This is a genomic window from Lentzea aerocolonigenes, assembly GCF_000974445.1.
GTDB lineage: Bacteria > Actinomycetota > Actinomycetes > Mycobacteriales > Pseudonocardiaceae > Lentzea > Lentzea aerocolonigenes.
In genome coordinates this window covers 1-111,223 of sequence record NZ_BBOJ01000022.1, presented here as the reverse complement: position 1 = coordinate 111,223, position 111,223 = coordinate 1, and the positions used below count along the sequence as shown (strand labels likewise).

The window sequence follows — 111,223 nt, the reverse complement described above, 5'->3', positions numbered from 1 at the left end:
AAGTGCTCACGGCCGACAACAGGCCGAAGGCGCGCAACGACCTGCCCGGTGACATCGCCGACTTCGCCGGCCGCGCCGACGACCTGGACGAGATCCTCGCCGCCGTGCCGTCCGGGTGCGTCGCGATCACGGCGATCGACGGCATGGCGGGCATCGGCAAGACCACGCTGGCCGTCCGCGCGGCGCACCGCCTGGCGTCCCGCTTCCCGGACGCACAACTGTTCGTGGACCTGCACTCCCACACCGCCGGCGTCGAACCCCGGACGCCGGCGGACGCGTTGCTGGAGTTGCTGACCGCGCTCGGCGTGCCCGCACAGGACATCCCGGACGGCCTGGACGCCCGCGCCGCGCGGTGGCGGGCGGAAATGGCGCACCGCAAGGCACTCGTCGTGCTGGACAACGCGGGCAGCGCCGCCCAGGTCCGGCCTCTGCTGCCCGGCACCGGCCTGGTGCTGGTCACGAGCAGGCGCCGGCTCGTCGACCTGGACGCCGCCCACACGATCTCGTTGGACGTCCTGTCCGAAGAGGACTCGCTGCGGCTGCTCGCGAGCATTGCGGGACAACGGAAACTCGACCAGGACCTCGAAGCCGCGCGCGAGATCGTCCGGTTGTGCGGCTACCTGCCGCTGGCGGTGCGGATCGTCGGTGCCCGGTGGCGCACCAGGCCGGCGTGGTCCGCGCGGGACGTCACGCGCCGCCTCACCGAGCAACGGCTGACCGAGCTGACGGCGGGTGAACGCAGCGTCGCGGGCGCGTTCGCCTTGTCGTACCGGCAACTCACCGGCGAGCAGCAGCGGCTGTTCCGGTTGCTGGGGCTGCACACCGGCGAGGACTGGGGCGCCCACCTCGCCGCCGCGGTGATCGGCACGACCCGCGTGGAAGCCGAGCGGCTGCTGGACGAACTGCTCGACGCGCACCTGGTGCAGCAGCAGGAGAACGGCCGCTACCGGTTCCACGACCTCCTGGCGGAGCACGCGAAAGCGAGCGTCGAGCCGGGGGAGGCAGAGGAGGCGGTGCTGGGCATCCTCGACTTCTACCTGCACACGGTGAGCCTGGCGGAACTCAGAACAGCGCCGGGCCGTCCTGAGCTCCGCTCGGCCGTGCGCCACCCACCGCCGGATCCGCCGTCGTTCGCGAACATCAGGCAGGCGGTGGCGTGGCTCGACGCCGAACACCGCAACCTCAGGGCCGCCGTCTACCTCGCGGCCTACAGCGGCAACTACGCGCACGCGTGGCAGCTGCCGCACCAACTGGCGACTTTCCTGCTGCTGCGTGGTTTCGGGCGGGAACGGATCGAGCTGCAGAGCGTCGCGCTCGCCGCCACGCACCAGCTCGGTGACCTGAAGGCCCGCGCGGAAGCGTTGCGGGGCCTCGGATCGGCGTACCAGTCCCGGCGCGACGCCGAGCCGGTGAAGCACCTGCGGGAGGCGCTCGACCTGACACGCCAGATCGGTGACGTGTCAGGGGAAGCGTCAGTGCTCATCCTGTTCGGCGTCATCGCGCGCGAAGGCAGCCGCCTCGACGAGGCGCAGCGGTACTTCGACCACGCCCTGGAGCTGATCAGGAGTGTGGAAGCGCCGACTCAGGAGGCGCACGCGCTGCACCACCTCGCTCTCACGTACCTGTTGCGCGGCCGGAACGACGAGGCGTTGGCCCATCTCACCTCGGCCCTCAGGCTGGGCGAGGAGCACGGCGACGTCTCGCGGATCGCGCTCGCGTTGGAGGACATCGGGTACATCCACTACTACCTGTTCAACGACGACGAGTGCGTCGAGCACCTGGAACGCTCGCAGCCGGTCTTCCAGGAACGCGGCGACTGGCGGGGCGAGATGTTCTCGTGCGCCGATCTCGCTTACGTCGCACTGGAGTTCGGCATGCCCGGCAAGGCGTTGGAGATGGCGCGCCGGGCGGCCCGGCTGTGCAGGACGAACACGGGACTCGCGGACGACGACCAGGTGCTCGGGGTCATGGAGCAGGTCGAGGACCACATCGGGGAGCTGGAACTGTCGTCCGCACTGGCCATCCGCGAGGAGCTGGAAGGACGGCCCGCCGAGGCCGTGCGCTACGCCGAGTGGTGCCTGTCGGCGATCAAGCGGGCCAGGCGCAGCTGGATGGGGGACCGCCTGCACGGCCAGCTGTGCCGGCTGCACCTGGCGCTCGGCGACCACGAGACCGCGGTGCGGCACGGCGAGAAGGCGGTCAGGGCCGCCGAGCGGCTGCGTCAGCCGCGGGCGGTGGCCGTGGCGAAGCGGTTGCTCGCTAGAGCGACAGCGCCAGCAGCACCAGCGTCGTAGCGACGACCGCGACCAGTGCGACGGCCGTGTACTGGGCGAGTCTGTCCTTGGTCCTGCGCATTCCCCGGCTCCCTCGGTGGTGGTGCCACCGAGCGTGGTGAAGCCCGCCCCCACGTCGTCCCCACGGCGATCACACGGGGTCCCGGCCGTCACCCGTGCGGTTTACTCGGAATGGCTGGAGAAACCCGTTGGAGACGTTTTGATCTTCTCGTTGTGAGGTACTCGTGAAGCATTGCTCCAACCGAGTGCTTGGCTGGCTCGCCATATTCCGTTAGGGTCGCATTCGCGAGCAATTGGCACGGGTGCCGGCGTTACCGAAAATCGCCCGAAAATTGATCAAAAATTAGCCAGTTGTTCGATTGCAACCAAAACGCTGCTCCATCGGAGTGCGGCCGTCCACGACAGGACCAGTCGGTGCTCACCCTGCGGGGCGGTGGTGACAGAGGTGTGTGCGTGCAGTGGTGCGAGGTCGGCCAAAAGGGGCTTGCGAGTCGTGAGAATCGGACCAGTCTTGTCTAATGGCATCGCCGGGACCCGTCCGGCGGACAGTGGCCTCGACCAGGGGGTGGAACGCACCATGGGTGGTGTCCCGACGTTTCCCCACGGCAGACCGCTGACGTGGGCGGACCTGGAGGCGATGCCTGATGACGGGCACCGTTTCGAACTCGTCGACGGGGTGTTGGTCATGAGCCCCTCACCCCGCCCCGTGCACCAGCGGGTCGTCGCACGACTGCTGGTGGCGCTGACGGCTGTCTGCCCGCCAGAGCTCGAGGTCCTCCCGGCTCCGGTCGACGTGGTGCTCGCCGACGACACGGTCTTCATTCCGGACCTGGTGGTCGGCCGGCGCGAGCAGTTCACGAAACAGGCCCTCCTGGGACCGCCCGTGCTGGCGGTCGAGGTTTTGTCACCGCGCACGCGGCACGTGGACCTCGAACTCAAACGCGCGAAGTTCCAGGAAGTCGGTTGCGAGAACTACTGGATGATCGACTACGACGCGCCGTGGCTGCGGTGCCTCCACCTCGAAAACGGGGCGTACGTCGAACAGGCGCGTTCGGAAGGCGACGAGATCATCGAACTGCAGTTCCCGTTCGCGGTGAAGCTCAGCGCTCAGGGCCTGGTGCGCTGATCACATCCCGAGCTTCGCGCTGAGCCACGCACGGGTCGCGTCGCGGTAGCCCCCGGCGTTGCGGTGCAGGGCCAGTGAATGTCCCGCACCGGGCAGCACGTAGGTCTCCAGCTGCGCCTCTGGCCGGTAGTACGGCGCCTCCTGCGCGCGCAGGCTCGCCGCGGACGAGCAGTCGCGCAACGCGAGCAGGCCGCAGAACAGGACGTCGTCCGTGCCGACCGCCTGGAACACCGGCACGTCGATGCCGTACGTCGTGGGCAGCACGATGCCGAAGACGGCCACGGTTCCCATGCCCGGCACGGAAACCTGGTCCTTGGTCAGCTCGTCCGCGTTCACGACGAGCTCCTCGGCGTCGTCCATGGCGTAGAACAACCCGGCCCGCGCACCCGGCCGCGTCGTGAAGTACAGCGGGTCGCTGCCGAGCTTCGCGAGCAGGTCGTCCAGGAACACCGGCTGAAGCCCGAGTGCGGCGCCCAGCGTCAGCACCGGGACGGCGGGCATGTGCGTCATGCCGGACAGCACCACGCCGTCGACGTCGTGGTAGGTCGCGGCCTCCATCGCCACGATGCCCGACCCGACGGAGTGCCCGACGATGACGACCTTCTCGTAGGCGGTGCCGCCGACGCGTCCGGTGCGCAGGTGCTGCACGACCTCGTGCATCGACCGCGCCTCAACGGAAATCAGCATCGGCAGGCTCATCGGGTGCGTGGAGGCACCTGTGCCGAGCCGGTCCACGGCGAACGTGGCACGGCCTTCGCGCGCCATGTTCCGCTGGTACGAGTAGGACTCCGGCACACCCGGCAGGTCCCAGTACACGCGGTTGTACGTGCCGCCGTGCACCAGCAGCTGGATCGAGCGCGGGTTCACGCCGGTGGGCTTGCAGAGCTGACCGGAGACCGTCGCGGCCTCGCCCGTAGGACCGGACACGGGAAGTGTGGTGAGCGAACACTCGACGGCGGAGGCGTGGGCGGCAGGCGTCAGTGACGTCATCGCCAGCACCGCGGCGAGAACGGGGAGCAGTTTCACGCTTGAGGCCTTCTACTCGTGGCGGTCACGGGCAGCCTGTTGGGCTGCATGGTCGCCTTCACCTGGGCGTAGACACGTTGTCCCGCAACGGGGACGAGGTCCCACCGGGTCGCGATCGTCGCGGCCGCGATCGCGATCTCCGTGTGGGCGAGGAAATGTCCTGGGCAGAAACGGGAACCGGCGCCGAACGGGATGAACGCGCCCTTCGGCACCGCTGCTGCTCTGGCGGGTTCCCACCGGTCGGGGTCGAACTGGCCGGGGTTCGGGAACCACCGGGGATCGCGGTGCAGAGTGTGTTGCGAGACCGCGACTTCGGAGCCTTTCCGCACGAGCACGCCGCCGATCTCGACGTCCTCGCGGGCCCGGCGCATCAGGATGATCGGCGGGGTGCGCCGCAGCACCTCGTTGATGATCCGGCCGGTGTACTCGAGCTTCGCCACGTCCTCGAACGTCGCGGGCCGGTCGCCGAGCACGGCGTCGACCTCGGCGTGGAACCGTTGGCGCACCTCGGGCCGTGTGCCGACCTCGTGGAAGAACCACGCCAGCGCCACGGCCGTCGTCTCGGCGCCGGTGGTGAGGATCGTGACGACCTCGTCGTGGATCTGTTCGTCGGTCATCGCCTCGCCGGTGTCCGCGTCCCGTGCGGCGAGCAGCGCCGAGAGCAGGTCACCGTGGTCGCCGCCTTCTTTCCGCGCACCGACGACGACCTCGGGGATGATCTTGCGCAGCCTGGCCGCGGCCTCGTCGAACTCGCGGTTCGCCTTCAGCGGCAGCTTCTCCACGAACCCCGGCGAGAAAGCGCGCACCAGCACGTGCTTGAGCATGATCGGGATGGAGTGCTTGATCTCGTCCAGGACCTCCTGGCCGAGCTCTGCGGAGAACAGCGTGCGGCCGGCGACGGTCATCACGAAGTCCTGCATCACCCGGTCGAACTCGAGCCGCTGACCGTCGTGCCACGAGTCGCGCAGTTCGGTCGCGAGCGACGTGATCACGGTCTCCGCGTAGGTCGCGACCCTGGCGCGGGTGAACGCCGGCAACACCATCCGGCGCTGGCGCTGGTTGAACGCGCCGTTCGACGTGGCGAGCCCGTTGCCGAACAACGGGCGCATCTTGTCGAAGACGATGCCCTTGTCGAACTTGTCCGACGTGAGCAGCTGCAGCGCGAGTTCGGGTGTCGTGACCAGGTGCACCGGTAGGGGACCGAGGAAGACTCTGACCACGTCACCCCTGGCGGGTAACGAGGACAGGAACTCGACCGGAGACCTGAGCAGCGTGACGGTGTGCCCGATGAGGGGCCATCGGCCCGGCACCGTCGTGACGCTCGGCATCACACCACCCTCTCGCGACCCCGAACAACCTAGGGCCGTAGCGCCAGTGGAGGCGAGCAGATACACACGATCGGATGCTCATCCAATCGGCCGGTCTGGTGCACATGAGTACGCTCGGTGCGTGAGCAACGACCTCGGTTGGGTTCCACCAGGTGTAGACACGACGGTGCCCTCACCGGCACGGGTGTACGACTACTGGCTCGGCGGCGGTCACAACTTCGCCCAGGACCGCGCGCTGGCGGAGAAGATCCTGCAGATCATGCCCGGCGTCCGGGACGCGGCACGGCTCAACAGGTCGTTCCTGCGCAGGGCCGCGCTCACCATGGTCGAGCAGGGGGTGCGGCAGTTCCTCGACGTCGGCTCCGGCATCCCGACGGTCGGCAACCTGCACGAGATCGTGCAGGCGGAGGCCCCCGACTGCAGGGTGGTCTACGTCGACAAGGACCCGGTCGCGGTCGCGCACAGCGAGCTGATCCTGGCGGGCAACGGCAACACCGGCGTGGTGCAGGCCGATCTGCGCGACCTGGACGCGATCTTCAACGCCGACCCGACCCGCAAGCTCCTCGACTTCGACCAGCCGGTCGGCCTGTTCATGTTGCTGGTGCTGCACTTCGTCCCGGACGAGTGGGACCCGGCGACGATCGTCGGCCACTACCGCGACCGGCTCGCCCCCGGCAGCTACCTGGCGCTGACGCACGCCTCGGCGGAAGCGAAACCCGCCGGCATGGACGAGGCCGTGCAGACCTACAACGTGAAGAGCTCGCAGAACCAGGCGTTCCCGCGCACCCACGACGAGGTGCTGGCGTTCTTCGGCGGTTTCGAGCTGCTGGAGCCGGGACTCGTCGGCTGCCCGGCGTGGCGGCCGGACGGCGCGGGTGACTTCGCGGCCAACCCGGAGATCAACGAAGTGCCGTTCGCGGGCGTCGCTGTCAAACCCTGATCGTCACTGACGGCGGACGGTCAGCCGCCGGTCAGCGCTGGTCGGCACCTTGTGAGCAACACCGACTCACAGGGGGCAACACCGTGAAGAAAGTCCTGATCTCCGGCGCCAGCATCGGCGGACCCGCACTCGCCTACTGGCTGCGCCACCACGGTTTCTCCGTCACCGTCGTGGAGCGGGCCCGCGGTCTGCGGCCCGGCGGCCAGGCCATCGACGTCCGCGGCCCCGCGCTGGAGGTCGTCGAGCGCATGGGCCTCGGCGACCAGCTGAGGTCGTGCAGCACCAACATGCGCGGCATGAGCATGGTCGACGCCGAGGGCAACGAGCTGTTCAGCTCCACCACCCGCACCATCAGCGGCGGCGACCTCTCCAGCCCCGACGTCGAGCTGCTGCGCGACGACCTCGCCCGGATGCTCTTCGACGCGGCCGACGGCGTCGAGTACCTGTTCGACGACACGATCACGTCCATCGACGGCACCCGCGTCACGTTCGAGAAGGCCGCACCACGCGACTTCGACGTGATCGTCGGCGCCGACGGCCTGCACTCCAACGTCCGCAGGCTCGTCTTCGGCCCGGAAGAGCAGTTCATCAGCCACCTCGGCATGAACCTCGCCGTCTTCACCGCGCCGAACTTCCTCGGCCTCGACCACTGGCAGACCTTCCAGCGGGGCGACGTCGTGGGCGGCGGCATCATGAGCGCCCGCTCGAACGCGGAATGCCGCGTCTACATGGGTTTCAACGGCGCCGTGGAGTTCGACCACCGCGACGTGGACGCCCAGCGCCGCCTGCTCGCCGAGATGTTCGCCGACGCGGGCTGGGCCTGGCCGACCGCGCTCAAGCACATGTGGGAGGCGCCGGACTTCCACTTCGACTCGATGAGCCAGATCCACATGGACACCTGGTCGCGCGGCAACGTGGTGCTCCTCGGCGACGCCGGCTACTGCGGCTCACCGTTGTCGGGCCAGGGCACCAGCATGGCGCTGGTCGGCGCGTACGTGCTGGCCGGTGAGCTGGCGGCGGGTTTCGACGGTGCTTTCCAGCGCTACGAGGAGATCCTGCGGCCGTACGTGACGGCGAACCAGGAGATGGCGCTGAAGAACCGGGAGAACGGCGGCGAGCCCTCGGAGGAGTTCGCGGAGGTCGTGAACTCCCTGAAGCTGCCGGTCTACTGACGCTGACGGTCTACTGACGCAGCTCGTCGATCGCCCGGCGGACGTCGGCCTCGGGGATCACGGCACCGGTGTAGCGCACCACCGCCGTGATCCCCTTGGCGTCGAGGTGGTGGAAGTCGGTGAAGTCCAGGCCCGCCACCGCGTTCACCGCCTCCGGGCTGCTCCAGCGGGGCGATCGGGCTGACGGCCCGGTGGTGCTCGGTTCCTCGACCAGCACGAACTCTGCACGTGCGGTGCCTCCCGAGTTCTGCCGCGAGATCCGCAGGGACCAGCGTCTCGATCGACGGCACCACGTCGGTCGCGGCCGAATTGGCTCAGACCATTGACGGCAAATGGGACAGGTCGTCACGCTGGACCGCGGGTCGCCGCCCCCGGCTCGTAAGAGGAGGAGTCGTGAGAACTCGCGTTCTCGCCGCGGTCATCGCTGTCACCGCGGCCCTGTCCGTGAGCGCGCAGTCGCAGGCCGCGGAACCGTTGTCCAGCCTCGTGCCGGTCCCGGTGTCGGTGCAGGCCCGAAGCGGTGTCACGCACACGCTGACGGCAGCCACGAAGATCTACACAGCCCCTGCCGCGCGCGACGTCGGCGCTTTCCTGGCCGGTGTCCTGCGGCCCTCGACCGGCTACGCGCTGCCGGTGTCCGACGCGGTGGGAACGCCGGCCGACGGCATCTCGTTGCTGCTGGCGGGTGCACCGGGCTCCGTGGGGGACCAGGGCTATCAGCTCGACGTCGCAACCAGCGCCATCGTCATCAGGGCCAACACTTCCGAGGGGCTGTTCGCCGGCGTGCAGACGTTGCGGCAGCTGTTGCCCGCGGCGGTGGAGAGCGCGACCACGCAGCCCGGGCCGTGGACCGTGCCGGGCGCGTTGATCGTCGACCACCCGCGGTTCTCCTACCGCGGCGCGATGCTCGACGTGGCCCGCCACTTCCACCCCATCGCGTCGGTCAAGCGGTACATCGACCAGCTGGCGTTGTACAAGATCAACTACTTCCACCTGCACCTCAGTGACGACCAGGGCTGGCGGATCGTGATCGACAGCTGGCCGCGGCTCGCCACGTACGGCGGCAGCACGCAGGTCGGTGGCGGGCCCGGCGGGTACTACACCAAGTCGCAGTACAGCGAGATCGTGCAGTACGCGGCGGCGCGCAAGATCACGGTGATCCCCGAGATCGACATGCCCGGCCACACCAACGCCGCGCAGGCCTCGTACGCCGAGCTCAACTGCAACGGACAGGCTCCGCCGTTGCGCACGGACATCGAGGTCGGCTACTCCTCGTTGTGCGTCGGCAAGGACATCACCTACCAGTTCGTCGACGACGTGGTGCGCGAGATCGCGGCCCTCACGCCTGGCCCGTACTTCCACATCGGCGGTGACGAGGCGCACGCCACCTCCGACGCGGACTACCAGGCGTTCATGAACCGCGCGCTGCCGATCGTGAAGAAGTACGGCAAGACCGTGCTCGGGTGGCACGAGTTCGTGAAGACCACGACCGACACGACCGCCGTCCCGCAGTACTGGGGCACCACCACGTCCAACGCGACCGTGCAGGCAGCGGCGGTGCGCGGCAACAAGGTGGTCATGTCGCCCGCGAACAAGGCCTACCTGGACATGAAGTACAACTCCAGCACGCCTCTCGGGCTGTCGTGGGCGGGGTACATCGAGGTGCAGACCGCCTACGACTGGAACCCCGGCACTCACCTGAGCGGTGTGCCGGAATCCGCGGTCCGCGGCGTCGAAGCTCCACTGTGGACAGAGACGGTCGTGACGTCGCGCGACATCGAGTTCATGGCGTTCCCGCGGCTCTCGGCCATCGCGGAACTGGGCTGGTCACCGTGGTCGACGCACAACTGGGACCAGTTCAAGGTCCGCCTGGGAGCCCAGGCCCCGCGCTGGGCGCCCATGGGCATCAACTTCTACCGCTCGGCCCAGGTTCCGTGGGACACCGGCGGCCCGCCGCCCGGCCCGTGCTCGCAGCCCGCGTGGGAGCGCGCGAAGATCTACACCGGCGGCAACGTGGTCTCGCACAACGGCCACAAGTGGACCGCGCAGTGGTGGACGCAGGGCGAGGAGCCCGGCACCACCGGCCAGTGGGGCGTCTGGCGCGACGGCGGCGTCTGCTGAGTTCTTCTGGGTACTCCGTCGGGCATGACGGATCCGGAAGAAGCAGAAGAGTTCGCGGAAGAGGCCGGTGTCGACCCCACCCCTCAGGAGGTCGACGAGTACCGCGACATGACGGAACCAGGTGAGTGGCGCGCCGACGAGAAGATGGGACCCGGCGGCGCGCCCGCACCTCAGGACGGCGACGACCCGACAGGTGGTTCCGGCGCGTGACGGCTGGGTAGCCGGATGCCGTGGATGCCCGAGTTGCCGTTTTTGCCCCTTCCCCTCAGCTGACCGTGACCGTCGAGGACCTCGACGGCGAGCCCGACGTGCACCTGCACGCCGGTGGCCAGGGTTTCTGGCAGTCCAGGATGATCGCCGCGCTGGGCGTCGAAGCCGTCGTGTGCGCGGCGTTCGGCGGCGAGACAGGCCGTGTGTTGCGCACGTTGCTTGAAGGTGAACACGTCGACCTGCGCGCGCGGGACGTCGCCGCGCGCAACGGCGCCTACGTGCACGATCGACGTGACGGCAGCCGGTCAGAGATGGTCGAGATGCCGCCGGACGCGTTGTCCCGCCACGAGCTCGACGACCTGTACGAACTGGCGTTGGTGGAGGGCATCCGCGCGGGCACGGCCGTGCTGAGCGGGCCGTCCGACGACCGCGTGCTGCCGCACGACACGTACTACCGCCTCACGGCCGACCTGATGCGCAACGACTGCCGCGTGATCGTGGACCTGGCCGGGGACCGGCTGGCCGAGGCGGTGCGGGGCGGTCCGCACGTCGTCAAGGTGAGTCACGAGGAACTGGGTGAGGAGGAGCTGCCCGAACTCGTGCGGAAGTGCCGTGAGATCGCCAAGTCGGGTGTGCACGGCGTGGTCGTGTCCCGTGCCGACGAACCGGCGCTGGCACTGCTGGACGAGGCGTTGTACCTGGTGAGGATGCCTCGGCTGGAGCCAGTCGACACCCGTGGCGCGGGCGACTCCATGACCGCGGGGATTTCAGCCGGACTCGCGCTGGGTATGTCGTTGGAGGACGCGGTGAAGCTCGGCGCGGCGGCCGGCGCGGTGAACGTGACCCGGCACGGCCTCGGCAGCGGCGGGGGAGATGCGGTGCGCGAGCTGAGCCGACGCGTGGAACTGGAGCCGATCGGGGAATGAGCGGATGCGCGCGCTGATCACGAACGACGACGGAATCGACTCTCCCGGCCTGCTGACGTTGGCTCGTGCCGCGGTCGAGTGCGGACTGGAGGTCGTCGTCGCCGCACCGGCCGAGCAGGCCAGCGGCACGAGCGCCTCGGTCGCGGCCGCCGGTGACAGCGGCAGGGTGGCGAGCGTTCGCCGCACGCTGCCCGGCCTCGACGCGGAGGCCTACGCGGTCGCCGCGCACCCGGGACTGATCTCGCTGATCGCGTGCCGCGGCGGCTTCGGCGGCAAGCCCGACGTGGTGCTGTCCGGAGTGAACCTCGGTGCGAACGTCGGCCGCGCGATCCTGCACTCCGGCACGGTCGGCGCGGCACTGACCGCGCACCTGAACGACGTCACGTCGCTGGCGGTGTCGCTCGACGTCGGGTTGGACGGGCCCGAACCGTTGTGGGACAAGGCAGGCGAGGCGGTGCGCGCGGTGCTCCCCGAGTTGCTGGAGATGCCCGCCGCCACGGTGCTGTCGCTGAACGTGCCGAACATCGTTGACGTGCAAGGACTCCGCTGGGCGGAGCTGGCGCGGTTCGGCACGGTGCAGAGCCGGGTGGACGAGGTGGGGGAGAACGAGGTGGAGCTCGTCACCGTGTACTCGGAGGACAAGCCCGCTCCCGGCACCGACGCGGCGTTGCTGGTGGACGGTTACGCGACGCTGACGCCGTTGCGTTCCGTTGGGGCCGAACCTATTTCGGGGCTGCCTTCGCCGGCCTGGCCAGCGTGATCACGAGCCCGATCAGCGCCGTGCGCACTTCGAGGAAGCCCTCGGTGGTGACGTCGTCGAGCGAGAACGCCAGCATCCCGAACGAGAGCAGCAGGAGCACGCCGTACATCCGCGCGAGGTCGTGCCGCCACGCCATCGCGACGCCCAGCGCGCCGACGCCGACCTGGATGACGTGGTAGTCGGGGTCCAGTCCGAACACGTCGAACCATCCGAACGCGAGCTGCAACACGCCTGCGGTGAGGGTCAGGATCTGCGGCCTCGTGAACTCGAACTGGTCGCTCAACAAGGCCATTGGGGGTCCTACCCTTCGGATCGCCGCCACACCGCGTCGTACTTCGCCTGTCGTTCGCGGTCCTGCGCGGCATTGCGCTCTCGGCGCCCCTGAGTCGCCGACCCTCGCGGGTACCCGTACTTGGTGAGCCGGTAATCCACACTTTCCGGTGCGTAGGACAACGCGAAGTACAGTCCTACAACGAAACCGAGCCCACCGCACGCGATTGCCAGCGGCCACGGCGAGCCGAGCCCCAACACGAGCGCGAGAACGATGACCACGACCAGCGGCGTGACCTGCACGAGGCTGCGGATCGTGAAGCGCACCAGCCACTTCGGACCGGTCACGTCGTCGTGCACGAACTCGCGGTACTTCTGCGGCAGCCGCCCGCCCGCGTAGTACCAGACCTTGAGGGCGGGGTTCATCGCGTCGCCTTGGCGATCACCTTGCGCAGCACCTCGTTCAGCTGCGCGAGCTCTTCGAACGTCATGTCCAGCTGCTCCACGACCTTGAAGGGGATCTTGAGCGCCTCGTTCCTCAGCTCCTGACCGGCCTCGGTCAGCGTGAGGGCGAGCGCGCGCTCGTCGTTGCGGTTCCGCTGGCGCTCGACGTAGCCGACCGCCTCCAGCCGCTTGAGCAGCGGGCTGAGGGTGCCGGGGTCGAGCTGCAGGACGTTGCTCAGGTCCTTGACCGTGCGCGGCGACCGTTCCCAGAGGGCGAGCATCACCAGGTACTGCGGGTGGGTGAGGTTCAGCGGCTCCAGGATCGGCCGGTAGACGGCGATCACCGTCCTGCTCGCCACGGCCAGGGCGAAGCAGACCTGTCGCTCGAGCTCGAGCGGGTTCTCCGGAATGCTTGGTGTACTAATCATTGGTGTACACACTAACTCGTGGGTGCGCTCGCCTCCAAGAGGTGTGGCGCAGCGCTCAGGCTGCCTGGTTCGGCGGAGGAGCCTGGGGTAGACGACTGGCATGACCCGGACAACCGTCGTCATCGCCTCGCGCAACCGTGCGACCAGCCTGGTGCGCACGCTCGCGCACCTCAGCGAGCTCGCGGCTCCGGTGATCCTGGTGGACAACGGTTCCACCGACGACACCGTGCTGCGCGTGCGGCGGGAGTTTCCCGAGGTCGAGGTGCTGGAGGCGGGCGCGAACCTCGGCGCGGTGGCCCGCAACCACGGCGTGCGGGTTGCGCGGACGCCGTACGTGGCCTTCTCCGACGACGACTCGTGGTGGGCGCCCGACGCGTTCGAACGGTCCGAGCCGATCCTCGACGAGCACCCGGACCTCGCGGTGATCGCGGCGCGCACGCTGGTCGGCCCTGCCGAGGTACCGGATCCGATCACCTCGCTGCTGCGCGACAGCCCGCTGGGTGACGGTGTCGCGGGCCCCGCCGTGCTCGGGTTCATGGCCTGCTCGGCGATCGTGCGGCGGCAGGCGTTCCTGGAGGTCGGCGGGTTCAGCCCGGTGCTGTTCTTCCGCGGCGAGGAGTCGTTGCTGTCGTGGGATCTCGCGGCCGCGGGGTGGGCGCTCTGCTACGTCGAGGACGTGGTGGCGCACCACCACCCGGCCGCGGAACGAGCGCCGGACGGAGACATCGTCGAGCGGCGCAACGCCGTGCTGGCCACGTGGATGCGACGCCCGGTGCACCGCGCGGTGGCGGCGTCGCTGAAGGACCCGGCCGCGTTCCGGGCGGCCGTGCCCCGGCTGCGCCAGGCGCTCCGGCAGCGACGCGCGCTGCCGAAGCACCTGGAAGCGCAGATCAGGAAAGCGAGCGAACGGCCGCCGCGAGACGGGTGATGCCCTCGTCGATCTGCTCCGGCGTGACGCCCGAGAACGCGAGGCGCATCTCGTTGTCGCCGCCCTCCAGCAGGAAGTCCGAGCCCTTCACGAACTCGACGCCGTGCTCCTTGGCGACTCCGAAGAGCTTCTCGATCGACACACCCGGCAGCTCGACCCACATGAAGTAGCCACCCTGCGGCGCGGTGAAGACGGCCTCCGGCAGCTCACGCTTCAGCGCGGCGACCAGCGCGTCCCTGCGGGCCTTCAGCGCGGTGCGGACGTTGACGACCGACTCGTCGAGACGCCCGGAGCGGCAGTACGAGTTCACGATCGACTGCGCCACCATGTTCGGCGAGATGTACGTGGTGGTCGCGATGTCCTGGACCTTCTTGATGACGGCCTTCGGACCGACCAGGTAGCCGCAGCGGATGCCCGGCGCCATGGTCTTCGAGAACGACGACGCGTAGACGACCTTGTCGCTCTTGTCCTGCGACAGCATGGTCGGCAGCGGCTCGCCCTCGAAGCGGACCTTGATGTACGGGTCGTCCTCGAACAGCACGAAGTCGAACTTGGCCGCGAGCTCCAGCAGCCGCGCGCGCTTGGCCTCGGACAGCGTGTAGCCGGCCGGGTTGTGGAAGTTCGGGATGATGTGCGCGAGCGAGGGCCGCACACCGCTCTCGAGCAGCTTCTCGAGCGCGTCGACGTTGATGCCGTCGGTCTCCAGCTCGATGGCGTGGATCTTGGCACCGCGCTGACGCAGGTTCAGCAGCGTGCGGTCGTAGGTCGGCGCCTCGACCACCACGTCGTCGCCCGGCTGGACGAGGAGCTCGAACAGGAACGCGTCAGCCTGCATCGAGCCGTTGGTGACGAGCACCTGCTCCGGCTCGACCCCGTGCTGCTCCGCGATCCACGCGCGCAACGGCACGTAACCGACGCTCGTGCCGTACGCGAACGTGCCGCCGGGGTCGTTCGTGAAGGCCTGTTGCGCCGCGTCGCGCAGGCCCTCCTGGTCAATGATGTCGAGAGAGGGCGCACCGCGCGTGAACAGGATCGAGGCCATGCGCGGAGCGTACAACTCCCACTATTTGGGCTACGGCCCGATATGCGTATGAGTTGAGCTGCTGCACGGCCGCACGCGCGTTTCCGAGGTGGTGGAGATCCACTGCGAGGAAGTTCGGCTTCTTCCTGGCGGCGGGCCGGCAGAACTGCTGCGCCCGGTTGCCGAGCTTGCTGTTTGTCGTTCGTCGCCGTGCCGCTGAACGGAACGTCCCCCGAAGTGGTTCATGACGAACAACGGCTGGAAGCTCCCGGTCGCCGTGAGTGGTTTTTCATCCCATCGGCTGTAACTGGACCAGTCCGAGCTCGGTCGCGCCCTGGAGCCGGCTACGCGGCGGCCACCGGTTCTGCTGCACGCCTCCGGGCCGGTACAGGACCTCGTTCAGGCCTTGGAGGTGTTGGTCTTGAGCATCCGCTGGAGGCCGACGTTGAGCGCAACGGGCTTGCTCACCAGCGTGCAGCTGTTGTGGCAGGGGATCCCGCCGTCCGGGGTCTGGTGGATGTCCAGCATGAAGCCCCGCACACCGTCGTGCAGCTGCTGCACGATGCCGCGCGTCTGGTTCTTCGCGAGGTCGACGAACGGCGGCGTAAACGTGCCATCGACCCCGTTCGCGTAGGCGTCGTGGACGGTCAGGAATGTCATCTGGTCGAGCCGCGGCTCCTGCGGCATCGGCTCGGTCCGGTTGGCGACCGGCGTCAGGTGCCGGCGGGTCTCACCGCCGAGGCCGAAGATTTTTTATTGATCACCGAACTTTTCTGGCTCGCGAACCGTATCCCCTTGTGAGCACGAACCCGTGGTGAGCTGACGGGCGATGCACTGGCCAGGCGAGTCGGTGTTCTCGAACCTCCCGTCGCTCAGTCGCCATTGCTGGTGGTCTTCGTTGCCCTTGGGGCAGCCCTGGCCCGGTACCGCTCTGGGCGACGTTGAGCCCGGACTGGACGCCGGTGACGTAGTGCGGGCCCGACGGAGCCGCGCGCGCCGTGATCGGCACCAGGGGAAGTAGCAGCAGAGGGCTGCGACGGCAGAGCGGTATCGCACGGCGGGAGGTGTCGCACGACGGGAGGTCTCGCACGGCAGGGAGACCTCGCACGGCAAGGGAGACCTCGCACGGCAAGGGAGACCTCGCACGGCAGGGAGACCTCGCACGGCAGGGAGACCTCGCCACGGCGGGAGGCGTCGCACGGTGACCAGAGTCACCCACACGAGTGAGACGTGAAACGGGCTCAGGCGTTTGGGCGTTTAACACTGTGGGTATTCCACGCACAGTTCGCTCCTCTTCACCAGTAGTACAACTCCAAGGCAGCCGTCGCCCAGCCGAAGGGTTCGGGCCGGTTCTGAGCGCCGCCTTCACAAGCCGCGCAGGGTTCGACTCCCTCGGTTGCCACTCAGCTCACTCGTCGAATCCCGCGGCGAGAAGCGGAGGCGTCGCGGTTGACGGATCGCGGCGCCCGCTTCGTTCGGGGGCGGGGGATCACGTTCCGAGCGCGGTTGTGAGAAGCGCGGATCTCTGCCGACGTCTCATTGCGGAAGTGCGGAAATTCCACCTCGCCAGCGCCGCTCAGAACGGCGGATCGCCGCCTGACGTGAAGCCGACATCCTCCTGGTCGCTCCGGCGCCTCCTCAGTTCGCGCAACCGGCCGCCGGCATGTTCCAGTGCCTCGCGCAGCTGATCTCTCGTTGCTTCACGCCGACGCTCGACACCCATCACGTCGTTCAGCTCCCGGTTGACGGCGCCCGGGAAGCGCCCGGTCTCCATCGCCAGCACGTACGCCGCTTTGTTGAGCGACTTCCGCATGTCGTGGAAGGGCAGTTCGGGCCTGGGGCGTCTCCACGGCCGCGGCGGCTCGGTCGCGGGCCCGCGCCGGGCTCGGTTGGCCAGGGCGATCTCGCGTTCGTGCGGCGTCAGGTGGGACCAACACGCCACGGGGTTCGGCATCGGGTCGTCGGGATCGGGTTCGCCCCAGTCGGCGGAGTGGGCTTCACAGCGGCTGCCGTTCGTGCGCAGCCGCACGCACTGCGGGTCTGTGCGCGCCATCACCCAGGCTTCCGTCCACTCCGGACACGACCTCGTCCTGCCGTTCCCGCACGTACCGGGACGCCGCACGGAGCTGCTCTTCGGTCGCCCAACGGCGGGTCCGCACCCCGATCTGGCGGTTCACCTCCCGCGGAGTGCGCGGGGTCCAGCGGGCGAGCTGCCAGGCCTTCGCGTTCACGGCGGAGCTGAGCGGGGAAGCAGGTGTGCACGGCGGTACCAGCCCTTCGATCATCATCGGTCTCCAATGGAACTTTCTGTGATGACACGATGACAGAGGGGTCTGACAATTTTGGGAAGCCCAGGTCAGGGGGTGTGGAGGGCGACCAGAGAGGAGTTCGGCGTCGCGGGCGTGCTGCCGTCGCTGGTCACGGACGGCGGCACGCTGCGCCCGCATGTCGGCCGCGCTGACCGCAAAAAGCCCGCCCGGCGACGAACGCCGGACGGGCTTGGCGGAAACACTCAGACGGCGCGGACGGCCTGCGCCTGTGGTCCCTTCTGACCCTGGCCGATCTCGAACTCCACGCGCTGCTTCTCCTCCAGCGACTTGAAGCCCTGACCCTCGATCTGCGAGTAGTGCACGAACACGTCCGGACCGCCGCCGTCCTGCGCGATGAATCCGAAGCCCTTCTCGCCGTTGAACCACTTAACGGTGCCCTGCGCCATACCAATTGCTCCCTAGCGTTCAAGTCCCCGTCGTGCGGGGTGCGCGGGCAGTCTGCCAGCGGACGGTCTCTCTCACATCGTGGTTAGCCCGGTGGTGTGAAGAAGTAAGTTGGACCGGGTACCACCGAGAGGAGCAGGGATGACGAACTGGCTGGACGTCGCGCACGACGTGGCGGCGACGCTCAGGTCCGACGCGGCGGACAGGGACCGGGCCAACCAGCCACCCGCCAAAGAGGTGGAACTGCTCCGGCAGAGCGGCCTGCTGAACGTCAGCGACTGGGCCACCCAGCAGAAGATCAACCGGATCGTCGGGGCCGCCGACGCCAACGTCGGACACCTCCTCGGGTACCACTACCTGCAGATCTGGCGCAGCGGACTGTTCGACGTCCCGTTCAGCAAGGCCGCTGACCAGTTCTGGGCAGGCGTCAGCAACCCCCTCGACGCGGCCCTCGAACTGACGCCGAAGGGCACCGGCTTCCTCCTCAACGGCCGCAAGACGTTCGCCACCGGCGCCTCCGTGGCCGACCGGATCGTCGTCAGCGCCACCCGCACGGACAACGGCGAGAAGCTCACGTTCCTGCTCGACGGCAAGGCCGCGGGAATCACCTACCTGGACGACTGGGACAACATCGGCCAGCGCCTCACCGCCTCCGGTGGCGTCGCCTTCGAGAACGTCGAGGTCACCGAGATCCTCGGCGTGCAGCCCGCGAACGAGGACCCGCGCATCAGCCTCGCCGCCATCGGCTTCCAGGTCGTGCTCGCCCAGCTCTACGTCGCCATCGCGGAGGGCGCGCTCGCCGAGGCCGCCGACTACACCCGCACGAAGACCCGCCCGTGGTTCGTCAGCGGGGTCGAGACCGCCACCGAGGACCCGTACATCGTCGCGGCCTACGGCGAGATGGTCTCCCAGACGAGGGCCGCCGGGCTGCTCGCGGACGAAGCCGGAAGGCAGCTCCACGAAGCCACCGAGCTCGGCCGCCACCTCACCGCGGCGAAGCGGGCGGAGGTCGCGGTCACCATCTCCGCGGCCAAGGTCGTCAGCACCAAGCTCGTCAACGAGGTCACCAGCCGCATCTTCGAACAGGTCGGCGCGCGCGGAACGGCCGCCAAGTACGGCGTCGACCGCTTCTGGCGCAACGCCCGCACGCTCACGCTGCACGACCCGGTCGTCTACAAGGCCCGCGAGGTCGGCGAGCACTTCCTGACCGGCGCGCGCCCCGCCCACACCGGGTACAGCTGATGCAGCCGGTGCTCGCCGACTCGGTGCGGCTCACCGACGACGGTGTGCTGATCCTGGACCGCCGGCAGTTCCCGTTCGAGCGGAACTGGGTGCTGTGCCGGACGGCCGAGGACGTCGCGCGGGCCATCGAGGACATGGTCACCCAGTCCTCGGGCCCGTACTTCGCGGCGCTCTACGGCATGGTGCTCAAGGCCCGCACCCTCGAAAGCCTGCCGTTCGCCGAAGCGCGCACACAGCTCGCGCAGACCGCCCACCTGCTCGAAAACACCAGGCGCACCAACAACGCCCTGCGCAAGGCGACCGCGGCGGTCCTCAAAGCGGTCGACGAGGCCCAGGACGTCACCAACGCCCTGCAGGGCGCCAAAACCGGCGACCACGCGTACCGGGCCAAGAGCCAGGCGCTGGGTGAGCACACCGCGAACCTGTTGCCGGACAACGCCACGGTCATGACGCACTGCTGGGCCGACCTGTACCTGACGGAAACGGTCAGGGCGGCCCAGAACCAGGGCAAGACGTTGAAGTTCTTCTGCACCGAGACCAGGCCCTACCTGCAGGGAGCCAGGCTCACCGCGGAGACGTTGATCGAGATGGGCGTCGACACCACGCTCATCACCGACGGCATGGGCGCGGCCGTCCTGCAAAGCGGCGCGGTCGACGCGTTGGTCACGGCGGCCGATCGGGTCACCATGGACGGGCACGTCGTGAACAAGGTCGGCACACTGGGGTTGGCCGTGGCAGCGCACGCGTTCGGCGTACCGTTCCACGCCCAGGTGCAGGCACCCGACCACGCGGCGCCCACGACGGAGCACGTGGAGATCGAGTACCGCGACGGCGCCGAGGTGCTGCAGGTGCTCGGCAGGCCGAGTGCCACGCCGCGGGTGAAAGGGCTGTACCCGGCGTTCGACGTGACGCCGCCCCGGTTCGTCACGGACGTCGTGACCGATCGAGGGGTGTTCGGCGCCGGGGAGCTGGACAAGTACTACGAGGGAGAACAGCGGTGAGCAAGTGGGTCGTGCTCGACATCGAGGGCACGCTGAGCGCGACGGACCAGGTGCTGGTCGTCCTCTACGACTACGCGCGCCCGCGGCTCGGGCCGTGGATCGAGCAGCACGGTGACGACCCGGTGGTCGCCGACGCCGTGCGGCAGATCAAGGAGCTCGCCGGCCACGACGACGTGGTGAAGGCGTTGCACGACTGGATGGACGCCGACCAGAAGGTCACGCCCCTCAAGACGTTGCAGGGTCTCATCTGGCAGCAGGGCTACGCGCAGGGCGACCTCGTCGCGGAGTTCTTCCCGGACGTCGTCCCCGCGCTGCGCAAGTGGCACGACGACGGCGTGAAGCTCGCGATCTTCTCGAGCGGCTCGGTCGCGGGCCAGATCGCGTTCTTCAAGCACACCACCGACGGCGACCTGACCCCGTTGCTGGAGCACCACTTCGACACGGTCAACGCCGGTCCGAAGCGCGAGGCCGCGTCGTACCACAAGATCGCTGAGGTGCTCGGGTCCGACGACATCACCTTCTACAGCGACGTTCCGGCTGAGCTGCACGCCGCGCAGGAAGCCGGCTGGAAGACCGTCGGCGTCGCGCGCGCCGGTGAGCCGTACGGCAACGCCGACTTCACGCCCCACCCGACGGTCTGGGAGCTCTCGTGACGGCGGAGCTCGCCCGCGAGTGCGTCCGCTTCGCGCAGATGGGCTGGATGCGTGGCACGAGCGGCAACCTCTCCGTTGTGCTGCAACGGGATCCGCTGCGGCTCGCGGTCACCGTCAGCGGCGTCGACAAGGGCGAGATCACCGCTGAGGACAGCGTCGTCATCGACGCCGACGGCAACGCGGTCGACAGCGACAAGATCCCGTCCGCCGAGGCCGGACTGCACGCCAGGATCGCCAGGGTGGCGGGAGCGGGCGCGGTCGTGCACGTCCACGCGCTGGCACCGGTCGTCGCCGCCGAGCACTGGCCGGACGGCGTGGTCCTCCAGGACCTCGAGATGCTCAAGGGATTCGGCCGGTACGACCACGAGGAGGTCGTCATCCCGGTCGTGAAGAACTCGCAGGACATGCTCGAACTGGGAGATGCCTTCGAGAAGGGCTTCGACCCCCGAACCCCTGCGTTGATCGTGGCGCGGCACGGCGTGTACGTGTGGGGCGACGACCTGGTGCAGGCCCGGCACCGCCTGGAATGCCTGGAGTGGTTGCTGCGCTTCAAGGTGGAGACGCGAGACATCTTTACGGGGAGGCACTCATGACGCTGCTGACGGTGTGGCCGGACTCCGGCCCCGAGGAGACCGTCCTGCGCACGGCCGACGCCGAGGAGATCGCCACCGCGCTCAAGGAGCACGGCGTGCGCTTCCACCGGTGGTCCGTTGTGGACGGTGTGACCGCCGAGAACGCGTTGCAGGTCTACGAAAAGGACATCGCCCGCGTCAGCGAGACGGAGGGCTACACCTACGTCGACGCGATGGAGATGGCGCCGGCGGACACCGACGAGTACCGCGCGAAGGCCGTCGAGTTCCGCAACAAGTTCCTCGCCGAGCACACCCACGACGACGACGAGGACCGCTACTTCGCCCGTGGCTCAGGGGTTTTCTACCTGCACATCGGCGACAAGGTGTACGCGGTGTTCTGCACGGCGGGCGACCTGCTGAGCGTGCCGGCGAACACCACGCACTGGTTCGACATGGGCACCACGCCCGACTACGTGTCGATCCGGTTCTTCCACGACGACGACGGCTGGATCGGGAACTTCACCGGCAGCGACATCGCGACCAAGTTCCCGTCCTTCGATGAGCTGCGTTCAGGCCTGTGAACAGTTCGCCCATCTGAATCTCGTTCCGGAACTGGAACCAGGTATTGATCCCTCCGCCTCCGTGCCCTCAAAGTGGTACAGACCACTTATCGAAGGTCGGAGGGATTCACCGTGGAAACCCCTGCACTCCACACGCGCCGCTCCGTTCTCGCGCTCGCCCTGACCGCACCCCTGATCGTGGCACCGGCGGCTGAGGCCCTCGCTCAGCCGCCTGCCGCCCAGGAGGTGTCCGCGCAGTGGGTCTCGGCGCCGTACACCTACACGATGCAGAAGCCGTACAACCTGGCTCTGAGCGCCCGCTACAAGTTCGAGGGCGGCGTGCACACGATGTGGGTCTACGACTACGACCAGCCCCACACCCAAGGCAGCCCAACGGATCCGCGCACCGAGATGCGGTTCAACCAGGAGTACTCCAGCGGCTCCCGCGCCTGGGAGGGCGAGATCTACATCCCGAGCGGCGTGAGCGGCCCGACGGTCGTGCAGATCCTGCGCGGCAGCAGGCCCGACGGCACGCGCGCCACCGACGTGATGCTCAACGTCGCCAACATCAACGGCGGCACCCTGCGCAAGGACAGCAACCAGGTCATCGCGACCGGCATCTACAACAAGTGGTTCCGGATCCGCGTCGAGCACACCGCCGTGGCGGGCGGGCGCGGCACGGTCAGGACCTACTACAACGGCGCGTTGAAGCTGACTCACCCGGACGAAGGTCCGGCGACGCGCTACTTCAAGAACGGTGTGTACCACCACGGCAGCGGCCGCGCGGAGGCCCGCTTCCGCAACATCACGTACTGGCGCCAGTGACCCTAGAGTGAGGTCATGGACTCACGGGTGGCGGTGGCATCGCTCGGCGGCACGATCACGATGACCGGCTCCGGCGCGGTGTCACCGACACTCGGCGCGAAGGACCTCGTCGCAGGCCTCGACGTCGGCGAGATCGCCACCCTGGCGACGACTCCCGGCGCCTCGCTCACGTTCCTGACGCTGCTGGAGGCCTTCGACTGGGCCGACGAGCAGGTCTCCCGGGGCGCTGCCGGTGTCGTGATCATTCAGGGCACCGACACCCTTGAAGAGACCGCGTACTTCTTCGACTGCCTGTGGCCGCACGAGGAACCGGTCGTCGTGACCGGCGCGATGCGGCACCCCGGCCTGCCCAGCGCGGACGGCCCGGCCAACCTCGCCGCGGCGGTGGCGGTCGCGGCGGCCCGCAACTCCCGCGGGCGCGGGTCGTTGCTCGTGCTCAACGACGAGATCCACGCCGCTCGCTGGGTTCGCAAGGGGCACAGCAGTCTGCTGAACGCCTTCGAGTCGTTCCCCGGCCCGCTCGGACTCGTCGTCGAGGGCGCACCGCGGTACTTCCACCCCGCGCACCAGCTGCCGGCGTTGTCACGACCTCTGGACGTGCCGGCGGTTCCGCTCATCGAGGCCACTTTGGACGATGACGGCTCGCTCCTCGACTGGCTCAACGTCGGCGGAGTCGTCGTCGCCGCAACGGGTGTCGGACACGTCTCGGCGGGCATGGCCGAAGCGATCTCACGGGCCCGCTTCCCGGTGGTCGTGGCGTCGCGGACCGGTGCGGGCACCACGTTCCGTGCCACCTACGGGTTCACCGGGTCCGAGTCGGACCTGATCGCGCGCGGCGCGGTGATGGCGGGATGGTTGTGCCCGCGCAAGGCTCGTGTGCTGCTGCGGCTCGCTCTGGGCGCGAAGCAGCCGATCGAGGGCGTGTTCGCTGCCCGCGGCGAGATCTTCTGAGCGCTCAGACCGCCGACGGGGTGGTCCGCTCCTGTGCCTCCAGCAGTTCGTCGCCGTGCTCGACGATCCACCGGCCCAGCTCACGCAGTGGACCTTCGACGAGGCTCACGCCCAGCGCGCTCAACCGGTAGTCGACGCGGGCCGGCGCGGCCGGGTCGCTGCGACGTTCGACCAGACCGTTGGCCCGCAGCCGGCGCAGGGTCTCGGTCAGCACCTTGTCGCTGAGACCGCCCAGCGTGAGGAGCAGCTCGGAACGGCGCCGCGGCCCGCCGCGCAGTCCCGCGAGCACGACCGGGTCCCAGGTGTGGGACAACAGGTCCGTGGCCGCGCGCAGCCGGCAGTCCACGAGCAACTCGTCGTTCATGGCGCCATGCTCGCGGGTCCGTTTCCTACCGATCGGTGTGCATCGGCCTTCTACCTTAGCTCTCATGCGAACAGGAATTCTGGGCACGGGCACCCTGGCCGTCGCGCTGGGCACGAGGTGGGTCCGCGCAGGGCACGAGGTGCTGGTGGGCGGTCGCTCACCGGACAAGGCCGCGGCGGCGGCCGCGCGAATGGGGGCGGCGCGGGCCGTCACCCCGGCAGAAGCGGTCGCAGGGCGGGACGCCGTGCTGCTCGCCGTGTCGTGGCACGGGGTCCCGGACGCCCTGCGCAGCGCCGGTGCGGCCGAGGGTTCGCTGGCCGGCACGCCGTTGATCGACCCCACCAACGCGGTCGCCCACGGCGTCGGCGAGCTGCTCACCCCGGACGGCCGGTCGGCGGCCGAACACGTCGCCGGCTGGGCACCGGGTGCCCGAGTGGTCAAGGCGTTCCACGTGTTTCCCGCCGACCAGTGGGACGAGGGCCGCGCGCCGGTGACGGTGGTGCTCGCCGGTGACCACGAGGACGCGCTGCGGATCACCGCTGACCTGGTGCGCGACGTGGGCGCACGGCCGGCGGTGCTCGGAGGGCTGAGGCGTGCCCGGCAGCTCGAAGAAGTCGCCGGGTTCGTCATCGGACTGGCGTTCTCCGGCATCGACCCCGGCTCGGCGGTGCCGAGGACGAACGCGAGCTCGACGCCGTTTTCACCCGAATGAGCCGCTGCCATGGAATGAATCCAAGCCCTAACGTCGAGGGGCATGACCGCGATCATTTCCACCCCGTGCAGCCGGGAACTCGGCGATGAGCTCCGCCGATTGAGGGAGACGAGCACAACGCTCCACGGCCGTGCGATGGCCATCCAGCTGGGCTGGGACCCGAGCAAGGTGTCCGACATCGAGCTCGGCAAGGTGCGGGCGAGTGATGTCGATGTCGTGCAGTACTTGGCGACGTGCGGCAAGGACATCGACTTCATCGACGAGTTCCGACGTCGCTACTACAACGCTTTCGATCTGTACTTCGCGCAGGTTCCGGACAACGTGCGGACACTCGCCATGACCGAGGCGATGGCCACGAAGATCTTCGCCTACAACGTCCTGACCGTGCACGGCCTCATGCAGACGGAGGAATACGCGCGCCAGCTGTTCGTCGACTCCTACATCGAAGCACCGGTGGACATCGAGACGCTTGTCCAAGCGCGCATCGACCGGCAAACGATCATGAGGCGGCCCAATCGGCCGGAATGCGTGTTCTACGTGCACGAATTGGCCTTGCGGCTGCCGATGGGTGATGCGCGTCTTCGTGAAGACCAGTACCTGCGTCTTCTTTTCAACACCCACGTTCTGCGGGTCGTACCCGCGAACGTCTGCGCCTTCCGCTCTCCTGCCACGCTGTATGAGTTCGGCAAGGCTGCTCCGGTCGTGTACAGCGACTCCGACACCGCTCAGATCTGGGCGCAGGACAACGTCGCCGTCGCGCGGGCCAGGCGACTCTTCGAGCGGCTGGATGCCGTCGCCCTAGATGCGGAACAATCGAAGCGCAAGCTGGCGGAGTACGTCAGCGGACTTCGAGAGGACCCTCATGGCGGCGGAACGGACCTGGCGTAAGAGCAGCTACAGCGACGGCGGTGGTCCCGAAAGCTGTGTGGAGGTCTCGCTCGCTCAGGACGCGCTCGTGCGGGACACGAAGAACGCGAGCGGTGACGTTCTCGCGTTCTCCACGACCGCCTGGCGCGCCCTGATCAACTCGCTCTGACGACCGAGGTGTTCGCGGTCTCCACGGTCACCCGCACCGTCTGAGGCGCCAGCGACTGAAGGTACTGCGCGTGGTCGGACCCGATGGTGTCGCTGAACGCGATGAACGCCAGATGCGGCAGCTCGAACGCGGTCGTGGCGCAGAACTCCTCCAGCCGGTCGAACCCGCGCCGGATGCCCGTGGCGTCCAGGCCGAACACCGCGTGCCGGTCGAGCTTGGCGGCACCGATCTCCAGCAGGTGCAGCGCGTGCATGGCGTGGGTGAACGACATCGCGCACACCTCGATGCGCGAGCACGAGACCAGCAGCGTGCGCACCATCGACGGGTGCAGCGACTTGCCGGACGTGCGCAGGACGACGTCGATGCCGGCGGCGCGGAACTGCTCGACGATCTCGAACAGGCCGGGCACGGTGAGCGGTTCGCCCCCGCCCAGCGTCACGGTCTCGGGTCGCATCGAGATGAGCGCTTGCGTGATGTGCAGCATTCGTTCGTGGCTGAGCCGCGCGTGTGCGACGTCCCAGGTGATGTCCATCGGGCCCCCTTTGGCGGATACGCCAATCTCACTGGGGGTGCTGTCCCGCCGTCAGGTGACCGGTGTCCCGACTTAAGAGGGACTTCCCAACCCGGCCTCACGGGCGCGCACGATGGCCTGCGCGCGGTCCGCGACCTGCAGCTTGGTGAAGATCGCGGACACCCGGTTGCGCACGGTCTTGCCCGACAGCGAGAGCCGGTGCGCGATCGAGGTGTTGTCCAGCCCGGACGCCATCAGCTCCAGCACGTCCCGTTCGCGGTCCGTGAGCTGGGGGAACAGCACGGCCTTGGACGACGAGATCGCGGTGAAGTAGCCCATCATCCGTTGCGCGATGGTGGCGCTGAAGATCGCCTCGCCGGCCCCGATCGCCTGCACCGCACGCACGATCTCGTCGTCGTCGGTCGTCTTGACGAGATATCCGCGCGCACCGGCCTTCATCGCCGCGAACACCAGCTCGTCGTCCTCGTGCATCGTCAGCACGAGGACTCCCAACGAAGGCAACGTCTCCAGGATCTGCTTCGCGGCGTCCACGCCACCCAGCACGGGCATGTGCAGGTCCATCACGACGACGTCCGGCTCCAGGTCGAGCACGACCCGCACGGCCGAAAGCCCGTCCGCGGCCTCACCGACCACGGAGAGCCCGTCCTCGCCGTCCAGCAACGCCTTGAGCCCGCGCCGGAACACCGGGTGGTCGTCCGCGATCACGACCCGCGTCACAGCGTCCATTTACTGGGCCTCCAGCGGGATCCTTGCCACCACCCGTGTCCCGTGTGGTTGCGCGGGTCCCACTGTGCACGATCCACCCAGCTCCGCGCAGCGTTCTCGCATCGAGTCGAGGCCCACGCCCGGCTTGGAATCAGCCGAGACCCCGCGTCCGTCGTCCACGATCTCCACCACGAGATCGCCGTCCGCCCGGACGGTGATCACGCACTTCGAGGCGCCCGAATGCCGTGCGGTGTTGGTCAACGCCTCCGCGACGATCCGGTAGGCGGCGACTTCCACTGCCGCGGACAGGCCGTCGATCTGCTCGGCCTCCACCTGAACGGTCAGGTCGCCGTTGAACCGCGCGGCCTCGTCGCGCACGGCCAGCGCCAGTCCCTGGTCGAGGATCGGCGGCCGCAGCCCGTCCACGAGCCTGCGCACCTCGACGGCGGTCGTGTCGACGTCGGCCAGCACCGGGTCCAGCACCTCGCCCAGCGACCGGCGCAACGCCTTGAGCTGCAACCGGATCCCGACCAGCGCGGGCCCAACGCCGTCGTGCAGATCGCGTCGCAACCGCAGCCGTTCTTCTTCGCGCGCACGCACGAGCCGTTCGCGTGCGAGTTGCAGGTCGGCGGTCAGCTTGATCGACTGCGCGGCAGGTGCGGTGGACCGGGCGAGGTCGACGAGGAGACTCAGCTCGCGGTCGCTCAGCCGTTCGTCGGGCGCCCGCGGCTCGACGACGAGATCACCGACCGACGATCCCCGGTACGTCATGGGAAAACGCAGCTGCGGCCACCCGCGGCTGCGTCCGTGCTCGGCCAGCACCGAGCCACCGCGAATCGCCACGTACGGCAGCTTCAACGACTCGGCCACGGTCTGCGCGACCGTCGGCAGCACGTCCTGCGACCGTTCGAGCTTCTCGCTCAAAGTCGACAAAGCGACATAAGGATCGGTGCGCTGACCGAACAGCCACAGGTCGAGCCTGCGTTGCAACCAGCTGCGGATCGGCGCGAACACCAGTCCCGCCGCGACCACACCGATCACCTCGGCGTCGTTCGTGAACAGCTCGCCCGCGCCGACCATCACGCCGAGGTAGACGAGCAGCAGCACGACGGTCAACGAGCCGTAGAGCAACGACCGGTGGATGAGCAGCCCGATGTCGTACAGCCCGTACCGCACGATGGCGATCACCGCAGCAGCAGGGAACGCGAGCACACCGATGATCCACGCGACGTGCCCGTCCGTGGTTTCCACAACGGTCGCCACGACGGCCAGTCCCAGCAACGCGACGGCCCACACGAGCAGCCGGCGTTCGTCTCCTTCGGCCCGGCGCCAGCGCAGGAACAACGACACGACGGCCGCGACCACCGCGATCCCCGCCGCGAGCACCGCGACCAGCGTGATCGTCTTGGCCAGGCCGCCACCGCGGGACTGCCAGAAGCCGGCGGGATCACCCCACGACGCCCAAGCGATCCCGATCGTGCCGGCGACAGCGCTGAACAGCGACGCACCGATCGCGATCCACCAGCGGTTGGTCAACGGCCTGCCGTTCGGGAAGACCAGTGCCACCGCGGGCAACAACGCGTACGTGGGCCACCAGACCCACGCCTCGACCCACCGGGCGGGATGGTCCTCCGGCTGGCCCGCGACCGCGACGGCGACCGCGCCGAACACGCCCATGGCCAGCAGCAACCACCCGACGGCCGACCTGCGGACGTGGCCGATCACCCGCACCCCGAGCAGGGTGCAGGCGAACGCGACCAGCCAGTTCCGCGGATGCGCGACCGCGCCGGTGACCGCTGTGTGCACGACGGCGAAGAGCACACAGGCGGCCACCAACGCGCCGATGACCCGAGCGAGGACGACCTCGCTTCGGGTCAGTCGCTGAGCCAGTGCCACAGGTTGTGGAAGGGCGAGCCTTCGTCCAGCGTGGAGATTCCTCCAGGCCAGCCCTGGAACGTCATGATCCGGTGGCGCAACTCTTCAACGGCCATCGGCTTGGCGGCCTGGTGGGTGTGGTCGAAATCGACGTCCCCAGGCTGCGGGCTCATCGCCCGCGCCTGAAGCTCCGCGTACCACGACAGGAGCTCTTCGTCGGACATGTGCGAAAAGTACGGCGGTACTACCTTCTGCCCGGACTTCGACATGTCAGGAAGGAGTCGCAGGCACTCGCCTGGATACACGAGTGCCCACGAACATTTGCGACTACTTCAAGCCAAGATCACGGCAGCACCTGGATCTTGCGTCCCTTACCCGCCTTGAACTGGTCCAACGCCCCCGCGTAGTCGGTCAGCGGCACCCTGTCACTGATGAAGATCTCCGGATCCAGTACTCCGGTCGCGAACAGGTCCGCCGCCCGTTCGAACGAGTGCAGCACCGCCATCGAGCCGGTGATGGTGATCTCCTGGTTGTAGATCCGGTACGGCTCGATCGTGACCCGCGCGGAGTAGTCGGAGACGCCGAACTGGAGGAACGTGCCGCCCTTCGCGACCCGGCCGAGGCCGTCCTGGATGGCCTTCTCGTTGCCGGTGGCGTCGATGACGACGTCCCAGCCCTCCGGCCGGTCGAGCTCGTCCGCCGACCCCGCCACCGCGGACACACCCAACTTGACCGCGGTCTCCAGCCGTTCCGCGTTGAGGTCCACCACCTCGATCGACGACGCCCCGGTCAGCTTGCCGAGCTGGAGCATCATCAGGCCCATGGTGCCCGAGCCGTAGATCAGCACCCGTGACGCCAGCTGCGTCCGCAGCACGTCGTACCCGCGCACCGCGCACGACAGCGGTTCGATCAACGCCGCGTCCTCGGTCCGCACGTGGTCGGGCAGCTTCACGCAGTTCGCCACCGGCGCGACGGCGAACTCCGCCGCGCCACCGGACGTCGTGACACCGATGGCCGCCCAGCGTTCACACAGGTTGTTCTTGCCGGAACGGCACATCCGGCACTCGTGGCAGTACAGCGACGGGTCGACGGCCACGCGGTCGCCGACCCTCACCTCGTTCACCTGCGACCCGATCTCGACGACGGTGCCCGCGAACTCGTGGCCCGGCACGACCGGCAGGGTGGGAGCGAACTCGCCCTGCAGGATGTGGAGGTCCGTTCCGCAGAGTCCGCAGGCGGCCACGTCGACGATCACTTCACGCGGACCGCAGGCAGGATCGTCCACAGTGGTCACTTCGACGGACCCGACGCCGGTGATCACTGCTGCTTTCACTTGACCGCTCCCAACGAAAGGCCCTGGACCAGCTTGTCCTGGGCGGCGAACCCGGCGATGAGCACCGGCAGAGAGACCACGACCGCCGCGGCGCAGACCTTGGCCAGGAACAGGCCCTGCGACGTGACGAACCCGGTCAGGTACACGGGCGCGGTGCCGGCGACGACACCGGTGAGCACCCGTGCGAAGAGCAGCTCGTTCCAGCTGAAGATGAAGCAGATCAACGCCGTCGCCGCGATGCCCGGCATGGCCACGGGTGCCACGATCCGGCGCAGGATCGTGATCAGCCCGGCGCCGTCGATCGACGCCGCCTCCAGGATCTCGCGCGGCACCTCGGACAGGAACGAGCGCATGAGCCACACCGCGATCGGCAGGTTCATCGAGCAGTACAGCAGCGTCAGGAACGAGATGTTGTCGAGCATCCCGGCGAACTGCGCGATCAGGTAGATCGGCAGCAGCGCCGCGACCACCGGCATCATCTTGGTGGACAGGAAGAAGAACAGGACGTCGGTCCACTTCTCCACCGGCTTGATCGACAACGCGTACGCGGCAGGGATCGCCAGCAGCAGCACGATGATCGTCGACCCGATCGAGGCGCTGAACGAGTTGATCAACGGCGGCCACGCGCCCGCGTCGAAGAACTCGGCGTAGCCGTCGAACGTCAGCGGTGCCGCGAGCGACGGCGGGTTCGTCGCCGCGTCGGACTCGCTGTGCAGCGACGTCAGCACCATCCACGCGACCGGCAGGAAGAACAGGATTCCGCAGAACCAGGCCGCAACGCCCCAGATGCGCCTCATTTCGCCTCCTTGAACAGCGAGGACACCACGCGCAGCGCGAAGGTCGCGATGACGATCGACCCCGCCACCACGATCACGCCGGCCGCGGACGCCTCGCCGTACTCGTGGGCCTGGTAGAAGGTCTGGTAGATCATGTACGGCAGGTTCGCCGTGCCCAGGCCACCGGACGTGATCGTGAAGACCGCGTCGAAGTTCTGCACGATGTAGATCGACCCGAGCAGCCCGCCGAGCTCCAGGTACTGCCGCAGGTGCGGGAACGTCAGGTAGCGGAAGACCTGGAACGGCGACGCGCCGTCGATCCGGGCCGCCTCGACGGGTTCCACGGGTTTGCTCTGCAGGCCCGCCAGCAGGATCAGCATCATGAACGGCGTCCACTGCCACACCAGCGACGCCACCACGGCCGTCATCGGCATGGTGCTGATCCAGTCCGGCTGGGCGTCGAAGCCGAGCCAGTTCAGGACTCCGTTGAACAGGCCGTACTCCGGGTTGTAGAGCACGTGCTTCCAGATCAGCGCGGACGCCACCGGCACCACGAGGAACGGCGCGATGAGCATGGTGCGGACGAACCCGCGACCGGCGAACTTCTTGTCCAGCAACAACGCGAGGCCCAGCCCGAGCAGCAGGCTGATCAGCACCACCGACGCCGTCAGGACGATCGTGTTGACCACCGAGGACCGCAGGTCGGGGTCGGTGAACACGTTCACGTAGTTGTCGATCCCGGCGAACCCGCGCCCGGCCGGGTCGAGCGAGTTCCACTTCATGAACGAGATGACCAGCGTCGCCACGAACGGCAGCTGCGTCACGATGATCAGGAAGATGAGCGCGGGCAGCAGCGGCGCCCGCGTCGCCCACTTCGGATACCGCTTGCGGGGGACGGGAGGCGGCCGGTCGGCGACCGACCGCTTCCCCGTCGAGATGGAGTCGAGGACTGCCATCTCACTGCCCCTTGTACTTCGCGGCGACCTTCTCCGCGAGCCCCTGGGAGTTGTTCAGCGCGTCGTCCACGGACACCGCGCCCGCGATCGCCGAGCTGATCTGCTGCGACACCTGCGTTCCCAGATCGGTGAACTCGGGGATGCCGACGAACTGGATGCCGGGGGCCGGCCGCGGCTGCACACCGGGGTCGTTCGGCTTCGCGCCCTTGATCGCCGCCTCGGCGGCCGCGGCGAACGAACCAGACGACTGCTTGTACTCGGCGCGCTGGTAGGTCGACGAGCGCTTGCCGTCGGGAACCTTGGCCCAGCCGAGGGTCTTGCCGACCAGCTCCTCGTAGCCCTTGCCGGACGCCCACGAGATGAACTTCCAGGCCTGTTCCTGCTTCTTGGACGCCTTCTGGATGCCGAAAGCCCAGGTGTAGAGCCAGCCGGAGGTGTCGGTCTTCACGACCGGTGCCTGCGCGAAGCCGAGCTTGCCCTTGATCGGTGAGTCGTCGGCCTCCAGCAGACCGGCGGCGACCGTGGCGTCGTACCACATCGCGACCTTGCCCTGCGTCATGTTGTTGAGGCACTCGGCGAACCCGGCCTGCGGCGCGCCCGCCTCGCCGTGGTTGCGCACGAGGTCGACGTAGAACTTGGTGGCCTCCTTGAACTCCGGCGCGTTGAGCTGCGCCTGCCAGTCCTTGGTGAACCACGTGCCGCCGAAGGTGTTCACGACCGTCGTGAGCGGCGCCATCACCTGGCCCCAGCCCGGCTGGCCGCGCAGGCAGATGCCGCGGACCTCGGGCGTGGCGACCTTCTGGGCCGCCTCGGCGACCTGCTGCCACGTCGGCTTCTCGGGCAGCGTGACACCCTTGGCGTCGAAGAGGTCCTTGCGGTACATGAGGAACGACGACTCGCCGTAGAACGGCTGCGCGTACACCTTGCCGTCCGCGGCGGTCAGCGACTGCTTGATCGGCGTGAGGATGTCGGCCTGGTCGAACGCGCTGTCCTTGGCCACGAAGTCGTCCATCGCCGCGAGCCAGCCGTTCTTGGCGTACATCGGCGTCTCGTAGTTGGAGATCGTCGCCACGTCGTACTGCCCGGCCTGGCTGGAGAAGTCCTGGCTGATCTTGTCGCGGACGTCGTTCTCCGGCAGCACGGTGAAGTTCACCTTGATGCCGGTCTCCTTGGTGAAGTTGTCCGCGGTCAGCTTCTGCAGGTCCTGCATCTGCGGGTTGTTGACCATCAGGACGTTCACCGAGTCGGAGCCACCCCCACCGCCTCCAGCGCCGGAACAGGCGGAAGCCAGGAGCAGCACAGCGGTGGCGGCCCCGAGTGTGCGAAGGGTTGAGCGGATCGACGACATCGTCTTTCCTTCCGGGGGAATGGTTTCCGGGCGCGCTGAACAAGCCCGCCGGGGGTTCGGGGGTGTGCGTGGGGGTCGGGCTGGAAAGTGCTCAGGCTCTGAGCACTTTGGGCCCGAGCAGGGAGTAGCGGTGGGCCTCGTGCGCGGAGAGGCCGCTGTCGGTGACGATCGCCTCCAGGTCGGCGACCTCGGCGAACCGGTGGAAGCTGGACACGCCGAACTTGGTGTGCACCCCGACGAAGATCTTCCGCCGGGACGAGCCGAGCGCCTTGGCCTTCACCGCGCCGACCGCGGGGTCGGGCGTGGTCAGGCCGTGCTCGCGGGAGATGCCGTTGGCACCGATGTAGGCGAGGTCGATGACCATCTCGCCCAGCATCCTCGTGGTCCAGTGGTCCACAGTGGCCAGTGTGTGACCCCGGACGCGCCCGCCCAGCAGCAGGACGGTGCACGACGGGTGCTCGGACATCGCCGCCGCGGTCGGCAGCGACGCCGTGATGATCGTGAGCGGGTTGGTGGTGGGCAACGCCTCCGCGACGAGCTGCGGTGTGTAGCCCTCGTCGATGAACACGGTCTCGGCGTCGTCGAGCCGTTCGGCGGCGGCCTTCGCGATGCGCCGCTTCTCCGGCACGTGCGACCCGGCGCGGAACCTCAGCCCGGTCTCGAACCCGGCGCTCTCGACCGGGATCGCGCCACCGTGCGTGCGCCGCACCAGGCCGTGCTCGTCGAGCACGCGGAGGTCGCGCCGGACCGTCTCCGGGGCGACGCGCAGTTCGTGCGCCATCTCCACCACGTCGACGCGACCGTCGGCGCGGGCCCTGGCCAGGATCCGCCGTTTGCGTTCCTCGGCTCGCATGTCACCTGCCCACTCGGCTCTGCTGATGCCCGTTCGGGCCGTGCATAGATAAAACACCCACGTCAGGTTGTGGCCGCCACCACAACTCAGTGAGATCCTGCCCGATTTTTGCCCGTTTCACATGACGAAAGCCGCGCCCACCTGGGACGCGGCTTTCGGGCATGCCCGGATCAACATCAAGACTTGCCCGTTTCTAGCCCAACCAGGCAGCCGCGTCACTCGGCAGTTGACCGTTGACCAGCGGAATGCTCGTCAACGCCGGCACGCCCGGCAGGTCGATCGGGGCCCGCGACAGGTTGACGACGCACGTGTGGCCGCCCCGCCTGAACGCCAGCACGTTCTCGCCGAGGTCGAGCCACTCCAGGTCCCCGTCGATCGCACGGCGGCGCGCGAACACCTCGCGGTACAGGCTGAGCATCGATTCAGGATCGTCCGTCTGGGCCGCCACCGAGAACTCCTGCCAGTTCTGCGGCTGCGGCAACCAGCTCGGACCGTCCTCGCCGGACCAGGGGAGTGGCACGCGGCAGCCGTCGCGCCCCCTGTCGGTGAAGCCGGAGCGGTGCCACACCGGGTCCTCGCGCAGCTCGTCCGGCAGGTCCTCGACCTCCCAGAGACCGAGTTCCTCCCCCTGGTAGACGTAGACGCCACCGGGCAGCGCGGCGGTGAGCATGATCGCCGCACGGGCCCGGCGCGTGCCGAGCTCGAAGTCGGTCGGGGCGCCGTGTTGCCTGTCCGCGAAGGAGAATCCGGTCTTCTCGCGGCCGTACCGGGTCACGTGCCGGGTGACGTCGTGGTTGGACAGCACCCAGGTCGGTGGCGCGCCGACGGGTTCGTGCGCGGCGAGCGTGGCGTCGACGACCTGGCGCAGTTCCTGGGCGTTCCAGGGACAGCAGAGGAAGTCGAAGTTGAACGCGGAGTGCATCTCGTCCTGCCGGAGGTACCTCGCGAACCTCTCCGGATCCGGCAGCCACATCTCGCCGACGAGGATGCGTTCGCCGTCGTAGGAGTCGACGATCTTGCGCCACTCGCGGTAGATCTCGTGGACGCCGTCCTGGTCGGAGTATGGCAGGTCGGCGTCGGGCTTGCTGAAGTCCTTGACCAGTCCGTCCGCCACGTCGATGCGGAAGCCGTCGACGCCGCGGTCGAGCCAGAACCGCAGGACGTCCTCGAACTCCTGGTGGACAACAGGGTTCTCCCAGTTGAAGTCCGGCTGCTCGGCGGCGTAGAGGTGCAGGTACCAGCGTCCGTCGTCGAGCTTGCTCCACGCCGGGCCGCCGAACCGCGACTTCCAGTCGTTCGGGATCTCGTCGGAGTCGCGGACGTGGAAGCGGTCCCACAGGCCCCGGGTGAACCACGGGTGCTGGTCGCTGCAGTGGTTGGGGACGAGGTCGATGATGATCCTGATGCCGAGCCCGTGCGCGTCCGCGATGAGCTTCTCGGCGTCGGCGAGCGACCCGAAGACCGGTTCGATGTCGCGGTAGTCCGCCACGTCGTAGCCGCCGTCGGCGAGCGGGCTGGGGTACCACGGGTTGATCCAGATCGCGTCGAAGCCGAGGTTCGCGATGTGCTGGAGCTTGGCGCGGAGGCCGGCCAGGTCCCCGATGCCGTCGCCGTTGCCGTCCGCGAAGCTGCGCAGGTAGACCTGGTAGATGGATGCGTTGCGCCACCAACTCATCTGGTGTCCTTTCAGCCTTTTACGCCGCCCGCGGTGAGCCCCGCGAGGATGTGCCGCTGGAACGCGAGGAACAGCGCGACCATCGGCAGGCTCGCGAGCACGAGGCCCGCGAGCAGGAGGTTGATCGGGGTGTCGGGGGCGAAGCGCTGCAACGCCACGCTGAGCGTCTGCTTCGCCGGGTCCGGGAACACGAGCAGCGGCCAGATGAAGTCCTTCCAGGCCGCGACGACCGCGAAGATCGAGACGACCGCGAGGATGGGCCGTGAGATCGGCAGGACGACGCGGACGAGCGTCGTCCACGTGCTCGCGCCGTCGATCCTGGCCGCTTCGAGGAGCTCTTCCGGGATCTGGTCGAAGAAGCGCTTGAGCAGGTAGACGTTGAGCGCGTTGGCCGCGGCCGGCAGCCAGATGCCCGCGGGGTTGTTGAGCAGGTCGAGGTCGGTGAGCGTGAGGTAGACCGGGACCAGCAGTGCCGTCGCGGGCAGCATCAGCGTGGCGAGCATCAGGCCGAGAACGACGTTGCCGCCCCACGGTTTCAGCTTGCTGAGCGCGTAGGCCGCGGGCACGATCACGGCCATCTGCACGGCCCACGCGCCGATCGCGACGACGAAGGTGTTGAGGAAGAACCGGCCGAGGTCCATGAAGTTCCAGGCGTCGGCGTACGCACCCGGTTCCCACGTCCGCGGCAGGATCGTCGGTGGTTGCTGCGCGAGCTCGGCCGGCGGCTTGAAAGCACCGAGCAGCACCCAGACCAGCGGGAGCAGGAACGCCGCCGTGAACAGGATCAGCGTGAGCGTGAGGACGACCCAGTACGTCTTGCCGGTTCCCCTGGTGAGCGTCCTCATGCGTCGGCCTTCCTGGTGATCTTGAGGTAGAGGAAGGAGAAGACGCCCAGTACCGCGAAGAGGATCAGGCTCAGCGCGCTCGCGGTGCCGAAGTCGTTGTAGTAGAAGGCGTACCGGTAGAGCAGGAGCAGCACGGTGACCGTGGACTCCTCCGGGCCGCCGCCGGTCATGACGAACGGTTCGGTGAAGATCTGCATCGTCGCCACGACCTGGAGCAGCAACAGCATCAGGATCACGAACTTGGTCTGCGGGATCGTGACGTGCCAGATCTTCTTGAACAGCCCGGCGCCGTCCAGGTCCGCGGCCTCGTACAGCTCACCGGGGATCGTCTGCAGCGCGGCCAGGTAGATCAGCGTGGCCGAGCCCATGTTCGCCCACGTGATCACCAGGACGAGGCTGATCATGCTGGTGCTGCTGGAATCGAGCCACTGGGACGTGGGCAGGCCGAGTCCTCTGAGGACGGAGTTGAACAGGCCTGGTCCCGGATCGTAGAACCACTTCCACAGCAACGCCGTCACGACCGGCGGCAACATCACCGGCAGGTAGACCAGCAGCCGGAAGTAGCCCTTGGCGTGCCGCAGTTCGTTGAGCACCACGGCGGTCAGGAACGGGACGCCGAAGCCGATGACCAGTGCCAGGACCGTGAAGTACGCCGTGTTGCGCCACGCCACCGCGAACAGCGGGTCCGCGAAGAGCCGCTCGAAGTTCTCCCAGCCGACCCAGTCGGGGCTCGTGACGAAGTTGACCTGCTGGAAGCTCAGGACCACCCCGCGCACGATCGGCCACCAGGAGAACACCGCGAAGACGACCAGTGCGGCACTCAGAAAGCCGTACGCGGTGACGTGGCGCCGCACTCACTTCACCTGGGCCAGGACGGCGTTGACCTTGGTCTCGGCGTCCTTGAGCAACGCCGCGTGGTCGGCGTCCTTGTTGGTGAGCACGGCCTGCACGACGGTGTCGAGGATCGCGTAGACCTGCTGCGCCTGCGGTGGTTCGAGCGTCCCCTTGGTCTGCTCGGAACCGTCCACATAGGCCTGGAAGTTCTGTACGGGCATGGTGGCGTACTTGCCCTTGAGCTCTTCCTGCTTCTTGCGCGGCTCACCGGTCCAGATGTCGGCGATCGGCGGGATCGGCAGGCCGACGGGCTGGCCGCGGTCCTTGTACTTCTGCAGGTTCGTCTCAAGACGGTCCGGGTTCAGGTACTTCCACTGGATCCACTTGAGGCCGGCCTTGATCTTCTCCGGCGACGCCCCGGGGTTGATCATGTAACCCTCGCCGCCGAGCAGGGTGCCCTGCTGTCCGGGAATCGCCGCCAGCCCGTAGTCGTCGTACTTGCCCTTGAACTGGTTGACGATCGCGGCGACGTTGTCCGGCGCGGCGAGGTACATGCCGAGCTGGCCCGCACCCATCATGTTCTGCACGTCGCCGATCTCCAGGAGCTGCTTCTCGCCCATGGAGTTGTCGTCCCAGCGCATCTCCTTGAGGCGGCGCAGGACTTCCTTGCCCTTGTCGTTGTTGAAGTCGGCCTTGAAGGTGTCGCCGTCCTTGCGCGCGATGTCACCGCCGACGGACTTCATCCACGTGGTGAAGTGCCAGCCGCCCTGGTTGCTCTTGCTGTACTCGGCGAACCCGGTGACGCCGGCGTCCTTGAGCTTCTTGGCCGCTGCCCTGACCTCGTCCCAGGTCTTCGGCGGCGAGTCCGGGTTCAGGCCGGCCTTGGTGAAGTTGGTGCGGCTGTAGAGCAGGCCCATCGTGTAGTTGGCGGTGGGCAGCCCGTAGACCTTGCCGTCGGCGGTGAAGACGTCCTTGAGCTCCTGCTTGAGGTCGCCGTAGTACTTGACGTCCTTGACGTAGCTGGTGAGGTCCGCGGCCTGCTTGCGTGCGATGAGGGCCGCGGGATCCGTGAAGTAGACGTAGAAGACGTCCTCGAGCTGCCCGCCGGCGAGCTTGGCGGAGAACGTCTTCGGGTCCATGAACCCCTCGTGCGGCACGAGGTCGATGTCCTTGTGCTCGTTCTCGAACTCCGCGACGTCCTCGTCGAAGACCTTGCGGTCGAACGCCTGCGTCTGCGGTGGCTGGCCGTTGATGTTGACGACGACCTTGCCGCCCGCCGTGTCGTTCGTGGAACCGCTCCCACAGCCGGCTACGAGGACACAGCCCAACAGCACGGCAGCGGACTTCTTCATGGTGGGGCCGCCCTTCTCGCGAGCGCGTCGATGTGACGGCGACCATAAGTCCCCGTTACATCTGAACGCAATATCCAGACGAAAACTCGCAAGAAGGCGACTGCTACCGAACGGGTGCCGTGGAGGCCCTCACCACCAGTTCCGGCTCGAACAGCAACTCGTCCGGCGCCACGGCGTTGCCGGAGATCTGGTTGGCCAGCAGCTCAACGGCCGCCCGCCCCATGGCCTCAATGGGCTGCCGGACCGTGGTGAGCGGCGGATCAGTGCAGGTCATGAAGGCCGAATCGTCGTACCCGATGATCGACACGTCCCCAGGCACGTCCAGCCCGGCGCGCCGGACGGCCCTGATCGCCCCGAGCGCGAGCGGGTCGCTGGCGCAGATGATCGCCGTGACCCCGCGCTGCACGAGCTTGGTCGCCGCGGCCTGCCCACCTTCCAGGCTGAACATGGTGTGCTCGACATCGGCACCGCCTTGCTTGGTGATGGCCTCGAGCTTCCGCAAACTCGGCACGTGGTCCGGCGGCCCCAACACGGCCCCGATCCGCCGGTGCCCCAACGAGAGCAGATGCCCGTACGCCTGCTCCACGGCCACCGCGTCATCGCACGAAACCCGCGGAAACGCCAGGTCGTCGATCGCGGCGTTGACCAGCACTGCAGGCAGCTTCCTGCTCATCATCTGCTGGTAGTGCCCGTGACTGGCGTCCTTCTGCGCGTAGAGCCCGCCGGCGAACACAATCCCCGAAACGTGCTGCTCGAGCAGGAGTTCCAGGTACTCGGCCTCGGTAACCCCACCAGCCGTCCTGGTGCAGAGCACGGGCGTGAAACCCCTTTGCGCCAGCGCGTTGCCCACCACGTCCGCGAACGCGGGAAAGATCGGGTTCTGCAACTCGGGCAACACGAGCCCGACCAGCCGGGCCCGCTCACCCCTCAGCTGCGTGGGCCGCTCGTATCCCAGCACGTCAAGTGCGGTGAGCACGGCACTGCGCGTGGCGTCCGAGACACCGGGCTTGCCGTTCAGCACCCGGCTGACGGTGGCCTCGCTGACCCCGACCTTGGCCGCGACCTCGGCCAGCCTCCGTTGCGTCATGGCGCAAGTGTACGCAAGTTCTTGCGCTCGCTTGCGTAAGGCAGGCCGAACGGGTGACGGAGCTGCCGGATGTGACCTTGCGCTGCCTACGCTGAACGACCTGTTGATCGAGCTCAAGGACGCGCGATGGCAGATTCAGCCAGGTCGGGCATCTCTCCTGGAGTCGCCGCGTTCGTCTCGGGGGCTGTCTCAGTTCTCCTGACAGTGGCTGGCACGCTGGTCAGCCTGCGAAACGAGGCGACCAAGGAGCAACTGTTCGGCGTCTTGACCTGGGTCATGTACGCGACGGGTGCGGCCACGTTCCTACTGCTGCTTTGGATCGTCAGCACAACGCTGCATCAGCGACTCGACCTGTTGCGTTCGCTACGTGATGTCGATGTGCACGTGTCTCGTCAACTGCGCGTGCGCAGGCGAACCGACAGGTTGGTGGTCAGTTCGGACGGCAGCGGCGCTTATGTCGTGGAACTGGAGGTCGAGGCTGACCGAGACGTCGCGGTCGCCTGGCTGGCGTTCCCGATCTTCTCATCTGCACCGGTCGACGCACCACCGTGGGCGAGCGTGCGTGTCCGGCGTTTGATGATCGACGGCAGGGAATACGACGTTCAGCAGTCCTACATCCGCCGGAGCCGGGCGTTTGTCGAAGGGGAGTTGTTCAAGGACCTGGTGATCGAGGAAGGGGTGGTCCGCATCCCGGTGTCGCTGGAGAAGGGCAAGTCGAAACGCCAGATCAAGCTGGAGATCGACCTGCACCAGAGCATGCCAGCGCTGTTCACCGAGGAGTCGCACTCGATCGACATCTCCTACATCACCGATGAGATTGACGTGTACGTGACCGGCAGTGAAGGTCTTGAGATCTTCCCGTCGCCTCGTGCGGCCCACTTGGTGGAGGCAAGCCAGAACAAGGGCGAACACGGTGACGCACAGGAGTCGATCCTGCAATCGAGCACGTGCCGCCATCGAGACGGAATTCATTGGCGGTCCAGGAACACCAAGCTCGGCTATCGGTACGAGATCAGGTTCGTCGGAAGGCGAGACGTGACCGCTGACCCGGTGTCCAGGTAACCTTTGCTGGCAAAGGGGAGGAGATGCGATGACCTCCGACCGTCCGTTGTCAGGCGATGTCTCAGCTACTGGGGCATGGCCGGTGCCTGGAGTTCCTGCATCCCCAGAACGGCCCCGGCCTCAGGGGGAGCCGGTGCACAAGGTCGACTGGTTCCGCCGTGCGCCAACAGGTGGCACGGTCAATGTCGCGCTTCCCGCCACATCAGAGCCACACCATGACCCGGTAGCAACCACGACCGAACGGTGAGGTCGTCCAGGTCGTCCGCCTTCAGCCACTGCCCGGTCACGGTGTTGGAGCGGAACAGGAACGGCATGATGGAGAACTCGTGCGCGGGGGAGTGGTCATCCACCGTGAGGCCGCGTGCTTCGAAGCGGATCTGCTCCACATAGGACGGATAGGGCGCCTGCCAGTAGCAGAAGCCTTCGTTGGTGCGCTGCAACATGCGTGACGTGACGGTGAGCCCGCGGATCGCTCGCACGAGGTGGTCCTCCGCGATACCGCTGAGATCGCACTCGAAGATGCGCAGATCGCCGAGATGGTTGTGGGGACTTAGTTTCGGCAACGGGCCCATGGCTTCGCGGAAGAAGGTCAGGTAGTTCGACCACTGGTCGAACTTGACCTCGAGCGGCGGGATCTGGCTCGGTGCGGCGGAACGGCTCTTGCCGTCGTGGTCGATGTAGTCGATCGCGATCTGCGTCGAGTGCAGGACGTCGTCGACCGAATCGAGGAAGAGGGACGGGTCGGTGATGTAGTAGAGCTCGAACAGCGGGTAGCGGCAGGCCGCGCTGATCGTGTCGCGCAGTAACACGTTGCTGGTGGCGAAGATGACGAACCGGTCGACGGGGACGTTGTGCCGGAAGCGGTAGCTCTGCGTGGTGATCAGGTGGTACGTCTTGGCGTTGATGCCCTGCAGTTCCAGCTTCACGGTCGTGTTCGTGCTGATCGTCAGATCCTTGCCGTGCGGGCGAAGCCCGTTGCCCCCGAGGACGCCGGAGACGACGTCCTGGTTCGCCTCGTTCGAGCCGTAGATCGAGGACAGGAAGGTCCGTAGCACGTCGCTCGGCAACAGGTGCTCGACGATGCTCGGACCGGAGATCTGGCTCAGTTCGCTGATCAGGCGGCGGTGCAGGAAGAGCTCATACGCGCCGAGCAGAAAGCCGGCGAGCGCGGGCAACGGCCAGAACACGACCAGCACGTCGTGCAGGAGATTGCGCGCGCCAGGTTGCCAGAGGAATGCGACCGCCAGATCTGCGGCGGCCAGGGCGAGCAGCGCGAACGCGACGGCCAGCGCTTGTTTGTGTCTGCGCGCCGCCACCACTCGTCGCCCGCCCCCTCACTTCACCGCTCGTCCCTACATGGTGGGAGTGATGACGGATCAGCGCCAGACCCTTTCGATGCATGCCGTATCAGCGAGACTGCCCCCAGATCGGGTTGTCTGACACCCCCACGTACGTGCTGAGGGTTGCTCTGGGGGCTGTGTCGTCGGTCGCCAAGTCGTTGTAGAGCCCCAGCAGGTGGGTGGTCATGGCGCTCTTCGCGCCCACTTCGTCGTGTCTGCGCAGAAACCAGATGACCTGCTCGTGCTCGTTCGCTGAGCGGTTGTGCACCTCGCGGGAGGGGTGCGCGTGCCGCTTGCAGTCCTGCAGACCGGGCACGAGTGCCTGGTACATCTGCTCCAGCAGTTCGTTGTGCGACGCGCGGATCAGCGCCGAGTGGAACTCCTCGTCCGACTCGATCACCTCCTGCGTGTCCTCCACCGGTGCACGCTGGTAGCGGCGGTTCAACTTGGCCAGTTCGTCCAGCTCACCGTCGTTGGCGCGAACCGCGGCCAGGCTCGTCGCCGTGGTCTCCAGCGCGATTCGCACTTCCAGGAGGTCTGTCTGGGAGAACTGACGTGCAGCCAGCCTGCCCTCGAGGTGCTCCTCGACGGCGGCCAGGTCGGTGCGGCGCACGTACCAGCCAAGGCCGCGACGTACCTCGACGATGCCCTGAAGTTGAAGTCGCTGCAGAGCTGTACGCAGCGACGACCTCGCGACATCCAGTTTGCGGGCCAGTTCCGGCTCGGTGGGGAGGCGATCACCGGCCTTGAGGGTGCCTCCGATGATCTGCTCGCGAAGCTTCTGTTCGATCAGCTCCGGCAGAGGCCGTCGCGAATCTGGCGAGAGCGACCAGCTCTCGCCCAGATGGGAGTCGTCGACGGGCATTGGTTCAGCTTAGGCCTATCGCAGTCTGCTTGCAACTTGTCTGGCAACTAGTCAACGGTTGACAGACAACCAGACAAGCGAGATTCTTTTACCAGGCGAGACGCCCAGGACCGCCCACACCTGGGGGCACGTACTCGCTCAGTCGGGAGGGAACGAGATGTCCGCAGGGAGTGCACTCGGAATTGCAGCCGTCGTCGCAGTTGCCGTCACCGCCATCGGATGGCGGACCGTGCTCACGATGGTCGCCGTCTCGGTGATCGCGCTTGCCGTCGTTGGCTTCGTGAACGTCACCAGCATCATGCTCGGCTGATGAGCAGAACCAGTTGACTCTGGTGCCCCGGTCCGCAGCTGCTCGACGCGGACCGGGGCACCGGTCCTTTTAGGGGGATCTGGCTGTTGTGCTCGTCACGATGTGCCGTACGCTTGCGCGGCATCAGGGGCGCCACCGATGTTTGGGGTGTCCGTGACTCCTTTGCGTCGGGGGACGTTCAGTACGGAGTCTTCGGTGGTTGGTTCGCCTGTTGCGAGCGCGCATGTATTGCATGCTGCGATCGCGCCCGCTGCTGTGCTGGTCGACGAGCGTCGCACGCTCTATCGGCTCGCGGTCGACTTGTTCGCGCCTGGCACGGAGTTGTCCGACAACCTCGCTGATCACCCGATCGTTCGCTATGAGATCGGGCGGGCGTTGGCGGGGCAAGGTGGTCTGGAGCAGGCGCGGCTGGCTGAAGCTGCTGCCCTCAGTGTGCGTGATGTCGGGATCGACGTGATCTCGGATCCTGCTGCGGCCAGTCTGATCGAGGCGCCGCTGCGCATCGTGGCTCCCGCCGGCGCCAGTCCTCAACCTCTGACGGAAGCGGACGGGGAGAGGTTCGAAGCCGCCCTCGCGATCGTTGCCGAGGGTGTCCGACTGTTCCGCGAGATCGCGCCCGACATGGCTGAGGACCTCCTCGTGCACGTGTCGATGCTCGCTGTCCTCAAGAGGGAGACATCCGGAGGCGTCGTGTCGGCGTCATCGCGCTACGTCCCCGGCATCGTGCTCATCGACGAGCCGTCGTTGCCGCTTGAAGTGACTGAGGCGCTCGTGCATGAGGGTGCGCATGAAAAGTTCTTTGACCTGGCGATTACGCAAAATTTTCTTGACTCAAGGGCTGAAGACGCCGATTATTTTGAGAACTCGTGGTCCCATGCTCGTTGGCCACTGGAACAGACGTTCGCTGCATGGCATGCCTACAGCTGCCTCGCGCAGTTCAACATGTCAATTGGTACCGAACAACTCGGCCCTGATTCCCTGCTGCCGAAGGCGCGGGAACGAGCGAACGAGATCGGCGGTTGGCTGCTCGAGCACGAAGATGTGCTGCTTGCTGACTCGCGCCAGCTGCTGCACGGCTTGACCGGTGAACCTACTGGTGAGGCGGATGAGCGATCCGATGTGGACTGTGTCACCCTGTGCACTGAGATCCGTGAGAACGGCCATTTCCGCGTCGTGTCAGACGTACGCATCCGGCGTGCGCGCACTGGTCGCGCGGTAGTGGTTCGGGCAACCCGACCGCCCGAAATTTTTTGGCTCGGCAGTGACGCGAGCTGGACTGTAGGCCAACTCGACGATCGAAACCCAACATCGTTCGAGTTCGTGCTGTCGCGAGCTGCTAAGGAATGGCAAGTTCCTTCAGAACTCGCGGCTCGACGTCTCAGAACCTCACTTGGTTCTTTGGTGTCGTCCTCACTCGTCGAGTCGACTCCGTGAGTACCAACTTCCAAGAGGAATGATGACCACCCCGAACCAACCACTTCGCCGGCCGCAGACTCCTCAGGGCGCAGGCGTCTCGCTTCCTAATTTCCCGACCGGGGCCGGCCCGGTGATCGGTCAGCCAGTGAACTCCGTGGACTGGTTCCGACGTATGCCGACCGGTGGTGGCACCGTGTTCCTGAGGCCTGCTGAGGCAGAACAGAACGACTGAGCTTCCGTTCGTGCGGGAGGAGGGGGTCGGCCTTTGGGTCGGCCCCCTTCGGCGTTCGGTCGTTCGGGATTCAACTTCACAGACGCATAACGACTAGGCCACAGGGCGTACCTGAGGCCGTAATGGCCTCCGTTAGGGGGACGTCGATGGTCTTAGATCGCGACATCCCGCCGACCCCCAACGGAGTAACCCGATGCGCCTGACGCCTCTGAGAAGATCCGGCCTGCTCGGTGCCACCGCCGTGGCTGCCGTGGCCACCCTCGCCCTGGTGACCACCGCGTTCGCTCAGCCCACCAAGCCGGCTCCGGTCTCCGGTGACGAGCGCGCTGTCGCTTACGACGGAAACGTCGACATCGAGCACCCGGACGCGTGCACCGTCGGTGGGCTCACCGGCACGCCGATCGCTCCTGGTCAGTTCACCTTCACCGGTGGTGTGGACCAGAAGGACCTCGACATCCTCACCGCGCCGGCCAACGTCACGATCACCGGCGTTGTCGTGAAGGGCGCGGACGCCTACAACGTCTACCTCGCGGACAAGCTCGGCGCGACGCCGCCGTGGCTCAACCTCAGGGCGCCGGACAAGAACGACAAGGCTCCTGCCATCAGTCACTGGTACGCGTGTGGCATCAAGAAGGACACGACGTCCAGCAGCAGCACGACCTCTTCGTCGTCGACGACGTCGTCCTCGACCGTGACCCACTCGTCGACCCCGTCCTCGAGCCAGACGACCACGTCGTCGTCGGAGGTCGCGGTCACGACCACCAAGGTCGCTGCGGCCGCTGACAGCAACAACCTGGCCTCGACCGGGTTCGGGTCCGCCTGGCTGGTCGGCCTCGGTGCCGCGCTGCTGGCCGCTGGTGCCGCCGTGCTGTTCGTGCTGCGCCGCCGTCGCGCCTAGGAGTTCTCCATCAGCACGCCCCAGAGCGTGCCGAAGTTGATGCGTGCCTCGACGTGGAACTCCACGTCCTCAGGAGCCGCCCCGCCGCCGTAGGTCTCTACGGCGCGCTGGGCGGCTTCTTTGCCGCGTGCGCCTGCCAGACAGGCCAGGTCCCAGGCGATCGGGCCGCGCCAGGTGTCCTCGAAGTCGAGCCACACGGGGCCGGACGCGGTCATCAGCACGTTGCCGTAGTGCGAATCGCCGTGCAGTGGTTGGACGTCGCGGTGGTGCGCGTCCCACGACGCGACGAGCTCCTCGTGCCGTTCGCGGAACGGTTCGAGGTCCGGTACGCCCAGGCCGCCCAGGTACTCGAGCGTGTTCTCCACGTCGTCGAGAGGGCCGCGCACCGGAAGGTCGCCCTCGTACAGGCGCAGTTCGGCGTGCAGTTCGGGCAGCAGCTTGAGCACGTCCGGACGGGACAACTCGACGGATGGGTCGTGCGGGACGTACGTGCTGAAGGACATGACGAAGCCGTCATGCGTGTGAGGTCCGGCGGGCAGCTCGGCGGACGGTGTCACGACGGGCACGCCTCGCGCTGCCAGGAACGCCGACACCGACAGGTCGCGGGCGAAGTGTGAGGCCACCTCCGGGCGCACCAGGGCCGTGCGGGCCGCGATGCGGGCGACCACCGGAGCCGGGCGCAGGTGCACGATGACGTTGCTGCCGTCCTTCAGGACGACAGGGTCCGTGCAGGCCACACCGTGAGACGCGGCCAACGACACGGCGGCGCGTACAGCAGCAGAAGTCACGCAAGAGAGGCTGGCATCAGCCCTGCGGGAGAAGCGACTCCATTTCCGCTATCTCCTTCTCCTGGTGGCCGACGACGTCCTGGGCCAGCTTGCGGGTCTCGGGGTCGGTGCCGGCGGCGAGGTGCTTGCGCGCCATCTCCACGGCGCCGCGGTGGTGCAGGATCATCAGGGACAGCCACTGGCGGTCGAACTCGGTGCCGTCGAGGTCGGGGAGGTTGCCCAGGTTCACCATGCCGTGGTCGTCGGTGTGGCCGTGTGACGTGTGCGACGACGCCTGCACCGGGGCGTTCCACGTGCGCAGCCAGCCGTTCATGCGGTCGATCTCCGGCTTCTGCGCCGCGGAGATCCGCTTGGCCAGGTCGATCACCCGCGGGTTGTCCGTGCGGGAGGCGACGAGGTCGCTCATCTCCAGCGCCTGCTCGTGGTGCGGCACCATGCCCTGCGCGAACGCGACGTCCGCCGAGTTGTGGGTGGCGGGTGAGCCGCAGGCGGACAGCAACAGGACACAAGCGACAGCGACCAATCGGAGCACGGCGGCAGGATACGTGTGACGTGCGCTACGCCGCTGGCCACCGGCCATGGCCCACCCGAATGGAGCTGATCGGCTCCGTCTAATATCCCGGGGAGTTTCCCGAACGAACTGGTCCCACCAAGGCCTGGAGGCACCGTGACGGCCGTAGCCCCGCAGCCGATCGCAACGCGTCCTTATCCGACGCGCACTGCGGTCAAGGGGTCCTTCCTGCTGCGGATGTTCCGCACCACGGACCACAAGCAAATCGGCATCATGTACCTGGTCACCTCGTTCGCCTTCTTCATGGTCGGCGGCGCGATGGCCATGCTGATGCGGACCGAGCTGGCCCGGCCTGGCATGCAGTTCCTCAGCCAGGAGCAGTTCAACCAGCTCTTCACGATGCACGGCACCGTGATGTTGCTGCTGTACGCGACGCCGATCGTCTTCGGCTTCGCGAACTTCGTGCTCCCGCTGCAGATCGGCTCGCCCGACGTGGCGTTCCCGCGGCTGAACGCGTTCTCGTACTGGCTGTACCTCTTCGGCGGCCTGATCGTGATGGCGGGCTTCATCACCCCCGGTGGTGCGGCTGACTTCGGCTGGTTCGCGTACACGCCGCTGAGCAACGCCATCCACTCGCCGGGTGTCGGCGCCGACCTGTGGATCTCCGGCCTGGTGGTCGGTGGTCTCGGCACCATCCTCGGCGCGGTGAACATGATCACCACCGTGGTCTGCCTGCGCGCGCCCGGCATGACGATGTTCCGCATGCCGATCTTCACCTGGAACATCCTGGTGACGTCGGTGCTCGTGCTGCTCGCGTTCCCGATCCTCACCGCGGCGCTGCTCGGCCTGCTAGCCGACCGCCACCTCGGTGCCCACGTGTTCGACCCCGCCAACGGCGGCGTGATCCTGTGGCAGCACCTCTTCTGGTTCTTCGGACACCCCGAGGTCTACATCGTCGCCTTGCCGTTCTTCGGCATCGTGTCGGAGATCTTCCCGGTGTTCAGCCGCAAGCCGATCTTCGGTTACAACGGCCTGGTGTACGCGACGCTCGGCATCGCGGCCCTGTCCGTCGCCGTGTGGGCGCACCACATGTACGCGACCGGCGCCGTGCTGCTGCCGTTCTTCGCCTTCATGACGTTCCTCATCGCTGTTCCGACCGGTGTGAAGTTCTTCAACTGGATCGGCACGATGTGGAAGGGCCAGCTCACGTTCGAGACGCCGATGCTGTTCTCGATCGGCTTCATCGTCACGTTCCTCTTCGGTGGCCTCTCCGGCATCCTGCTGGCCGCGCCCGCGATCGACTTCCACGTGTCGGACACGTACTTCGTCGTCGCGCACTTCCACTACGTGCTCTACGGCACGATCGTGTTCGCGACCTTCGCCGGCATCTACTTCTGGTTCCCGAAGATCACCGGCCGGTTCCTCGACGAGCCGCTCGGCAAGCTGCACTTCTGGACGACGTTCCTCGGCTTCCACGCGACCTTCCTCGTCCAGCACTGGCTGGGCAACGAGGGCATGCCGCGCCGGTACGCCGACTACCTCGCGTCCGACGGCTTCACGACGCTGAACATGATCTCGACGATCGGTGCCTACATCCTGGGCGCGTCGACGCTGCCGTTCATCTGGAACATCTTCCGGAGCTACCGCTTCGGTGAGGTAGTGACGGCCGACGACCCGTGGGGCTACGGCAACTCGCTCGAGTGGGCCACGTCGTCCCCGCCGCCGCGGCACAACTTCACCGAGCTGCCCCGGATCCGTTCCGAGCGCCCGGCGTTCGAGCTGCACTACCCGCACATGATCGAGCGGATCCGGAACGAGGGTCACGTGACCTTCACCGGCAAGACGATCGCGCACAAGGACGCGAAGCCGGCCCCGTCCGAGCTCGCTGCCTCGGCCATGAAGTCGGGTACGGCCTCCGAGAAGGACGACTCGGACCACAAGTAACCTGCATTTCAAGGTTCAACGACGAGCCCCGGCTGCTGCGATGCTGCCGGGGCTCGCCGCGTCTTACGAGGAGACGAACGTGAAAACGCCCGTGCTGATCACCGTGACCGGCCCCGACAAGCCCGGCGTCTCCTCGGTGCTGTTCGCCGTGCTGACCAGGCACGGCGTCGAGGTGCTCGACGTCGAGCAGGTCGTGATCCGGGGCCGGTTGGTGCTCGGGGCGCTGGTCTCGACCGACCACGACCCGGAAGGCCTGCAGGAGGCCGTCGAGCAGGCCATGGCCACCGTCTCGATGCACGTGGAGATCGAGATCGGCGCCGACTCGAAGCGCACCGCGCGCCTGGAGTCGTCGCACGTGCTGATCGTGCTCGGCCGCCCGGTCACCGCGAAGGCGTTCACCGAGGTGGCGCGCAGGCTCGCGTCGCTCGGCGTGAACATCGACGCGATCCGCGGTGTCGCCGACTACCCCGTCACCGGTCTTGAGCTGCGGGTTTCGGTCGCCGACGACACGATGGAGAACGACGCGGAGCTGCGTTCGGCGCTGGCGGACGTGTCGGTGCGGGTGGGCCTGGACATCGCGGTCGAGCGCGCCGGCCTGACCCGTCGCGCCAAGCGCCTGGTCGTGTTCGACGTCGACTCCACGCTCATCCAGGGCGAGGTGATCGAGATGCTGGCCGCGCACGTCGGGTGCGAGGAGCAGGTGCGCGAGATCACCGAGGCCGCGATGCGCGGCGAGCTCGACTTCGCGGAGTCGCTGCGGCGCCGGGTCGCGCTGCTGGAAGGCCTCGACGCGAAGGTGCTGGACGAGGTCGGCGCCACGCTGGAGCTCACGCCGGGCGCACGCACGACGATCCGCACGTTGAAGCGGCTCGGTTTCTACTGCGGTGTCGTGTCCGGCGGGTTCACGTCGGTGATCACCGGCCTCGCCGACGAGCTCCAGCTGGACTTCTGCGCGGCGAACACGCTGGAGATCGTGGACGGCAAGCTGACCGGCAAGGTCGTCGGCGAGATCGTCGACCGGCCGGGCAAGGCGGTGGCGCTGCGCCGGTTCGCCGAGGAGGCGGGCGTGTCGCTGGCGCAGTGCGTGGCCGTCGGTGACGGTGCGAACGACATCGACATGCTGGGCGCGGCCGGTCTGGGCATCGCGTTCAACGCCAAGCCCGCGCTGCGCGAGGTCGCCGACACCGCGCTGTCGCACCCGTTCCTCGACGCCGTGCTGTTCATCCTGGGCGTCACGAGGGCAGAGGTGGAGGCCGCGGACGCCGCGGACGGCCTGGAGCTGACCCGGCTGTGATGATCCTCGACCTGATCGCCTCCCGGAACTACGCCGAGGAGTCCGAAGTCCGCGCGATGCCGATGGTGTTGCGCATCGAACGCGTCTCGCCGCCTGCCCGGACGGCGTTGCTGGAGGCCGCGGCCGCCTCGGCGGTCGCGGTGTGCCTCGACCCGCGCGCCGACGTGGGCGGGGAGTGGCACGAGGCCGTGCGGGCGTGGGTGGCCGGACGGATCCGCAAGGTGTCGCGGCGGGCCCGCGGCGTGCAGTGGGAGGCCGTGCAGGAGCTGCCGGGCGTCACGATCACCGTGGACGGTGCGTCGGTTCGTTCGCTGCTGCCCGTCCTGGTGTCCGAGACGCCCCGTGAGGTCGCGAAACTGCAGATCTCGGGCTCTGACCTGCCGGTCGACGAGCCGGGGGCGGTTCCTGCCGGCGCCCGGCTGCTGTACGTGAACCCGCGGGTCGAGATGTCCGCGGGCAAGCTCGCGGCGCAGGTGGGGCACGCCTCGATGCTGCTGGCGCCGCACCTGTCCGACGACGAGCTGAAGGAGTGGGCGTCGCTGGACTACCGCTGTGCCGTCCGGACGCCGTCGGTCGCCGAGTGGGACGCGCTGATCGGGCGCGACGACGTCGTGGCCGTGCGGGACGCGGGCTTCACCGAGGTCGAGCCCGGTACGACGACGGTTCTCTCACCTCTGGGTTAGAACGCGGGCAATTCGGGTAAATCCACTCCTCGTGGGCTTCCTCGACGTTCTCGACGCACGGCTCGGCGACGGGCTGGAGAACCTGTTGTGCTCTCACCACGGGCGAAGACTGCGCCGCCTGGGGTGGGGAGAGGTGCTCGACGGTGACGGCGCGGGGTGGTTCACCCCGCGCCGACCCGTGCAGCACGGCAACTCGATCGAGGTTCTGATCGACGGCGCCTCGGCGTTCCCCGTCATCGCCGAGGCGATCGAGAAGGCGCAGAAGTACGTCCACATCGCGAACTGGCACGCGTCGCCGGACTTCAAGCTGACCCGTGAACCGGGCGCGCCGCAGCTGCGCGAGCTGCTGTCGTCCGCCGCGGAACGGGTCCCGGTGCGCGTGCTGCTGTGGGCTGGCCCGCCGATCCCGTTCTTCGAGCCGACGCGCAAGCGGGCGGCGGCGGCGCAGAAGGCCTTTCTGGAGTGCGGCGCGGTCCGGTGCGAACTCGATGCCCGCGAACGAACGTTGCACTGCCACCACGAGAAGATCGTGATCGTCGACGACGTGGCGTTCGTCGGCGGCCTCGACATGACCGCGGTGGAGGGCGACCGGCACGACTCGCCGAAGCACCCGCCGCGCGACCTGGGCTGGCACGACCACATCGCCCGCATCGAGGGCCCCGCCGTGGCGGAGGTGGCCGCCCACTTCGCCGCGCGGTGGCTGGAGATCGCGGGGGAGACGCTGCCCGCCCCGGAGGTGCCGCCGGAGGCCGGGTCGTCGTCCGTGCAGGTCGTGCGGACGATCCCGGAGAAGACCTACGACTTCGCGCCGCACGGCGACTTCAGCCTGCTCGACTCGTACCTGCGGGCGCTGCGGTCGGCGGAGTCGCTGGTGTACCTGGAGAACCAGTTCCTGTGGTCGCCCGAGATCACCGAGGTGCTGCTGGAGAAGCTGCGGCGCCCACCGTCACCGGACTTCCGGATGGTGCTGGTGCTGCCGAAGAAGCCCAGCAACGGCGCCGACACCACCCGCGGCCAGCTCGGCCGGCTCCTGGACGCCGACGACGGCAACAGACGTCTGATCGCGGCGACCCTGGTGTCGCACGGCGACGACCCCGGCCCGGTGTACGTGCACGCCAAGCTGTCCATTGTGGACGACAACTGGCTCTCGGTCGGGTCGGCCAACCTGAACGAGCACTCGTTGTTCAACGACACGGAGCTCAACGTCGTGACCGACGACCCGGACGTCGTGCGGCGGACCAGGCTGAAGCTGTGGTCCGAACACCTCGGGCTGTCGGTCGACGAGGTCTCCGGCCCGGCGCACGTCGTGGTGGACGAGCAGTGGCGCCCGGCCCTGACGGGATCGTCACGGGTGACGGAGCTGCCCGGCGTGTCCCGGCGCGCCGGAAGGTTGCAAGGACCGTTACGTGGATTGCTGGTCGACGGCTGATCTGTAGCACTAGCGTGGCGGGGTGGCCAACGAGGTGACGATCCCGCTGTTGCCGTGCGCCTCCATCGACGAGGTCGCCGAGTTCTACGTGATGCTCGGCTTCACCATCACGTATCGCCAGTACCGGCCGAACGCGTACCTCTCGGTGCGGCGCGAGGAGATCAACCTCCACTTCTTCGGCATCCCGGGCTACGAGCCCGAACGGTCGTACAGCTCGTGCCTGATCCAGGTGGAGGACCCGCGCGAGCTGTACGAGGCGTTCGCGCACGGCATGCGCGCGGTCTACGGACAGGTGCTGGTGTCGGGCCTGCCGCGGATGACCAGGCCGCGCCGCGACGGGTTCCTGGTCGTCGATCCCGGTGGCAACTGGATCCGGGTGATGTCGGCGGTGCGGGAGCAGGAGCCGCGCTCGTCCAACGGTCTGACGCGGGCGTTGCACAACGCGGAGATGCTGGCGGGGTCGCACGCGGCGGAGCGGCAGGCGTTGAAGATCCTCGAACGGGCGTTGGTGCGGGAAGTCCACGCCTCGGAGGAGGAACGGGCCACAGCGCTGGAGTTCCGGGACGAACTGCTTGAACGGCTGGGACTGCGTTCCTAGGCCGGGTGCCTGATGCTCTCGAAGATCCTGGCGAACCCCTCTTTTCCACGGCCCGCGTCGATCTGCCGCTGGATGAGCCGCTGGACCACGTCGATCACCTCGGTGCTGACGCCCTGGTCGGCACTGGCGGTCACGATGTCGGTGAGGTCGGAGAACTCGAGGCTCTGCTGCCCTGGCACGGTGTAGTCGCCGCCGTCGACGACCTGGGCGAACCCGTGGAAGCCGCCGGTCATGGCGGTCAGCCAGGGTGCTGCCGCCGCGGCGAACTCGGTCGCCGTGATGCCCGCCGGCGCGACCATGGCGGCGCCGTGCAGGAACCCCGCGAACATGACGTACATGCCGGAGAGCAGGGCGAGGTCGTACAGCGAGGCCAGTCCGGCGTCCTCACCGAAGTAGGTGCTGGTTCCCCACAGGTCGAGCAACGGCTTGTACTCGTGGAACACCTCGGCGGATCCGCTGTAGAGGATCGACGACTCCGGCCGGCCGATCATGTGCGGTACGGCCATGATGCCGCCGTCCAGGTACGCGGTCCCGGCGCGATCCGCCCACGCGGCCGACTGCCGTGCCTGGGCCGGTGTCGTCGTGGTGACGTTGATCAGGACTCGTCCGGCGAGCTCGTCGGTGAGCGGGTCGAGCACCTCGTGCACCGACGCGTGGTCGAGCAGGCAGGCGATCACCACCTGGCCGTTCAGGACCGCGTCGCGGGCCGTGGCCGCGGCTGCGGCGCCCTGTGCGACGAGGCCGTCGGCCTTGCCCGGTGACCGGTTCCAGACCGTCGTCGGGTGACCCGCCTCGATCAGCGCGGCAGCGAGGGCGCTGCCCATCGCTCCCAGTCCGAGAACACTCACGTGAACGTTGTTGTGTGCAGTCATTTTTCGGATTCCCCCTGTGATCGTGGTTCGGTGGAATCCTCTCCGGCACCGCCGGCGTTGAGAAGAACTGACTAAATAGTGGGGTACTCACTGAAAAGTAAGCGTTGGGGGTTCGAGTGGCAGCACGGCGTGGTCCCTACATCTGCGGCATCGATGCCGCGATGGACGTGGTCTCCGGCAAGTGGAAGTCGTTGATCCTCTGGGAGTTGCAGCACCACGGCACCCGCCGGTTCGCCGAGCTGCGGCGCGGTCTGCCGGGTGTCACCGAGAAGATGCTGAGCCAGCACCTGCGGGAGATGGAGGAGGACGGCCTGGTGCACCGCGAGGTGTTCGCCGAGGTGCCGCCGAAGGTCGAGTACTCCCTGACGGAGCACGGGGTCTCGCTCAACGCCTCGCTCGCCGCGTTGGGAGCGTGGGGCACCGAACGCATGCGGCGGATCGGGGCCGAGAAGGTCGACGTTGCCAGGGCTTAATCTACATAGGTAGTATTGGTGGCGTGGAGCCACTGCAACGCATCGGCAAGGCCACGGTCGACGTGCTCGAAGTGCTGCTGGGCGCTGAAGAACCGCGGTGGGGCCTGGAGATCATCAAGTTGACCGGCAGGCCGTCGGGCAGCGTCTACCCGTTGCTGGACCGCCTCGAACGCGCCGGCTGGGTCACCTCGGCCTGGGAGGACGACGCCGAACGGCGCGGACCCCGCAGGCGGATGTACCGGCTGACGGCCGAGGGTGCCGCGGAGGCGCGCAAGGTCGTGGCCCGGGCTGCTCCGGCGCCGCGACTGGTGCCGAGGACGGCGCAATGAGAGTCGCGTTGTTGTTGGTGCGGTTTGCCGCGGCGGTGATCGGTGACGACCGGTGGCGTGAGCAGTGGGAAGCGGATGTTGTTGGCGCGCGCGAACTCGGCATGTCGCCGTTGGGGGTCGCGGTCGGGGCCGTGCGCGCTGTTGTCGCCATGCCGTCGAAAGGGGTTGCTGTGGCTGGGATCGGACCGTTGGGGATCGCGTTGAAGCACGCGCAGACGCCGCGTGGTCGTGTGTTGGCGATCGCCGCGGTGTCGGCGTTGTTGTTGCTGGGCGGGGTTGTCCTGCTGTTCGCTTGAGCAAATAGCTCGGTGTCGTTTCGGCAGTGGCGGGCTTAGCTTCCGGTGGTGGCTAACGAACTCACCTTTCCGCTCCTTCCCTGTCCCGACATCGACGAGATCGCGTCGTTCTACGAGATGCTCGGCTTCTCGGTCACCTATCGGCAGACGCGGCCGAACCCGTACGTCGCCGTGCGGCGGGAGGACCTCCAGCTGCACTTCTTCGGGATGGACGACTTCGATCCCGAGCAGTCGTACGGCACCTGCCTGGTCATCGTGCAGGACACCGGGCCGCTGTACGAGGCCTTTGCCGAGGGCATGCGGGCGGTGCACGGGAAAGTGCTCATCTCCGGCATTCCGCGGATGACCCGGCCGCGGCTGCGCAACGACAGGTACACCGGGTTCAGCGTGGTTGATCCCGGTGGCAACTGGATCCGGATCAACAAGGCCGCCCCGGAACCCGAGGCGCAGACCAAACTCGCGAAGGCCATGGAGAACGCGGCGCGGCAGGCCGACGCGCGCGGTGACGAGCGCCAGGCGTTGAAGATTCTCGAAGGCGCCTTGAAACGGGCGGACGGCTCCGAGCCGGAACTCCAGGAGGCTCAGGCGTTCCGGGACGAACTGGTCGAGCGGATCAAGGCGTCTGGGCCGCGTCCAGGCGCTTGAGGGCCGCGCGCACCACCTCGGGGTCGTAGGTCGTCCAGAACGGGGGGAGTGAGGCGCGCAGGAAGCCGCCGTAGCGGGCCGTGGCCAGCCTCGGGTCGAGGATGGCCACCACGCCCTTGTCCGACATCGACCGCAGCAGGCGGCCGGCGCCCTGGGCCAGCAGCAGGGCGGCGTGGGTGGCGGCGACGGTCAGGAAGCCGTTGCCGCCACGGGAGTTCACCGCTTTCTGGCGGGCCGAGGCGAGCGGGTCGTCCGGCCTGGGGAACGGGATCCGGTCCATGATCACGAGCTGGAGCGACGGGCCCGGCACGTCCACGCCCTGCCACAACGACAGGGTGCCGAACAGGCACGTGCGCTCGTCCTCGGCGAACTTCTTGACCAGCAGGCCCGTCGAGTCGTCGCCCTGGCACAGGATCGGGTGGTCGAGCTTGTCCCTCAGCGCGTCAGTGGCTGCCTTCGCCGCGCGCGTCGAGGAGAAGAGCCCGAGCGCGCGGCCGCCCGCCGCGTTCACCAGGCCCTCGATCTCGTCCAGGTACTCCGGCGGCAGGCCGTCGCGGCCCGGCTGCGGCAGATGCCTTGCCACGTAGAGGATCCCGCTCGACGCGTGCTGGAACGGCGAGCCCACGTCGAGCCCGCTCCACTTGGGACCGTCGATGTCCTTGTCCGTGGCCGCGCCCTCGATCTTGCGGACCTTCTCCGACGGCGGCAGGCCCCACTGGCGCGCCATCGTGTCGAAGGCTCCGCCCAGCGTCAGCGTGGCGGACGTGAGAACGGTGGTGCGCTTGGCGAACAGCCGTTCGCGCAGCAGGCCGCCCACACCGAGCGGGGCGACCCGCAGCGTCGGCGTCTTCTGGTTGAAGTCGCCCGACACCCACACGACGTCACGTTCCTCGTCGAACGCCTCCAGCACCCGCACCGCGCAGTCGTGGACCTCCTCCAGCAACGCCAGCGCGAGCTTGCGCGCCGTCGCCCCGTCCGGGTCCTCCTTGCGCTCCGCCCCCATGGCCGACACGCAGTTGTGCGCGGCGTCGCGGGTGGCGGCCAGTGCCCCGGCCAGCGCCCTGGGCAGCGTGTCGAGCCGGCCCGCGGGCATGTCCTCGAGGATCATCGCCAGCCCGTCGCTGGCCTCGGCCAGCCGGTCCGCGACGTCCTGGTCGATGAGCCTGCCGCACCGGCGCGCCGCCATGGCCACCGAAGCCCCGCTGAGCTCCTCCGTCGCCACCGACGTGATGCGGTCGACGAGGTCGTGCGCCTCGTCGATCACCACCACGTCGTGGTCGGGAAGGACCTGGTAGCCCTCCAACGCGTCGATGGCGAGCATCGCGTGGTTCGTGACGACCACGTCCGCCTTGCCCGCTTCCGCCCGCGCCCGCTCGGCGAAGCAGTCGGCGCCGATCGGGCACTTCGACACGCCGAGGCACTCGCGCGCCGTCACCGACACCTGCCGCCACGCCTGCTCGCTGACGCCGGGCACCAGCTCGTCCCGGTCGCCGGTCTCGGTGTCCGACGACCACTCGTGCAGCCGCTTCACCTCGCGCCCGAGCCGCGACACCGCGAACGGGTCGAACAACCCGGCCTCTTCTGGCTCCTCCGGCGCGCCGTTGTGCACGCGGTGCATGCACAGGTAGTTGCGCCGCCCCTTGAGGATCGCGAACGTGGGCTCGCGGCCGAGATCTTTCTTCAACGCCTTCGCCAGCCGCGGCAGGTCGCGGTCGACCAGCTGGCGCTGCAACGCGATCGTGGCCGTGGAGACGACCACCGTCTCGTCCTCGGCCACCGCGTGCCTGATCGACGGCACCAGGTACGCGAGTGACTTGCCCGTGCCCGTGCCGGCCTGGACCGCGAGGTGCTCGCCCGTGCGGATCGAGTGGTCGACGGCTTCCGCCATCTCCACCTGGCCAGGGCGCTCCGCACCGCCGACGGCGTGGACGGCGGTCTCGAGCAGGCTCAGGGTGGGGGGAACTTCAGGCACGGGACAGACCGTACCCGGCAGGTCCGACAGTCTCGGTCAGACGTCACGGACCGAGCCGTCGTGGGGCGGATTCAGTCGCCGCCGCCACCACACCCACCACCGCAGCCGCCGCCACCTGAGTCACCGCCGCTGTCACCGCCGCACGAGCTCGACGAACACCCGCCGCCGCAACTGCTGCTCGACGACGTGTCCCGGTGGGGCACCATGCCGACGGCCACCGGTGTCAGACCGACCATGCCCGCGATCGCGAGGCGGCCGATCCTGCCCCGCAGGCCTCTCACCGCGACCGCGCCCACCGGGTCGTGCGCGGAGACGTGGCCTGCCGCCCGGCGAACCGCCCGGCGCCCCGCTCTGGTGCGCAGCCGGCCGGGGTCGCGCGCGCTCAGCACGGTGGCCCACACGAACAACAACACCGCGGCGGCGAAGAGGCACCAGAGCGGAAACCCGGTCACCTGCGGCACGTGCTTCGCCACGAGCTCCGGAGCGGCGAGGCGGCCGACACCGGCCACCAGGAGGCCGACCCCGAGCAGGCGCAGCCACGGGTACAGCCGGGGCCGCCAGGAACGCCGGCGCCGCAGCAGGCCGCGGTCGGCGAGGTGGGCGCGCAGCCCGGCCGCCTCGGGCGAGGTCGCCGCGGAGTGCAGGACGTCGTTGAGATGGCGTCCGGTGCGGACTCCGCTCAGGATCTGGGCTTCCAGCGGAGAAACGCGGCCCGGGTGGTGCTGGACGGCGGTCACCACGCCGTCGCGGGACACCCGGACCAGGCCCGCGTGCAGCAGCCGGGCCAGGGCGACCTCGGCGGCGCGGGCGGGCCCGCCGGCCAGGCAGCCCAGCTCTTCCGGGGTGTGCGTCGTCACGCGGATTTCTCGGCCGCGGGCCTCACGTCGTTACGCCGGTGAGGATCCGGTCGAGCTACCGGCGGCGGACGAGTGCCCAGGCTCCCGGCAGCACGCCCGCCGCCAGGGCGATCTTCAGCGCGTCACCGACCAGGAACGGCAGCACGCCGACGCTCAACGCCTTCGCGAAGCCCATGCCGGTCATCGCCATCAGCCACGGCACGCCGACCGCGTAGATGGCCAGGTTGCCCAGCGCCATCGTGCCGATCGTGCGCGCCGGGGTGCGGTCGCCGCCGCGGCCCGCCAGGAAGCCCACCAGGGCGCCCGCGAACACGAAACCCACCACGTAACCGAGCGAGACCGGGACGCCGGACGAGCCGCCCTGGAACCACGGCACGCCCGCGACTCCCGCGATCAGGTACAGCAGCATCGACGTGGCGCCGCGCTGCCAGCCCAGGGCGGCGCCGACGAGCAACGCCGCGAACGTCTGGCCCGTCAGCGGAACCGGGCTGCCGGGGATCGGCACGGCCACCTGCGCGGCCAGGCCGGTGAGCGCCGCGCCGGCGACGACCAGGGTCAGGTCGCGGACCAGTGCGCCCGGCACGAAGTCGGCGAGCACGGTGCGACGAGGCGCGAGTGCGAGTGTCACGGTCCCTCCCAGGCGGAAATCGAGAGGACCTGAGGTTAACCAGGGAAACTCGAGAACGTCTTTGTCTGATCTATACAAAGTGACCGGTTACACATCGAGCGCGACCTTGCCCGCGGCCCGCTCCTCGTTGCGCCTCGTCTTGGTCCAGCCGTTGTTGCCGCGCACCAAGCGGATCAGCGCGCGCCACGACGTGATGTAGAAGGTGTAGATGTACAGCGCGTAACCGAGTCCGTACCCGATGGACTTCCAGAAGCCGACGGGCACACAACGCGCGCGATACACCGGTCCCCACAAAACGAAGGGCAACAGACCGAACGCGCCGTACACGGTGAAGAGGATCCACGCGCCGTCGAAGAACCACGCCACGACTTCGGATGGCGACACCACGAACCGGTAAGCCATGAGCGCCATGGGGATCGGGTAGATCACCGTGCCGAGCAACTGCATCCACGGTTGCGCGAGGTAGTACATCATCTCGGCGGCACCGAGAGTCGTCAGGTGCTCGGAGTCCCAGATGCGCCTCAGATAACGCATGCACTGCATGGTTCCCTGGCCCCAACGGGTTCGTTGCGCCAAGAAGCGCCGCAACGAGTACAGCGCCTCCTGGTTCACGTGCGTGTCCAACGAGAACCCGGTGTGCCAGCCCGCCGTCAGCAGGTGCACGCCGAGCTCGAAGTCCTCCAGCAGCGAACCGCGCCACGGGCTGCCCGTCGGCCCGGCGATCGAGTCCAAGGCGGACAGGCGGGTGAACTGCCCGTTGCCGCCCATGGAGATCGTGCCGGTCGCGCCGCGCGACAGCTGGATCGCCGCGATGGCCGTGCGGAACTCCAGGTCCTGCATCCGCACCAGGGCGGCGCCGAAAGTCCGCCGCCACAACGAGACGCCGGGCTGACGCTGACCCGCGTTGATCATCCGGACGTCGACCTGCACGGCGCCGATGCGCGGGTTGCCGAAGAGATGAGACGCCGCACAGACTTCAAGACAGTTGGGCGCGGGCCGGCCGTCGGCGTCCACCACCACGATGATCGCACGGTCCGTGTCCGCGCGTCGGCCCATCCACAGCTTCAACGTGCGGTAGGCGTCGTTCAGTGCGTTGCCCTTGCCGGTACGGGCATACGGCCGTTGGCGCTGCACGAGGTGGATGTGCGTGTCTCGGACATCGCCGTTGCGCTTCAACGTCCGTACGACGCCCGCAGTGCCGTCGTCGGAGTCGTCGTCGATGACCCACACGTGCGCGATGGGGAACGTCTCGCGCAGATAGCGGATCGTGGCGCCGATGACGGCTTCCTCGTCGCGGCACGGCACGAAGAAGTGCCACTCCAACGTCTCCGGCACGCCGACGGGCGCGGGCTTGCGCCGCAGGTACGGCACCACGATCACGAACACGTACGTCACGAAGGCGACGCTCATCGTCAGAGCGAGCGCCTGCGTGAACCCGAGAACGAGGTCGAGGCTCACTTCCGCGTGGCCAGCCAGACGAACGCGACCAACGCCGCCGCGCCACCGAACACGCTCACCATCGACCCGAGCAGCGTGTGACCCCAGTAGTAACCGGTGTCGACACCCAGCCACCGCACCAGTCCGACCAGCGTGAGCACGCGGAACTGGTTCACGATCACGACCGCCGACGCCGCGAACGCCAGCGCGACCAGCACGCGCGACTGGATGCGCGGGCGCAACGCGATCATCACCGCGCCGACCACGATCAACGGCAGCACCAGGAACGCCGAGGTGCACTCCGGTGTCATGCGCAGGCCCAGCGGAGTGTCCGAGCCCAGTCCGAAGTAGACGGTCTGGCGCTCGGGAACCACGGCCACGCCGTAGGAGCTGATGACGCTCAGGACCGCTCCGGACAGCGAGATCTCCGCCGTGCGGTACAGGCGGTGCGCGAACACGAGTCCGGCGGCGAGAGCGAGCAGGACGACCACCGTCACCCGGCTCGGGAATGCGGTGCGGCGCACGGCAAGCGTCACCCGAGGATCCTTTCCACCGATGAGGGAGCGCCCAGACGGGCTACCTGACGTTCCATCGGTCGACGCAACGTCAGCCCTCATCCCCGGATCGAGTGACGCCGTGACCGGAAATTGATCAGAAGTTCCACGATGAGTGGCGCCGATTGGGCGAGTCGAGTGGTCGTGTCGCTCGATACGGGGAGTAACCCTCAGTTCCCTCGAAAGAAAGCCGATGCCGGTAATTGCCCCCGGAAAGCGTGAAACCACCTTGGTATCGGCGCGCCCTGGGGCCGGAGGAACCAAGGGAAGGAGTTTCATGCGTGTCCGAATGACGGGACTGGCTGGAGTCATCGCGATTGCCGCACTCCTGGTCGGTGCCGCACCTGCTTCGGCCGCTCCGGGGGACGCCTCGGCCTACGGTGCGAGGCTCAACGTGACGCTGCTCGGCAACCCCGCTGTCAACGCGGAACCGTTCGCCGCCGCCAACGCGAACGGGCCGACGCAGAACACGTTCGCCGGCGTCGATCTCACCGGAGTCATGAAGACCGGTGTCATCAACGCCTCCGCGTCGCGGGACGACAAGTCCGGCGGCGTGTACTCGCGGGCGAGCACCGCGGACGTCAGGGTCGACCTGCTCTCCAAGGTCACCGGGAAGATCTCCGCCGAACTGGTGGAGGCGGAGTGCACGGCGACCCAGAAGGGTCTGTCCGGCAAGTCCAAGCTCGCGGGCGTCAACCTCGGCAAGCTCGGCCAGGTCAACGCCGACCCGGCGCCCAACACGGTGCTCGACGTGCAGCTCGCCGGGATCAAGATCGCCGAGGTCGTCTTCAACGAGCAGTACAAGAACGACGACGGCAGCCTGACGGTCAACGCGATCCACATCAAGCTGCTGCAGGGCAAGGTCGGCTCCATCGGCACCGGCGACGTGATCATCTCGTCCGCCACGTGCGGCCCCGCCGGCCTGCCCATCCCGATGGCGTCGGGTGCGGGCCTGTGGATCGGCCTCGGCCTGCTCGGTGTCGTCGCCGCTCCGGTCGCCTTCGTGGCGCTGCGCCGCCGCGCGTCGCTCAACGCGGCCTAGAGGAGCGGCAGATGTACAAGGTCCCCGGTACCGGCATCGGTGTCGGCACTGGTGTCGGAGCCCTCGCGGTCACCGGCGCGAACGTGACGTGGTGGATCGTCGCGGGAGTCGTTCTCCTGCTCGCTGGTGCGTTCCTGATGCACAGCACGCGCCGCAAGCGCGTCCCCGCCACCGCGAAGGCCAGGCCGAACCGAGCCGGCTGACACGGTCCGCCTGGGGTTGCCCCCGCTCCCAGGCGGACCACCCGGTCTCCCCGAGAAGAGGACAACGGTGAGCAAAGAAGTTCTGCTGGTGGCCGGCACGCGGCCGGAAGCCGTGAAGATCGCCCCGGTCGCCATCGCGCTGAGGGGCCACCCCGGTCTTCGCCCGACGATCGTCCACGGCGGACAGCACTCCGACCTGGTCGAACAGGCGCTGGACGCGTTCGACCTGGTCCCCGACGTGCGGCTGGACGTCCCCCGCCACACCGGCACGCAGTCCGAGCTGGTCTCCCGGTTGCTGCCCGAGTTCGACGCCGTGCTGGCCGACCGCGACCCCGCGGTCACCCTCGTGCAGGGCGACACCACCACGGCTCTGGCCGCGGCGCTCGCCTCGTTCTGGCGCGGAATCCCCGTGGCGCACCTCGAAGCCGGTCTGCGGACCGGTGACCTGTACGGCCCGTTCCCCGAGGAGGGGAACCGGCAGATGATCTCCCGCATCACCTCGCTGCACCTCGCGCCGACCGACGACGCCGCCAACGCGCTGAACACGGAGTCCTTGCCGGACAGCCACATCGTCGTCACCGGCAACACCGTCGTGGACGCCGTGCAGCGCGTCGCGTCCGCCGACCTGCCCGCGTCCAGCGCCGACGTCGTCGCCCTGGAACGCACCCTCGACGCCACCGGTGGCAGGCTCGTGCTCGTCACCGTGCACCGCCGCGAGTCGTGGGGCCGCCCGCTCATGCGCGTGCTGAACGCCGTGCGCGCCATCGCCGACCGCCACCCCGACGTGCACGTGCTCATCCCCGCGCACCCGAACCCCGGTGTGCGCGAACAGGTCGTGTCCCTGCTGGGTGGCCACGAACGCGTGGTCATCACCAACCCGCTCGGTTACCCGGACCTGGTGCGCGTGCTGCGGCGCGCCGCCCTGGTTCTGACGGACTCCGGTGGCATCCAGGAGGAGGCGCCCACGTTCGGCGTGCCGGTGCTGGTGCTGCGGGAGACGACCGAACGCATGCTCGCCGTCGACGCCGGGTGCGCCTGGCTCGTCGGCACCGACACCACCCGCATCCTCGCCGAGGCGGGGTGGGTGCTCGGCTCCCGGTTGCGGCTCCCGCTGGGGCGCAACCCGTTCGGCGACGGGCGTGCCGCGGTGCGGGTGTGCTCCGCCCTGGAGAGGTTGGCGGGCCTGCCGACCGCGTTACCGCGCCGGGAGCCGTTCGCCACGCTGGCGGGTGTTCACTGACGAACAGTTCGCCTGTCACTCGGTCGTGTAATCGCTATTTCACGAACGGGTGACGTGGGGTGCCGAACTGTCATCCGCGCCACCCGGCACAACCATTATCGGGCGGTGGTAATTCGAGCCATAGGGGAAACAGTGCGAAAGAGTGTGGTCGCGGGGGCGGTGGTCGCGTTGACGTTGGCGACGGCGGCACCCGCACTCGCCGGCAACCCACCCGGCACGGCGTCTTCCGGTTCGGCCGACTTCGCCAAGGCGGACCAGACGTACAAGGTGGAACCTCTCGCCGTGTGCAACGTCAACCCGGACCAGGCTGGCACCGTCACCGGAGCCAGCCCCGCCGTGAACAGGAACGGGCTCAAGATCGGCGAGACGTCGTCCACGTGCACGACCGAGGTCGTGAACCCGGACGAGCTCCTCACCAGGACCAAGTCGGTGGCCACCGGCAAGGCGTTCGAGCTGTCGGCTCTCGTCGCGGCGAAGGGGCCGCGGCTCAAGATCGCCGAGTGGACGATCACCTGCAGCGCCGACGAGAAGGGCACGCAGGCGGGCTGGGAGCTCAAGGGCATGTCCGGCTGGACCGGGCTGCCGCAGCAGATCCCGTCCGGCTACGTGCACGAGGTCAAGGCGAGCAACGGAACCGTGCTCGCCAAGGCGAAGTTCACCGACACCGTGTTCCCGGTGCCGAACGACGGCAGCATCAGCATGACCCTGCTGAAGATCACGTTCGAGCCGTCGTCCGGCTACACGGGCAGCGTCACCGTCGGAACGGTGGCCTGCTCACCAACGCCTTAGGTCTCAGGCGATCCCGACACCCGCGGCGCGCAGCTCGTCCACAGCGGCGTCGCGGGTCGTCGGGGCGACCGCGGCCGTCAGCCCGACGAGCACCGTCGTGCGGAAGCCGTTCCGTTGCGCGTCCAGGGCGGTCGCGCGCACGCAGTGGTCCGTCGCGATGCCGACGACGTCCACATCGGTCACGCCCTTGTCCGTCAGCCACCCCGCGAGGTCGTTCTCCGCCTCGAACCCCGAGTACGCGGCGGCGAACCTGCCCTTCGAGAACACCTGCTCGACGGCGGACACGTCGAGCTCCGGGTGGAACGACGCACCGGGCGTGCCGGCCACGCAGTGCACCGGCCACGTGTCGATGAAGTCCGGCGTCTCGGAGAAGTGCGAGCCGGGATCCACGTGGTAGTCGCGCGTCGCGACGACGTGGTCGTATGACGACGACGCGATGTGCTGCGAGATGGCCGCCGCCACGGCCGCACCACCGGCCACGGCCAGAGAGCCGCCTTCGCAGAAGTCGTTCTGCACGTCGACGACGATCAGTGCCTTGGTCATGTCAGCCTTCCAGGTAGACCGTCGGGATCGCGGGCTCGCCGCGCGAGAGCTTGAGGCCTTCCCACGGCACGCTCACCAGAGCCGCGCGCAGACGTTCGCGGCTCTGCTCCAGCGTGGGGACCTCGTCGGTGAGCTGTCCAGCGCGCATCAGCGGGATCTGGACGAGCTTGTCGTAGCGGCCGAGCTCCGGCTGGGACGAGGCCTGGAACACGACCTCCTCCAGCGCCGTGCCGGTGTCCTTGTGGCGCCGCAACGCCTTCTTCCAGCCGCCGCGCGACTGCTTGGACGAGCTGCGCTTCTCGACGTGCCTGCCGTCGACCTCGACCAGCTTGTAGACCATGCCCGCGGTCGGCGCGCCGGAACCGGTCACGACGGACGTGCCGACGCCGTACGCGTCCACGGGTTCGGCGCGCAGTGCGGCGATCGCGTACTCGTCGAGGTCGCTGGACACGACGATCCGGGTGTTGCGAGCGCCCAGGGAGTCGAGCTGGTCGCGTGCCTGCCTGGCCATGACGCCGAGGTCGCCGGAGTCGATCCGGATCGCGCCGAGGTCGGGCCCCGCCACCGCGACGGCGGTCTTGATGCCCTCGGTGATGTCGTAGGTGTCGACCAGCAACGTCGTGCCGACGCCCAGCGCTTCGACCTGGCTGCGGAACGCCGCTTCTTCGGAGTCGTGCAGCAACGTGAACGCGTGCGCGCACGTGCCGGCCGTCGGAATGCCGTGGCGGCGCGCGGCTTCGAGGTTGGACGTCGCGGTGAAGCCCGCCAGGTAGGCCGCGCGGGCGCACGCCACGGCGGCTTCCTCGTGCGTGCGGCGCGAACCCATCTCGATCATGCGGCGGCCGTTCGCGGCGGTGACCATGCGGGCGGCGGCGGACGCGATCGCGCTGTCGTGGTTGAGGATCGAGAGCGCGAGCGTCTCAAGCACGACGCCCTCGGCGAAGGACGCCCTGACCGTCAGCACGGGTGAGCCGGGGAAGTAGAGCTCGCCCTCGGGATAGCCGTCGATCTCACCGGAGAACCGGTAGTTCGCGAGCCATTCCAAAGTCGAATCGTCGACCACCGCGTTGCGGCGCAGCTGGTCGAGCTCCTCCTCGCCGAAGCGGAAGTCCCCGATCGCATCGAGCAGCCTGTTCACCCCCGCGACGACGCCGTAGCGACGACCGTCGGGCAGCCTGCGGGCGAAGACCTCGAACACGCACGGACGGTCACCGGTCCCGTCACGCAGCGCGGCCGCGAGCATGGTCAGCTCGTAGTGGTCGGTCAGCAACGCCGTCGAGTTCATGGTCGCCAACCCTAAGGTCGCATCCGGTTTAGCCGCATGCGGTCTCCGCCACTGCGGCGAACATGACACCATTGGCGGTATGACCACGCCCGTCGAACAGGAACGGACGCAGCCGGAGGCCGTCGGCGCGGAGATCGCCGCCGAGGACCGACCGTGGCAGACCGTGGTCTGGAACGACCCGGTGAACCTCATGTCTTACGTGACGTACGTGTTCCAGAAGTTGTTCGGCTTCAGCAGGGACAAGGCGACCAAGCTGATGCTCGACGTGCACCACAAGGGCAAGGCGATCGTGACCTCGGGCACCAAGGACAAGGTGGAGGCCGACGTGGCGAAGCTCCACGCGGCAGGCCTCTGGGCGACCATGCAGCGGGCCTCGTGAAGCGGTGGATCCGCGACGGCGACGTCGTCATCGGGCGGCTGGACCGGCAGGAGGCCGCGGTCGTGCGCGGTCTGGTCAGCCAGATCCAGGACATGCTGCTGGCCCGCGCGGAAGAAGCGCCGCAGGACGAGCTCGCGGAGCTCACCGGCATCAGAACGGGCTCGTCGGAGGCACCCGACGACCCGATCCTCGGCCGGCTGCTGCCCGACTTCCACCGCCTGGACGACGACGCGCCGGACCCCGACGAGGTCAACTCCGCGGCGGCGTTGCGGTCGCTGCACGAGCCGGAGCTGCTGGACCACAAGACGGGCGCGGCCGAGGTCGTGCTCCAGACGTGCTCGCCCGACGGCGGCGAGATCCGGTTGTCGATCGGTGAGGCGGAGGCCTGGCTCGCGTCGCTGAACGACGTGCGCCTGGCGCTGGGGACCGCGCTCGACGTCACCGAGGACATGCCGGAGGAGCTGCCGCCGGAAGACCCGAGATCGCCGCACCTCGGCGTCTACCACTGGCTGACCTGGGTGCAGGACACCCTGGTCGAGGCGATGATGCCGTGATTCCCGGCGTTCTCGTCGGCCACCACCACCGCGTCGAACCGGGCTGGGCCACCGGCACCACCGTCGTGCTGGTGCCCTCCGGTGCGGTCGGCGCCGTCGACGGACGCGGTGGCGCGCCGGGAACACGTGAGACCGACCTGCTGGACCCGGCGAACCTGGTGCAGCAGGTGCACGCGATCTGCCTGTCCGGCGGCTCGGCGTACGGGCTCGCGGCGGCGGACGGCGTCATGCGGTGGCTCTCGGAACGGTCGATCGGCTTCCAGGTGGGCGCGCAGCCGCACCACGTCGTGCCGATCGTGCCGGGCGCGGTGATCTTCGACCTGCCGATGTCGGAGTGGGGCAACCGCCCGGACGCGTCGTTCGGCTACGAGGCCTGCTCGAACGCCTCCGCGGAGTTCGCTCTCGGCTGCGTCGGCGCGGGTGCCGGTGCGCGCGTGGGGTCGTTGAAGGGCGGCGTCGGCACAGCGGCCACGAAGGTCGGCGAGCACCACGTCGGCGCGCTGGCGGTGGTGAACGCGGCCGGTGAAGTCGTCGACAGGGCAACGGGTCTGCCGTGGTTGCCGTCGCTCGGCACCACGCCGGTCGAGCTGCCCGAGCACAAACCGCAGGGCCTCAACACGACGATCGGCGTCGTCGCGGTGGACGCGGATCTGTCCAAAGCGGAGTGTCAGCGGCTCGCGATGGCGGCGCAGGACGGCCTGGCGCGAGCCGTGCGACCGGCGCATTCGATGTTCGACGGCGACACGGTGTTCGCGCTGGCCACGGGTGCCGTGCCGCTCGCGGAGCCGCGCCCGTTCGCCCTCGACGCCCTCTGCGCGGCGGCCGCGGAGGTGTTCGCGGACGCCGTGGTGTCCGGTGCGCGCGAGGCGACGACGCTCGGTGAGGTCAAGGCGTTCCGCGACCTCTGAGCCGGGTACCCCACCCGGCATGAGCGATGTGATCGACCAGGCCGCCGGTGTCGTGTCCGAGCTCGTGCCGCCACCCGTCCGTCGTCATCCGCTGCACGGCCGCAACACCGCGTTGCTGCGCGTGGCCATCGGCGCCACCACGGCCGCCACGGCGGTCGAGCTCGCCGAGTGGGCCACGCTGTCCGAGCAGGAACGGCGTGGCGGCGTGCTCCGGCTCGGTGCGCTCGCGGCGGCGACGTGGTGCCTCGTGAAGGCGCTGCGGTGCCGATGACGCAGGTCAGACCCCCTGTGTAGTGCAATATCTCGCATACCGAGACAACTCCCGCCAGCCCGTAGGATTGAACGCGTGCTGGTGATTCGCCGTGACCTGGTGGACGCGATGGTGGCCCACGCGCGCCGCGATCATCCCGACGAGGCGTGCGGGGTGATCGCAGGGCCGTACGGGTCCGATCGGCCTGAGCGCTTCATCGAGATGGAGAACGCGGAGCGGTCGCCGACGTTCTACCGGTTCGACGCCGCCGAGCAGCTCAAGGTGTGGCGCGAGATGGACGCGAACGACGAGGTGCCGGTGGTCGTCTACCACTCGCACACCGCGACCGAGGCGTACCCGTCCCGCACCGACATCTCGTTCGCCGGCGAGCCTGAGGCGCACTACGTCCTGGTCTCCACGCGTGACCCGATCGAGCACGAGGTGCGGTCGTACCGCATCGTCGACGGTGTCGTGACCGAGGAACCGGTCAAGATCATCGAGTCCTGAGCCACATTCCCCGGAGGTAGAACCATCATGGCCGTCACCGTGTCGATCCCGACCATCCTGCGCACCCACACCGGGGGCGAGAAGTCGGTGTCCGCTGCCGGTACGACGCTCGCCGAGGTCATCGACGACCTGGAGAACAACCACGGTGGCCTCAAGGCCCGCCTGGTCAAGGAGGGTGCGCTGCACCGCTTCGTCAACGTCTACGTCAACGACGAGGACGTGCGCTTCGCCGGTGGCCTCGAGGCCGCGGTGAAGGACGGGGACAACGTCACCATCCTCCCGGCCGTCGCGGGCGGCTGATCCACCCATGGCCCGCTACGACTCGCTCCTGGACGCGCTCGGCGGGACGCCGTTGGTGGGCCTGCCGCGCCTGTCGCCGTCCGAGAACGTGCGCATCTGGGCGAAGCTCGAGGACCGCAACCCGACCGGCTCGATCAAGGACCGGCCCGCGCTGGCCATGATCGAGGCGGCGGAGCGGGACGGCGTGCTGCGTCCCGGCGCGACGATCCTGGAGCCGACGTCCGGCAACACCGGCATCTCGCTCGCCATGGCCGCGAAGCTCAAGGGCTACGGCCTGGTGTGCGTGATGCCGGAGAACACCTCGACCGAACGCCGTCAGCTGCTGCAGGCCTACGGCGCGCGCATCGTGTTCTCGCCCGCCGCGGGCGGCTCGAACCAGGCCGTCGCCACGGCGAAGGAGCTCGCCAAGCAGAACCCGGACTGGATCATGCTCTACCAGTACGGGAACCCGGCGAACGCGGACGCGCACTTCCGCGGCACGGGCCCGGAGATCCTCAAGGACCTGCCGGAGATCACGCACTTCGTGGCCGGTCTGGGCACGACGGGCACGCTGGTCGGCGTCGGGCGGTTCCTGCGCGAGGCCAAGCCGGACGTGCAGATCATCGCCGCCGAACCGCGGTACGGCGAGCTGGTCTACGGCCTGCGCAACCTCGACGAGGGCTTCGTGCCGGAGCTGTACGACGAGTCGGTGCTGACCGGGCGGTACTCGGTCGGCTCCTACGACGCGTTGCGCCGCACCCGGCAGCTGCTGGAGACCGAGGGCATCTTCGCCGGCATCTCGACGGGCGCGATCCTGCACGCGGCGCTGGCCGTGGCGCAGAAGGCCGAGGTGGCGGGGAAGGCCGCGGACATCGTCTTCGTGGTGGCGGACGCAGGGTGGAAGTACCTGTCCACCGGTGCCTACGCCGGAACGCTGGACGAGGCGGCCGCCAGACTCGACGGCCACCTCTGGGCGTGATCGGTCAGGCGCCCTTCCAGGCGTGGTCGTCCTTCATCGCATCCCCCCAGAGATGCTAGTGCGGGCCGGTGTACTGCTCTTTTGTAGTTCACCGGCCGGTCGGCGCGCATCCGTATAAACCACATGGTGATGCGCGTGACGTCGAGCGGCTAACCGTTGAACGCGACGCCCGGAACGCCCTGGCCGATGCCCGGCAGCACCAGCACCGACCCGTTCAGCTGACGGTCGATCAACGCCTGGTCCGGCAACCCGACTCGGGCGGACGTGACGTAGAGGTCGGTGAAGTCGGCCCCGCCGAAGCAGCAGGCGGTGGGGTTGTCCACGGGCACCGCGATCTCGCGGTCCAGCTCGCCCCGCGGTGTGTAGCGCCGCACCGCGTGCCCGCCCCACAACGCGACCCACACGCACCCGTCGGCGTCGACGCACAGCCCGTCCGGCCAGCCTTCGGTGTGGCCGACGTGCGTGAGCGGGCGGCGGTTGGAGACGGTGCCGGCGGCGTTGTCGAAGTCGAAGACGTCGATCCGCCGGGTCGGGGTGTCGACGTAGTACATGAGTTTCCCGTCGGGGCTCCAGCCGACGCCGTTGCTCGTGTTCACCTTGTCGACCATGACCTTCGCGGCGCCCTCGCCGGTGATCCTGGCGAGCCAGCCCTCGTCGGCGGCCTGGTCGTAGCGCATCGTGCCGGCCCACAGCCGCCCGGACGGATCGACGCCCGCGTCGTTGCCGCGCACACCCTCGCGAGCCCAGTAGACGAGCCAGCTCTTGGTGCCGTCGCGGTCGATCAGCGCGATGCCGTCGCGCAGGTTGCAGACGATGCCGCCCTGCGCGCGTGGTTTCGCGGCACCGACGTGCTGGGGGAGCACGAGCACGGCGTCGTCGTCCCGCGCGGGGGCGTAGCGGTGCACCTCCGAGGCCAGGATGTCCACCCACAGCAACGTGGAGCTGCCGTGGTCCCACGTCGGGCCCTCGCCGAGCTGGGCGGACGCGCGCACCGCTACTTCGATCGACACCCGATCACCTTAGGCCGTGTCCTGTGAGCCTCGTCGGACGGCAACCGCGCCCGAGGGGCTTTCTGACGGCACCGCCGCGATCCCCGAATACGCCCGGTATGAGGGCATCGCGGCGGCACCGTCAGAAAGCCTCTCGGACGTGGCTGCCATCGAACGAACTCACAGGACACGGCCTGCCACGTACCCTGGTCTGGTGGACCGCACCGCCCTGGCGAAACGAGTCATCCCGCCGCACCCCGTGCTGTCGTTCCTCGTCGTCGCCGGGTTCGTCGGCTTCCTCTACGTGGTCGAGGCGTTCGACGTCGCGACCGGCGGTTCCCTGGAAGGCGACGGCGTGCGGCCGCGCGACTTCAGCGAGTGGGACAACCTGCTGTGGATGCCGTTGATCCACGGCGACTGGAGCCACCTCACCGGCAACGCGGTTCCGTTGCTGCTGCTGGGTTTTCTCGCCACCTCTGGTGGGTTGAAGCAGTTCTTCCAGGTCACCGCGGTCATCTGGCTGACGAGTGCGTTGGGCGTGTGGGTGTTCGGCAGTCCCGGCAGCCACATCGGTGCGTCCGGGCTGGTGTTCGGGTTCCTGGCGTTCCTGCTCGTGCGCGGGCTCTTCGCGCGGTCGTGGCTGCAGATGGTGATCGCGGTCGGCGTGTTCGCGTTGTACGGCGCCGCGCTCTGGGGCGTGCTGCCCGGTCAGCCGGGTGTGTCGTGGGAAGGCCACCTGTTCGGCGCAATCGGTGGCGTGCTGGCGGCGTGGGGTGTGTCTCGTGACAACCGGCGCAGCACAACACCAGCTACATTCTCGGCGTGACGATCGGGATCATGGACTCGGGCGTCGGCGGCCTGACGGTCGCCCGAGCGATCATGGACCAGCTGCCCGGCGAGTCGATCCACTACATCGGCGACACGGCTCATGGTCCCTACGGGCCGCTTCCGATCGCGCAGGCGCGCAAGCACGCGCTGGAGATCTGCGACCGGCTGGTCGACGAGGGCGCGAAGATGCTCGTGATCGCGTGCAACACCGCGTCCGCCGCGTGCTTCCGCGACGCCCGTGAGCGCTACGACGTGCCGGTGGTCGAGGTGATCCTGCCTGCCGTGCGGCGAGCGGTGATGACGACCCGCAACAACAAGATCGGCGTGATCGCCACCGTCGGCACGATCAACTCCCACGCCTACCAGGACGCGTTCCAGGCCGCGCGCGACGTGACCGTGACGGCGGCGGCGTGCCCCCGGTTCGTGGACTTCGTCGAGCGCGGCATCACGTCCGGCCGGCAGGTGCTCGGGCTGGCGCAGGCCTACCTGGAACCGTTGCAGCGCGCCCAGGTCGACACGGTGGTCCTGGGCTGCACGCACTACCCGTTGCTGACGGGCGTGATCCAGATCGTCATGGGCGAGGCCGTGACACTGGTGTCGAGTGCGGAGGAAACGGTGAAGGACGTCGTGCGGCTGCTCACCGAGCGCGACGAGTTCGCCTCCGAACCACCCGTCCACCGGGTGACGTGCACTGGTCCGCCCGAGCGGTTCGCGAAGCTCGCGGCCCGGTTCCTCCCTACCTTCGAACAATGGGGATGACGTGCTGCTGACCGTGCTCGGCTGCTCCGGCAGCATTCCTGGACCGGGCGCGGCCGCGTCCGGCTACCTGCTGGAGGCCGACGGCTTCACGCTGGCGCTGGAGTTCGGCAACGGGGTGCTGTCGCGGTTCCAGGAGGAGCGCCCGCTGTTCTCAATGGACGCTCTGGTGCTGTCGCACCTGCATCCCGACCACTGCGTCGACGTGTCCTCGCTGTACGTGGCGCGGAAGTACCACCCGTCGCCGCCCACGGGGGCGTTGCCGGTGTACGCGCCCGCGGAGGCGCCCTCGCGGTTCGTCGCCGCCTACGCGCCGAACGAGGCCGAACGGGCGTCGTTGGACTTCAGCGACGTCTTCTCGTTCCACGGCCTGGGGGCGCCGGTCGAGATCGGACCGTTCACTGTGGACTCAGCCGTGGTGGCACACCCTTGCGAGGCTTACGGGTTCCGGATCTCGTGCGGTGACGTGACCCTGGCCTACACCGGGGACAGCGGGCCGTGCGCCGCGCTGGACTCGTTGGCGGCGGGCGTCGACGTGCTGCTGAGCGAGGCGAGCTGGACGCACGCCCCGGACCGCCAGCCGGACCTGCACCTGTCCGGGCGCGAGGCGGGTGAGCTCGCCGCGCGGGCGGGGGCGGGACGGCTGCTGATCACGCACGTGCCGCCGTGGACGTCGCGTGAGGACGTGCTGGAGGAAGCCCGATCGGCGTTCGACGGGCCGTGTGAGCTGGTCGTGCAGGGCGGCCGGTACGAGGTGGGGGAGCAGTCATGATCGAGATCGAGCGGGTGGGCGACCACGAGTTCGTCGCCTCCAACGAACGCGGCGCCACGGTGCGGATCGGCCGCAAGGGCCAGGAGGGTTCGTTCAGCCCGGTCGAACTGCTGGTGGCGGCCGCGGCGGGCTGCGCGGTGGTGACGTCGGAGACCCTGATCCTGCGCCGCACCGGCGGCGAGCAGCTGTCGGCCGTCGCGGACGCGGTGCAGTCCGAGAGCGGCAACGAGGTGATCTCCATCCCGGTGACGCTCTCTTACGACCTGTCCTCGGTGGACGATCCGGAGGCGCTCGAAACCGTCGTCCGTCGCGCCGTGGAGCAGTTCTGCACGGTCACGCGGACGCTGAAGCAGTCGGCGACGGCGCCCCTTCAGCTGCCGATGCCGCTCCAGACCGCCGAAGACCCGCTGTGACCGGCGCGCACCGTCTGCACGGTGGTGCCGATCGCGAGCAGCACGACCAGCACGCTCACCACGACTGAGATCACCCGCCACGTCTTCGTGGTGGGCGCCTCGGCCGCGCGTTCGCGGTCGGCGAGCCTGCCGGCGACGAGCAACGCGATCACCGCGACGCCGAAGCCGAGCGCGAGGGGCAGCAACATGTCGCCGAGCGCGGCGTGCGCCTCGATGGCGGGGTTGGGCCCGATCCTCTGCGCCAGCGACGCCTGGAGGTCCTCGCCGGCCTCCTTGGCCACCGGAACGGCGGCGACGCCGGCCAGCGTGACGCCGAGGACGGGCCACGCGTACCTGCGCCGCCAGCTCGGTACCAGCGCGATCGCGACCGAGCTCAGCGCCGCGAGGGGCAACAGCACGACCACGGCGTGCACGAACAACGGGTGAAGCGGAATACCGTCGATCGTCAGCATGTATCTCCCTACGCCATCGCGCTCCGCAGGGTTCATTAGGGTAGGCCGCGTGGTGCGAAGCGACGGTAGGAACGACGACGTGTTGCGTGACGTCCGGATCACGCGTGGATATCAGACCTGGCCCGCGGGCTCGGTCCTGGTCGAGTTCGGGAACACCCGCGTGCTGTGCGCGGCGAGTGTCACCGAAGGCGTCCCCCGCTGGCGTTCGGGCTCCGGCCTCGGCTGGGTGACCGCCGAGTACGCGATGCTGCCGTCCGCGACGCACAGCCGCAGCGACCGCGAGTCCGTTAAGGGCCGCATCGGTGGCCGCACGCACGAGATCTCGCGCCTGATCGGCCGGTCGCTGCGGGCCTGCATCGACCTGGCGGCGCTCGGCGAGAACACCATCGTCATCGACTGCGACGTCATCCAGGCCGACGGCGGCACCCGCACCGCGGCCATCACCGGCGCGTACGTGGCGCTGGCCGACGCGGTGACGTACCTGGGCGCGGCCGGTCGCCTGGCCGACCCGAACCCGCTGTCGTGCGCCGTGTCCGCGGTCTCGGTCGGCGTCGTGGACGGCCGGGTGCGCCTCGACCTGCCCTACGAGGAGGACTCGCGGGCCGAGGTCGACATGAACGTCGTCGCCACCGACGCGGGCACGTTGATCGAGGTCCAGGGCACCGGCGAGGGCGCGACGTTCGCCCGGTCCACTTTGGACCGCATGCTGGACGTGGCACTGCTGGGCTGCGCCGAGCTGAACCGCATCCAGGCCGCCGCGCTGGCCGAGCCGTACCCCGGCGTGCTGCCCGAGCCCAAGGCGAGCAAGCGGTGAAGCTGCTCCTGGCCTCGCGCAACGCGAAGAAGCTGCGCGAGCTGCAGCGCATCGTGGCCTCGGAGGGCCTGTCGGGCATCGAGGTGCTGTCGTTGTCGGACGTGCCTTCGTTTCCCGAGGCGCCGGAGACCGCGCCGGACTTCGAGGGCAACGCGCTGGCCAAGGCCCGTGACGCCGCCGCGGCCACGGGCCTGGTGTCCGTCGCGGACGACTCCGGGCTCGCGGTGGACGAGCTGAACGGCATGCCCGGCGTGCTGTCCGCCCGGTGGTCGGGTCGTCACGGCGACGACGACGCCAACCTGGACCTGCTGCTCGGCCAGCTCGGCGACGTGCCGGACGAGCGTCGTGGTGCGGCGTTCGTGTCGGTCGTGGCCATGGTCGTGCCCGGTGGCGAGGAGGTCGTCGTTCGCGGGGAGTGGCGCGGGACGTTGCTGCGGGCGCGGCGGGGGACCAACGGGTTCGGGTACGACCCGATCTTCGTGCCTGAGGGGTACGAGATCACCTCTGCGGAGATGACGGCGGAGGAGAAGGACGCGGAGTCGCACCGGGGCCGCGCCCTGAAGCTGCTTGTGCCGCACCTGCGCAAGCTGGTCTAACCGATCCACTCAATCCGCACGTCGGGGCCGAGCTCGTCGACCCCGATGTGCGTGTTGAGCTGGTGCAGCCTGAGCCGAAGGTGTCGCCCGCTGAGCGGCCGAAGATCGATCGGGACGTCACGGCTCGTGCCGAAGAACACGGAGTCCAGGTGCGGCAGCGGAGGAAGGGCACCGAGGTTCGGCCAGCGGCTGCAGGTGAGGGTACGTAGTCCGAGCACTTGTGCGATCGGGCTCAGGTCGCAGTCGGAAGCCACCTCGCTCAGATAGAGGTGTTTCAGTCTTCGTCCGCGCACGAATTCCAGGTCGGCCCACGGTTCCCTTTGGTACAGGGCGAGTGCGGTCTCGATTGGCGGCAGCTTGTCCAGGTTCGTGAATCGTTGCGCGCCCGTCACGTGGATCATGCGTGGTGCGGTTGCCGCGAGCAGGCTGAGATCCACCTCCCCTCTTGTCTGCACATCGAGGTGGCGAAGTCCTTTCAGCATGCCGACGAAGCCCAGGTCTGGCTGTATTTCGTGGCGTGGCAGCCAGGCGTCCGTGCCGACGAGCTGGCGGAGGTGCGACAGGTGAGGAATCAGACGAGCGGACGCAATCCTGGCGTAGCCGCGGTCGAGCGGTGCGTCGACCAGGACCTCCTCCGCGTAGCGCTGCGGGTCGAAGTTCAGCCACGCGTCGACCAGCTCCTTCTGCACGCTGAGCCGGCCGTCGCGGGCATAGCCTGCCAAGCGGACCATCGCCTCGGGTGACCCGATCAAGGCCGCGCTGCGGACCGTCGCGGCTGCGGCGGCCTCGGACAGTTCGCTCAAGTCGGCGGGCAGGTAGCGCAGCACGCGATGGCCGATGGTCGCCAGCGAGGCCGTTTCCTTGGTGCTGCGCGGCGGAACCAGCGTGTCCTTGATCATCGAGTCGACCCGCTCGTGCACCCCCGCGTCGACGTCCTTGACGGTCTCCAGGCAGGCGGCGGCGAGCAGGCGCAGCCGCCGGCTGCATCGTGGTTCTCGATCAGCGCGGTCGAGCACCTTGGTCAGCAGGTCGCTCACGTCGGCCCGTCGCCCGTGACCGCACGCGAGCACGATCGTCTCGGCCCAGGAGTCGAGGTGCGCGTGGGACACCAACGTGTCGACGTGGTCGTCCTCCATCGCCTCCTCACCGGCGAGGTACTCCTGGAACGTCCGGTGCACGAAGTCCACCCGCCCCAGCACGGGTTCGCGGATGACGCCGCTGCGTTCCAGCAGGTGCGTGACGATGACGTCCGGCTCCTCGTCGACGTTGGGCATCGCACGGACCTTTCGCGCCACGTGCTCGCGGACCTTCTGCGTCGGCAGCTGGCTGCGGCCGCCGAGCGTCAGCCGCCAGGCCAAGTCCCGCAACAGAACCGTCTTGTCCGAGGTGGTGAGGACCCGCGCGATGCCGCGTTCGGCGTCACGGAGGTCCAGCAACATGGTGAGGGCCGCCGCGTACAGCTCCATGCGGTTCTGCGGCAGTTCCGAGACCCTCCCGAGGTTCAGTGCGCACAACATCGCGCAGAGCAGGGGTGAGGAAGCCAGGGAACGCAGATGTTCGCGGCTGTCGAGCTGGGTGACGAGCCTGCGCCGAGCTTCCTCAGGCGCACCGGCTGCTTCGTGCCAGCGCTGGACGAACGCCTTCACGTCGGCGGAGCTCATCTGTTCGAGCAGGACCGAGGAGAACGCCAGCTCCTCCAACCACTTCTCGTCAGCCGCAGCGGGACGGGCGGTGACAACGAACTGGGCGTCGGGGAAGGCGTGCACCAGTCCGCGCAACCACTCGCGGACGTTGCGGCGCTTCTGCGGCGGCACCTCGTCGACGCCGTCGACCAGCACCAGGCCCCGGCCCTCGCGCAGCACCCGGTGAACCCAACCGGCAGGCATCAGCCCGGCGAGCGGCCCCGTCAGGAACTCCTCCGGGCGTGGCAGCGGGGAGTCGGCGTAGGCACGCAGCCTGACGGGGAACGGGATGAGGCCGTTCCACGTGTCCAGGTCGTCGGAGAACCCGCTGCGGGCAGCGGTCACCGCGAGCCAGTCGAGCAGCGTCGTCTTGCCGGAACCCGCTTCGCCGCGCACGAGAGTGCGACCGCTCAGCGCGGACTCGACGCGCACACCGGACCGTGCCTGGTCGCTCTCGCTGAACCACTCGCGTCCCTGCCGCTCCTGACCTGACACGGTGAGGCTCAGGTACGCGACGCTCAACGCCAGCCTGGGCTTGTCCTTCATGGACAACCCGAGCAGTTCCAGGCGATCCAGATTCGCCGCGATGTAGCGCAGGTACTCGTCGCGGAACTCGTCGTCGTTGTCCGTCCCGGCAGGCGCGTACAACGAAGTCCGGGGCAGACGGGCCAGCACGTCCTCCAGCAACGCCGTCTGGGCCGTGGCCCGGGACAGCACCTCGGCAAGCGCGCGCGGCTGGAACGACGGCAGGTGCCTGATGATCTGCACGAGATAGCGGCACGACTGGTCGAGCGCGATCTCGTAACAGCGCCCGAAATCCTGACGCGGCACCGAGCGGCGGATGCGCTGGGCCAGGACCTCCGGGTCGGTGTCGTCGGCGAGCAGGGCCCCATCGGACAGGTCGACGCACGACAACGCCTCCTCCACCGCGGCCAGCGAGGCGGTGACGTCGTCGTCGGCGAACCGTTCGAGGACGGCTTCCAGCTGTTCGGTGACCTGGTGGCCGATGTGCTGGACCAGGGTGTCGAGCTTGGCTCGTTGGGTGGGCTTCGAGAGTTCCAGCGCCGCCAGGTCGGTCAGCGACAGGGAGCGGGTGTCCGGCGTGGCGAGCCATTCCGTGGCGGCGCGCAGCGCCACCGACTGGCCGAGCTTCGAGACAGCGACGACTTGTAAGCCCACCCAAACGAGGTTAGACGGCTGCCGCCTGCGCGTGGGACGCAACGGACACAACGCACACGCCTGCCGCGATCAGCGCCATGCCGCCCAGCATCGCGAGGTTGAGCGGGTCGGAGAACAGCACGCGGCTGGTGATCGCCACCAGCGCGATGCCCGCGCCCGCCCAGATCGCGTACGTGATGGCGACGGGCACGCCCATCCGGATCACGAGCGACTCCAGGTAGAGCGCGGTGAGGAAGCCCGCGCCGAGTCCGGCCACGGGCAGGGGTTTCGTGAAGCCGTCGGAGTACTTCAAACAAAGGGTCGCGAAAACCTCCGCGCCGACGGCGGCGGCGAGCAACATCCACTTCAACATTGAATTTTCCCAGCACGAAATGCACGCAGCGCCAGGCGTGCGTGTTCGGAACAACGATGGACTGTGGGCTCAAACGCCCAGGTCAACCGCCACGCGTGGGGAAGTGGACACGCAGAACGAAATCAGACGGGATGTCGGGGCCGCGAGGTGCCGTCAAGCGACACACGGTGTATCACCCTCACCGGAACAGGGGCGGCATTTGTTGCACGCCCTCACCCCGACCATACCCGAAGAACGGGTCGCCGTCGCCACGAAAGCGACGGCGACCTCGCATTCACGCGGGGAGTTCGCGCAGCAGCTTGGCGACGTGGCCGGTGGCGCGGACGTTGTACATGGCCTTGACGATCTTGCCGTCGGGGCCGACGAGGAACGTCGAGCGGATCACGCCCTGGACGGTGCGACCGTAGTTCTGCTTCTCGCCGAACGCGCCCCACTCGACGAGGACCTTCTTGTCCGGGTCGCCGAGCAGCGGGAAGGTCAGGCCCTCGGCGTCGCGGAACTTGGCGAGCTTCTCCTGCTTGTCCGGCGAGATGCCGACGACGGAGTAGCCGAGGTCGTTCAGCTGGGCGAGGCTGTCGCGGAAGTCGCACGCCTGCTTGGTGCAGCCCGGCGTGCTCGCCGCCGGGTAGAAGTACACGACCACGGACTTGCCGAGGTAGTCGGACAGGGACACCGGCTTGCCCTCGCTGTCGGGCAGCGTGAACGCGGGCGCGGTGTCTCCGGGCTCGAGACGACTGGTCATGCCCGAAAGCCTATGCCTGGCCCTCGAACACCGTCGCCGCGTCCTGGCCCTGGCCACCCGGCTGGATGGTCAGCTCGATGTGCACCGGCAGCTCGGACACCGCGAACGCCAGCTGGATCTGGGTGTCGCGGCCCGGCGGCAGTTCCGCCACGGCCGCGGCGAGACCGTTGAGGCCCTGCACCGAGTCCACGAGCTCTGCGGCCGGGTTGCCGTCCGCCGTGGCGCGCACGGAGAGCTGGGAGGGGCGGTAGGAGGTCTTGGAGCCGTTGTAGACGGTGATCGTGAACACCGCGGTGCGCTTGGCCGGGGGAATCGCCGTCGCTGACGGCGCGAGGGAGCGGGGAGCGGACACCACAACGGACAGACCCGAGGACCACACGCGCTGCGTGCCGAACGCGGCGGCACCGGACGCGCTGGGCGTCTCAGCCCGTTGTTCCACTGTCAGGTTCTCGTCGGGGGTGATGGCGACACCGGGGCCCGCACATCCCGCCACGGCCAGCAGCAGGCACAGGCCCGCGGCCGATTTGGCGAACTTCACGAACTCCCCTTTCCCACCCCGGCGGTGGGTGTGAACGACTCTCGTCAACTGTGACGGTGCCGAAGGGGGTGGGGCGAACGAAAGTGGCCTCTGAAGCGGACCTGGTGCCGGGCCGTGGCCGACTCGTGATGGGCGACGTGGGCGGCGCCACAGAGTGCGCCTGCCCCACGCCGTCCTGCGGCCGAGACCGCTTGGTGATGCTAGGGAGCGCGTCGGGGGGCGTGCGCGCTCACACCGATCATCGCCCACTGTGTGTCTGGCGCTACAAGGGGAGCCGTTTATCACCCGTTCAGAGCAGTGGCAGTCGTACGAAACGTGAAGCTCACGCCTAGCCGACTCACGTATGTGCGGCTGAACGGCCCAACGAAGGCGTCCGTTCGGCTACATCGCTGAGCAGTTCGAACGAACGGAGACGGTCCTCGTGCCCGTGCACGATGGTCGTCACCATGAGCTCGTCGGCGGCCGTCGACTCCATCAACGCGTCGAGTCCCGCGCGGACCGTTGAGGGGGACCCGATGATCTGGGTGGCCATGCGGTCTTCGACCACCAGCTCGTCGATCTCGGTGTACGGGTAGTCCGCGGCCTCCTGCGGTGTGGCCAGCGGACCGGGCCGGCCCTGGCGCAACCGCACGAATGAGAGCGCTCCCGGCCCCGCGATCCACCGGGCGTGCTCGTCGGTGTCGGCGACGATCACCGAGGCGCACACCATGGCGTACGGCTCTGACAAAACCTCGGACGGGCGGAAGTGCTTCCGGTACAGCTCCAGCCCCGGCAGCGTGTTCTGCGCGCTGAAGTGGTGGGCGAACGCGAACGGCAGGCCCAGCAGCCCCGCGGCCTGCGCGCTGTAGCCGGACGAGCCGAGCAGCCAGATCGGCGGCTTGTTGCCGGCGGCGGGCACGGCGTTGAGCTCCGCGGTGCCCTCGAAGTACTTGATCAGCTCGGTGAGCTCCTGCGGGAAGTTCTCCGCGGAGAGACCGGCTTCGGTGCGCCGCAACGCCCTGGCGGTCTTCTGGTCGGTGCCGGGCGCGCGGCCGATGCCGAGGTCGATCCGGCCGGGGTGCAGGGCTTCGAGCACGCCGAACTGCTCGGCGACCACGAGCGGCGCGTGGTTGGGCAGCATCACGCCGCCCGAGCCGACGCGGATGGTGGACGTGGCGTCCGCGATGTGCCCGATCAGCACGGCGGGCGCGGACGACGCGATGCCCGGCATGTTGTGGTGCTCGGCGAACCAGTAGCGGTGGTAGCCGAGTCGTTCGGCCTGCTGAGCGAGCTCCCGGGAGTTCCGCAGCGCGGTCGTCGCATCCGATTCCGACGTGATCGGGGCGAGGTCGAGAACGGACAGCGGGATCTCAGTCAGACGGCTCATACATCGATCAACACCGATACTTCGTGACTTCTTCCGTGATGCGGGTAACTCGTTCCGCGGCGTCCTTGATCTGTTGGTCACACCCTGAGAAGACCGTCCGCCCTCCTGCGGTTGACACTGGTGTGACGGACGTGGTGGTGATCGGCGCGGGGCAGGCGGGCCTGTCCGCCTCCTACTTCCTGCGCAAGCGCGAAGTGGAGCACGTCGTGCTGGACGCGAACGACGCTCCGGGCGGCGCGTGGCTGCACCGGTGGCCCAGCCTGCGGATGCGCACGGTGCACGGCATCCACGAGCTGCCCGGCATGCCGTTCGAGCAGCCGCGGCCGGAGGAACGCGCCAACGAGGCGATCCCGTCGTACTTCGCCCGCTACGAACAGCTCTTCGACCTGCCGGTGGTGCGCCCGGTGAACGTCACGCAGGTCGTGAACGACGGTTCGCTGCTCAAGGTCGAGACCTCCGACGGCGTCTGGGCCACGCGCGGCCTGATCAACGCGACCGGCACGTGGCGCCGCCCGTTCTGGCCGTACTACCCCGGCCAGGAGACGTTCCGGGGACGTCAGTTGCACACCGCCGACTACCAGGGCCCCGAGGAGTTCGCGGGCAAGCGCGTCGTCGTCGTGGGTGGCGGCGCGTCGGCCACGCAGCTGCTGATGGAGCTCGCCCCTGTCGCGCTCGAGACCCGGTGGGTCACGCGCCACGAACCGGTGTGGCGCGAAGGCCCGTTCACCGAGGACTACGGCCGCCAGGTCGTCGGCATGGTCGACGAACGCGTCCGCAAGGGGCTGATCCCGCGCAGCGTCGTGAGCGTGACCGGGCTGGCGCTCAACGACCAGACACGCGCCGCGATCGCGTCCGGGGTGCTCGACCGCAAGCCGGTGTTCGAGCGCATCACGCCGGACGGTGTCGCGTGGGCGTCCGGCGAGCACTTCGACGCCGACATCATCCTGTGGGCCACGGGATTCCGGCACGACCTCGACCACCTCGCGCCCCTGCACCTGCGTTCGGCGGGCGGCGGCATCAAGGTCGACGGCACGCGCGTGGTCGCCGACCCGCGCATCCACCTCGTCGGGTACGGCCCCTCCGCGAGCACGATCGGCGCCAACCGGGCCGGCCGCAGCGCCGTCCGCGAACTGGTGCGTCACCTGGAGACCCCAGCCCGGCTCGAGTGACGATCGACCGGCGCGCGGGACCGTCGTGCGATGAGCCGCAAGCGTGGACAGGAACCAATCGCCGCCGACAGCCACGACGTGATCGAGGTGCGCGGGGCGCGGGAGAACAACCTGCGCAACGTCTCGCTGGACATCCCCAAGCGCCGCCTCACCGTCTTCACTGGTGTGTCCGGGTCGGGGAAGTCGTCGCTCGTGTTCGGCACGATCGCCGCCGAGTCGCAGCGGCTCATCAACGAGACCTACACGGCGTTCCTGCAGGCCATGATGCCGAACCTGGGCCGCCCGGACGTCGACGAGCTGCGCAACCTCAGCGCCGCGATCATCGTCGACCAGGAACGCATGGGCGCGAACTCGCGTTCGACGGTCGGCACCGCCACCGACGCGCACACCATGCTGCGCATCGTGTTCAGCCGGCTCGGCAAGCCGCACATCGGCACGTCCACCGCGTTCAGCTTCAACTCGACCGACGGCATGTGCCCGGAGTGCGAGGGCATCGGCAGTGCCCGCGGCCTGGACCTGAACGAGATGTACGACGTCGAGAAGTCCCTCAACGAGGGCGCCATCACGATCCCGAACTTCCACCCGCGCTCGCAGTACTGGCAGACCTACAACATGTCGGAGTTCTTCGACATGGACAAGAAGCTCAAGAACTTCACGAAGAAGGAGTGGGAGCTCTTCCTCCACGCTCCGGCGCAGAAGCTCAAGCGGGACAAGTTCAACTTCAACTACGAGGGCCTGCTGGTCAAGTTCGACCGGATCTACGCGGGCAAGGAACGCGACACGGTCCAGCCGCACGTGCGGGCGTGGATGGACCGCGCCATGACGTTCACGACCTGCAACGCCTGCAACGGCACCAGGCTCAACCAGGCCGCGCTCGGCTGCAAGATCAAGGGCAAGAACATCGCGGAGCTGTCCTCGATGCAGATCAGCGACCTGGCCACGTTCCTGCGCAAGGTCGACGACTCCGAGGTGGCGCCCCTCCTGGCGAACCTGCTGAACACCTTGGACTCCCTGGTCGAGATCGGCCTGGGGTACCTGTCGCTGGACCGCGAGTCCGGCACGCTGTCCGGTGGTGAGGCGCAGCGCGTGAAGATGGTGCGGCACCTCGGCTCCGCGCTCACCGACGTGACGTACGTCTTCGACGAGCCCACCACCGGACTGCACCCGCACGACATCGAGCGGATGAACGACCTGCTGCTCCGCCTGCGGGACAAGGGGAACACCGTCCTCGTCGTAGAGCACAAGCCCGAGGCCATCGCGATCGCGGACCACGTCGTCGACCTCGGCCCCGGCGCCGGCGTGCACGGCGGCGAGCTCTGCTACACCGGCGACCTGGCGGGCCTGCGCAAGTCCGGCACGTTGACGGGCACGCACCTCGACCACAAGGTGGGCCTGCGCGACCAGGTGCGCGGGTTCAAGGGCAAGATCTCGGTCAAGGGCGCGAAGCTGCACAACCTCAAGAACGTCTCCGTGGACATCCCCCTCGGCGTGCTCACCGTCGTGACGGGTGTGGCGGGCTCCGGCAAGTCGTCGCTGATCCACGGCTCGCTCGGTTCGCGTGCCGACGTGGTCAAGGTCGACCAGTCGCCCATCCGCGGCTCGAAGCGCTCGAACCCCGCCACCTACACGGGCATGCTCGACCACATCCGCAAGGCGTTCGCCAAGGCCAACAACGTCAAGGACTCGCTGTTCAGCGCCAACTCCGACGGCGCGTGCCCGAACTGCAAGGGCATCGGCCTGATCTACACCGACCTCGCGATGATGGCGGGCGTCGCCACCGTGTGCGAGGAGTGCGGCGGCAAGCGGTACACGCAGAAGGTGCTGGGGTACAAGCTCAACGGCAAGAACATCGCCGAAGTGCTGGAGATGCCGATCGCCGCTGCGGCCTCGTTCTTCGCCGACGGGCCGACGAAGGTGATCCTGGACCGGCTCGTGGACGTGGGGCTGGGGTACCTCGGGCTCGGGCAGCCGCTGAACACGTTGTCCGGTGGTGAGCGGCAGCGGTTGAAGCTCGCGATCAACATGACCGACAAGGGGTCGGTGTACGTGCTCGACGAACCCACGACCGGGCTGCACCTGGCTGATGTGGACCAGTTGCTCGGGTTGCTGGATCGGTTGGTGGACAACGGGAACACCGTCGTGGTGATCGAGCACCACCAGGCCGTGATGGCGCACGCCGACTGGATCGTCGACATGGGGCCCGGGGCTGGGCACGACGGTGGCAAGGTCGTGTTCACGGGGACGCCGCAGGACCTCATCGCGTCCGGTGAGACGGTGACGGCTCAGCACCTGCGGACGTACGTGAAGGGATGAACGCCGGGGCCGGTGCTGCTCAGGAGCGCGTCCGGGCAGCCTCCGGTTCGGCCTTTCTCGCCCGCACCAGGCGTGACACCACGAAGAACACCACCGCCACGGCCGCCAGTCCCAGCACGACCTTCGACATGATGCCGACGTACTGCTCGACCAGGTGCCAGTTGTCGCCCAGCAGGTAGCCGGCCAGGATCAGTGCCGTGTTCCACAGCAGGCTGCCGGCTGCCGTGTAGGCGAGGAACGGCGCCATTCGCATGCGCTCGATTCCGGCCGGGATCGAGATCAGGCTGCGGAACACCGGGATCATGCGGCCGAAGAAGACCGCGCGGTAGCCGTTGCGCAGGAACCAGGCCTCGGTCTTGTCCACATCGGACAGGCGGACCAGTGGCATGCGGGCGGTGACGCGGCGGACTCGGTCCCGGCCCAGCACGGCGCCGATCCAGTACAGGACCAGTGCGCCCGCGACGGAGCCCGAGGTGGTCCAGAGGATGGCGTCCAGCAGCGACATCCTGCCCTGGGCCGCGGTGAAACCGGCCAGGGGCAGGAAGAACTCGCTCGGCAGCGGTGGGAAGAGGTTCTCCAGCGCGATCGCCAGCGCCGCTCCGGGTGCGCCGGCCACGTGCATCAGGTCGGTGACCCAGTCGACCAGGTTCATGGAGTCCAAGTTACGGACGACGAGCTGAGAGGACAGTGGTGTGAGCCGCAGAACCGGGGTGGGGAAAGCCCCACCCCGGCTACCGCGGAAAACCGTCAGGAGCAGCGAATCCTCGCGTCGGCCCAGGAAGCGTGGTCGTTCGTCGTACCGTCGCCGCCATCTGAGACGCGCAGGGTGAGAGTCCTCACGCCGGTCACGTCCACGGCCAGCTCACGCGCGGGTGAGCGCACGCCGAGCACGCCGGAATCCGTCAGCACCACGCCGTCGCCGAGCACCTGGAACGACACCGTGCCGCCCACGCGTTGCCGTGCCACGTCCAGGCCCGCCTCGTCGTCGACGCCCACCGACGCGGCGAAACCCGTGCAGCGGGCGTCCAGTGCGTAGGTGATCTCGGACGAGGCGTGTGTGCCGAGACCCTTGCCGTAGGTCACGCGGCGCAGAGCGATGCCACGGCCGTCGAGCGCCGCGGTGCCGCCGTTGGAGATGTCCTTCTCGACCGGGCCGTCACCGCCGACAGCGGACACCCACGGCCGGTCGCTCAGGTACGACCACGAGTCGGACAGCGGCCGGACCAGGTGCACCCGTGCGGTCTGCTCCGACTCCACACCACCGTTGAACGTCGCGACGACCGGGATGTCGAAGTAGCCGTAGGACGTGGGCGCGGCAGGTGGGACGACGGTCCACGTGCCCGACAACGCCTGTCCGGGGCGCACCGAACGCGACGTGACCGGAGCGCCGGACACCGACCAGCCCGCAGGGACGCGCGGCGCCAGCGTCACGTTTCGCACGTCCTCCCGCGTCTGGAACAACCCCGTCACCGAGAACCCACGCGCGGAAGCCGTCACCGACGTCGACGGCACCGCACGCACCGGTCGTTCGCACGACGAGCCACGGCAGGCGATGGCCGCGAAACCGCCGTTGGCCGCCACGTCCAGCGTCAGCGCGTCTCCGGCCCGGACGTTGCGCACCTCGCGCACGAGGCCGGCGGGGCCGTCCCTGGTGATCTCCACCCGCCACCGGCCCGCGGGCAGGTCGAACGGTACGGACACGGTGCGCGCGGCACCGGAGTACCCGCCGCCGACGAACCACCGGTCGCCAGAGCGCCGGGCGAACACCGAGTGGTCGGCCGGACGACCTGACAGCAGACGCGTCTCGTCCCACGCGGTCGGCACCTGGTCGATGAAGCGTTCGGCGACGGGGCGTGCGGCGTAGTCCTCGGGTCGTCCGGCGAGGTTCGCGAGACCCGACTCGTAGATCACGGTCAGCGCGAGCTCGTGCGCGTCGGAGGTGGTGCGTGACGGGCGGTGCCAGGCCAACGGCGTGTAGTCCATGCCTCCGACGACACCGCGCGTGAACGGCAATGCGGTCAGATGAGCTCCTGTCAGGCCAGAGGACTTCTCACCGCCGTGTACGGCTTCCATCGTCATGACGTGTGGCCATGTGCGGTGAATGCCGTGCGGGATCGTCGAGCCGTGGAAGTTCACCAACAACTTGTGCGCGGCGGTCTCCGCGAGGATGCGGTCGTACCAGCGGTAGCGGTCCTGGCCGTCGGAGTCCATGAAGTCGATCTTCACGCCCGCGATGCCCCACTTCTCGAACAATGCGAGCCGCGTGGCGCTCTCCGCGGGAGTGTCGAGTTCGTCGTAGTGGATCCAGAGATGGATCTTCACGCCGCGAGCGCGCGCGTACGACACCAGCTCGGGAATCCACGACGTCTGCTCCCACGTCGGGTCGTAGTCCCAGTTCGGGTCGAAGTACCAACCGGCGTCCACCAGCGCGTACGGCCAGCCGTGCTGCGCCGCGTAGTCCACGTACCGCTTCTGCGTCGCGAGGCTCTGACCTGCCTCGCGGCCACCGGCGAGCCAGCTCCAGAACACCTTGCCGGGCTTGATCCACGACGTGTCGCGCACCTTCGACCGAGGCGCCAGGTCGTCCACGAGGGTCGACGTGGAGACGTCCGCCAACGAGCCGACGACGGCCGTGCGCCACGGCGACTGCCACGGGCCGTCCACGGTCACCTGCTCGTCCCAGTACTTGATCGCGTACGCCGGTGAGCCGGCGGTGTGCACGAGCCGCGCACCCGAGTGCCGACCGTCCACAGCGGACTCGGTGAGCAGCGCGTACACGCCGCTGGAAGTCTCGAACAGCGCCGGATGCAGGTACTCGGCCGTTTCCGCGGTGAGAGCGTTCATCTGCACGAACGGGTTCTCGTAGTCGCGCCGGTACTTCGCGATCCACGCCGTCGCAGCGGACGGAACCACGAACGCCGACGTCTCTCGCAGCACGTTGCCCAAGCCCGCAGGCAGCTCGTACCGGTACGCGACACCATCCGCCGCCGTGCGCACGACCACGTCCAGACGGGCCGCACCGGCGAACGAGTAGCGCTCCTCCTTGTGGGCCACCGTCCGCTGCCGCTGCTTGCCCGACGACGCGGTGTAGTGCTCGACCACACGCCGCTCGGTCCGCCCGGTCAGGCGCAGACCTGTGGAAAGATCCGCTCTTTCCGTCACCACGCCCAACGGGCTCGGCTCCAGCACCGTGGTGCCGCCCCGCGTCACCGACAGTGTCGGAACGCCGTTCGAGACCGTCACCACGGCCTTGGGTGTTGCGCTAGTTTCTTGTGCTGCTACAGGAATTGTGACGCCTGCCGTCAGTGCGATGGCGAGCAACCCGGCCGCGCGCCACCGCACGGTGGACAACCGCATGTCCAATCCTCCAAGACCTCGGTCGCGGCGGCGACACATCCGATGTATACGCGCTCAAGCGCCTTTGGTCCACAGGTGATCGGAAAGGGCTTTCTACAGGTGTAATCGTTTGACTACGATCCGTGCGATGGCCGACCAGGTGGGGACGTGTGCGACCTGCGGCGTCGCGACCTCCAGACGCAGACACGTGCGGTACTGCTCGAACGCCTGCCGTCAGCGCGCTTACCGGCAACGCGCGAGTGAACCCGTTACGGCACTGGACAGTTTCATCGGCCGTGACGACGACTTGGAACGTCTCGGCAATCTCCGCGACGCCCGCGTGCTCACCCTCGTCGGGCCCGCCGGCGTGGGGAAGAGCAGGCTGGCCAAGGAGTTCGCGACGGGGGCGGTGTGGGTCGAGCTCTCGCCGGAATCGGATGTCGTTCAGGCGTGCGCGACGGCGCTCGGCGTGATCCCCGCGTTGAGCGCCCTGGTGCGCGCGCTGACGGGCCGGACGGCGGTGCTGGTGCTGGACAACTGCGAGCACGTCGCCGCGGACTGTGCGGCGCTGCTGGAGCCGTTGCTGCTCGGCTGCCCCGGCGTGCGGGTGATAGCGACGAGCCGGGAGCCGCTGCGGGTGCCGGGCGAGGTGCTGTTCACGGTCCAGCCGTTGCCTTTGAAACACGCCGTGAACCTGTTCGCCGACCGCGCCCGCGCCAACCAGCTCGGCCTGCGCCTGGACGAGGAGGACACGTTGGCCGCGCTGTGCCTGCGCCTGGACCGGCTGCCGCTGGCGATCGAGCTCGCCGCCAGACTCGTGACGGTGCTGCCGGTCGCGGAGCTGCTCGCCCGCCTGGACGACCGCCTGGAACTGCTCAACCGCGGCAACCGCACCGCCGCCGAACGCCACCGGAGCCTGCGCGCCGCCATCGGCTGGAGCTACGACCGCCTCAGCGCCGACGAGCAGCACGTCTTCCGGTGCCTCTCGGCGTTCCCGAGCTTCGGGCTCGACCTCGCGGTGGCGGCCTGCGACCTGCCGCCGGACCGGGTGCTGGCCGTGCTGTCGGCGCTGGTGACCAAGTCGCTGCTGACGACGTCCGGCGGGAGCTTCGAGCAGCTGGAGTCCGTGCGGCTCTACGGCCGCGAACGGCTCGCCGAACAGGGAAGCGGCTGAACGCGCGCCCCGGCTCCCGCCGCGGATCGCTGAACGCGTGGCCGGGTCATGGCGTGGATCGCTGAAGGCGCAGCCGGGTCACGCAGCGGACTGCTGAACGCGCGGCCGGGTCACGCTGCGGACTGCTGAACGCGCGGCCGGGTCACGCAGCGGACTGCTGAACGCGCGGCCCGGTCGTGGCGCGGACTGCTGAACGTGCGTCCGATCCCGAGGCGGACCGCTGAACGCACACCCGGCGCGGGGGTCCGGGGGCACCGCCCGCCGGGTGGGGTGTGGGGGCTTCGCCCCCACAAAACACCACGAGATGGCCAGGTGAGCGCCCTCCGCGAGCAGAGCTCACCGCCACCGAGTGAGGTCGGGGGGACTCGAACCCCCACTGGCTGGGACCTAAACCCAGTGCCTCTGCCAATTGGGCTACGACCCCTCGCGTGGAAGCCTATCGGCCCCTCATGTACTCGCTCTCTCGGGGCGCACGTGGGTCGCTCAAAGCCGAACACCGGGCCGTCCACTACGGTTGCGGGCAGAACCGCTGCTAGGAGGACATGTGGCTCGCGATCCCGACACCATCCAGCGCGAGATCGAACAGGCTCGCACCGCGCTGGCCGCCACCCTGGACGAGCTCAGCGAGCGCGCGAACCCGCAGAAGCTCGTCGAGCAGGGCAAGTCGTCCGTGCTCGACGTGCTGAGCCAGCCCAAGGTGAAGTACACGCTGATCGCGGTCGGCGCTGTGGTCGGCTTCGCGCTGGTCCGCAAGTTGTTCCGCTAGGACAGCAACCGGCATCGTGGTGCCGGCCCCAGGTTCTCGCCCTGGTGGGCGTGGGGCCGGTGCCGCGAGACGCCTTGCCTTGCGCCGGAAGACGCGGCGAAGGCTGTTGGCCAGGTACAGCTAGGACACCTGCACCAACGGCAACAGGACCTGCTCGACGACCTTCTCCACGAACGGCTCGTCGAGCGGGTCGCCGGTGAGCATCAGGCGGTAGATCAGCGCCGCGCCCGCGATCTCGACGGCCATGCCGCGCGGGGCGTCGGCGCGCAGCTCGCCTCGTTCGGCGGCGCGGTCGAGGATGCCGCGCAGCACGTCGCGTTGCGAGATCAGGAACGTCTCGCGGAACGCCGCCGCCAGCTCCGGCTCGTGCGGCAGCTCGCCCACCAGTGCCTGAGCCGCCTTGCCGATCGGTCCCGAGAGGAACGCGGCGAACGACGAGAGGAACTCGCGGAGGTCGCCGGCGAGTGAGCCGGTGTCCGGTGCCGCGAGGTTCTGCGTGGCGAGCTGGGTGCACGTGTCGATCACCAGATCGAGCTTCGACTCCCAGCGCCGGTAGATCGTGGCTTTGCCCGCTCTCGCGCGGGCCGCCACGGCGTCCATGGTGAGGGCCCGGTACCCGACCTCGGCCATCACCTCGAGCGCTGCCTGACGTAATGCGTCGTCCCTGCTGGCGTCGCGAGGACGGCCCCGCTGGGGGACCCTGCCCTCGTTGAACGCCGTTGTCGACACGGCCATGCCACCTCCTCGTACAAGGGCACGGCTCGTGCGTCGTCTCCCCGCCCCTTTGGCGGGACATCCTAGGCGTCTTACCCACATCGCAGGGTGAGCAGCACCCGGTTGTTGCTTCGTGTTGCGGTTGGTTGGGTCTTGCGCGATGTGGTCCAGAACTCCTACCTTTCCCAGTTGTCTGGACCAAGCTGCACCGCCGCGCAGCAGGACGTCAGTTGTCGTCGTGCGCGGACGGGGAGCGAGAAATGGCCTTTGGCAGACGGGGTTTCATCGGCGGGACCACGGCGGCGGTGCTGCTCGCCCAGACGGGTGTGGCGACCGGGAAAGTGGCCGGGCCATCGGATGTCTTCGCGTGCGACGGCATGCAGGAAGACGAGTGGAAAGATTTCCTCGGGGCGCAGGATCTCGTTTGGCAGCGGCCTCCGACCCAGTACGGGCAGGCTCCGTTCCTCGGTGACGGACGGCTCGGCAGCGTCGTGTACGCCGAGGGCGGCACCGTCCGGTTCACCGTGCAGCACGCCGACGTCCAAGATCACCGCACGACCGGTGGCAGCCAGTACGGCGTGTGCAGACTTCCTGTCGGCAACCTCAAGCTGACCGCCGCCGGCACCGTCACGGCCCTCGACTGGCGGCTCGACCTGTGGAACGCGGAGCTGCGTGGAACCGTGACCACGACTCTGGGCGTCATCTCGTTCGCCGCCTACGTCCACTCCACCCGCTCGGTGCTGTCGTTGCAGGTCACCGCGTCGGGTACGGAGAAGCCCGTGCTGGAGTTCGTGCCGTCCAAGGCGATCCCGCCGCGCGCGGACTTCAACCCGCTGCCGGACGGCTACGTGCTCAACCCGGATCCCGTGACGAAAGCCGACGGCCGGGAGACGCTGGTGACGCAGGCCCTGAACGCGGGCGGCCAGACGGCAACCGCTTTCCGGCTCACCGCGGCCGGTCGCACCCAGCGCCTGCTGCTCTCGGTCGCGCACACCTACCCCGAGGCCGCGGCGGACAAGATCGTCCTCAAAGCCGTGCGCGAGGCCGCGAGCGCGCAGCTGACCAGGTCGCACCGGAAGTGGTGGAACGACTTCTACCGGAAGAGCTTCCTGTCGTTCGGCGACCAGCGGCTCCAGTCGTTCTACTGGATCCAGCTCTACAAGGTCGCGTCCGGCTCCCGCGCCGGCAGGCCGGTCATGGCGACGACAGGCCCGTGGCTCGAGAAGACGCCGTGGGCCGCGGCCTGGTGGAACCTCAACGTGCAGCTGGAGTACTGGCTGATCCACGGCTCGAACCACCTGGAGCTCGACTCGATCACCAGCACGCTGAAGGACAACCAGGACCAGCTCGTCCGCAACGTCAAGGAGCAGTACCGCCACGACTCAGCGGGTGTCGGCCGCAGCACCGACCGCACCACGTCCAACATCGGCACGCTGTACGAGCCGGGCAGCGGCGGCACGGGCGTGAAGGAGCTCGGCAACCTCACGTGGGCCCTGCACAACGTCTGGCTGTCGTACCGGCACAGCATGGATCCCAAGATCCTGTCGGACGTCGTGTTCCCGCTGCTGCGCCGCTCGATCAACTACTACCTGCACTTCCTCAAGAAGGGCAACGACGGCAAGCTCCACCTCGACGTCACCACCTCGCCCGAGTACGGCGACGCCCCCGACTGCAACTACGACCTGCAGCTCATCCGGTGGGGCTGCCAGACGCTGGTCGACGCGGCGAAACTGCTCAAGATCGACGACCCGCTCGAACCGAAGTGGCGTGAGGTGCTCAGGGACCTCACCCCGTACCCGGTCGACGAGAACGGGTTCATGATCGGCGCCGGCGTGCCGTTCGTGAACTCGCACCGGCACTTCTCGCACCTGCTCGCGACGTTCCCGCTGATGACGGTGAACTGGGAGCAGGAGGAGAACCGCGCGTTGATCGAGAAGTCGTTGCACCACTGGATGTCGCTGGAGCCCGCGCACCGCGGCTACAGCTACTCGGGGTCCGGCTCGATCGCCGCGCGGATGTTCCGCGGCGACGAGGCCTACGGCTACTTCGTGAAGATGTTCGACACGACCAAGCGCTACCCGGTGCTGGAGAACACCATGTACACCGAGGCCGGACCGGTCGTGGAGACCCCGTTGTCCGGTGCGCAGACGATCCACGACTTCGTGTGCCAGAGCTGGGGCGGCGTCGTGCGCGTGTTCCCCGCCGTGCCCTCCGCGTGGCCCGACGTGATGATCGCCGACCACTCCTGTGAAGGCGGCTTCTCCGTCACGGCGAGGCGCACGAAGGGCAAGACCGAGTTCGTGCTCGTCCGCAGCCGCGCGGGGGAGCCGCTGGTGCTGCGGCACGGCATCACCGGTCCGGTGACCGTGGTGAGCCCGGTCCGGTACCACGACCGCGGCGACGGGACGCTGGAGATCCCGTTGCGCCGCGGGCAGGAAGTCCTGGTGCACCCCAGGGGCCGCCGCCCCGATCTGGCCGTCCGGCCGGTGACGATCACGACCCCGGGCAAGCCCTGGGGTCTTCCCGCGTGATGCTCGGAAAGGAAAGCCCCATGCGCACCCTCGCTCTGGCCGTGCTGTCCACAGTGGTCAGCGCTGTCCTGGTCGTGCCTGCCGCACAGGCGTTACCGGACGGTCTGGCGCTCACTCCACCGATGGGTTTCAACAACTGGAACACCACCGCTTGCCGTGCCGAGTTCAACGAGGCGATGGTCAAGGGCATCGCCGACATCTTCGTGAACCGCGGCCTCAAGGACGCGGGCTACGAGTACGTCAACATCGACGACTGCTGGGCGGAGAAGTCCCGTGACGCCAACGGCAAGCTCGTCCCGAACAAGACCAGATTCCCCAACGGCATCAAGGCCGTCGCGGACTACGTGCACTCCAAGGGCCTGAAGTTCGGCATCTACACCAGCGCCGGCACCAAGACCTGCAACAAGGACAACGGTTTTCCCGGCGGCCTGGACCACGAGGAGTCCGACGCCCAGCAGTTCGCGTCGTGGGGCGTCGACTACCTGAAGTACGACAACTGCAACAACCAGGGCGTCGACGCCAAGCAGCGCTACCGCAAGATGCGCGACGCGTTGAAGAAGACCGGCCGCCCGATCGTCTTCTCGTTGTGCGAGTGGGGTCAGAACAAGCCGTGGGAGTGGGCTTCCGACACCGGGCACCTCTGGCGCACCACGGGTGACATCAACGACACCTGGCCGCGCACGATGGACATCTACGAGAAGAACGTCGTGCTGGACGCCTATGCGGGCCCCGGTCACTGGAACGACCCCGACATGCTCGAGGTCGGCAACGGCAAGATGTCCGCGACGCAGTACCGCAGCCACTTCTCGCTGTGGGCGATCATGGCCGCGCCGCTGCTGATCGGCTCCGACCTGCGCAAGGTCAGCCAGGACACGTTCACGATCCTGGAGAACAAAGACGTCATCGCGATCGACCAGGACAAGCTCGGCAAGCAGGGCAAACGCATCAGGACCACCGGCAAGACCGGCGTCGACGTGATCGTGAAGCCGCTGGCGAACGGTGACAAGGCCGTCGCGCTGTTCAACAAGTCCGGTTCTACGCAGACGATCTCGACGACGCTGTCCGAGATCGGCATGTCCGGACCGGCCACGCTGAAGGACCTGTGGACCAAGTCCACGCGCACCACGACCGGCACGATCTCGGCGTCCGTCCCGTCGCTCGCGACCGTGATCTACCGCGTGTCCAAGGGAGACGGTGGCCCGCGGCCGACCCCGCCCGCCGGCACGACCGACCTGTCCGCGTTCGAGGCAACGTCGTCCACGAACGGCTGGGGACCCGTCGAGATCGACAGGTCCGTCGGCAGCCAGACGGCCGGTGACGGCAAGACTCTGACGATCAACGGCACCACGCACCAGAAAGGCTTCGGCGCGCATGCGGCCTCGACCATCGAGTTCTACCTCGGCAGGAAGTGCACGGCGTTCACTGTGGACGTCGGTGTCGACGACGAAGTAGCCGCGGGCAAGGGATCGGTGGTTTTCCAGGTGTTCGCGGACGCGACGTTGGCCGCGGATTCCGGACGGCTGACCGGAACCGATGCCGCGAAGAAGCTCACCGCGTCACTGAACGGAGCCGAGAACTTGCGGTTGGTCATCACGGACGCCGGTGACGGCATCAATTCCGACCATGGTGACTGGGCGTCGCCGCGGATCACCTGTTCGTAGCGTGTTTCCCGGGACGGCCTGCGGGTGAGCGGTGTAACGCAGCTCACAGGCCGTCCTATATTCAAACTATGAAAGCAACCCGGCTTCTCCCTGCCCTCGCCGCAGCCGCCGCGTTGGTGCTGGCCCCCGGACTGGGGCTCGCCGATCCCGGCAACGGCAAGGGGAACGGGATGACGAACAACCCTCAGGTCCCACCGGCACAGTCCACTCAGGACACTTCGGTGCCGCAGCCACCGTCCAACGCGGACTTCAGTGGCAACGGGGCGAACGTCAGCGGCCCGTACGACTCGACGCGCGACGGTTCGCCGTCGCTGAACGGCAACGGCGGCGGTGAGGCAGTCGGCAAGCCGTGCGCGGGCTGCGTGGGCAAGGCGGACAACAAGAACCCGCAGGGCCAGATGCCGGGCGGCTCGGACGCGAACAAGGGCTACGAGTGCGATGCCAACCACGGCATCGGCCGCTCGAACCCGGCACACACCGGGTGCAAGCCCGGTGAGACGACGCCGCCGACCACGCCCAGCACCCCGCCGAAGAACCCTCCGTCGACGAAGACCGAGGCTCCACCGCCCCCCGGTGGCGGTGCGCCTCAGGTCGCGACCGCCGCTGAAGCCGACGAACTGGCGTTCACCGGCTTCGACGTGCTGCCGCTCGGCCTCGGCGGTCTCGCCCTGCTCGGTGCGGGCGGCGCGACCGTCCTCATGGCGCGGAGGACCCGGAAGTCCTGACGCGAGCCACGGCGAGCTGGGTCATGTACGCCTTGGTGACCCGGCCGCCGTACCGCGTGTCGACGAGCCGCCGGATGTCCGCGATCAGCTGGTCGCGGGCCGGCAGCGCGATGTGGTTCGAGTACGTGAGGAGCAGGTCCGCGTACGCCTCGGTGTCGTAGGTCTGCTCCCACACGTACCGGTGGAACTCCGGTTCGCCGAAGAGGTCGCTCTCGTCGAACTCGCGCGGGATCTCGTCGGCCCGCGACTGTCTGAGGTTCGGCGGAGTGGCCGGGTCCCAGCGCTCGTAGATCTCCTGAACGTCCACGAAGAACTGTTCGGTGCCGCCGGCGACGTGGTGGGTGGAGATCACGGCCAGCGCGCCACCGGGCCGCAGTGCCGCGGCGCACCGGGCCATCCGGGTCGCCGGGTCGAGCCAGTGGAACGCCGTCGCGGACACCACGAGGTCGAACGGTTCGGCGGGCAGTGGCCACTCGTCGAAGTCCGCGACGACCACGTGCGCCGCGGGTGCGTGCGAACGGGCGAGGGCGGCCAGTTCCGGGCTGAGCTCCACCGCCGTCACGTCGCCGAGCTGAGTCAGCGGCAGCGTGGCCTGGCCGGTGCCCGGGCCGATCTCCAGGATTCTCGGGCCGCTGAGCTGGGAGAACAGCTCGGCGGGATAGGTGGGACGGGCCCGGTGGTAGCGGGCCGCGTCCTCTCCGAACGTGGTGCGCAGACGCTCGCGGTCGGTCACTCGCCGAATTCAAGCGAGCGCGACGGCAGCGCGTCCATCCCGTTTCGCGCGAAGCCCGCCCACAGGTTCCGCATGGTCTTCGCGAGCGTCGGGTCCGGCTCCTGCCCGACCAGCATGCCCGCGCCCACCCACTCGCCGGGGTCGAAGAGGAACGGCAGCTCCATGCAGTGGCAGGCCCCCAGCGGCGCGCCGTCCGGCCGCCACCTGAAGTTGAACGTCGCCGCCTGGCCTCCCGCCGTCGTCCAGTCCGCGGCGAGCTGACGGGCCGGACCGGCGAACACGAGCTCGGTGACCACGTCCCAGAGTTCCGGCTGGCCGGCGACGTACGGGCTGCCGTCGTCCGCCGTGTGCCCGACGAGCAGCTCGACCCGGGAAGCCGCCGCGGTGAGGTCGACCTCGCCGAGGTCGGGGGCGAACGGCATGCCGCCGGACGGGCTGAAGCGCGCGGCGGCCATCGACAGCGCGTCCTTCTGCGCGGCCAGCACGTCGTCCACCGGAGTGGACTCGTCGACCGACACGAACTCGCGCAGGGCCGCCGTCATCTCCGGCCGCTCGGGGCTGCGGGCGCCCAGCGGCGGGCTCTGCATGATCGCGCGGTGGAAGAGGCCCTCGGTGTCGGCGAGCATCAGCGCGTACACGGAGTCCGCGCCCGCCGACTGCCCGAACGCGGTCACGTTCGCCGGGTCGCCACCGAACGCCTCGACGTTGTCGCGCACCCACCTCAGCGCCGTGAGCTGGTCGAGCAGGCCCAGGTTGCCCCGCAGGTAGCCGAAGACACCGAGGCGGTAGCTGACGCTGACCACGACCACGCCTTCGGAGGCCAGCAGCCCGGCGTCGTACTTCCTGGACTCGCCGCTGCCCGTCACGTAGGCGCCGCCGTGGAACCAGACCATGACCGGCAACCCGGAGGCGCCGGCGGGGGCCGTCACGGACAGCACCTGGCAGTTCTCGTCGAAGGACAGACCCGCGACCGAGTTGCCGACCACGTGCGCCAGCGAGGACGGCGGCTGCGGGCAGGCGGGACCGCGTTCGGTGGTGCCGACCACGCCGTCCCAGGCGCACGGCACGGGCTCGGTGAACCGGGACGCCTTCGCATAGCGGATACCGCGCGTGGTGATCAGCACGAGTGCGATCGTAGGCGCGTAACCAATTCCACATCGTCTCGATTCGGCGAGAACGCCCGCTCAGGAGCACCATGTAACGGTTGGGCAACGAGGCAGAGGAGGCGCCCGGTGCGGGCTACGACGATCTACGGCACCCGTGACATCCGCGTCGAGGAGGTGCCGGACGCCGCCCTGAAGGAGGCCTCCGACGTCGTCGTCCGGGTCGAGCTCGCGTGCATCTGCGGCAGCGACCTGTGGGCTTACCGCGGTGTCGCCAAGCGCGAGGGCGGGCAGCGGATCGGGCACGAGTTCCTCGGCGTCGTCGAGGAGGTCGGCGGGGACGTGAAGAGCGTCCAGGTCGGCGACCGGGTCATCGCGCCGTTCGTGTGGAGCGACGGCACCTGCGCGTACTGCACGGCCGGGCTGCAGACCTCGTGCCGCAGCGGTGGTTTCTGGGGCACCAAGGGCAGCGACGGTGGCCAGGGCGAGGCCGTCCGGGTGCCGCAGGCCGACGGCACGCTCGTCCGGGTGCCCGCGGACGCACCTGCCTCGCTGCTGCCCGCGTTCCTGAGCCTGTCCGACGTCATGGGCACCGGCCACCACGCGGCCCTGGGCGCGGGCGTCGGCCCCGGCAGCACGGTCGCGGTCGTCGGCGACGGCGCGGTCGGCCTGTGCGGCGTGCTCGCGGCCAAGCGGCTGGGTGCCGAGCGGATCATCGCGATGGGACGTCACGAGGACCGGGCCAAGATCGCGAAGCTCTTCGGCGCCACCGACCAGGTCGCCGAACGCGGTGAGGCCGCGGTCGAGCGCATCAAGGAGATGACCGGCGGCCTCGGCGCGTCCGCCGTGCTGGAGTGCGTCGGCACCGAGCAGTCGTGGGAGACCGCGATGGGCATCGTGCGCGACGGCGGCAGGATCGGCTACGTCGGCGTGCCGCACGAGATGCCGGGGCTGCCGCTGGGCAAGCTGTTCGGCCGCAACATCGCCATCGGCGGCGGCGTCGCGCCCGCGCGGGCGTACCTGCCCGAGCTGCTGGCCGACGTGCTCGCCGGGCGGATCGACCCCGGTCCCGTGTTCGACCGGACGGTCTCGCTCGACGACGTCGCGCTGGGCTACCAGGCGATGGACGAGCGGACCGCCCTGAAGGTCATCGTGCAGCCCTAGATCATTTGGCAGTGAGCACGTAGTCCTCGGCGCGCACGCGCTTGGTCCGCATCCAGTACCGCCAGGTGAAGCCCGGCCACACGGTGCGGTTCACGCCCTGCGCGTCGAGGTACCAGCTCTTGCAGCCGCCCTGGGTCCACACGCCCTTGGCGAGCTTCTGCTGGATCTCGACGTTGAACTCCTGCTGGGCCTCCAGCCGCACGTCCAGCTCCGCTGCGCGGTGTTTGTCGAGGAGCTGGAGGCACTGCGAGATGTACCGGATCTGCGACTCGATCATGAACACGACCGAGTTGTGCCCGAGTCCGGTGTTGGGGCCCAGCAGGAAGAACAGGTTGGGGAAGCCCGAGACCGTGATGCCGTAGTAGGTCTCGATCCCCTTCTCGCGCCACTGCTTCGCGAGGTCGGCACCGCCCTTGCCCTGGATGTCCAGGTAGTCGAACGAGTCGACGACGTGGAACCCGGTGCCGTAGATGATGACGTCGACCTCGTGCTCGACCCCGGCGGCGTCCACGACGGAGTTCTCGCGGACCTCGGAGATCTTGTCCGTCACCAGGTCGACGTTCGGGTGCCCGAGCGCGGGGTAGTAGTCGTTGGAGATCAGCACGCGCTTGCAGCCCATGGTGTAGTCAGGCTTGAGCTTGCGGCGCAGCTCGGGGTCCGGCACCTGCTTCTTCATGTGCTTCAAGGCGATGCCCTGCGCGAACCGCATGATCTTCGGGTTGATCGCGAACCCCAGCGCCGACGACTCGCGCACCCAGTAGACGAAGTCGCGGTAGAGCCGTTGCGTGAAGGGCAAGGCGCGGAACAGCTTCTGCTCCCGGTGGGTGATCTCCCTGTCCGCCTTGGGCATGATCCACGGCGGGGTGCGCTGGAAGATCTTCATGGAGCCGACCTTCCCCGCGATCTTCGGCACGAACTGGATCGCGGACGCGCCCGTGCCGACCACGGCGACGCGCTTGCCGGTCAGGTCGTAGTCGTGGTCCCACTGCGCGGAGTGGAACGACTTGCCGCTGAAGTTCTCGATGCCGGGCAGCTCCGGGACGTTCGGGATGTGCAGCGCGCCGACACCGGCGACGAGGGCCTGGGCGGTGTAGGTGTCGCCCTGCTCGGTCGTGACCTCCCACCGCTTGGTGTCGGAGTCCCACTGCGCGCCGGAGACCTTGGTGTTGAAGCGGATGTGCGGCCGCAGCCGGTACTTGTCGGCGACACCCTGCAGGTAGTCCCAGATCTCGCCCTGCTCGGCGAACATCCGCGACCACCTGGGGTTCAGCTCGAACGAGAACGAGTACATGTGCGACGGCACGTCACACGCGCAGCCGGGGTAGGAGTTGTCCCGCCAGGTGCCGCCGAGGTCGCTCGCCTTCTCCAGCACCACGAAGTCGTGCTCACCGCGCCGCTTGAGTTCGATGGCCATGCCCAGGCCGGAGAAGCCGGTGCCGATGACGAGCACTTTCGTCTCACGGTGCATGGGGACGTCCCTCCGCTCACGGTGGCTACTTCACAGTAGGTTACTCGAAGTAAGTTACGAGCGGTAGACTCCATTCGTGCCTCGGTGGGCCGAGCGGGTCTTGCCGGAAGGGTGCCGGTCGTCCAGAGTCCTGTTCCACACCAAACGAATGCGGGCCCGGCACGTGCGGGCCGTTCGCACGACAGTGAAATCACCAGGGAAGACATGACGACCATCGGCGGGAGGCGTTCGTGACTGCTCCGCGGCGCCGCATGCCCAAGGCCCAGCGCATGGCGCAGATGCTCACCGTCGCCGAGGAGATCTTCGCCGAACAGGGGTATCTGGCCACCTCGATGGACGAGATCGCCGAACGCGTCGGCGTCTCGAAGCCGATGCTCTACGAGTACTTCGGCTCGAAAGAAGGCCTGCTCATCGGCTGCATCCACCGGGCGCGCACCGAGCTGCGGGACAAGACCGCGGCGGCGATCGCGGGTGCGGGCAGCCCCGAGGAGTTCCTGCGGCTCGGGCTGCGGGCGTTCTTCGAGTTCATCGTCGACCACCAGAGGTCCTGGGCGCTGCTGCGGCAGGAGGCGGCGATCGCGGTGCCGTCGGCGCAGGAGGAGGTCGAGGGGATCAGGCAGCAGCAGACGGACATGATCGGGTCCGTGCTGGTGTCGTTCGCGCCCGCGATCGACCCGCTGGAGGCGGAGGCGTTCGCCGAGATCGTGGTCGGGGCGTGTGAACGACTCGCCGTGTGGTGCGAGCGCAGGCCCTCGGTGGGACCCGCGCTCGCGACCGACTACGTGATGGCCGTGATCTGGCCGGGTGTCGCCGAACGCCTTATGAAGCTGCCTTCACCCGCTCAGCTCGCATAGCGGTCACGGCGGGCAGGTCGAGCGGCGCGACCTTCGTGCCCGTCGCCCATTCGATCAGCATGTCCGCGAGCTGCGGGTTGCGCGGCAGCACCGGGCCGTGCAGGTACGTGCAGACGATCCGGCCCTGGACGGCGCCCTCGACGCTGCCGTCGTTGCCGGTGCCGACCTTGACGTGCGCGAGCGGCTGGGCGGACGGCCCGAGCACGGTGCGGCCCTGGTGGTTCTCGAACCCGGTCAGCACGCCTTCGAAAAGCCCGTTCGCGGGCTCCGCGAGCACCTCGCCGATCGCGCGGCTGCCGCCCGCGTGCGAGGTCGAGTCGATCAGGCCCATGCCGGGGTGGGTGATGTTGTCGGCACGGGTGAAGCTCTCGCCGAAGATCTGGATGCCGGCGCAGACGCCCAGCACCACGGCGTTCTTCGTGACGGCGCGCTGGAGACCGGGGTGCTCGCGCAGGTGCTTCACCGCCAGCGTCTGCGCGGTGTCCTCACCGCCGCCGACGACGTAGATGTCGCACGAGTCCGGCACCGGCTCGCCGTAGTTGATCGGCACGATCTCGGCCTTGATCCCGCGCCACGCCATGCGCTTCTCGAGCACCACGGCGTTGCCGAAGTCCCCATATGTGCCGAGGAGATCCGGCAGCACGAGCGCGATCTGGATTGTCGACTCACTCATCAGCGGCAGCCCTGGCATTCAAGTCGCGGAACGCGGTGTAGTTGGCGATGACCTCGACCGCCCCCGGCGGCATCTGGTCGATGGCCTTCAGCGGGTCGGGCACGATCGTGTGCTCGACTTCGGCGTAGGTCAGGCGGACCGCGAGGTCGGTCGCGCGCTCGCCGGACGCGATGACCGTGCGGCCCTGCAGTCGTTCGAACGGGACGTCCCACAGCCAGCTCAGGTCGCGGCCGTCGGCCTCCTGGGCGTTGATCACCAGGACGGCCGGGTGGTTGGCCTCCTTGACGACCGTGAGGGTCTCGCTCCAGCCCGCGGGGTTCTTCGAGAGCAACAGGCGCGCGCTGCGACCGTTGCGCTGGATCGTGCGGTAGCGGCCGCTCACGTTGGAGACGCCACGCAGCCGTGCGACCGCCTCCTCCGTGGGCACACCCATGGCGTGCGCGGCCGCGGACGCCATGACGGCGTTGGCCTGGTTGAACTTGCCCGGCAGCGTGAGGCGCAGCTCGAGCTTCTGGTGCTCCGGCGTGATCATCGCTTCGTCGGCGGTGATCCAGTTCGGGTGCGGGCGTGCGAGGTCGCAGCCAGTGCAGTGCCAGTGCTCGCCCTGCCAGCGGATCGGGTTGCCGCACCGGGGGCAGCTCGCGGAGTCGTGGTGCCAGCCGGTGCCGGTGGCGACCCAGATGACCTTGGAGGCGTTCCAAGCCGCGCTGGTGACCATCACGTCGTCGCAGTTGGCGACGATCGTGCAGTTCTGGAGCGCGGAGATGGCGTCCCGCAACGAACGTTCGATGGTGCGGACCTCACCGACGCGGTCGAGCTGGTCGCGGCTGAGGTTCAGGATCACCGCGACGGCCGGGTGGCTCGCGCCGGCGACGGCGGGGAAGTAGCCCTCGTCGCACTCCAGCACGGCGAACGGGGCGTCCGGCTGCTTCGACAGCGCCGTGACGTGGCCGTCGGGCATGTTCGCGCCGCTGTGGTTCGTGGCGACCTCACCCAGCGCGGCGACGGCCCTGGCCAGCATCATCGTGCTGGTGGTCTTGCCGTTGGTGCCTGTCACGACGGCGACCTTGCGGCCCTGCGTGAGACGGTTGAGCGCCTGCGGGTCGAGCTTCAGCGCCACCCGGCCACCGATCATGCCGCCGGCGCCGAGACCCATCTTCTGGGACAGCGTGGAGCTCAGGTTGCCCAGCTTCACGGCGGCTGCGGTGCGCAGAGGGAGGCGGGCGGGGGAATCGTTCACCCCGGCGATGCTACCGGCGTGACACCACCGCCCTTCCTGGTGGGCCACCACGCCCGTCGTCGTCGCGGCCGCGGAATCACTGTCCACATCGGACTTCCTGGTGTGCGCGGACGCGAGGAGCAGCCCGAACGACAGCTCGAACCGATGTGCGGGGCCGGTGCCCTGACGACCTGGGCCCCGCACACGAGTCTCAGACGGTCTTGCCGTCCGGCTGGATCCGCGAGAAGCCCAGGTACGGCACGAGCGCCTCGGGCATCACCACGGAGCCGTCCTCCTGCTGGCCCTGCTCCAGGATCGCCGCGACCGTGCGGCCGATCGGCAGGCCCGAGCCGTTCAGCGTGGCGACGAACTGGCGGTTGCCGTCCGCGTCGGTCGTGCGGATGTTCGCGCGCCTGGCCTGGAACGTGTTGCAGCTCGAGCAGGACGAGATCTCGCGGTAGCGGTCCTGGCTCGGCAGCCACACCTCGAGGTCGTAGGTGATCTCCGAGGAGAACCCGGTGTCACCGGCGGCGAGCACGACCACCCGGTAGGCGAGGCCGAGCTTCTGCAGGCACGCCTCGGCGTGGCCGACCATCTTCTCCAGCTCGGCCAGGGCCTGGCCGGCCTCGCACAGCCGGACCATCTCGACCTTGGCGAACTGGTGCAGTCGCAGGATGCCGCGGGTGTCGCGGCCGTACGAGCCCGCCTCCGACCGGTAGCACGGCGTGTGCGTGGTGAACGCGAGCGGCAGCTGCCGGCGGTCGAGGATCTCGTTCGCGTAGAAGTTCGTGAGCGGCACCTCGGCGGTCGGGATGAGGTAGAGCGCCCGGTCGCCGACGGAGGTCTTGAAGAGGTCCTCCTCGAACTTCGGCAGCTGGCCCGTGCCCGTCATCGTCGGGGCGTTGACCAGGTGCGGTACGGAGAACTCCTCGTACCCGTGCTGCTGGGTGTGCAGGTCGAGCAGGAAGTTCACCAGCCCGCGTTCCAAACGCGCACCCGCGCTGCGGCCCACGGCGAACCGCGGTCCGGCGAGCTTGGTGGCGCGGCCGAAGTCGAAGATCCCCATCGCCTCGGCGAGGTCGACGTGGTCCTTCGGTTCGAAGTCGAATTTCGGCACCTCGCCCCACGTGCGGAGTTCGCGCGCCTCTTCCTCGGAGAAACCGTCCGGAATTTCGTCGAGAGGAAAGTTGGGAATGCCGAGCAGAACTTCGCGCAGTTCCGCCTGCAGCTGCGCGACCTCGGTTTCCGATTCCTTGATCTTCTCTTTCAGGTCGCGCGCCAGGGCCTTGAGGCCCTCGATGTCACCACCGGCCTTGGCCTGGCGCTGCACCTCCGCCGCGACCTGCTTGGACTGTGCACGAAGGTCGTCCCCGGTCTTGATCGCCGCGACCCGCCGGGAGGACAGGTCCCTCAGCGGCTCCGGGTCGAACGCGAACCCGCGCCGGGCGAGGCGGCGCGTCGCGCTCTCGGCGTCGGCCAAGAGGACGTGGTGGTCGTGCACGGTCGGCTCCAATCCGGACAATGAGATAAACGCATTCCCAGTGCGGCGAGTGTATCGCGTGCGGGAAATGTATTTGTCCGGGGCCGTAAAAGGGCGGTGGGGGTCAGCGGGTCATGCCGCGCAGGATTCGGATCAGTTCGACGGTCGGCAGCTGGCACAGCTGTGCCATGTTCTCCAGGGCGGGCAGGTCGAGGTGCACCTCGGGCGAGGCGCCCGGCGGCAGCACGTGCAGGCGTCCCGCGGCCCACCGGCGCAGCGGCACCAGACGCGGGTTGTCGGTGGCGGCGACGGCGGCGAGGTTCAGCGTCAGGTGGCCGGCCGGGGTGTCGCCGAAGAAGCGTTCGTGGACGCGCGCGAGCACCTCGTGCGCCGGGACGTCGAGCGCGTGGCAGATCTCCACCAGGCGCACGACGGAGCACTGCCGGGTGCCTAGCTCGTAGGTCGCCAGCGTCTGCAGCGAGATCTCGGTCTGCAGGCGCTTGTTGAGCTCCTTGCGGGTCCAGCCGCGCTGCTTGCGAAGGCTGCGGATCTCATCACCGAGCACGCGCTGGTACGCCGCTGTGTCGATTTGGCCGTTCGCAGTGTGCACTGGTCCTCCACCCCGTGAGCGGGTCTCACGGTGATGGAAGGCGCCAGTGCTTCGGCGCTTACGCAACTTACTGGCAGAATCCCCCGAACGGGGTACATCGCTCTACTCTGGGTATCAGTTTACGCAGCGTACGCCGTCTGCGGTGATGGGCGTGGGGGCGTTCGGGTCGGGGGCGGGCTGCTGCCGCGCACCGTCCAAGTTGAGCGCTCCGGAGCTGGAGAAGCCCTGCGCGCCGGGACCGGAGTAGTCCGAGCCGAGGAAGACGCGGGCCGTGCCGGCCGGGATGTTCACGTCCTCCTCGATCTTCATGCCGCCGAGCGCGTTCTGGACCGCGTTCGCACCGGCCTCGCCGCCCTTGCCGTAGCGGACGACCGACTTCGTCATCGCCTCGGCGTTGCCGGTCTGGCCCGCCTTGAAGCCCTTCGCGACGAGCGACTGCTGCACCTGGGCCGCGAGGCCCGCCTGGCCGGAGGCGTTGCGGACGTCCACGGTCACCGAGGCGTTGTTGAACTTCGGGTCCACCGGCGTGGAGGTCGCCGGGGCCTTGCCGAGGTTCTTCACGAACGCGTGCACCTCGGACTCGTCGACCTCGACCGCGGAGCCGTCCTCGGGCGTCTGCAGGTCGGGGTTGCCGGTCGGGATCGTCTGGAACGTCATGTTGCCGCCCGTCATGTCCTTCATCTGCAGGGCGAACTTGGTGATGTCCCAGCCGTCGTCGAGCACGATCGCGCCGCTCACGGCCTTGATCATGTCGTTGCGCTTCTTGCTGTCGGTGAGCACGCCCGCCGACAGCATCTTCTTCGCGAGGCCCGCCATGAAGACCTGCTGGCGCACGACTCGGTCCAGGTCGCCCATGGGCAGGCCGTGGCGCTGCCGGACGAACGCCAGCGCGCTCTTGCCCTCGATGGTCTGCGGGCCCGCCTTGAAGTTCGCGCCCGAGAAGCTGTCGCGGACGTTCTTGTTGAGGCAGACGTCGATGCCGCCGATGGCCTTGGTGATCTCGTAGAAACCGACCAGGTTGACCTCGGCGTAGTGGTCGATCTTGACGCTGGTCAGGTTCTGGATGGTCTCGATGAGGTTGTTCGCGCCGGCCTTGCGCGACTCCATCTCGATGTCCGGGGCGCTCTTGCCGCTGCCCTGGAGCTTCTCGGCGGCTTGACCCTTGGCGTAACCGTAGGCAGAGTTGATCTTGTGCCGCCCGAACCCGCCCGCGATCTTCACGTAGGAGTCGCGGGGGAACGACACGGCGTAGGCCTTGCCGCTGTCGTTCGGGATGTGCAGCAGGATCAGCGTGTCGGTGTTGAAACCGCCGTCGTCGCTGCCGCCCGCCTGCAGCTCGTTGAGGATGTTCTGCGGCAGCGGGTTGCCCTTGGAGTCGGTGCGGCTGTCCATGCCGACCAGCAGGATGTCGATCGCGCCGTCGGCGGGCTTCTCCCCGGCGTCGGCGAGGTTCAGGTCCTGCTTGGTGAGGCCGTCGGTCAGCGACTTCAGGTTCTGCCACGCGATGCCGGTGACCAGCAGGATCACCGCGGACAACATGCTGACGAAGATCTTGGCGCCGGTGGACGCGCCGCGCTTGGCCGCGCTCGGCCGGCGGGCCGCCGCGGGCCTGGGACGTGGCCGGGCGGCCGGGGTCTGCTTCGCCTTGGCCGGTGTCGTGCGGACCGTCGGGCGGTCGGCCGCCGGACGGGGCCGCGGGCCGGACGACGTGGCGCGAGCGGGGCGCTGGGGCTCCCGGCGCGGGGACTCGCTCCTGCTCGCGGACTCGCTCCTGCTCGCGGACTCGCGCTTCGGCGGTTCGCGGCGCTGCGGCTCACGACGCGGCGGTTCGGAGCGCTCCCGCTTCGGCGGTTCCGCCCGGCCGGGCTGCTGCCGCGGCTCGCGGCGCGGCGGCTCCGACCCGCGTGGCGGGACCTGCGGACGTCGGGGCTGACCCGCCTGGGGACGCGGGGTGGCTGAGGGTCGCCTGGGAGAACCGTTCGGGTCTCCTGGCCGCGGCGGCCGGTTGTCCACACCCACTCCTCTCGGCACATTCGGGTACACCAAGTAGACGTGCGGAGACTCCACTCGGTTGTGCACAGGGTGGCACAGTGGCGCACACCACCTGATCAAGGCCCCTTGACCAGCGGTTTTGTCTGTTTCGTAGACTCGTCGCCGTGTTGACGATGCAGGACGCGCTGCTCGCGCTGACCAAGTACTGGACCGACAGGGGCTGCATCGTGGTGCAACCCTTCAACACCGAGGTCGGAGCGGGGACGCTGAACCCCGCCACCGTGCTGCGCGTGCTGGGTCCCGAGCCGTGGCGCGTCGCGTACGTGGAGCCCTCCGTGCGGCCCGACGACGCCCGTTACGGCGAGAACCCGAACCGCCTGCAGACGCACACCCAGTTCCAGGTGATCCTCAAGCCGGACCCGGGCGACCCCCAGGAGCTCTACCTCGGTTCGCTGGAGGCGCTGGGCATCGACGTCCGCGCGCACGACGTCCGGTTCGTCGAGGACAACTGGGCCTCGCCCGCGCTGGGCGCCTGGGGCCTCGGCTGGGAGGTCTGGCTGGACGGCCTGGAGATCACCCAGTTCACGTACTTCCAGCAGGCCGGCGGCATGACGCTCGACCCGGTGTCGGTGGAGATCACCTACGGCATCGAGCGGATCATGATGGCGCTGCAGGGCGTCGACCACTTCAAGAAGATCGCCTACGCGCCCGGCATCTCCTACGGCGAGGCGTTCGGCCAGGCCGAGTACGAGATGTCGCGGTACTACCTCGACGACGCGGACGTGGAGGCGAACAAGCGCCTCTTCGAGGAGTTCGCGGCCGAGGCGCGCCGCATGCTCGACGCCCGTCTGCCAGTGCCCGCGCACAGCTTCGTGCTGAAGTGCTCGCACATCTTCAACGTGCTGGACGCGCGCGGGTCGATCTCCACGACCGAGCGCGCGCGTGCGTTCGGCCGGATGCGCGGCCTGGCGCGTGAGGTCGCCGCGTTGTGGGCCGAGCGCCGTTCGGAGCTCGGGCACCCGCTCGGCGTCGCGGAGGTTCCGGCCGCCGCCGAGAAGCCTTCGTCGTTCGAGGACGTGGCGGCTCCCGCGACGCTGCTGTTCGAGATCGGCACCGAGGAACTGCCTCCCGCCGAGGTGCTCAGGACCGTCGAGGCGGTGCGTCTCGCGGTCACGTCGAAGCTGGACGCGACCCGGCTGACGCACGGCGAGGTGACCGTGCACGGCACGCCGCGCCGGATCGTCGTGCAGGTGCCCGCGGTGGCGCCGCGCGAGCCGGACGCCGAGCGCACGGTGCGGGGCCCGCGCGTGTCGGCCGCGTTCGACGGTGACGGGAACCCGACCAAGGCCGTGCAGGGCTTCGCACGCGGCCAAGGGGTGGACGTTTCCGCTCTGGGGCGCGTGGTCGAGAACGACGTCGAGTTCGTCGCGCTGACGAAGACCGACGCCGGCCGCGGCGCCGTCGAGGTGCTGAGCGGGCTGCTGGCCGAGGTCGTCTCCGACCTGCGGGCCGAGAAGAACATGAAGTGGAACGACCCGAAGCTGTCGTTCACCCGGCCGATCCGCTGGCTGCTCGCGCTGCTCGGCTCGACGCCGGTGCCGGTCTCGGTGTCGTCGCTGGCTTCCGGGACCGTCACCCGCGTGCACCGGACGGCCGCCGAGCCGGTGGTCGAAGTGTCCACTGCGGACGGTTACCTGGAGTTCCTGGCGGGACACGGGATCCAGGTCGACGCCTCGGTGCGTGCCGCCGCGATCGTGGAGGCGGCGCAGTCGCTGGCGGCGTCGGTCGGCGGTGTCGTCGAGGTCGACGGCCTGCTGGACGAGGTCACGAACCTGGTCGAGTGGCCGACGCCGATCCTCGGCTCGTTCGAGGAGCGGTACCTGGAGCTGCCGGCCCAGATCCTCACCACGGTGATGCGCAAGCACCAGCGGTACCTGCCGGTCCGTGCGGCCGACGGGTCCCTGCTCCCGCACTTCGTGGCCGTGGCGAACGGTTCCGTGGACGCCGACCTGGTCCGCGCGGGCAACGAGGCCGTGCTGCGCGCACGGTACGAGGACGCGGCGTTCTTCTGGCGCGCCGACCTCAAGACGCCGCTGGACGAGATGAAGGCGGGTCTCGCGAAGCTGACGTTCGCGGACAAGCTGGGCTCGATGGCGGACCGCGCGGGTCGAATCGCCGCTCTGGCCGGGCGTTTCGCGGGCGTGGTGGACGTCGACCGCGAGACGCTGGACCGCGCGGGCGCGCTGGCCAAGTTCGACCTCGGCTCGCAGATGGTGATCGAGCTGTCGTCGCTGGCCGGCGTGATGGCCCGCGAGTACGCGGCGCGGGCGGGGGAGACCCCGGAGGTCGCCCTGGCGTTGTGGGAGATGGAACTCCCGCGCTCGGCCGGTGACGCGCTGCCGTCGTCCGTGCCGGGTGCGCTGCTGTCGCTGGCCGACCGCTTCGACCTGCTGGCGGGCCTGTTCGGCATCGGCGCGCAGCCGACCGGTTCCTCGGACCCGTTCGGCCTGCGCCGCGCGGCCCTGGGCGCGGTGACGGTGCTGCGGGCGTTCCCGGACCTGCGGGCGATCACCCTGCCCGTGGCGCTTTCCCTTGCCGCGGAAAGCCTGGACGTGTCCGCCGAGGCACTGGAGACCGCGCGCGAGTTCGCCGTGCGCCGCTACGAGCAGGCGTTGCTCGACGCGGGCCACGAGCACCGCTTCGTCCAGGCGGTGCTGCCGCTGGCCGACTCGCCGGTGCTGGCCGACGAGACGCTGGCGCAGCTGGAGTCGTTGGCGGGCAAGGAGTCCTTCGACGCGCTGGCGGCCGCCCTGCAACGGGTGCGGCGCATCGTCCCGGCCTCCGTCGAGGGTTCCTACGACGCCTCGGTGCTGTCGGAGCCGGCGGAAGTGGCGCTGCACAAGGCGTTCGACGGTGTCCCGCGCGACGTGACCGGGCTGGCGGCATTCGTCGCGGCGGCCGAGGGGCTGACCGGGCCGATCAACACGTTCTTCGACGAGGTGCTCGTGATGGCCGAGGACGAGAAGGTGAAGGCGGCGCGGCTCGGGCTGCTGGCATCGATCCGCGACTTCGCGGCGCCGGTGCTGGACTGGACCCAGCTGTAGGGCTCAGAGGAGGTGGTTCGGCGGGTCCGGTTCGTACGGGAACGGGCCCGCCGTGCTCTCCGTGATCGGGACGGGACTGGGCTCGCGCAGGTCGTAGCCCATACCCGCCAGCCTCGTCCTGGCAGCGGCGACCGTGGTGTGCCCTCCGGCCGACCCCTGGATGTGCGAAAAGGGGCGCCCCGATCGTGAACCGCTCCCCGGAAGTTGGACTGGGAATCCAGTTCCGGCTCTCCGGGGAGTGGTGGGGTGCATCCAGGTAGTTCGTTGTCTGAGCGGGAGCGGGCATCCGCTGTCGTGTTGTTCGAGAACGGGTATGGCGCGAAGGCTGTGGCGACCCGGTTGGGTGTGTCGCCGACGGCGGTGCGACGCTTGCGTGATCGTTGGATGCTGCGGAGCGCGGGAGCGCTGATGAGGAAGCCGGGCAAGCCGTCGTTCACGTTCGAGTTCAAGCTCGAGGTCGTGCGCCGGTATGTCAGTGGTGAGGCGACGGCGCTCGAGCTGGCGCGCGAGCACGGTCTGTCCTCGCCCAAGCTGGTCGATACCTGGGTTCGGGCGTATCGCAGTGAGGGCGAGGAAGCGTTGCGGCCCAAGCGGAAGGGCCGTCCTGCCGGTGGTGCGTCCGCGCCTGCCGACAGTGAGCTGGAACGGTTGCGGGCGGAGAACCTGCTGCTGTCCGCGGAAGTCGCCTACCTGAAAAAATTGCGGGCCTTGAGGGAGCAGGGGCGAGGGTGAAAACCCAGATCATCGCCGCCCTCAAGGCTGAGTTTCC

At 68.6% G+C, this 111,223-nt stretch carries 117 protein-coding genes, 1 tRNA gene and 1 pseudogene (1 of these 119 cut by a window edge); 62 read left to right on the top strand and 57 right to left on the bottom strand.

The window, feature by feature from the left end:
- Window positions 1–2,294, top strand: partial view of an AfsR/SARP family transcriptional regulator gene (locus tag AOM45_RS36825; protein WP_162185694.1) — the 3' portion only. The gene continues 649 nt to the left of window position 1, outside the view; the window shows 2,294 of its 2,943 coding nt (coding positions 650–2,943); the start codon falls outside the window, past its left edge; its stop codon occupies window positions 2,292–2,294.
- A gap of 577 nt (window positions 2,295–2,871) precedes the next feature.
- On the top strand, window positions 2,872–3,420 hold the full coding sequence (locus AOM45_RS36820; protein WP_030469660.1) for a Uma2 family endonuclease: 549 nt from the start codon (window positions 2,872–2,874) through the stop codon (window positions 3,418–3,420).
- On the opposite strand, the gene AOM45_RS36815 is transcribed toward AOM45_RS36820, so the two are convergent.
- Window positions 3,421–4,410 (bottom strand): alpha/beta hydrolase, encoded by a 990-nt coding sequence (locus AOM45_RS36815; RefSeq protein ID WP_051784023.1) that lies wholly within the window; start codon window positions 4,408–4,410, stop codon window positions 3,421–3,423.
- 32 nt (window positions 4,411–4,442) lie between these two features.
- The gene (locus tag AOM45_RS36810) at window positions 4,443–5,774 is read right to left on the bottom strand and encodes a cytochrome P450 (protein WP_030469658.1); all 1,332 of its coding nucleotides are present in this window, start codon (window positions 5,772–5,774) and stop codon (window positions 4,443–4,445) included.
- 121 nt (window positions 5,775–5,895) lie between these two features.
- Between AOM45_RS36810 and AOM45_RS36805 the strand changes: the two genes are divergently transcribed.
- Window positions 5,896–6,714: an SAM-dependent methyltransferase gene (locus AOM45_RS36805; RefSeq protein ID WP_030469657.1), complete on the top strand. Its 819-nt coding sequence runs from the start codon at window positions 5,896–5,898 to the stop codon at window positions 6,712–6,714.
- Window positions 6,715–6,797: 83 nt separating this feature from the next.
- Window positions 6,798–7,886 (top strand): FAD-dependent monooxygenase, encoded by a 1,089-nt coding sequence (locus tag AOM45_RS36800; RefSeq protein WP_030469656.1) that lies wholly within the window; start codon window positions 6,798–6,800, stop codon window positions 7,884–7,886.
- 10 nt (window positions 7,887–7,896) lie between these two features.
- On the opposite strand, the gene AOM45_RS36795 is transcribed toward AOM45_RS36800, so the two are convergent.
- Complete coding sequence (locus tag AOM45_RS36795) at window positions 7,897–8,103, bottom strand: hypothetical protein (RefSeq protein ID WP_030469655.1); 207 nt, start codon at window positions 8,101–8,103, stop codon at window positions 7,897–7,899.
- A gap of 203 nt (window positions 8,104–8,306) precedes the next feature.
- Between AOM45_RS36795 and AOM45_RS36790 the strand changes: the two genes are divergently transcribed.
- The 4 genes from AOM45_RS36790 (at window position 8,307) to surE (ending at window position 11,903) form a co-directional block, all read left to right on the top strand.
- Window positions 8,307–10,007 carry a beta-N-acetylhexosaminidase gene (locus AOM45_RS36790; protein ID WP_051784022.1) on the top strand — a complete coding sequence of 567 codons (1,701 nt, stop codon included), beginning with the start codon at window positions 8,307–8,309 and terminating at the stop codon, window positions 10,005–10,007.
- A gap of 24 nt (window positions 10,008–10,031) precedes the next feature.
- The gene (locus AOM45_RS36785) at window positions 10,032–10,217 is read left to right on the top strand and encodes a hypothetical protein (RefSeq protein WP_030469653.1); all 186 of its coding nucleotides are present in this window, start codon (window positions 10,032–10,034) and stop codon (window positions 10,215–10,217) included.
- A 65-nt stretch (window positions 10,218–10,282) separates the two neighbouring features.
- The gene (locus tag AOM45_RS36780; RefSeq protein WP_236703959.1) at window positions 10,283–11,143 is read left to right on the top strand and encodes a 1-phosphofructokinase family hexose kinase; all 861 of its coding nucleotides are present in this window, start codon (window positions 10,283–10,285) and stop codon (window positions 11,141–11,143) included.
- Between the two features lie 4 nt (window positions 11,144–11,147).
- Window positions 11,148–11,903 (top strand): 5'/3'-nucleotidase SurE, encoded by a 756-nt coding sequence (gene surE / locus AOM45_RS36775; RefSeq protein ID WP_051784006.1) that lies wholly within the window; start codon window positions 11,148–11,150, stop codon window positions 11,901–11,903.
- Here surE and AOM45_RS36770 read toward each other — a convergent pair.
- Genes AOM45_RS36770 through AOM45_RS36760 form a run of 3 tightly spaced genes read right to left on the bottom strand, consistent with a single transcriptional unit; the run spans window position 11,866 to window position 13,045 of the window.
- The gene (locus AOM45_RS36770) at window positions 11,866–12,195 is read right to left on the bottom strand and encodes a hypothetical protein (RefSeq protein ID WP_030469650.1); all 330 of its coding nucleotides are present in this window, start codon (window positions 12,193–12,195) and stop codon (window positions 11,866–11,868) included. The two genes, surE and AOM45_RS36770, sit on opposite strands and share 38 nt — an antisense overlap.
- 8 nt (window positions 12,196–12,203) lie before the next feature.
- Window positions 12,204–12,599, bottom strand: coding sequence for a DUF5313 family protein (locus AOM45_RS36765; RefSeq protein WP_030469649.1), 396 nt, complete (start codon window positions 12,597–12,599; stop codon window positions 12,204–12,206).
- Complete coding sequence (locus AOM45_RS36760) at window positions 12,596–13,045, bottom strand: MarR family winged helix-turn-helix transcriptional regulator (protein WP_030469648.1); 450 nt, start codon at window positions 13,043–13,045, stop codon at window positions 12,596–12,598. Before AOM45_RS36760 ends, AOM45_RS36765 begins: the two co-directional genes overlap by 4 nt.
- A 100-nt stretch (window positions 13,046–13,145) precedes the next feature.
- Between AOM45_RS36760 and AOM45_RS36755 the strand changes: the two genes are divergently transcribed.
- Window positions 13,146–13,973 (top strand): glycosyltransferase family 2 protein, encoded by an 828-nt coding sequence (locus AOM45_RS36755; protein WP_030469647.1) that lies wholly within the window; start codon window positions 13,146–13,148, stop codon window positions 13,971–13,973.
- Here AOM45_RS36755 and AOM45_RS36750 read toward each other — a convergent pair.
- From AOM45_RS36750 to AOM45_RS36730, 5 genes are all read right to left on the bottom strand, one after another.
- Window positions 13,936–15,015, bottom strand: coding sequence for an aminotransferase-like domain-containing protein (locus AOM45_RS36750; protein ID WP_201780139.1), 1,080 nt, complete (start codon window positions 15,013–15,015; stop codon window positions 13,936–13,938). The two genes, AOM45_RS36755 and AOM45_RS36750, sit on opposite strands and share 38 nt — an antisense overlap.
- 378 nt (window positions 15,016–15,393) lie before the next feature.
- Window positions 15,394–15,681, bottom strand: coding sequence for a PI-PLC domain-containing protein (locus tag AOM45_RS36745; protein ID WP_051784005.1), 288 nt, complete (start codon window positions 15,679–15,681; stop codon window positions 15,394–15,396).
- 889 nt (window positions 15,682–16,570) lie between these two features.
- Window positions 16,571–17,047 carry a hypothetical protein gene (locus tag AOM45_RS36740; protein ID WP_156094034.1) on the bottom strand — a complete coding sequence of 159 codons (477 nt, stop codon included), beginning with the start codon at window positions 17,045–17,047 and terminating at the stop codon, window positions 16,571–16,573.
- Window positions 16,992–17,279 carry a hypothetical protein gene (locus AOM45_RS36735; protein ID WP_156094033.1) on the bottom strand — a complete coding sequence of 96 codons (288 nt, stop codon included), beginning with the start codon at window positions 17,277–17,279 and terminating at the stop codon, window positions 16,992–16,994. The genes AOM45_RS36740 and AOM45_RS36735 overlap by 56 nt, the downstream gene beginning before the upstream one ends.
- 227 nt (window positions 17,280–17,506) lie before the next feature.
- A complete protein-coding gene (locus AOM45_RS36730) occupies window positions 17,507–17,710 on the bottom strand; it encodes a cold-shock protein (protein ID WP_030469643.1) in 204 nt (67 codons plus the stop codon).
- Window positions 17,711–17,849: 139 nt separating this feature from the next.
- On the opposite strand from AOM45_RS36730, the gene AOM45_RS36725 reads away from it, so the two are divergent.
- The 7 genes from AOM45_RS36725 (at window position 17,850) to AOM45_RS36695 (ending at window position 23,512) form a co-directional block, all read left to right on the top strand.
- Window positions 17,850–18,950: an acyl-CoA dehydrogenase family protein gene (locus tag AOM45_RS36725; protein WP_030469642.1), complete on the top strand. Its 1,101-nt coding sequence runs from the start codon at window positions 17,850–17,852 to the stop codon at window positions 18,948–18,950.
- On the top strand, window positions 18,950–19,951 hold the full coding sequence (locus AOM45_RS36720; RefSeq protein ID WP_030469641.1) for a s-methyl-5-thioribose-1-phosphate isomerase: 1,002 nt from the start codon (window positions 18,950–18,952) through the stop codon (window positions 19,949–19,951). The genes AOM45_RS36725 and AOM45_RS36720 overlap by 1 nt, the downstream gene beginning before the upstream one ends.
- The gene (gene mtnC, locus AOM45_RS36715) at window positions 19,948–20,604 is read left to right on the top strand and encodes an acireductone synthase (protein ID WP_030469640.1); all 657 of its coding nucleotides are present in this window, start codon (window positions 19,948–19,950) and stop codon (window positions 20,602–20,604) included. Before AOM45_RS36720 ends, mtnC begins: the two co-directional genes overlap by 4 nt.
- On the top strand, window positions 20,601–21,197 hold the full coding sequence (gene mtnB, locus AOM45_RS36710; protein WP_269083671.1) for a methylthioribulose 1-phosphate dehydratase: 597 nt from the start codon (window positions 20,601–20,603) through the stop codon (window positions 21,195–21,197). The genes mtnC and mtnB overlap by 4 nt, the downstream gene beginning before the upstream one ends.
- Window positions 21,194–21,757, top strand: coding sequence for a 1,2-dihydroxy-3-keto-5-methylthiopentene dioxygenase (locus AOM45_RS36705; RefSeq protein ID WP_030469638.1), 564 nt, complete (start codon window positions 21,194–21,196; stop codon window positions 21,755–21,757). The genes mtnB and AOM45_RS36705 overlap by 4 nt, the downstream gene beginning before the upstream one ends.
- Window positions 21,758–21,868: 111 nt before the next feature.
- On the top strand, window positions 21,869–22,561 hold the full coding sequence (locus tag AOM45_RS36700; RefSeq protein WP_030469637.1) for a polysaccharide lyase family 7 protein: 693 nt from the start codon (window positions 21,869–21,871) through the stop codon (window positions 22,559–22,561).
- A 15-nt stretch (window positions 22,562–22,576) separates the two neighbouring features.
- Window positions 22,577–23,512 carry an asparaginase gene (locus AOM45_RS36695; protein WP_030469636.1) on the top strand — a complete coding sequence of 312 codons (936 nt, stop codon included), beginning with the start codon at window positions 22,577–22,579 and terminating at the stop codon, window positions 23,510–23,512.
- Window positions 23,513–23,516: 4 nt separating this feature from the next.
- Here AOM45_RS36695 and AOM45_RS36690 read toward each other — a convergent pair whose 3' ends face one another.
- Window positions 23,517–23,876 carry a winged helix-turn-helix transcriptional regulator gene (locus tag AOM45_RS36690; protein ID WP_051784004.1) on the bottom strand — a complete coding sequence of 120 codons (360 nt, stop codon included), beginning with the start codon at window positions 23,874–23,876 and terminating at the stop codon, window positions 23,517–23,519.
- A gap of 64 nt (window positions 23,877–23,940) precedes the next feature.
- On the opposite strand from AOM45_RS36690, the gene AOM45_RS36685 reads away from it, so the two are divergent.
- Genes AOM45_RS36685 through AOM45_RS50065 form a run of 3 tightly spaced genes read left to right on the top strand, consistent with a single transcriptional unit; the run spans window position 23,941 to window position 25,624 of the window.
- The gene (locus AOM45_RS36685; RefSeq protein ID WP_030469634.1) at window positions 23,941–24,588 is read left to right on the top strand and encodes an NADPH-dependent F420 reductase; all 648 of its coding nucleotides are present in this window, start codon (window positions 23,941–23,943) and stop codon (window positions 24,586–24,588) included.
- A gap of 42 nt (window positions 24,589–24,630) precedes the next feature.
- Window positions 24,631–25,476, top strand: a complete 846-nt coding sequence (locus AOM45_RS36680; RefSeq protein WP_030469633.1) for a helix-turn-helix domain-containing protein — start codon at window positions 24,631–24,633, stop codon at window positions 25,474–25,476.
- Complete coding sequence (locus tag AOM45_RS50065; protein WP_081902341.1) at window positions 25,451–25,624, top strand: DUF397 domain-containing protein; 174 nt, start codon at window positions 25,451–25,453, stop codon at window positions 25,622–25,624. Before AOM45_RS36680 ends, AOM45_RS50065 begins: the two co-directional genes overlap by 26 nt.
- Here the strand turns inward: AOM45_RS50065 and AOM45_RS36675 are convergent.
- The 14 genes from AOM45_RS36675 to AOM45_RS36610 form a co-directional block, all read right to left on the bottom strand.
- Window positions 25,611–26,156: a radical SAM family protein gene (locus AOM45_RS36675; RefSeq protein ID WP_030469632.1), complete on the bottom strand. Its 546-nt coding sequence runs from the start codon at window positions 26,154–26,156 to the stop codon at window positions 25,611–25,613. The two genes, AOM45_RS50065 and AOM45_RS36675, sit on opposite strands and share 14 nt — an antisense overlap.
- Before the next feature lie 72 nt (window positions 26,157–26,228).
- On the bottom strand, window positions 26,229–26,882 hold the full coding sequence (locus tag AOM45_RS36670) for a response regulator transcription factor (protein WP_030469631.1): 654 nt from the start codon (window positions 26,880–26,882) through the stop codon (window positions 26,229–26,231).
- Window positions 26,883–28,757 carry a sensor histidine kinase gene (locus AOM45_RS53170; protein WP_030469630.1) on the bottom strand — a complete coding sequence of 625 codons (1,875 nt, stop codon included), beginning with the start codon at window positions 28,755–28,757 and terminating at the stop codon, window positions 26,883–26,885. It abuts the gene before it with no gap.
- On the bottom strand, window positions 28,736–28,960 hold the full coding sequence (locus tag AOM45_RS36660; RefSeq protein WP_156094032.1) for a hypothetical protein: 225 nt from the start codon (window positions 28,958–28,960) through the stop codon (window positions 28,736–28,738). The genes AOM45_RS53170 and AOM45_RS36660 overlap by 22 nt, the downstream gene beginning before the upstream one ends.
- A 119-nt stretch (window positions 28,961–29,079) precedes the next feature.
- Window positions 29,080–30,069: a zinc-dependent alcohol dehydrogenase family protein gene (locus AOM45_RS36655; RefSeq protein ID WP_030469628.1), complete on the bottom strand. Its 990-nt coding sequence runs from the start codon at window positions 30,067–30,069 to the stop codon at window positions 29,080–29,082.
- On the bottom strand, window positions 30,066–30,866 hold the full coding sequence (locus AOM45_RS36650) for a carbohydrate ABC transporter permease (RefSeq protein ID WP_030469627.1): 801 nt from the start codon (window positions 30,864–30,866) through the stop codon (window positions 30,066–30,068). The genes AOM45_RS36655 and AOM45_RS36650 overlap by 4 nt, the downstream gene beginning before the upstream one ends.
- Window positions 30,863–31,801 carry a carbohydrate ABC transporter permease gene (locus AOM45_RS36645; RefSeq protein ID WP_030469626.1) on the bottom strand — a complete coding sequence of 313 codons (939 nt, stop codon included), beginning with the start codon at window positions 31,799–31,801 and terminating at the stop codon, window positions 30,863–30,865. Before AOM45_RS36645 ends, AOM45_RS36650 begins: the two co-directional genes overlap by 4 nt.
- 1 nt (window position 31,802) lies before the next feature.
- Complete coding sequence (locus tag AOM45_RS36640) at window positions 31,803–33,149, bottom strand: ABC transporter substrate-binding protein (protein WP_030469625.1); 1,347 nt, start codon at window positions 33,147–33,149, stop codon at window positions 31,803–31,805.
- A gap of 91 nt (window positions 33,150–33,240) precedes the next feature.
- The gene (locus tag AOM45_RS36635; RefSeq protein WP_030469624.1) at window positions 33,241–34,002 is read right to left on the bottom strand and encodes a DeoR/GlpR family DNA-binding transcription regulator; all 762 of its coding nucleotides are present in this window, start codon (window positions 34,000–34,002) and stop codon (window positions 33,241–33,243) included.
- A gap of 193 nt (window positions 34,003–34,195) precedes the next feature.
- Complete coding sequence (locus tag AOM45_RS36630; RefSeq protein ID WP_030469623.1) at window positions 34,196–35,677, bottom strand: glycoside hydrolase family 13 protein; 1,482 nt, start codon at window positions 35,675–35,677, stop codon at window positions 34,196–34,198.
- 11 nt (window positions 35,678–35,688) lie between these two features.
- Window positions 35,689–36,522, bottom strand: coding sequence for a carbohydrate ABC transporter permease (locus tag AOM45_RS36625; protein ID WP_030469622.1), 834 nt, complete (start codon window positions 36,520–36,522; stop codon window positions 35,689–35,691).
- Window positions 36,519–37,376, bottom strand: coding sequence for a carbohydrate ABC transporter permease (locus tag AOM45_RS36620; RefSeq protein WP_030469621.1), 858 nt, complete (start codon window positions 37,374–37,376; stop codon window positions 36,519–36,521). The genes AOM45_RS36625 and AOM45_RS36620 overlap by 4 nt, the downstream gene beginning before the upstream one ends.
- Window positions 37,377–38,708 (bottom strand): ABC transporter substrate-binding protein, encoded by a 1,332-nt coding sequence (locus AOM45_RS36615; RefSeq protein ID WP_030469620.1) that lies wholly within the window; start codon window positions 38,706–38,708, stop codon window positions 37,377–37,379.
- A gap of 103 nt (window positions 38,709–38,811) precedes the next feature.
- Window positions 38,812–39,795: a LacI family DNA-binding transcriptional regulator gene (locus AOM45_RS36610; protein WP_030469619.1), complete on the bottom strand. Its 984-nt coding sequence runs from the start codon at window positions 39,793–39,795 to the stop codon at window positions 38,812–38,814.
- A gap of 126 nt (window positions 39,796–39,921) precedes the next feature.
- Here AOM45_RS36610 and AOM45_RS36605 point away from each other — a divergent pair, with 126 nt between their 5' ends.
- Window positions 39,922–40,857 (top strand): hypothetical protein, encoded by a 936-nt coding sequence (locus tag AOM45_RS36605; RefSeq protein ID WP_156094031.1) that lies wholly within the window; start codon window positions 39,922–39,924, stop codon window positions 40,855–40,857.
- Window positions 40,858–41,036: 179 nt separating this feature from the next.
- On the opposite strand, the gene AOM45_RS36600 is transcribed toward AOM45_RS36605, so the two are convergent.
- On the bottom strand, window positions 41,037–42,173 hold the full coding sequence (locus AOM45_RS36600) for a hypothetical protein (RefSeq protein ID WP_236703958.1): 1,137 nt from the start codon (window positions 42,171–42,173) through the stop codon (window positions 41,037–41,039).
- Between the two features lie 91 nt (window positions 42,174–42,264).
- Complete coding sequence (locus AOM45_RS36595; protein ID WP_030469616.1) at window positions 42,265–43,062, bottom strand: FadR/GntR family transcriptional regulator; 798 nt, start codon at window positions 43,060–43,062, stop codon at window positions 42,265–42,267.
- A gap of 157 nt (window positions 43,063–43,219) precedes the next feature.
- Here AOM45_RS36595 and AOM45_RS51960 point away from each other — a divergent pair, with 157 nt between their 5' ends.
- From AOM45_RS51960 to AOM45_RS36585, 3 genes are all read left to right on the top strand, one after another.
- Window positions 43,220–43,372 (top strand): hypothetical protein, encoded by a 153-nt coding sequence (locus tag AOM45_RS51960; RefSeq protein WP_169774267.1) that lies wholly within the window; start codon window positions 43,220–43,222, stop codon window positions 43,370–43,372.
- A gap of 195 nt (window positions 43,373–43,567) precedes the next feature.
- Window positions 43,568–44,806, top strand: coding sequence for an aKG-HExxH-type peptide beta-hydroxylase (locus AOM45_RS36590; protein ID WP_162185693.1), 1,239 nt, complete (start codon window positions 43,568–43,570; stop codon window positions 44,804–44,806).
- A 407-nt stretch (window positions 44,807–45,213) separates the two neighbouring features.
- Window positions 45,214–45,918, top strand: coding sequence for an LPXTG cell wall anchor domain-containing protein (locus AOM45_RS36585; RefSeq protein ID WP_051784002.1), 705 nt, complete (start codon window positions 45,214–45,216; stop codon window positions 45,916–45,918).
- Here the strand turns inward: AOM45_RS36585 and AOM45_RS36580 are convergent.
- Both AOM45_RS36580 and AOM45_RS36575 read right to left on the bottom strand, forming a co-directional pair.
- Window positions 45,915–46,706, bottom strand: a complete 792-nt coding sequence (locus AOM45_RS36580; protein ID WP_081902339.1) for a phosphotransferase family protein — start codon at window positions 46,704–46,706, stop codon at window positions 45,915–45,917. The genes AOM45_RS36585 and AOM45_RS36580 overlap by 4 nt on opposite strands.
- A 16-nt stretch (window positions 46,707–46,722) precedes the next feature.
- Window positions 46,723–47,238, bottom strand: coding sequence for a DUF305 domain-containing protein (locus tag AOM45_RS36575; protein ID WP_035911458.1), 516 nt, complete (start codon window positions 47,236–47,238; stop codon window positions 46,723–46,725).
- 135 nt (window positions 47,239–47,373) lie between these two features.
- On the opposite strand from AOM45_RS36575, the gene ctaD reads away from it, so the two are divergent.
- The 5 genes from ctaD (at window position 47,374) to AOM45_RS36550 (ending at window position 53,165) form a co-directional block, all read left to right on the top strand.
- On the top strand, window positions 47,374–49,161 hold the full coding sequence (gene ctaD, locus AOM45_RS36570; RefSeq protein WP_030469612.1) for an aa3-type cytochrome oxidase subunit I: 1,788 nt from the start codon (window positions 47,374–47,376) through the stop codon (window positions 49,159–49,161).
- Between the two features lie 79 nt (window positions 49,162–49,240).
- Entirely contained in the window at window positions 49,241–50,455 is a 1,215-nt protein-coding gene (gene serB / locus AOM45_RS36565; RefSeq protein ID WP_030469611.1) for a phosphoserine phosphatase SerB, read from the top strand.
- Window positions 50,455–51,138, top strand: coding sequence for a peptidyl-tRNA hydrolase (locus AOM45_RS36560; protein ID WP_035911485.1), 684 nt, complete (start codon window positions 50,455–50,457; stop codon window positions 51,136–51,138). The genes serB and AOM45_RS36560 overlap by 1 nt, the downstream gene beginning before the upstream one ends.
- A gap of 31 nt (window positions 51,139–51,169) precedes the next feature.
- Entirely contained in the window at window positions 51,170–52,567 is a 1,398-nt protein-coding gene (locus AOM45_RS36555; protein WP_030469609.1) for a phospholipase D-like domain-containing protein, read from the top strand.
- A gap of 22 nt (window positions 52,568–52,589) precedes the next feature.
- The gene (locus AOM45_RS36550) at window positions 52,590–53,165 is read left to right on the top strand and encodes a bleomycin resistance protein (protein WP_030469608.1); all 576 of its coding nucleotides are present in this window, start codon (window positions 52,590–52,592) and stop codon (window positions 53,163–53,165) included.
- On the opposite strand, the gene AOM45_RS36545 is transcribed toward AOM45_RS36550, so the two are convergent.
- Window positions 53,162–54,013: an NAD(P)-dependent oxidoreductase gene (locus AOM45_RS36545; RefSeq protein ID WP_236703957.1), complete on the bottom strand. Its 852-nt coding sequence runs from the start codon at window positions 54,011–54,013 to the stop codon at window positions 53,162–53,164. The genes AOM45_RS36550 and AOM45_RS36545 overlap by 4 nt on opposite strands.
- A gap of 185 nt (window positions 54,014–54,198) precedes the next feature.
- Here AOM45_RS36545 and AOM45_RS36540 point away from each other — a divergent pair, with 185 nt between their 5' ends.
- From AOM45_RS36540 to AOM45_RS36525, 4 genes are read left to right on the top strand one after another with little or no spacing between them, the layout of a single operon-like run.
- Window positions 54,199–54,510: a winged helix-turn-helix transcriptional regulator gene (locus AOM45_RS36540; protein ID WP_051783998.1), complete on the top strand. Its 312-nt coding sequence runs from the start codon at window positions 54,199–54,201 to the stop codon at window positions 54,508–54,510.
- Between the two features lie 23 nt (window positions 54,511–54,533).
- The gene (locus tag AOM45_RS36535) at window positions 54,534–54,839 is read left to right on the top strand and encodes a helix-turn-helix transcriptional regulator (RefSeq protein ID WP_035911455.1); all 306 of its coding nucleotides are present in this window, start codon (window positions 54,534–54,536) and stop codon (window positions 54,837–54,839) included.
- Window positions 54,836–55,135, top strand: coding sequence for a hypothetical protein (locus AOM45_RS36530; RefSeq protein ID WP_030469604.1), 300 nt, complete (start codon window positions 54,836–54,838; stop codon window positions 55,133–55,135). Before AOM45_RS36535 ends, AOM45_RS36530 begins: the two co-directional genes overlap by 4 nt.
- A 48-nt stretch (window positions 55,136–55,183) precedes the next feature.
- Window positions 55,184–55,780 (top strand): DUF8817 family protein, encoded by a 597-nt coding sequence (locus AOM45_RS36525; RefSeq protein WP_030469603.1) that lies wholly within the window; start codon window positions 55,184–55,186, stop codon window positions 55,778–55,780.
- Here AOM45_RS36525 and AOM45_RS36520 read toward each other — a convergent pair.
- The 5 genes from AOM45_RS36520 to xrtP form a co-directional block, all read right to left on the bottom strand.
- Window positions 55,749–57,752: an ATP-dependent DNA helicase gene (locus AOM45_RS36520; RefSeq protein WP_030469602.1), complete on the bottom strand. Its 2,004-nt coding sequence runs from the start codon at window positions 57,750–57,752 to the stop codon at window positions 55,749–55,751. The genes AOM45_RS36525 and AOM45_RS36520 overlap by 32 nt on opposite strands.
- A gap of 71 nt (window positions 57,753–57,823) precedes the next feature.
- Entirely contained in the window at window positions 57,824–58,609 is a 786-nt protein-coding gene (locus tag AOM45_RS36515) for a TIGR04222 domain-containing membrane protein (protein WP_030469601.1), read from the bottom strand.
- 55 nt (window positions 58,610–58,664) lie between these two features.
- The gene (locus AOM45_RS36510; RefSeq protein ID WP_030469600.1) at window positions 58,665–59,237 is read right to left on the bottom strand and encodes a biotin transporter BioY; all 573 of its coding nucleotides are present in this window, start codon (window positions 59,235–59,237) and stop codon (window positions 58,665–58,667) included.
- Between the two features lie 87 nt (window positions 59,238–59,324).
- Window positions 59,325–60,695, bottom strand: coding sequence for an XrtP-associated glycosyltransferase (locus AOM45_RS36505; RefSeq protein WP_030469599.1), 1,371 nt, complete (start codon window positions 60,693–60,695; stop codon window positions 59,325–59,327).
- Complete coding sequence (gene xrtP / locus AOM45_RS36500) at window positions 60,692–61,210, bottom strand: exosortase P (protein WP_236703956.1); 519 nt, start codon at window positions 61,208–61,210, stop codon at window positions 60,692–60,694. Before xrtP ends, AOM45_RS36505 begins: the two co-directional genes overlap by 4 nt.
- A 295-nt stretch (window positions 61,211–61,505) precedes the next feature.
- On the opposite strand from xrtP, the gene AOM45_RS36495 reads away from it, so the two are divergent.
- From AOM45_RS36495 to AOM45_RS53165, 4 genes are all read left to right on the top strand, one after another.
- Entirely contained in the window at window positions 61,506–62,270 is a 765-nt protein-coding gene (locus tag AOM45_RS36495; RefSeq protein ID WP_030469597.1) for a choice-of-anchor protein CoaP, read from the top strand.
- Between the two features lie 11 nt (window positions 62,271–62,281).
- Window positions 62,282–62,473, top strand: coding sequence for an LAXTG motif-containing small protein (locus AOM45_RS36490; protein WP_030469596.1), 192 nt, complete (start codon window positions 62,282–62,284; stop codon window positions 62,471–62,473).
- Between the two features lie 67 nt (window positions 62,474–62,540).
- Window positions 62,541–63,713, top strand: coding sequence for a non-hydrolyzing UDP-N-acetylglucosamine 2-epimerase (gene wecB / locus AOM45_RS36485; RefSeq protein WP_030469595.1), 1,173 nt, complete (start codon window positions 62,541–62,543; stop codon window positions 63,711–63,713).
- Between the two features lie 132 nt (window positions 63,714–63,845).
- Window positions 63,846–64,502 (top strand): hypothetical protein, encoded by a 657-nt coding sequence (locus AOM45_RS53165; protein WP_030469594.1) that lies wholly within the window; start codon window positions 63,846–63,848, stop codon window positions 64,500–64,502.
- A gap of 3 nt (window positions 64,503–64,505) precedes the next feature.
- Here AOM45_RS53165 and AOM45_RS36475 read toward each other — a convergent pair whose 3' ends face one another.
- Together AOM45_RS36475 and AOM45_RS36470 are read right to left on the bottom strand one after the other, a co-directional pair.
- The gene (locus AOM45_RS36475) at window positions 64,506–65,045 is read right to left on the bottom strand and encodes an isochorismatase family protein (protein ID WP_030469593.1); all 540 of its coding nucleotides are present in this window, start codon (window positions 65,043–65,045) and stop codon (window positions 64,506–64,508) included.
- 1 nt (window position 65,046) lies between these two features.
- On the bottom strand, window positions 65,047–66,330 hold the full coding sequence (locus tag AOM45_RS36470) for a nicotinate phosphoribosyltransferase (protein WP_030469592.1): 1,284 nt from the start codon (window positions 66,328–66,330) through the stop codon (window positions 65,047–65,049).
- 79 nt (window positions 66,331–66,409) lie between these two features.
- Between AOM45_RS36470 and clpS the strand changes: the two genes are divergently transcribed.
- The 7 genes from clpS to AOM45_RS36435 all read left to right on the top strand — a co-directional run bounded on the left by clpS (window position 66,410) and on the right by AOM45_RS36435 (window position 70,186).
- Window positions 66,410–66,709 carry an ATP-dependent Clp protease adapter ClpS gene (gene clpS, locus AOM45_RS36465; RefSeq protein WP_030469591.1) on the top strand — a complete coding sequence of 100 codons (300 nt, stop codon included), beginning with the start codon at window positions 66,410–66,412 and terminating at the stop codon, window positions 66,707–66,709.
- Window positions 66,706–67,263: a DUF2017 domain-containing protein gene (locus AOM45_RS36460; protein ID WP_030469590.1), complete on the top strand. Its 558-nt coding sequence runs from the start codon at window positions 66,706–66,708 to the stop codon at window positions 67,261–67,263. The genes clpS and AOM45_RS36460 overlap by 4 nt, the downstream gene beginning before the upstream one ends.
- Complete coding sequence (locus AOM45_RS36455) at window positions 67,260–68,171, top strand: P1 family peptidase (protein WP_030469589.1); 912 nt, start codon at window positions 67,260–67,262, stop codon at window positions 68,169–68,171. The genes AOM45_RS36460 and AOM45_RS36455 overlap by 4 nt, the downstream gene beginning before the upstream one ends.
- A 19-nt stretch (window positions 68,172–68,190) precedes the next feature.
- Complete coding sequence (locus tag AOM45_RS36450; RefSeq protein WP_156094029.1) at window positions 68,191–68,442, top strand: hypothetical protein; 252 nt, start codon at window positions 68,191–68,193, stop codon at window positions 68,440–68,442.
- A gap of 75 nt (window positions 68,443–68,517) precedes the next feature.
- Entirely contained in the window at window positions 68,518–68,928 is a 411-nt protein-coding gene (locus AOM45_RS36445; RefSeq protein ID WP_030469587.1) for a M67 family metallopeptidase, read from the top strand.
- A 27-nt stretch (window positions 68,929–68,955) separates the two neighbouring features.
- Window positions 68,956–69,228, top strand: a complete 273-nt coding sequence (locus tag AOM45_RS36440) for a MoaD/ThiS family protein (RefSeq protein WP_030469586.1) — start codon at window positions 68,956–68,958, stop codon at window positions 69,226–69,228.
- 7 nt (window positions 69,229–69,235) lie between these two features.
- Window positions 69,236–70,186, top strand: coding sequence for a PLP-dependent cysteine synthase family protein (locus AOM45_RS36435; protein WP_030469585.1), 951 nt, complete (start codon window positions 69,236–69,238; stop codon window positions 70,184–70,186).
- A 149-nt stretch (window positions 70,187–70,335) separates the two neighbouring features.
- Here the strand turns inward: AOM45_RS36435 and AOM45_RS36430 are convergent, their stop codons facing one another.
- Window positions 70,336–71,196, bottom strand: coding sequence for an SMP-30/gluconolactonase/LRE family protein (locus AOM45_RS36430; protein WP_030469584.1), 861 nt, complete (start codon window positions 71,194–71,196; stop codon window positions 70,336–70,338).
- Between the two features lie 193 nt (window positions 71,197–71,389).
- Here AOM45_RS36430 and AOM45_RS36425 point away from each other — a divergent pair, with 193 nt between their 5' ends.
- The 4 genes from AOM45_RS36425 to AOM45_RS36410 are packed head-to-tail and all read left to right on the top strand — an operon-like array spanning window position 71,390 to window position 73,944.
- Window positions 71,390–72,001, top strand: coding sequence for a rhomboid family intramembrane serine protease (locus tag AOM45_RS36425; protein WP_236703955.1), 612 nt, complete (start codon window positions 71,390–71,392; stop codon window positions 71,999–72,001).
- Between the two features lie 11 nt (window positions 72,002–72,012).
- Window positions 72,013–72,762, top strand: coding sequence for a glutamate racemase (gene murI / locus AOM45_RS36420; RefSeq protein ID WP_030469582.1), 750 nt, complete (start codon window positions 72,013–72,015; stop codon window positions 72,760–72,762).
- 1 nt (window position 72,763) lies between these two features.
- Window positions 72,764–73,531 carry an MBL fold metallo-hydrolase gene (locus AOM45_RS36415; RefSeq protein ID WP_030469581.1) on the top strand — a complete coding sequence of 256 codons (768 nt, stop codon included), beginning with the start codon at window positions 72,764–72,766 and terminating at the stop codon, window positions 73,529–73,531.
- The gene (locus AOM45_RS36410) at window positions 73,528–73,944 is read left to right on the top strand and encodes an OsmC family protein (RefSeq protein WP_030469580.1); all 417 of its coding nucleotides are present in this window, start codon (window positions 73,528–73,530) and stop codon (window positions 73,942–73,944) included. Before AOM45_RS36415 ends, AOM45_RS36410 begins: the two co-directional genes overlap by 4 nt.
- Here the strand turns inward: AOM45_RS36410 and AOM45_RS36405 are convergent.
- The gene (locus tag AOM45_RS36405) at window positions 73,902–74,396 is read right to left on the bottom strand and encodes a DUF2231 domain-containing protein (protein WP_030469579.1); all 495 of its coding nucleotides are present in this window, start codon (window positions 74,394–74,396) and stop codon (window positions 73,902–73,904) included. The two genes, AOM45_RS36410 and AOM45_RS36405, sit on opposite strands and share 43 nt — an antisense overlap.
- 49 nt (window positions 74,397–74,445) lie before the next feature.
- Here AOM45_RS36405 and rph point away from each other — a divergent pair, with 49 nt between their 5' ends.
- A complete protein-coding gene (rph, locus tag AOM45_RS36400; protein WP_030469578.1) occupies window positions 74,446–75,210 on the top strand; it encodes a ribonuclease PH in 765 nt (254 codons plus the stop codon).
- Window positions 75,207–75,806, top strand: a complete 600-nt coding sequence (gene rdgB, locus AOM45_RS36395; RefSeq protein ID WP_030469577.1) for an RdgB/HAM1 family non-canonical purine NTP pyrophosphatase — start codon at window positions 75,207–75,209, stop codon at window positions 75,804–75,806. The genes rph and rdgB overlap by 4 nt, the downstream gene beginning before the upstream one ends.
- Here rdgB and AOM45_RS36390 read toward each other — a convergent pair.
- The 5 genes from AOM45_RS36390 to AOM45_RS36370 all read right to left on the bottom strand — a co-directional run bounded on the left by AOM45_RS36390 (window position 75,803) and on the right by AOM45_RS36370 (window position 81,665).
- A complete protein-coding gene (locus tag AOM45_RS36390; RefSeq protein WP_035911451.1) occupies window positions 75,803–78,667 on the bottom strand; it encodes an NACHT domain-containing protein in 2,865 nt (954 codons plus the stop codon). The two genes, rdgB and AOM45_RS36390, sit on opposite strands and share 4 nt — an antisense overlap.
- A 10-nt stretch (window positions 78,668–78,677) precedes the next feature.
- Complete coding sequence (locus AOM45_RS36385) at window positions 78,678–79,019, bottom strand: DMT family transporter (protein WP_030469575.1); 342 nt, start codon at window positions 79,017–79,019, stop codon at window positions 78,678–78,680.
- Window positions 79,020–79,293: 274 nt separating this feature from the next.
- Window positions 79,294–79,761: a thioredoxin-dependent thiol peroxidase gene (gene bcp, locus AOM45_RS36380; protein WP_030469574.1), complete on the bottom strand. Its 468-nt coding sequence runs from the start codon at window positions 79,759–79,761 to the stop codon at window positions 79,294–79,296.
- Between the two features lie 10 nt (window positions 79,762–79,771).
- Window positions 79,772–80,299: a hypothetical protein gene (locus tag AOM45_RS36375; RefSeq protein WP_030469573.1), complete on the bottom strand. Its 528-nt coding sequence runs from the start codon at window positions 80,297–80,299 to the stop codon at window positions 79,772–79,774.
- Window positions 80,300–80,636: 337 nt separating this feature from the next.
- Window positions 80,637–81,665 (bottom strand): LLM class flavin-dependent oxidoreductase, encoded by a 1,029-nt coding sequence (locus AOM45_RS36370; RefSeq protein WP_035911448.1) that lies wholly within the window; start codon window positions 81,663–81,665, stop codon window positions 80,637–80,639.
- Between the two features lie 122 nt (window positions 81,666–81,787).
- Here AOM45_RS36370 and AOM45_RS36365 point away from each other — a divergent pair, with 122 nt between their 5' ends.
- Both AOM45_RS36365 and AOM45_RS36360 read left to right on the top strand, forming a co-directional pair.
- Window positions 81,788–82,834, top strand: coding sequence for an NAD(P)-binding domain-containing protein (locus tag AOM45_RS36365; RefSeq protein WP_030469571.1), 1,047 nt, complete (start codon window positions 81,788–81,790; stop codon window positions 82,832–82,834).
- A gap of 30 nt (window positions 82,835–82,864) precedes the next feature.
- Window positions 82,865–85,147, top strand: a complete 2,283-nt coding sequence (locus AOM45_RS36360) for an ATP-binding cassette domain-containing protein (protein WP_030469570.1) — start codon at window positions 82,865–82,867, stop codon at window positions 85,145–85,147.
- Between the two features lie 19 nt (window positions 85,148–85,166).
- On the opposite strand, the gene AOM45_RS36355 is transcribed toward AOM45_RS36360, so the two are convergent.
- A complete protein-coding gene (locus AOM45_RS36355; protein ID WP_035911446.1) occupies window positions 85,167–85,799 on the bottom strand; it encodes a DedA family protein in 633 nt (210 codons plus the stop codon).
- A 95-nt stretch (window positions 85,800–85,894) separates the two neighbouring features.
- Window positions 85,895–88,393 carry an NPCBM/NEW2 domain-containing protein gene (locus tag AOM45_RS36350; protein ID WP_236703954.1) on the bottom strand — a complete coding sequence of 833 codons (2,499 nt, stop codon included), beginning with the start codon at window positions 88,391–88,393 and terminating at the stop codon, window positions 85,895–85,897.
- A gap of 238 nt (window positions 88,394–88,631) precedes the next feature.
- On the opposite strand from AOM45_RS36350, the gene AOM45_RS36345 reads away from it, so the two are divergent.
- On the top strand, window positions 88,632–89,657 hold the full coding sequence (locus AOM45_RS36345) for an ATP-binding protein (RefSeq protein WP_030469567.1): 1,026 nt from the start codon (window positions 88,632–88,634) through the stop codon (window positions 89,655–89,657).
- Between the two features lie 350 nt (window positions 89,658–90,007).
- Here the strand turns inward: AOM45_RS36345 and AOM45_RS36340 are convergent.
- Window positions 90,008–90,081, bottom strand: a tRNA-Leu gene (locus AOM45_RS36340).
- 120 nt (window positions 90,082–90,201) lie between these two features.
- Here AOM45_RS36340 and AOM45_RS36335 point away from each other — a divergent pair.
- Complete coding sequence (locus AOM45_RS36335; RefSeq protein WP_030469566.1) at window positions 90,202–90,423, top strand: DUF3618 domain-containing protein; 222 nt, start codon at window positions 90,202–90,204, stop codon at window positions 90,421–90,423.
- A gap of 120 nt (window positions 90,424–90,543) precedes the next feature.
- On the opposite strand, the gene AOM45_RS36330 is transcribed toward AOM45_RS36335, so the two are convergent.
- The gene (locus AOM45_RS36330) at window positions 90,544–91,158 is read right to left on the bottom strand and encodes a TetR/AcrR family transcriptional regulator (RefSeq protein ID WP_236703953.1); all 615 of its coding nucleotides are present in this window, start codon (window positions 91,156–91,158) and stop codon (window positions 90,544–90,546) included.
- A 239-nt stretch (window positions 91,159–91,397) separates the two neighbouring features.
- Between AOM45_RS36330 and AOM45_RS36325 the strand changes: the two genes are divergently transcribed.
- From AOM45_RS36325 to AOM45_RS36315, 3 genes are all read left to right on the top strand, one after another.
- Window positions 91,398–93,668 (top strand): glycosyl hydrolase family 95 catalytic domain-containing protein, encoded by a 2,271-nt coding sequence (locus tag AOM45_RS36325; protein ID WP_081902335.1) that lies wholly within the window; start codon window positions 91,398–91,400, stop codon window positions 93,666–93,668.
- 20 nt (window positions 93,669–93,688) lie between these two features.
- Window positions 93,689–95,329 (top strand): NPCBM/NEW2 domain-containing protein, encoded by a 1,641-nt coding sequence (locus AOM45_RS36320; RefSeq protein WP_030469563.1) that lies wholly within the window; start codon window positions 93,689–93,691, stop codon window positions 95,327–95,329.
- Window positions 95,330–95,397: 68 nt separating this feature from the next.
- Entirely contained in the window at window positions 95,398–96,054 is a 657-nt protein-coding gene (locus AOM45_RS36315) for a hypothetical protein (protein ID WP_035911444.1), read from the top strand.
- On the opposite strand, the gene AOM45_RS36310 is transcribed toward AOM45_RS36315, so the two are convergent.
- Window positions 96,026–96,787 (bottom strand): class I SAM-dependent methyltransferase, encoded by a 762-nt coding sequence (locus AOM45_RS36310; RefSeq protein WP_030469561.1) that lies wholly within the window; start codon window positions 96,785–96,787, stop codon window positions 96,026–96,028. The genes AOM45_RS36315 and AOM45_RS36310 overlap by 29 nt on opposite strands.
- Window positions 96,784–97,911 (bottom strand): carboxylesterase family protein, encoded by a 1,128-nt coding sequence (locus AOM45_RS36305; RefSeq protein ID WP_201780137.1) that lies wholly within the window; start codon window positions 97,909–97,911, stop codon window positions 96,784–96,786. Before AOM45_RS36305 ends, AOM45_RS36310 begins: the two co-directional genes overlap by 4 nt.
- 108 nt (window positions 97,912–98,019) lie before the next feature.
- Between AOM45_RS36305 and AOM45_RS36300 the strand changes: the two genes are divergently transcribed.
- Window positions 98,020–99,054 (top strand): zinc-dependent alcohol dehydrogenase family protein, encoded by a 1,035-nt coding sequence (locus AOM45_RS36300; protein WP_030469559.1) that lies wholly within the window; start codon window positions 98,020–98,022, stop codon window positions 99,052–99,054.
- 1 nt (window position 99,055) lies between these two features.
- On the opposite strand, the gene AOM45_RS36295 is transcribed toward AOM45_RS36300, so the two are convergent.
- Window positions 99,056–100,522, bottom strand: a complete 1,467-nt coding sequence (locus AOM45_RS36295; RefSeq protein WP_030469558.1) for a flavin-containing monooxygenase — start codon at window positions 100,520–100,522, stop codon at window positions 99,056–99,058.
- Between the two features lie 251 nt (window positions 100,523–100,773).
- Between AOM45_RS36295 and AOM45_RS36290 the strand changes: the two genes are divergently transcribed.
- The gene (locus AOM45_RS36290) at window positions 100,774–101,376 is read left to right on the top strand and encodes a TetR/AcrR family transcriptional regulator (protein WP_030469557.1); all 603 of its coding nucleotides are present in this window, start codon (window positions 100,774–100,776) and stop codon (window positions 101,374–101,376) included.
- Here the strand turns inward: AOM45_RS36290 and AOM45_RS36285 are convergent.
- The 5 genes from AOM45_RS36285 to AOM45_RS36265 form a co-directional block, all read right to left on the bottom strand.
- The gene (locus AOM45_RS36285; protein ID WP_030469556.1) at window positions 101,342–102,049 is read right to left on the bottom strand and encodes a type 1 glutamine amidotransferase; all 708 of its coding nucleotides are present in this window, start codon (window positions 102,047–102,049) and stop codon (window positions 101,342–101,344) included. The genes AOM45_RS36290 and AOM45_RS36285 overlap by 35 nt on opposite strands.
- Complete coding sequence (locus AOM45_RS36280) at window positions 102,042–103,289, bottom strand: MurT ligase domain-containing protein (RefSeq protein WP_030469555.1); 1,248 nt, start codon at window positions 103,287–103,289, stop codon at window positions 102,042–102,044. The genes AOM45_RS36285 and AOM45_RS36280 overlap by 8 nt, the downstream gene beginning before the upstream one ends.
- Before the next feature lie 190 nt (window positions 103,290–103,479).
- Window positions 103,480–104,769: a serine--tRNA ligase gene (gene serS, locus AOM45_RS36275; protein ID WP_051784016.1), complete on the bottom strand. Its 1,290-nt coding sequence runs from the start codon at window positions 104,767–104,769 to the stop codon at window positions 103,480–103,482.
- 103 nt (window positions 104,770–104,872) lie between these two features.
- Window positions 104,873–105,358: a helix-turn-helix domain-containing protein gene (locus AOM45_RS36270; RefSeq protein WP_236703952.1), complete on the bottom strand. Its 486-nt coding sequence runs from the start codon at window positions 105,356–105,358 to the stop codon at window positions 104,873–104,875.
- Window positions 105,359–105,472: 114 nt separating this feature from the next.
- The gene (locus AOM45_RS36265; protein ID WP_156094028.1) at window positions 105,473–106,897 is read right to left on the bottom strand and encodes an LCP family protein; all 1,425 of its coding nucleotides are present in this window, start codon (window positions 106,895–106,897) and stop codon (window positions 105,473–105,475) included.
- Between AOM45_RS36265 and AOM45_RS51305 the strand changes: the two genes are divergently transcribed.
- From AOM45_RS51305 to AOM45_RS36250, 4 genes and pseudogenes are all read left to right on the top strand, one after another.
- Complete coding sequence (locus tag AOM45_RS51305; protein WP_030469551.1) at window positions 106,896–107,291, top strand: hypothetical protein; 396 nt, start codon at window positions 106,896–106,898, stop codon at window positions 107,289–107,291. The genes AOM45_RS36265 and AOM45_RS51305 overlap by 2 nt on opposite strands.
- A gap of 232 nt (window positions 107,292–107,523) precedes the next feature.
- Window positions 107,524–110,454: a glycine--tRNA ligase gene (locus AOM45_RS36255; RefSeq protein ID WP_030469550.1), complete on the top strand. Its 2,931-nt coding sequence runs from the start codon at window positions 107,524–107,526 to the stop codon at window positions 110,452–110,454.
- Window positions 110,455–110,700: 246 nt separating this feature from the next.
- Window positions 110,701–110,829 (top strand): annotated as a pseudogene (locus AOM45_RS53890) (helix-turn-helix domain-containing protein); the annotation flags it as partial.
- A 33-nt stretch (window positions 110,830–110,862) separates the two neighbouring features.
- Window positions 110,863–111,186 carry a helix-turn-helix domain-containing protein gene (locus tag AOM45_RS36250; protein ID WP_236703837.1) on the top strand — a complete coding sequence of 108 codons (324 nt, stop codon included), beginning with the start codon at window positions 110,863–110,865 and terminating at the stop codon, window positions 111,184–111,186.
- Window positions 111,187–111,223: the final 37 nt, after the last annotated feature.

Bases quoted from the DNA above. Each gene is read 5' to 3' on its own strand.
- AOM45_RS36820 (WP_030469660.1), top strand. From the start codon at position 2,872: ATGGGTGGTGTCCCGACGTTTCCCCACGGCAGACCGCTGACGTGGGCG.
- AOM45_RS36815 (WP_051784023.1), bottom strand. From the start codon at position 4,410: ATGACGTCACTGACGCCTGCCGCCCACGCCTCCGCCGTCGAGTGTTCG.
- AOM45_RS36810 (WP_030469658.1), bottom strand. From the start codon at position 5,774: ATGCCGAGCGTCACGACGGTGCCGGGCCGATGGCCCCTCATCGGGCAC.
- AOM45_RS36785 (WP_030469653.1), top strand. From the start codon at position 10,032: ATGACGGATCCGGAAGAAGCAGAAGAGTTCGCGGAAGAGGCCGGTGTC.
- surE (WP_051784006.1), top strand. From the start codon at position 11,148: ATGCGCGCGCTGATCACGAACGACGACGGAATCGACTCTCCCGGCCTG.
- AOM45_RS36770 (WP_030469650.1), bottom strand. From the start codon at position 12,195: ATGGCCTTGTTGAGCGACCAGTTCGAGTTCACGAGGCCGCAGATCCTG.
- AOM45_RS36765 (WP_030469649.1), bottom strand. From the start codon at position 12,599: ATGAACCCCGCCCTCAAGGTCTGGTACTACGCGGGCGGGCGGCTGCCG.
- AOM45_RS36760 (WP_030469648.1), bottom strand. From the start codon at position 13,045: ATGATTAGTACACCAAGCATTCCGGAGAACCCGCTCGAGCTCGAGCGA.
- AOM45_RS36755 (WP_030469647.1), top strand. From the start codon at position 13,146: ATGACCCGGACAACCGTCGTCATCGCCTCGCGCAACCGTGCGACCAGC.
- AOM45_RS36750 (WP_201780139.1), bottom strand. From the start codon at position 15,015: ATGGCCTCGATCCTGTTCACGCGCGGTGCGCCCTCTCTCGACATCATT.
- AOM45_RS36745 (WP_051784005.1), bottom strand. From the start codon at position 15,681: ATGCCGCAGGAGCCGCGGCTCGACCAGATGACATTCCTGACCGTCCAC.
- AOM45_RS36740 (WP_156094034.1), bottom strand. From the start codon at position 17,047: ATGGCGCGCACAGACCCGCAGTGCGTGCGGCTGCGCACGAACGGCAGC.
- AOM45_RS36735 (WP_156094033.1), bottom strand. From the start codon at position 17,279: ATGATCGAAGGGCTGGTACCGCCGTGCACACCTGCTTCCCCGCTCAGC.
- AOM45_RS36730 (WP_030469643.1), bottom strand. From the start codon at position 17,710: ATGGCGCAGGGCACCGTTAAGTGGTTCAACGGCGAGAAGGGCTTCGGA.
- AOM45_RS36725 (WP_030469642.1), top strand. From the start codon at position 17,850: ATGACGAACTGGCTGGACGTCGCGCACGACGTGGCGGCGACGCTCAGG.
- AOM45_RS36720 (WP_030469641.1), top strand. From the start codon at position 18,950: ATGCAGCCGGTGCTCGCCGACTCGGTGCGGCTCACCGACGACGGTGTG.
- AOM45_RS36705 (WP_030469638.1), top strand. From the start codon at position 21,194: ATGACGCTGCTGACGGTGTGGCCGGACTCCGGCCCCGAGGAGACCGTC.
- AOM45_RS36695 (WP_030469636.1), top strand. From the start codon at position 22,577: ATGGACTCACGGGTGGCGGTGGCATCGCTCGGCGGCACGATCACGATG.
- AOM45_RS36690 (WP_051784004.1), bottom strand. From the start codon at position 23,876: ATGAACGACGAGTTGCTCGTGGACTGCCGGCTGCGCGCGGCCACGGAC.
- AOM45_RS36685 (WP_030469634.1), top strand. From the start codon at position 23,941: ATGCGAACAGGAATTCTGGGCACGGGCACCCTGGCCGTCGCGCTGGGC.
- AOM45_RS36680 (WP_030469633.1), top strand. From the start codon at position 24,631: ATGACCGCGATCATTTCCACCCCGTGCAGCCGGGAACTCGGCGATGAG.
- AOM45_RS50065 (WP_081902341.1), top strand. From the start codon at position 25,451: ATGGCGGCGGAACGGACCTGGCGTAAGAGCAGCTACAGCGACGGCGGT.
- AOM45_RS36675 (WP_030469632.1), bottom strand. From the start codon at position 26,156: ATGGACATCACCTGGGACGTCGCACACGCGCGGCTCAGCCACGAACGA.
- AOM45_RS36670 (WP_030469631.1), bottom strand. From the start codon at position 26,882: ATGGACGCTGTGACGCGGGTCGTGATCGCGGACGACCACCCGGTGTTC.
- AOM45_RS36660 (WP_156094032.1), bottom strand. From the start codon at position 28,960: ATGTCCGACGAAGAGCTCCTGTCGTGGTACGCGGAGCTTCAGGCGCGG.
- AOM45_RS36650 (WP_030469627.1), bottom strand. From the start codon at position 30,866: ATGAGGCGCATCTGGGGCGTTGCGGCCTGGTTCTGCGGAATCCTGTTC.
- AOM45_RS36645 (WP_030469626.1), bottom strand. From the start codon at position 31,801: ATGGCAGTCCTCGACTCCATCTCGACGGGGAAGCGGTCGGTCGCCGAC.
- AOM45_RS36640 (WP_030469625.1), bottom strand. From the start codon at position 33,149: ATGTCGTCGATCCGCTCAACCCTTCGCACACTCGGGGCCGCCACCGCT.
- AOM45_RS36635 (WP_030469624.1), bottom strand. From the start codon at position 34,002: ATGCGAGCCGAGGAACGCAAACGGCGGATCCTGGCCAGGGCCCGCGCC.
- AOM45_RS36630 (WP_030469623.1), bottom strand. From the start codon at position 35,677: ATGAGTTGGTGGCGCAACGCATCCATCTACCAGGTCTACCTGCGCAGC.
- AOM45_RS36625 (WP_030469622.1), bottom strand. From the start codon at position 36,522: ATGAGGACGCTCACCAGGGGAACCGGCAAGACGTACTGGGTCGTCCTC.
- AOM45_RS36615 (WP_030469620.1), bottom strand. From the start codon at position 38,708: ATGAAGAAGTCCGCTGCCGTGCTGTTGGGCTGTGTCCTCGTAGCCGGC.
- AOM45_RS36610 (WP_030469619.1), bottom strand. From the start codon at position 39,795: ATGACGCAACGGAGGCTGGCCGAGGTCGCGGCCAAGGTCGGGGTCAGC.
- AOM45_RS36605 (WP_156094031.1), top strand. From the start codon at position 39,922: ATGGCAGATTCAGCCAGGTCGGGCATCTCTCCTGGAGTCGCCGCGTTC.
- AOM45_RS36595 (WP_030469616.1), bottom strand. From the start codon at position 43,062: ATGCCCGTCGACGACTCCCATCTGGGCGAGAGCTGGTCGCTCTCGCCA.
- AOM45_RS51960 (WP_169774267.1), top strand. From the start codon at position 43,220: ATGTCCGCAGGGAGTGCACTCGGAATTGCAGCCGTCGTCGCAGTTGCC.
- AOM45_RS36585 (WP_051784002.1), top strand. From the start codon at position 45,214: ATGCGCCTGACGCCTCTGAGAAGATCCGGCCTGCTCGGTGCCACCGCC.
- AOM45_RS36560 (WP_035911485.1), top strand. From the start codon at position 50,455: ATGATCCTCGACCTGATCGCCTCCCGGAACTACGCCGAGGAGTCCGAA.
- AOM45_RS36540 (WP_051783998.1), top strand. From the start codon at position 54,199: ATGGACGTGGTCTCCGGCAAGTGGAAGTCGTTGATCCTCTGGGAGTTG.
- AOM45_RS36530 (WP_030469604.1), top strand. From the start codon at position 54,836: ATGAGAGTCGCGTTGTTGTTGGTGCGGTTTGCCGCGGCGGTGATCGGT.
- AOM45_RS36495 (WP_030469597.1), top strand. From the start codon at position 61,506: ATGCGTGTCCGAATGACGGGACTGGCTGGAGTCATCGCGATTGCCGCA.
- AOM45_RS36490 (WP_030469596.1), top strand. From the start codon at position 62,282: ATGTACAAGGTCCCCGGTACCGGCATCGGTGTCGGCACTGGTGTCGGA.
- AOM45_RS36475 (WP_030469593.1), bottom strand. From the start codon at position 65,045: ATGACCAAGGCACTGATCGTCGTCGACGTGCAGAACGACTTCTGCGAA.
- AOM45_RS36470 (WP_030469592.1), bottom strand. From the start codon at position 66,330: ATGAACTCGACGGCGTTGCTGACCGACCACTACGAGCTGACCATGCTC.
- clpS (WP_030469591.1), top strand. From the start codon at position 66,410: ATGACCACGCCCGTCGAACAGGAACGGACGCAGCCGGAGGCCGTCGGC.
- AOM45_RS36450 (WP_156094029.1), top strand. From the start codon at position 68,191: ATGAGCGATGTGATCGACCAGGCCGCCGGTGTCGTGTCCGAGCTCGTG.
- AOM45_RS36440 (WP_030469586.1), top strand. From the start codon at position 68,956: ATGGCCGTCACCGTGTCGATCCCGACCATCCTGCGCACCCACACCGGG.
- AOM45_RS36435 (WP_030469585.1), top strand. From the start codon at position 69,236: ATGGCCCGCTACGACTCGCTCCTGGACGCGCTCGGCGGGACGCCGTTG.
- murI (WP_030469582.1), top strand. From the start codon at position 72,013: ATGGACTCGGGCGTCGGCGGCCTGACGGTCGCCCGAGCGATCATGGAC.
- AOM45_RS36410 (WP_030469580.1), top strand. From the start codon at position 73,528: ATGATCGAGATCGAGCGGGTGGGCGACCACGAGTTCGTCGCCTCCAAC.
- AOM45_RS36405 (WP_030469579.1), bottom strand. From the start codon at position 74,396: ATGCTGACGATCGACGGTATTCCGCTTCACCCGTTGTTCGTGCACGCC.
- AOM45_RS36385 (WP_030469575.1), bottom strand. From the start codon at position 79,019: ATGTTGAAGTGGATGTTGCTCGCCGCCGCCGTCGGCGCGGAGGTTTTC.
- bcp (WP_030469574.1), bottom strand. From the start codon at position 79,761: ATGACCAGTCGTCTCGAGCCCGGAGACACCGCGCCCGCGTTCACGCTG.
- AOM45_RS36370 (WP_035911448.1), bottom strand. From the start codon at position 81,665: ATGAGCCGTCTGACTGAGATCCCGCTGTCCGTTCTCGACCTCGCCCCG.
- AOM45_RS36360 (WP_030469570.1), top strand. From the start codon at position 82,865: ATGAGCCGCAAGCGTGGACAGGAACCAATCGCCGCCGACAGCCACGAC.
- AOM45_RS36355 (WP_035911446.1), bottom strand. From the start codon at position 85,799: ATGAACCTGGTCGACTGGGTCACCGACCTGATGCACGTGGCCGGCGCA.
- AOM45_RS36345 (WP_030469567.1), top strand. From the start codon at position 88,632: ATGGCCGACCAGGTGGGGACGTGTGCGACCTGCGGCGTCGCGACCTCC.
- AOM45_RS36330 (WP_236703953.1), bottom strand. From the start codon at position 91,158: ATGGCCGTGTCGACAACGGCGTTCAACGAGGGCAGGGTCCCCCAGCGG.
- AOM45_RS36325 (WP_081902335.1), top strand. From the start codon at position 91,398: ATGGCCTTTGGCAGACGGGGTTTCATCGGCGGGACCACGGCGGCGGTG.
- AOM45_RS36320 (WP_030469563.1), top strand. From the start codon at position 93,689: ATGCGCACCCTCGCTCTGGCCGTGCTGTCCACAGTGGTCAGCGCTGTC.
- AOM45_RS36315 (WP_035911444.1), top strand. From the start codon at position 95,398: ATGAAAGCAACCCGGCTTCTCCCTGCCCTCGCCGCAGCCGCCGCGTTG.
- AOM45_RS36295 (WP_030469558.1), bottom strand. From the start codon at position 100,522: ATGCACCGTGAGACGAAAGTGCTCGTCATCGGCACCGGCTTCTCCGGC.
- AOM45_RS36290 (WP_030469557.1), top strand. From the start codon at position 100,774: ATGCCCAAGGCCCAGCGCATGGCGCAGATGCTCACCGTCGCCGAGGAG.
- AOM45_RS36285 (WP_030469556.1), bottom strand. From the start codon at position 102,049: ATGAGTGAGTCGACAATCCAGATCGCGCTCGTGCTGCCGGATCTCCTC.
- AOM45_RS51305 (WP_030469551.1), top strand. From the start codon at position 106,896: ATGCTGACGAAGATCTTGGCGCCGGTGGACGCGCCGCGCTTGGCCGCG.
- AOM45_RS36265 (WP_156094028.1), bottom strand. From the start codon at position 106,897: ATGTTGTCCGCGGTGATCCTGCTGGTCACCGGCATCGCGTGGCAGAAC.
- AOM45_RS36255 (WP_030469550.1), top strand. From the start codon at position 107,524: ATGCAGGACGCGCTGCTCGCGCTGACCAAGTACTGGACCGACAGGGGC.
- AOM45_RS36250 (WP_236703837.1), top strand. From the start codon at position 110,863: ATGAGGAAGCCGGGCAAGCCGTCGTTCACGTTCGAGTTCAAGCTCGAG.